A 111115-nucleotide genomic window follows, 5' to 3' on the forward strand; every position below is an offset into this window, starting at 1 on the left:
CTGAACCCCGTGGCACTGGCCAGGGCTTCGGTCGTCAACATCAAGCACCGCGGGGCGGCTGCGCGAAGCGCGCACCTGTCACACACGCGGTCATGACCGGCTTCCCTCCCACTCTCCGGTACTGAGCCCGGCCGAGGGGTTCCGTGAAACAGAACAGCCGATGGGCCCCCCACGACGCCGGGCCCATCGGCCTCACCTCTACAGCCAGTCCCGCTTCTTGAAGATGACGTACAGGCTGACGCAGACCACCGCCATCAGCAGGATCCCGAAGGGACAGCCGGCCGCCCACTTGAGCTCCGGCACGTGCTCGAGGTTCATGCCGTGGACCGTGCCGACGAGCGTGGGGACGAAGAGGATGGCTGCCAAGGAGGAGATCTTCTTGAAGTCGTCGCCCTCGCGGCGCTGACCTGCGGAAATCGACTGCATAGGCGGTCCGACCTGCGACGATCCGTCTTTCCGACTCTTTCACCATGCTGCCCGTTTGTACGGTCGATCCTCCCCAGCCGCTCCCCAACGTTCGCTGGGTTCGCTCCACCTCTGTAGCCTGCTCACCGGCCCGCCTTCCGTGCGCAGCACAGGACGCCCCCCGCAGTGGTCTCGATGCCGCCGCCGGTGGGCCTGAGTCATGCTGGCCGGCCGATCCAGGTCCGGCTCAGTGGTCTCGGACGTGGGTGACGACGGCGTCGAGAACGTGCGAGCGCAGCCCTGCCGACGGCGACGGCTATGCAGGGGTGAATCCACGTTGGCGGGTTCCGGTAGGCGCGAGTGCGAGGTCGGACGGGCTCGCGCGATAGTCCAGGCCCGCGCCACTCCCTGACGTGCAGACCGCCGCTGGCCGCGCCCGAGAGACGTTGTCTCGGCGGGGGCCGCACACACAGCCCCGTCCTTTCTGCACGGCGACGAACCTGGCGACACCCCCGGCCGACACTCCAGCGCACGGTCGGATCCGCGCCCACCCGCCGGCAGCAGAGGCCCCTTGCTGGTCAGGCGTAGTGTCGCGACCGGCTACCACAACACTCAGATGCTTGATCGGATTGCTGGTACTTACACGTGGCGCCGGTCCGCACGTCGTACGCTCACCGCTTTCCACACCTACCGAGAGGACCCGATGAACGAGATCGATTGCGCTCGTCCGTACGACCGTCGGCGAAGTACTGGGCGTTTATCACCTGAGCAGTAAGTGCGGCCAGGTATCTGGCGCCGGACGCTATCCGTGGACCTTCACCCGCATGTTCCAGAGTGAGGCCAAGGCCATGCTCCTACGAGTGTGCTCCCGCCGTGAGTACCGCCGCACTGCGACCGAACTGCAACGCGCGAGCCAGGAAGCGGACCACACGACCTGACTCTTGCGGACTTGCCCAGCACCACCAGCATGCAGCAGCGCGGCCCCTGCCGAGAGGTTTCCTCAGCGCAGGGCCGCGCCGCATGCCCCTGCGCCGGTCAGGCCGTCGCGGAGACAATCACCTGTTAGGACCGCTGCTCATCGACAGACGAGAATGCCGCCAAGGCAGGTGACGCGGAATACACCGTCCGCGCGGATGGTCTTTTCTACTCGTTCCTGGGCGCGCTCGATCGTCTCCTTGAAGGGGACGCCCATCTGGTCGGCCCATGCCTCGTATGAGGCCAGATGGGCGATCACAGGCCCGGGGTCGGTCACTTCGATAACTCCCGGGAGGGGGATCGTCCGTACGTCCTCGAAGACGGCGCCGAGGACTGCGGGGGCGTCCTCCAGGGTGAAGCAGGCAGAGAGCTGGACGCGTGCCGGACCCTCTGGGATGCCGAGGACGTCGCCGGCGGCTCGTCGCCAGAGGTCTTCCAGTTCGCGCTTGTCGGTGTGGCTGTTGGTGGACGCGATGGCGATGCCGCCCTTGGTCAGTACTCGGCCCAGCTCTCGGACGGCGCGTGCCTGGTCCTCCACGTGGTACAGCATGTGCATGGCCAGGATGGCCCCCAGGGCCCCGTCTGCGATGGGGAGATGTTGGACGTCCGCAGCCGCGGCGCCGGCGATGCCCGCCAGGATGCCGGGGGAGACGTCCATGGGGAGGACGGTTAGGTCCGGCCGTTGGGTGCGTATCCGCTGCACGAACTTGCCATTTCCGCAGCCCACGTCAGCCACCGCGCCGCGTACGCCCGCCAGTTCCTCCACGACGAGGCCGGGCAAGTCGTGCCGCGGGGTCTGCCACTGGTAGAGGGACTGGCGGGCTGCCAGGTGTCGGCCGGTGCCGTACGCCTGGGTGGAGAGCAGGTGCCGGTCGGTGACCGAGGGCTCGTTCGTGGGCTGGGTGCTCATCGCGGCTCCCTGGGTGTGCTGGTGATCGCGGGCCGGGAGGTGACCTCGTGGATGTGTTCACGTAGATCGACTACCGGCCGCGAGTTACGGTACGGCCCGCTGGCGATAAGCGTGTCCAGTTTGCGGAGCCTGATGGTAATGCTCGCCGTGTACTGCTCCGCCACGAGGACCGTGTCGAGTTCCGCACCGGCCACGTCCACCTGGCCGTTCGCGAGGTAGGCGGTGGCCAGGTCCAGGTGCGCGGCGTGCAGGTCGCCAGGGGAGCGGTCGTCTTCCGGCCCTGTCTGGTAGAGCTCCACCGCGCGGGTGGAGGCCATGATCGCCCGCTGGACCTGTTCGTCACCGCCAACGGCCAGCAGTGTGGTGCCGGTATAGGCCCATTGCTTGGCCTCGGGGAAGGCGAACACCCCCGGTAGCTCATCCAGGTCGGCGATGGCACGGGCCTCATGGGCAAGGGCGAGGGAGCGCAGCGCGCTGCGCCCGTCTCCGCCGGCCGCGAGGGCCCGGGCTTCCAGACTCAGCAGTCGTGCCGTGATCGTCCCGGAGCCCGGGCCCCGGCCATCCTCGTATCCGGCCCTCGCAAGGTCTGCGGCCCGCCGGTAGTCGCCTGTCCAGTACGAGGCCAGCGACTGGAAGGAGCGGGCCCAGGCTCGCAGCCTCGCGTGTTCCGCGATCTCGGCGCACTGCACCACGGTCCGGGCATGGGTGGCGGCCGACGACTCGTGGCCGAGGTCTAGGGAGACGTGCGCCGCGAGGCCGGAAAGCCATCCGGCGACGACGTACAGATGCCGGGTCTGGTGTGGGTGCTGACGGCCTTCGACCAAGCGGAACACCTCGGTGCGCAGGGTGCGGATCTCAGGGATCAGCAGGGTCAGCGGCCGGCTGACGAAGTCCCTTGCGAGGCGCTCTAAGTCGGCGTCGAGCTGCTCCAAGACCAGGGCGTTGACGTTGGTGGCGGCAGCGTGTCGAGCGAGCCGGGCTGATAGCTCCGCGTCCGCGATGATGCTGCCCGCATCGTCTGCGGGCGCTGCGGAAGTGCCGAGTGTGTGGGGTGTTCCTGAGTACGGGGTCGCCCCCTTCGGGTGCAAACCCAGCACTGCTTCGTGGTCGACTTGGAACACCGCGCACAGAGCTGCCCGGTAGTCGCCGGAGGGCCAGGTGATCGCTCCGCGCTCCAGCCGGGAGATCCAGTTCGCATCGAGCTCGGGGTCGCGGCCGGTGGCTGCTCGGACCTGGGCGCAGATCCGCTCCGCCGCCTGTGCCTGAGTCCACCGGCGCTCGTTTCTGAACCTGCGCAGGGCCTCGTTCGCCATCATCCCGCCGTCCGCTGGTCGAGTCGAAGCGCCCGGAATCCTAGCGGAATTCTTCCTAGTTCGTGCCTACAACGTGCCTACAGGAATGCCCTGTTCGGGGCCCTGGCGGCGGAGTTGACTGAACTCCTGCCCCCGCTCAGACAGCCCCGGGAGAGCCCCGTGATCACCCACGCAACTCCGGTCCGGCGCGACATCATGTACCACCACGACGACGACCAGGCCACCCTGCCGATCGAGCTGTATTGCTCTGACGGCACCACCGAAACCACGACCCTGATCCTCGACCCGCCCAGCTGGAGGTTCTGTACGCACAGCTGGACAGGGCGATCGGGATGCGCGAGGCGGCTGGGGGCACTCGGGATGACGACCACCCCCGCCCCGCAGGCCCACGTGCAGACGGACATCATTCGTGCCCTGTGTGCCTGTGTCCTCACGCCCGACACGTATCGGATACCTGGTGGCGAGGTGCGGGCGGCCACGACCCTGCTGTCGGACCACGTTCGACTGCTGCTCACCGAGTCGGGTGGAGGTACTCAAGCCTGTACAGATGCCGAGCGGCTGCTGGCGCGGGAGCCGGGTGAGGGGCGGCTCGGCGCCTGGATCCACATGCGGGCCCTTGCCCGTGTCTGCCGCGTACTCCTGATCGAGCACCAGGTGCACCGGAAGCGCGGCGTTGCCGCCTCCGGCCGGGTGCCGCAGGACGTGAACCTGGTGGCGAGGCAGTGAGACAGAGGGTTGCCGTGATCGTCTACGTGATCCTCTGCGGCGCCATCGTCAGCTGTCTCCTGTCCGCCACCGAACACTGACCACCCGCCGCTTGCGGCGGCGGGGAACGGCGGCTGCGTCCGCACCGCCGAGAAACCGAAGTGATGGAGGCACGTCATGAACCGACCCAAGCCCCAGGCGAAGCCGAGCGCGGCCGTTACTGCGGAGGCGGTCCGCCGACTGCAGCAGCGAGTGACGGCGTTCGCCGCCACGGGCACCACCAACAACTCCCCGACCACCTACCACCGGTAAATCCTGCCGGTCCGCGAATCGGCACGGAGGGGGACGTCAGATGTCCCCCTCCGCGTCACCCCCGCAACCCTTCCCGACCGTGCAAAGGAGCTCCCCATGGCAGCCGCCCCCGTCGGCCTGGAACTGACCTTCCTTGGCCACCAGACCTGGCACATCACCGACGGCCTCTCCTCCGTCCTCCTCGACCCGATCCTCGCGCCGGCCTTCGGGGCGGGGAGCCTGGAGTTCGCGATCTGGCCGCCCCGCATCGTGGACATCCAGGGCATGCCCGCCCCGAACGCCGTGATCCTCAGCCACGAGCACCTGGACCACTTCCACCTGCCCTCCCTCGACCTCCTCGCCCGCACCGTGCCGATCTGCACTGGCACCAGCACCCCGGCCGCCGTCACCGAGGCCATCGAGGCCCTGGGCTTCACCGTTCACCGCCTGGACCACACCCAGCCGCTGAACGTCGGCGACATCGAGATCACCCTCTACCCCGCCGGCGCCCGCACCCTCTTCTGGGAGAAGCGGGTCACCCAACCCCTGGTCCGCCTGTCCGGCACCACCGAGAACGACGTTTTCATCGGCGTCGACGCGGACGTCTCCGACCTGTACATCGAGCAGCTGACCCAGGGCGTACTCGCGCCGCCCCGGCTCGCGGTCGTGTCGAACAATGCTCAGACCGTCCCGTACGGTGCGCTCGGCGCCGACAACAATCTGCTGCCCGGGATGGACGGCCCCCGCAACCGCACCACCGGCGTCCAGATCCTCAACGGCCTGCTCATCGACTACCTCAAGCCCCTGGACGGTGTTCGCGACGTCGCGCTGTGCGGCAACGGCTTCACCGCGCCCCGCAGCCCGCATGGCCCGTTCCTCTACGCCGATCACAAGGCTCTTGCCGCCACCGCAAACGAGCTCCAGCACCTCTTCCGCGTACACGGTCCCCGTCCCGGCGACCGCCTGACCGTCCCGGCCGGCGGCGGCCCGCTCGCCACCTCCCGCGTCCCCTGGGTCACCCCCGACCCGGTGGCGGAGAAGACCGCACTCGCCTCGCTCGCTTCCTTCCTCGACTCGCCGCAGCGCATCGAGCCGACCCCGGTCACCTCGCCCCTGGACAAGGAGGATTGGGAGAGCGCCGAGACCCTGGTGGCCGAGGAGCTGCCCCGCCTGGCCCGCGAGCTCATCGCCACCCGCACCGGTGCCCTCGCTACCAGCATCCACGACTACCTTCACGGCTCCCTTGGCCCCCACCGCGCCGTACTCCGCCTCCTCGACCCGCCCGGCCGGCCCGGCGACATCGACACCTACGCGTGGAACATCACCGGACCCACTTGGGACAAGGTGGAGACGGCCAGTCGCGAGGAAGCCATGGCCGCCTACCCCTTTGGCATCGAGCTCTACTTCCAGGACTTGGCCGCCGTCTTCCTCGGCCGCGCCCAGATCTGGGACGTCGTCGGCGGCTCGTACCAGGGCTGGCACATCGGCGAGACCCTCGACTCCCCGGTCTACGCCCTCTTCGCGATCTACGGCGAGCACCAGCGGCCCGACCTCGCCGCCCGCTGCTACGCCCACAGCCTCGCCGCGCTCGGAGTCCAACAGGAAACCTCGGCATGACCACCGCCCCCGTCGGGCCGCTGGATGGCGCCGCCCGCACACGACCCGACGGGTGGCTGGCCACCCCTCTCACCACCGACCGGGCCGCTGCCGAGCGCGAGGCCAACGTCATCCTCGACCGGCACCACGCAGGCGAGCCGGGCCCGGTGTACTGCCTCACCGCCCGCTACCGCACCGCAGTCTTCGCCCTCGGGACACCACCCCGCCGGATCCTCAAGCGGCACGCGGACGAAGGCGCCTACCAAGGCGAAGTCCTCGCGTATGAGCTGCTGGCCGGCGAGCGTGTCCTGCCAGACCTGCACCGCGTCTGCGACACCTCGCGCACCTTGCTCGTCGACTACGTCGGCCAGGCCGTCACCCTCACCAGTACCGACGCGTTCGACGAGCTGATTCGGGCGGTCGCCACGATCCACACGGCCTCCGCCCGCTGGCATCCGGTGGTCGGCGAGGCCATGGCAAGGTGGCGAACTGGCGCCGCCGTCAGCGCACCAGCGCCGCAATGGATCAGCCATGCCGACGACTGGCGCCGACTCCTCCAGCTCGTCAGCGATGCCCATGGCTCCGACCACGTGCCCCTCGGACACCTCGACCTCAAACCGGAACACGTCCGCCGCCGCGACGACGGGTGCCTGGCCCTCATCGACGCCGAAACCCTCCGCCCCGACGTTACGGGGCTGGCCGACCTCATCACGCTTGCCTTCATCGCAGGAGATGAGCCCAAGCTGGGGCCCCGCTGGGTGCGCCACGCCTACCTGCACCACGTCAACGAACTCGGCACGCAGTGGAACGATCACAGCCTCGTACGCGCCCTCACGGCGTTCGCCTCCGCCACCAGCCTGCGTTCCCTGCACGGCGCCCACGAGTGACCGACGCAGCGGTACCGTGCCAATTTCCCGACGAATAGGAGAACCCCAAGTGCTGCGCGGTATCCGCACCGTCATGGTCTTCGTCGACGACCCCGAAGCCGCCGCCCGTTGGTGGGGCGACATCTTCGGATCCGAGGTCAAGCTCGACATCAACGGCACCGCCGTCTACGCCTGGCTGGACCTCGACGGACTCGAGTTCGGTTTCCACCAGGCGTCCCCCAAGGCCAACCCCCACGGTGGAAGCACCGTCCCGTACTGGCCCGTCGAAGACCTCGATACCGAACGCAAGCGCCTCCTGGACGCCGGCTGCATCCACCACCGAGGTCCCCTCGACGTGGAACCCGGCCGACGCATCTGCCAGCTCGTCGATCCGTTCGGCACGATCTTCGGACTCGACGGGCCCTGACACCGGAGCCTGCCCAATGCGCCACTGGCCCATCACCGAACTGGAACTCTCCACCCCCGACCTCGTTCTACGTCTTCCCTCGGACGCGGAGCTCGACGAGCTCGCCCAGGTCGCCGCGGAAGGCGTCGTGCCCGACGGCGCCGTGTTCTTCCCGCAGCCCTGGGCCTCCGCCCCACCGGCTGAGCGCGCCAGGAACGTCGTACAGAACCATTGGTGGGCGCGAGGCGACTGGAGCCGCGACGACTGGCGCCTTCTCCTGGCCGTCTTCCACGACGGCCAGGTCATCGGCCAGCAGAACCTCTCCGCCCGCGACTTCGCCACGACAGACGAGGCCCGCACGGGCTTCTGGCTCGGCCTTCGCTTCCAGGAGCAGGGCTACGGCACCCAGATGCGTGCCGCCGCCCTGGCCCTCGCATTCGACGGCCTCGACGCAGCCCGGGTCACCTCCACTGCATTCGCGGACAATGCTTCCTCCCGAGGCGTCTCGCGGAAGTTCGGCTATCAGCCCAATGGAGTGCACCGCATTGCCGTGGAAGGCCGGCCTTTCGATGCGCATGAGGAAGTCATCGCGTCAGCCGACTGGCAGGCGCATGACCATCTCGTTCCGGTCGCGGTGACTGGTCTGTCCAGTGCCATCGAGTACTTCCGATGACCGACTCTCTGCCCAGTCCGGAGCCTGTGCGAACTCGACTGCCCATGTCGAGCCTGAAGAGTCGATCATTGCGTCGAGAACGCAGCATCGCCGAGCTCCAGCCAGGAGACCGCCCGTTTGCCGCTGCCGTCGTTGTGCGCGAAGGCCGGGTGCTGTTGGTGCGTCGGCGAATCGCGGAGGGGCACCTGTCGTGGCAGTTTCCGGCCGGCAAGGTCGAGCCGGGGGAGTCGCGCGAGGACGCCGTAGTCCGGGAGACGAAGGAGGAGGCGGGCCTGGTGGTGGTCTCGCGCGGACTGCTCGGTGACCGAGTCCACCCTGCCACCGGTCGCATGATGTCGTACACGGCCTGCGACGTGGTCAGCGGCAACGCACATGTCGCTGCTGCACGGGAAGTCGCGGAGGTCGCTTGGGTCACCCGCGCTCAGATTCCGGAGTATGTGCCACAAGGGCTCTTCGAAACGGTGCAGCAGTATCTGGACGTCGCACTCGGCTGAGCCGTCCGCTGCCCGATACGAGCACAGACGGGTCTGGCATCCGCGACCTGGTCCCCGACATGGCAGCCCGGGACCGTCGGCGTACGCTGCCGAGCTCCACCACTTCAGCCGCCGACTGGGAGTACCCGCGTGACCGAGCCGCAGCGCAAGCCCTTCCTGTACGTCGTCGTGTGCGCGGCCGGGGTCGCCGACGATATCGGCAGACTGATCACCGCTGCACAGGAGCGGGGCTGGGATGTGGGAGTGGTGGCCACCCCCCAGGGGCTCGGCTTCCTGGACGTCGCGGCTGTCGAGGACCAGACCGGGTACCCGATCCGCTCGGCGTGGCGCTCACCCGGCGAGGCCCGGCCGTTCCCGCCGGCCGACGCCATCGCCGTCGCACCGGCCACCTTCGACACGGTCAACAAGTGGGCGGCCGGTTTCGCGGACAACCTCGCCCTCGGGATCCTGTGCGAGGCCACCGGCATGGGAGTCCCGACCGTGGTCCTTCCGTACGTGAACAGCGCCCTCGCTGCCCAGGGCGTACCAGAGAAGCCTGGCCGAGCTCCGCGAGATGGGCGTCCTGGTCAGCAGCTACCAGCCTCAACCTCCCAAGTCCGGCGGAGGTGTCGACCGCTTCCCCTGGCCGGAGGCGGTCGAACTCCTGGCCCCAGCAATCCGCACCGAGGCCGAACGTCCTTGAGATGCCTCGCGGTCGGCGTGGACCGTGTTGGTGCTCGGAGGCTTCGGCGCTACTGGACGAGGCGGAGCACGGGCCTTTGCTCCTGGACACCGAGTAGATCTCGAACTCGCCTGTTGGTCCACGCCAGTTCATGTGCCAGCTCGGACACCGAGAGATTCGTTTCCTTGGCCGCCAGGTCGAAGGCCTGACCGAGCAGCGAGGGCTGCTCACCGACCGAGCAGCGAGGGCTGCTCACCGACCGAGCAGCGAGGGCTGCTCACCGGAGAAGTTCGAGACCGATTCCGGCGTGAAGCCGGGCTGGCCATCGAGCGCGCGCAGGCGCTGGTACGTCCTGCTGGCGGTGGCGTCGGAAATCAGTCCCAGCTCACGGCATCGGTAGACGAGCCGACTGGAGGGAGACCCCCCAGACTCCCCTCAGCTCCGCCAGTCGAGCGACTCACGGCCATATCTGAGATCCACAGTCAACCGCCCGGTGCGACTGGCCGGACCTGGGGTTCGGGCACCTCCTCCAGCCTGCTGCCGACCGGGCTGGGCCAGGGCTTCCAGCTCCCGGTGCTGCTGCGAATCGTGTGCTCCGGCGGTCGGCGGCAGCGGGGTGATGGTGACCGCGCAGCAGTCCTCGTCGGCCGTGGGGGTGGCGACGCTCGGCACGCTTTTCCTGGCGGTGTCGCCGGGGCTGGGTACGGGGACGCGCTGGTGGTGACGCTGCTGGTGCAGCTCGAGGTGGTGGCGGTGACGGGGCTGCTGAATCTGCAACTGCCCCGGGTGGTCGGCTGAGACGCGGGTGGTCTGCCGAGAGCTGAGCGGGACCAGCTGCGCCCGGTACGGCAGCAGGGCCCGGACCGCGCGTCGCGGTCCGGGCCCTGCCCCGTGCGGTGCCGCCCTGCGGCGGCGGTGCGTCAGCTCTCTGCGGTGTCGTCGCTCGCCTGCCCGGCGCCCTCAGCTGCGGCTGCCTTCTCGCGCATCTTGCGCACCAGCTCCGCCTTCTGGTCGGCGGCACCCTGGCGGTCGAGGTTGCGGTGCGGACCGTTGTTCTGCCGTTCGGCGCGGGACAGCTTCTTGCGCTGGCCGCCGCCCTGGCCCACGGGGTTGTTGATGTTCTTGCTGTCGGTCACGGGTTCTCCCGGTGATGATGTGAAGTGATCTACGGATTCATCGGTGGGGGACGGGCGCGGCGACGTCGAAGGACGTCAGTAGGGGCCCGTCACGCTCTCACTCGTAAATCGGCGTCTGGAAGAACATGAACGTTACTCGGTTCCGGCGGGTCCGCACGCCAAGCCTTTCGCCGCCCCGGCGTCGGCCGGGCCTCCGGCGAGCGCCCGGGGTCAGCTCTTCTTAAGGTTAGCAAACGCTAAGTTGATCAAGAGCGCCGAGGTGCGTTCTACAGCCAGTCGCGCTTCTTGAAGATGACGTACAGGCTCACGCAGACCACTGCCATCAGCAGGATTGCGAAGGGGTAGCCGGCTGCCCACTTCAGTTCGGGCATGTCCTCGAAGTTCATGCCGTAGATGGTTCCCACGAGTGTGGGTGCAAACAAGATTGCGGCCCAGGAGGAGATCTTCTTGATCTCCTCGTTCTGTTCGAAGCCCGCCTCCGCCAGCGCCCGCATCTCCGCGTTCTGCTGCTGGGTCACCAGGGTCGCGTTCACGGTGAGGATGTCGGTGAGGGCCTGGCGGAAGCCGTCCACGCGCTCGCTGGTGTGGGTGACGTGGTCGGCCACGTCCCGGAGGTAGCGCTGGAGTTCCTCGTCCGTGCCGTACTTGGCGAAGCCGGCCATCAGGCCGTGCAGCATGCCGACCAGCGGCCGGGTCGCGCGCTGGAACTCCACCATTTCCCGGGAGAGTTCGTAGATGCGGCGGGACACGGCCGGGTCGCCGCTGAAGACCTCTGTCTCGATCTCGTCGATGTCGTTCTGCACGCCGGCCACCACGGGCGCGTAACCGTCGACGACCGCGTCGAGGATGGCGTAGAGCACCGCCTCAGGGCCGAGGGCGAGAAGTTCCGGGGTTTCCTCCATGCGGCGGCGTACGGCGGAGAGGTCCGGGGCCGCGCCGTGGCGGACCGTGATCAGGAAGTCCTTGCCCACGAAGACGTGCAGTTCGCCGAAGTCGACCTCCTCCTGCACATCCAGATAGCGGGCGGCCCGCAGGACCACGAAGAGGGTGTCGCCGTAGCGCTCCAGCTTGGGGCGCTGGTGAGCCTCCAAGGCGTCCTCGACCGCGAGCTCATGGAGGTCGAACTCGGCCGCGAGGGAGTGCAGTTCGGACTCCGACGGGCGGTGCAGCCCGATCCAGGCCATGCCGGCGGACTGCTCGCGCAGCTGGCGGAAGGTCTCGGCCAGCGAGTCGGGCGAGGAGACCCGGTGGCCGTCGCGGTAGAGCGACGCCTGAACGACGCTGCCCTGGTCGCGGTCGCCGGAGGCTGTGGTGCCGCCGGCAGGGGCGGGGGCGGCCGGTGGCGCGGGCGGCTGGCGACGCCAGGAGTGCTTCCTCGGCGGCACGGCCGGGCGGGGACGGCGCTCCGACATCGTGGGCTCACACCTCCCGCGTGATCCGTGCGTCTCGTCGGTCCGGGGTCGTGGGTCTTGGTGCAGGATATACGGGCCAAATCGCACCGGCACGGCAGAGGTCGGCCTCCGCGGGCTGCCACCCGTCGAATTGCGGACCGGAACTGTCCGCAAGCCCGAGTAGCGTGCCGCTCATGGCCTCGAAGACGACGAACCCGGTGCTCTCCACCCGCGCTCTCAACCGCGCCACCCTCGCGCGTCAGCTCCTGCTCACCCGTACCGCGATGTCCGCGAAGGACGCCGTCGAGCACCTCGTCGGCCTCCAGGCGCAGAACACCAAGCCGCCGTACTACGCCCTCGCCGCCCGGCTCGAGGGCTTTCGGCCCGAGGAGCTGTCCGGGCTCATGGAGTCCCGCGCGGTGGCCCGGATCGTCACCATGCGCTCCACCATCCACACCCACACCGCGGACGACATCCTCACCCTGCGCCCGCTGGTCCAGGCCGCCCGCGACCGTGAGCTGAGGAACTTCCGCGAGGGGCTCGCGGGCGTGGACCTGGCCCGGCTCACCGCACTCAGCCGCGAGCTGGTCGAGGAGCGGCCCCGGCCGCCCAAGGAGATCCGCGACGTACTGCTCAAGGAGTGGCCGGACGCCGACCCGCTCGCCCTGACCGTCGCGGCGCGCTGTCTGCTGCCGCTGGTGCAGGTGACCCCCCGCGGCATGTGGGGCCGCAGCGGGCAGGTCTCGCTCACCACCGCCGAACGCTGGCTGGGCCGCCCGGCCGCCGACCCCGCTCCGGCGCCCGACGCGACCGTACGGCGATTCCTCGCCGCCTTCGGCCCCGCCTCCGTCAAGGACATGCAGACCTGGGCCGGGCTCACCCGGCTCCGGGAGGCCTTCGAGCGGCTGCGGCCCGGACTCCTCACCTTCCAGGACGAGAACGGCGTCGAACTCTTCGACCTCCCCGACGCTCCCCGCCCCGACGAGGACACCCCCGCCCCGGCCCGCTTCCTGCCCGAGTTCGACAACCTGCTGCTCTCGCACGCCGACCGCTCCCGGGTCGTGCCGAACGAGTACAAACACCGGACCTGGAAGGGCAATCAGGCCTACCGCACCTTCCTCCTGGACGGGTTCCTCGCCGGGATCTGGCGGCTGGAGGAGACCAGGGAGGAGGTGACGATGACCGTCGAGCCCTTCGGCGCGCCCACCCGGGCGCAGCGGGACGAGCTCGTGGCGGAGGGGGAGCGCACGCTTGCGCTGCTGACCTCGGCGGCGGTGCGTTCCGTGCGGTTCGGCGCGGTACGGGACCAGCCGGGCGGCGCCGCGTGACCCACGCGGCGCACCCCTGAAGCCCGCCCCCGACACCCGCCGCCGGGGCCGCGCACGAGAGCCCGCAGGGGAGCCCGCGCCGGCCCGAGCCGGGACCGAACCCCGCCCCCGCGCCCCCTACGGAAGCAGCCCCGACCGGCGTGCCGCCACCACCGCCTCCAGGCGCGTGTGCGCGCCCAGTTTGCGCATCGCGGACCGCAGGTATCCCTTCACCGTCTCGGGCCGCAGCCCCAGCCGCTCTGCGGCCGTCGCGTTCGTCGCCCCCGACGCCACCGCCGCCAGGACGTCCAGCTCCCTCGGGGCGAGCGCCGGGCCCGCCGGCCGCGCGGGGGCCTCGGACGCCGCGGCGAGGCGCCCGCAGACCTCGAGGAGGCGCCGGCGCAGCTCGGGGTCGCTGATCCGCGGAGCCAGCTCCCGCAGGTCACCGTGAGCCTGCCGGACCTCCTCCCAGGCGGGTGCGGCAGCTTCCGGCGCGCCCGACGCCGGTTCGGGTGCGGCCGCGAGGAGGCGCTGCGCCTCGTCCCGTACCACCAGGGCCTGTTCCACGTCGCGGGCGGCGGCGACCGCCGCGTCGAAGACGCGCTCGCCGATCGGCGCCGGCTCGCGCAGCGCGCCGTACAGCACCCCGCGCACCTGGCGGCGTACGACGACGGGTACCGCGAGGACCGACCGCAGACCCTCCATGGCCACCGGCCCGTCGTACTCGTGCGTGATGTGACGTGCCACGTGGTAATCCGTCACCGCACACGGCCGGGACAGCGCGATCGCCCTGCCTCCCAGGCCGTTCCCGGTGGAGATCGCCAGACCGCGCAGCGCCTCCGACAGGTGGCCGTTCAGTTCGGCGATCCGCATCCGGTGGGGCTCTCGCAGCAGACCGCCGAAGACGACCTGCAGACCGGTGGCGCGGCGCATGCGCAGCAGCGCCGACCGCATCTCCACCGCTTCGACCGCTTCGACCACGCGCATTTTCCTTCTCGTCCGACGCCGCGGTCACCCCCGTACGGGGGTAGTGAGACCTGGGTCACCGATTACACGATGTCCCTGACCGGTCCCGCAATGAGGAGGACACATGTCGGAACGCGGCGCGACGGAGAAGTTCCGGGCAGCCCGGGACTTCCTGCTGGAGCACCGGGAGGACTACGAGGCGGCGTACGAAGGCTTCGCGTGGCCCCGGCCGGAACGCTTCAACTGGGCGCTGGAGTGGTTCGACGTCATCGCGTCCGGCAACGACGGGACCGCGCTGCACATCGTCGAGGAGGACGGCACCGAGACCCGGCGGACGTTCGCCGAGATGTCCGCCCGCTCGAACCAGGCCGCGAACTGGCTGCGCGTTCGGGGTGTGCGCGCCGGCGACCGGATCATCGTCATGCTCGGCAACCAGGCCGAACTGTGGGAGACCGCGCTCGCGGCGATGAAGTTGCGGGCCGTCGTCATCCCCGCCACCCCGCTGCTCGGCCCCGCCGATCTGCGCGACCGGGTGGAGCGCGGCCGGGCGCGCCATGTGATCGTGCGCGCCGAGGACACTTCCAAGTTCGACGACGTCCCCGGCGACTACACCCGTATCTCGGTCGGCGACGACCGCGTCGGCTGGCTCGGATACGAGGAGGCCTACAGCGAGTCGGAGAGCTTCCGTCCGGACGGCGTCACCCTCGCCGAGGACCCGCTGATGCTGTACTTCACCTCCGGCACCACCGCCCGCCCCAAGCTGGTCGAACACACCCATGTGTCGTACCCCGTCGGCCACTTGGCGACCATGTACTGGATCGGGCTGAAGCCCGGCGACGTCCATCTGAACATCTCGTCGCCCGGCTGGGCCAAGCACGCCTGGTCGAACCTCTTCGCCCCGTGGAACGCGGAGGCCACCGTCTTCATCCACAACTACACCCGCTTCAACCCGGTCCGGCTGATGGCCGAGATGGACCGGGCCGGCGTGACCAGCTTCTGCGCCCCGCCGACGGTGTGGCGGATGCTGATCCAGTCCGACCTCGGCCGGCTGCGGACCCCGCCCAGGGAAGTCGTCGCGGCCGGTGAGCCGCTCAACCCGGAGGTCATCGAGTCCGTACGCCGCGCCTGGGGCGTGACGATCCGCGACGGCTTCGGGCAGACCGAGACGGCCGTGCAGGTCTCCAACAGCCCCGGCCAGCGCCTCAAGGCGGGGTCGATGGGCCGGCCGAGCCCCGGGTTCGCGGTGGAGCTGCTCGACCCGGCCACGGGGCGGCCCGGCGCCGACGAGGGCGAGATCGCCCTCGACCTGTCGGCCCGTCCGGTCGGCCTGATGACCGGGTACCACGGCGACCCGGAGCGTACGGCCGAGGCGATGGCGGGCGGTTACTACCGCACCGGGGACATCGGTGCCCGTGACGCCGACGGCTACATCACCTACATCGGGCGGGCCGACGACGTCTTCAAGGCGTCGGACTACAAGATCTCGCCGTTCGAGCTGGAGAGCGCGCTGCTCGAGCACGAGGCGGTGGCGGAGGCGGCGGTGGTCCCGGCGCCGGACCCGCTGCGGCTCGCCGTGCCGAAGGCCTATGTCGTCCTCGCGGAGGGCTGGGAGCCGGGCCCGGACACGGCGAAGGTGCTGTTCGCGCACTCACGGGCGGTGCTCGCTCCGTACAAGCGGATCCGCCGGATCGAGTTCGCCGAGCTGCCCAAGACCGTCTCGGGCAAGATCCGCCGGATCGAGCTGCGCGAGCGTACGGCGGCCGGGTCGGGCGCGGAGTACGACGAGGGGGATCTGCGATGAACCCGTCCTACACGCACGGCACGGGGACGGCCCCGCTGCTCGGCGACACGATCGGCCGCAACCTCGACCGGGCGATCGCCGCCCACCCCGACCGGGAGGCGCTGGTCGACCTGGGGTCGGGCGGCCGCTGGACGTACGCGGAATTCGGGCTGGCCGTCGACCAGTTGGCGTGCGGGCTGCTCGGCTCCGGGGTCGAGAAGGGGGACCGTGTCGGCATCTGGGCGGTGAACTGCTCGGAGTGGGTGCTCGTCCAGTACGCGACCGCCCGGATCGGCGCCGTCATGGTGAACATCAACCCGGCGTACCGGGCCCACGAGCTGGAGTACGTCCTCAACCAGGCCGGAGTCTCGGTCCTCGTCGCCTCGCAGTTCCACAAGACGAGCGACTACCGCGCCCTGGTCGACCAGGTGCGCCCGAACTGCCCCGCGCTGAGGGCCGTCCACTACATCGAGGACGGCTCCTGGGACCTGCTCCTGAACGCCGCCCAGCGCGTCACTCCCGCTCAACTCGCGGCGCGACAGGACGAGTTGTCCTGCGACGACCCGATCAACATCCAGTACACCTCGGGAACGACCGGCTTCCCGAAGGGCGCCACCCTCTCCCACCACAACATCCTCAACAACGGATACTTCGTGGGCGAGATGATCGGCTACAGCGAGCAGGACAGGATCTGTCTTCCCGTTCCCTTCTACCACTGCTTCGGCATGGTCATGGGGAATCTCGCCGCCACCTCGCACGGCGCGTGCATCGTCATTCCGGCGCCGTCCTTCGATCCGGCGGCGACCCTGCGCGCGGTCGCCGAGGAGCGGTGCACGTCGCTCTACGGCGTCCCCACCATGTTCATCGCCGAGCTGAACCTCCCGGACTTCGCCTCGTACGACCTCTCCTCGCTGCGCACCGGGATCATGGCGGGCTCCCCGTGTCCGGTGGAGGTGATGAAGCGGGTCGTCGCCGAGATGAACATGGCGGAGGTGTCGATCTGCTACGGCATGACGGAGACCTCCCCGGTGTCCACCCAGACCCGGCGTGAGGACGACCTGGAGCGGCGCACGGGCACGGTCGGGCGGGCGCTGCCGCACGTGGAGGTCAAGGTCGTCGACCCGGTCACCGGGGTGACCGTGCCGCGCGGCGAGGCGGGGGAGCTGTGCACGCGCGGCTACAGCGTGATGCTCGGCTACTGGGGCCAGCCGGAGAAGACCGCCGAGGTGATCGACGCGGGCCGCTGGATGCACACCGGCGACCTGGCCGTGATCCGCGAGGACGGCTACGTCCAGATCGTCGGCCGCATCAAGGACATGATCATCAGGGGTGGTGAGAACGTCTATCCCCGGGAGATCGAGGAGTTCCTCCACGGCCACCCGAAGATCGCCGACGTCCAGGTGGTCGGCGTCCCCGACGAGCGCTACGGCGAGGAGATCCTGGCCTGTGTGATCCCCCGCGATCCGGGTGATGTGCCGACCCTGGACGAGATCACCGCGTACTGCCGCGAGCAGCTCGCGCACTACAAGATCCCGCGCAGGCTGGAGATCATGGACGGCTTCCCGATGACGGTGAGCGGCAAGGTCAGGAAGGTGGAGCTGAGGCAGCGGTACGGGGAGGGGTGACGGCCCGCCGGGGGCCCTGCGGACGTGGTTCATGTCGGCAGGGCCCCCGGCGTCGCGTGCGGTGGGTGCCGGCGGGCACGCGCATCTGCGGTACGTGCGGCGGGGCGGCGGACAGTGCGCCGGAACGGCCGAAAACCGCTCTCCTCGTGGCGAGTTGGAGCCACCCGCGACGGCCTCGGCGCGTCCGGGGAAGATTCCCCGGGCATCACGCCCCGCGCGCGACGAGATCGTCGGCGGGGCCGTTGACCGGCTGGGGCGTGCCCGTGAGGTCCAGGGTGAACAGCGGGATGCCGAGGTCGTCGGCGCGGCCGCGGGCATCGGGGGCGTACCCGGCGAGTGAGAAGAAGACGCTGGCCGAGGAGGCGCTGAGGCCGTTGAGCCACAGGCACTCGACGGCGCGCAGCGAGGTGGGGCGGGTGGTGGGGTCCACCTGGGCGACCAGCCCGGGACCGCGCAGATCTATCCCGGAGACGGACCGCTCCTCCGGTTGTACGACGTCACGGAAGCCGAGCCAGCGCAGATACAGGGCGGCCGCGGTGACCGCGTCGCGCCCGGTCCTGATGGTCACCGGGTGGAAGGTGGGCCGGGCGGGCGCCGTGGTCGGCGGCAGAGGGATGTGCGCGGGCGGGCGGAGTGCGGCGGAGGGGCGCCTGCGCCGGGCGGACGTGTGCGGGGGCGCCTGAGGGCCCGTCGAGGGCTGGGCGTGCGAGGGCTCCTGCGAAGGCTGCGCCGTCTGCGAAGACTGGGGCGACTGGGGCGACTGGGCGCGGCGGGGGTTCTCCCCGGGGTGCGGCGCACCTCCGTCCCGCGCGGGGGAGGACGGCGCCGGGGGTGACGGCTGGGGCGCGCGCGGCGCCGGCAGGGTGGACACGGGCCGTACCGCGATCCGCAGCACCGTCCCGCACACACAGCCGAGCTCCGGCTGGGGCCACTGATCCTGCCGCCCGCACTCCTCGCAGCGGACCGTTACCCACTCGTCCGTCCAATTACGGTGCGTGATCGGCTCCGCGGGTGCGCCCCGCAGCACCGGCGGAACGATCGGTGCCCCGCACGCGCACGGAAAGACGGGTGGCGCGTACGCATGCGTCCGTCGGCACTCCGGGCAGCGCACCGGCACGTTCTCTCCCACAACGGTCCCCCTTTGTCCCGCCCCATCGTCCACCAAGCGGGCGGCGCGGGCGAGGGAGTTCGGCCATCCCCTTTTCGGCCCTCCCTTGACGACCGCGCCGGCGCCCACCTACATTGCTTCCGTATAGCAGAACAATACTTCCGCATTACGGAATCAAGTCGCAGGTCGCCCTCGACGGGCGCACAGAGCTTGACTCCGCTGGCCGAGCAGGAGCACTCCATGCCTCGTATGACCGCCGCCGCAGCGGCCGTTGAGATCCTCAAGCGCGAAGGCGTCACCAACGCGTTCGGTGTGCCCGGCGCGGCGATCAACCCCTTCTACCGAGAGCTCAAGAACGTCGGCGGCATCGCCCACACGCTGGCCCGCCACGTCGAGGGCGCCTCCCACATGGCCGAGGGCTACACGCGCGCCAAGGCCGGCAACATCGGTGTCTGCATCGGTACCTCCGGCCCCGCCGGCACGGACATGATCACCGGCCTGTACTCCGCGATCGCGGACTCGATCCCGATCCTGTGCATCACCGGCCAGGCCCCGGTCTCGAAGCTCCACAAGGAGGACTTCCAGGCCGTCGACATCGCCTCGATCGCCAAGCCCGTCACCAAGAAGGCCACCACCGTTCTGGAGGCCGCCCAGGTCCCGGGCGTCTTCCAGGAGGCCTTCCACCTGATGCGCTCCGGCCGTCCCGGCCCGGTCCTCATCGACCTGCCGATCGACGTCCAGCTGACCGAGATCGAGTTCGACCCGGAGACCTACGAGCCGCTGCCGGTCTACAAGCCGCGGGCCACCCGCGCCCAGGCCGAGAAGGCGCTGCGGTTCCTGCTGGAGTCCGAGCGCCCGCTGATCGTCTCCGGTGGCGGCATCATCAACGCCGACGCCTCCGACCTGCTGGTCGAGTTCGCCGAGCTGACCGGCGTCCCGGTCATCTCCACGCTGATGGGCTGGGGCACCATCCCCGACGACCACGAGCTGAGCGCCGGCATGGTCGGTGTGCAGACCTCGCACCGCTACGGCAACGCGACCTTCCTGGAGTCGGACTTCGTCCTCGGCATCGGCAACCGCTGGGCCAACCGCCACACCGGTTACAACCTGGACGCCTACACCAAGGGCCGCAAGTTCGTCCACGTCGACATCGAGCCCACCCAGATCGGGAAGATCTTCGCCCCGGACTACGGCTTCGCCTCCGACGCCAAGGCCGCGCTCGAGCTCTTCATCGAGATCGCCAAGGAGCTCAAGGCCGAGGGCAAGCTCCCGGACTTCAGCGCCTGGGCCGCCTCCGCGCAGGAGCGCAAGGCCACCCTGCAGCGCCGCACGCACTTCGAGAACATCCCGATGAAGCCGCAGCGCGTGTACGAGGAGATGAACAAGGCCTTCGGCCCGGAGACGCGCTACGTCACCACCATCGGCCTCTCCCAGATCGCCGGCGCGCAGATGCTGCACGTCTACAAGCCGCGCAACTGGATCAACTGCGGCCAGGCCGGCCCGCTCGGCTGGACCATCCCGGCCGCGATCGGTGCCGCCACCGCCGAGCCGGAGACCCCGATCGTCGCCCTCTCCGGCGACTACGACTTCCAGTTCATGATCGAGGAGCTGGCGGTCGCCGCCCAGCACAAGGTCCCCTACGTCCACGTCCTGGTGAACAACGCCTACCTGGGCCTGATCCGTCAGGCGCAGGGCGGCCTGGGCATCAACTTCGAGGTCAACCTCGAGTTCGAGAACATCAACACCCCGGAGATCGGCGCCTACGGCGTCGATCACGTCAAGGTCGCCGAGGGGCTGGGCGTCAAGGCCATCCGCGTCACCGACCCGGAGAAGCTGGGCGAGGCCTTCGAGCAGGCCAAGAAGCTGGCCGTCGAGCACCAGGTCCCGGTCGTCGTCGAGGCCATCCTGGAGCGGATCACCAACATCGCGATGAGCAAGACGGTCGACATGAGCGACGTCACCGAGTTCGAGGAGCTCGCGACGGAGCCCGGCCACGCGCCGACGGCGATCAAGGCGCTGAAGGTCTGACCCGTCAGACCCGTTCGAGTCACCACCACGCACAGCGGGCGGGGCGGTCCATTCCTGAGGGGAGGGCCGCCCCGCCCGGCGTTGTCACGCCCCTCTGCGGCCCGCCTCCCGGCACATCGGGCACCGGTCCCTGCCGTCCCACCGGTCCCAGCCGAACGCCGCCGGAGAGAGTGACTGCCCCTCCAACTCCTCGCGCACCGCGACCTGGTAGGCCCAGACCGTGGCGATGTAGGGGTGGTAGGCGTCATGGAAGGCCGGCCCGGACGGCTCCGCCCCCGCGGCGACGGCCCGTTGCAGTGCGCGCAGCCCCTCGAACATCGCCTGGCCGGCGCCGGCGACGGGCTTGCTGGCGTCGATGAACAGCCGCTCCCGCGCCTCGTAGATCCCGCCCTCGCTCAGCGCCGCACGCGTCGCCCCGCCCAGGTCGACTTCGGCGCGGGGCGCCTGCGCGATCTGGCGCAGCCGGGCGTGGCACGCCTCGGCGGCGGAGATGAACTCGATGTAGACCGCCCGCCGCTGTTCCCCGAGCCCGCGGTCCTTCTCATGGCGACGGCGCAGATGATCGGCGAGCACCGTCCCGGAAATGGCGATGGACGCCCCACTGACCGTCGCGACGAGCGTGCCCCAGTCCACACCTTCCCCCAGTGACGATCACGACGTCGTAGCCCGGAATCCACGCGGGGCGCCTCCCGGAGATCAAGACTGCCCGCACGGCCGTCCACCGGGCCTGGGGCCCGACCCGGCCGGCCCCCGCCGGGCTCCGTTTCTCGGCTGCGGAGAGGGCAGACGGCCGTCTATCGTTGGTCACATGCATCGTTCGTCGTGTCTGAGCTGGTGGCGCTCCCCTTAGGAGCGGCCACCTCTCACGCACGACCGGGCCGTTCGGATGGACGGCCCGGTCGCGCGTTCCCCGGACCGGGGTGCGGCTGCCGTCCCGACGGCGGCAGTCACCCACCCAGGAGAACCCGTGAACCTCATGCCGTCCGCCCCCGAAAGCACTGTCCGCGCGACGGACGCGGCCCGGGCCGACGCCCTCGGGCTGTCCCCCGCGCGGGCCCGCAGCGCCGTGCTGGAGAAGCTGGTCCACGAGGACCCCGGACGGTTCCGCGTGCTGACCGGGGACCGTCCGACCGGACGGCTGCACCTCGGTCACTACTTCGGCACGCTCCACAACCGCGTCCGTCTGCAGGATCTCGGCGTCGAGATGTTCGTGCTCATCGCGGACTACCAGGTCCTGACGGACCGGGATGTGGCCGACGACCTGACCGGTTACGTCGAGGAGCTCGTACTGGACTACCTCGCCGTCGGGATCGACCCGGCCCGGGCCACGGTCTTCACGCACAGCGCGGTTCCCGCGCTGAACCAGCTGCTGCTGCCGTTCCTCAGCCTGGTCTCGGTCGCCGAGCTGAACCGCAACCCCACGGTCAAGGACGAGATCGCCCACTCGCGGCAGGCGTCCGTCAGCGGGCTGATGTTCACCTACCCCGTCCACCAGGCGGCCGACATCCTGTTCTGCAGAGCCAATCTCGTCCCGGTCGGCCAGGACCAGCTTCCCCACCTGGAGGTCACCCGGACGATCGCCCGTCGCTTCAACGAGCGCTACGGCCGGGGAACCCCGGTGTTTCCCGAGCCGGAGGCCCTGCTGTCGAGCGCGCCGCTTCTCCTCGGCACCGAGGGGACCAAGATGAGCAAGAGCCGGGGCAACGCCGTCGCGCTGGCCGTCACCCCCGACGAGACCGCGCGCCTGATCCGGGGTGCGAAGACCGACGCGGAGCGACACATCACCTACGACCCGGACACCCGCCCGGAGGTGTCCTCCCTCGTCCTGCTGGCCGCACTCTGCCAGGGCCGGCCACCGGAGCAGGTCGCCGACGAGATCGGCCCCGCGGGGGCCGGCGCGCTCAAGGCGTACGTCACCGAGGCGGTGAACGAACACCTCGCGCCGATCCGCGCGCGACGTGACCAGTACGCCCGGGACCGTGGGTATCTGCGCCAGGTCCTGCGTGAGGGCAACGAGCGGGCGAACGCGGTCGCCGAGGCCACGCTCAAGGACGTGCGGGAGGCCATGAACAGCCGCTACTGAGAGGTCCCCCGGGCAGAAGTGATCACATGTGATCCGATAGGCCCATGGATTCTCGGACCCTGTACCTGTTCTGCTCCGCCGCCCCGCCCGTCTTCGACGTCGCGCGCGTCATCGAGGGTGCGCAGGCCGACGGCTGGGACGTCTGTCTCGGGCTCACCCCGACCGCCGCGCGATGGCTCGCCGAGTCCCTGGACGGCCTCGCGGCGCTCACCGGTCACCCTGTGCGGTGGGAGTACGAGCTCCCGGGGCAGCCGGACGTGTGGCCGCGGCCGGACGCGATCCTCGTCGCGCCGGCCACGTTCGGCACGGTGAACGCGTGGGCGCTCGGGCTGACGGACCGGTTCGTGGTCGGTGTGGTGGCGGAGGGGATGGGCAAGGGCGTTCCGATCGCGGTGATGCCGTGCGTGAACGCGGCGTACGCGCGGCATCCGCAGTTCGACAGGTCGGTGGAGACGCTGAGGGGCGCGGGCGTGACGGTGCTCTACGGCGAGGGCGGGTTCGTCCCGCACTCCCCGGGCGAGGGCGACCCGGCGGCGTACCCGTGGTGGATCGCGCTCGACGGGGCCCGCCGGCTCCTCGAGCCCAGGAGTACGTGACCCGCGCCCAGGGGAACGTGACGCGGCGGCGCGGGGCCACAAAGTAGAGCGCAGAGTCGGGACCGTAAACCGACTCTGCGCTCTGGCTTGTGAAGTTGTTGCCGCCCGACGGTGCGAGGCTGGCGCGACAGGACGTTCGCGCCGCCGGGCGGGGCTCAAGTGGCCCCCGTGGGGGCCGCGCTGGGACCGCGGCAGCGGCGACGGGGTTCCGGAGGTCCCTTCCTTCAGGTCAAGAAGGGGGCCGGGTGCCCTTACCACCGCACTGGCTCGCACGCCGCCGCGGTCCTCACGCTGTCCGTACCGCCGACCACCCCTCATCCGGGCCGCCGGTCCGGACTGCGTACGGGGCATGACCTCCCGTCATGTCCCGTACGCCGTCTCGGTGTTCTAGTCCTCGCGCAGGGCGCGGACCGCTTCCTCGACGCGCTTGCCGTACTCCGGGTCCGCGGCGTGGAAGTGTGCGAGGTTCTTCTCGATCACGTCCTCGCGGCTGACCTGGGAGAGGCCACCGGCGATGTTGGCGACCAGACGGCCCTTCTCGTCCTCCGACATCAGGCGGTACAGCTCGCCCGCCTGGAAGAAGTCGTCGTCCTTGACGTGGGCCGGGGCCTCGTGGGTGCCCGTGTAGCCGTGGATCGCCAGCGGGGCGGACAGCGGGGCGTCCGTCTGGGCCGGGCCCGCGTAGGAGTTGGGCTCGTAGTTCTTGTCGTGGCGCGAGCCGTAACGGGTCGCGTGCAGACCGTCGCGGCCGTAGTTCTCCGCGACCGTCGCCTTGGGCGCGTTCACCGGCAGCTGGGTGTGGTTCACACCGAGGCGGTAGCGGTGGGCGTCCGCGTAGGCGAACAGACGGCCCTGGAGCATCTTGTCCGGCGAGGGACCGATGCCGGGCACGAAGTTGTTCGGGGAGAACGCGGCCTGCTCGACCTCGGCGAAGACGTTGTCCGGGTTGCGGTCGAGGACCAGACGGCCCACGCGCTGCAGCGGGTAGTCCGCGTGCGGCCACACCTTGGTGAGGTCGAACGGGTTGAAGCGGTAGTTCGCGGCCTCGGCGGCCGGCATGACCTGGACGTACAGGGTCCACGAGGGGTTCACACCGCGCTCGATGGCCTGCAGCAGGTCCGTCTGGTGGGAGTTGGCGTCCTTGCCGACGAGCTCGGCGGCCTGCTCCGACGACAGGGAGCGCACACCCTGGTTCGTCTTGAAGTGGTACTTGACGAAGAAGGCCTCGCCCGCCTCGTTGGTCCACTGGTAGGTGTGCGAACCGTAGCCGTTCATGTGACGGTACGACGCGGGGATGCCGCGGTCACCCATCAGCCAGGTGATCTGGTGCGTCGCCTCGGGGGCGTGCGCCCAGAAGTCCCAGACGTTGTCCGGCTCCTGCTTGCCCGTGAAGGGGTCGCGCTTCTGCGAGTGGATGAAGTCGGGGAACTTGATCGGGTCCTTGATGAAGAACACCGGGGTGTTGTTGCCGACGAGGTCGTAGTTGCCCTCTTCGGTGTAGAACTTCAGGGCGAAACCGCGCGGGTCACGCACCGCGTCCGCGCCACCGAGCGAGTCGGCGACCGTCGAGAAACGGATGAACGTCTCGGTCCGCTTGCCGACCTCGGAGAGGAAGGCGGCCTTCGTGAAGCCGGTGACGTCGTCGGTCACCTCGAAGTGGCCGTACGCGCCGGAGCCGCGGGCGTGCACCACACGCTCCGGGATGCGCTCACGGTTGAAGCGCGCCAGCTTCTCGAGCAGGTGCTGGTCCTGCAGGAGGATGGGGCCACCGACGCCGGCGGTGGCGGAGTTCTGGTTGTCGGCGACGGGTGCGCCGGACTCGGTCGTAAGCACGCGCTTCGACATCGTGACCTTCCGTACTGGAGCTGCACTGGGGACGGACCTGGAGCGTAAATTCGCCCGGAACGGAACGTCAACAGTTTGTTGAAAATGAAGTTTGAGGTTCCGGGTGGCGGCGGCGCCTGGGCGCGACAGGACAGGTGTCAGCGCCACCGCCACCCGGAATTCCGGGGGGACCGCTCAGTCGAGGAGCGGCCCTGGTACTCAGACCTGCTGGCCGGAGAGGCGCTCGACGGCGCGCAGCAGGGCGGAGTGGTCCAGGCCGCCGTCACCCTGCGCACGCAGGGAGGCGACGAGTTGGGCGACGACGGCGCCGACCGGAAGCGCGGCACCGACATTGCGGGCGGCGTCGGTGACGATGCCCATGTCCTTGTGGTGCAGGTCGATCCGGAAGCCCGGCGCGAAGTCGCGGTTGAGGAAGTTGTCCTTCTTGCGGGTCAGCACGGTCGAGCCGGCCAGACCGCCGTTGAGGACGTCCAGGGCCGCCTTGAGGTCCACACCGGACTTCTCGAGGAAGACCACGGCCTCGGCGCACGCCTGGATGTTGACCGCGACGATCAGCTGATTGGCGGCCTTGACCGTCTGGCCGGAGCCGTGCGGGCCACAGAGGACGATGGTCTTGCCCAGCGCCTCGAGGATCGGCTTGGCGGTGTCGAAGTCCGCCTGCTCGCCACCGACCATGATCGACAGTACGGCCTCGATGGCACCGGCCTCGCCACCGGAGACGGGGCAGTCCAGGACGCGGATGCCCTTCTCGGCAGCGGCCTTGGCCAGGTCGACCGAGGTCTGCGGGGTGATCGACGACATGTCGATCAGCAGCGCACCCTGCTTGGCGTTCTCGAGGATGCCGTCGGGGCCGTAGGCGATGGCCTCGACCTGCGGGGAGGCGGGCACCATCGTGATCACGACGTCGGCGTCCTTGACGGCCTCCGCGATCGACGCCGCGGCCGTGCCGCCGGCCTTGGCCAGACGGTCCAGCTTGTCCTGCTCCAGCGTGAAGCCGGTGACCTGGTAACCGGCCTTCAGCAGGTTCTCGGACATGGGCGAACCCATGATGCCGAGACCGATCCATGCGACCTTCGGGAGGTTGGTGCTCATGAGGGTACCTCTCTCAAAACGTGGTGCGTAAAGTCGGTTCGCGCGTCAGTTGGCCGCGCGCAGCGGCTCCGGGAGCCACTCGAAGGAGTCCGCGCTCGGGCGGTCGCCGGCCTTGTACTCCAGGCCGATCCAGCCGTCGTAACCGGCCTTCTTCAGGCGGTCGAGCAGGTCGGCGAGGTCGAGGTCGCCGGTGCCCGGCGCGCCGCGGCCCGGGTTGTCCGCGATCTGGACGTGACCGGTCTTGTCGGTGTACTTCGTGATGACCTCGACGAGGTCCTCACCGTTCATCGACAGGTGGTACAGGTCCATCAGGAACTTGGCGTTGCCGAGGCCGGTGGCCGCGTTCACCTTGTCCACGATCTCGATCGCGGAGGGGGCGCTCACCAGCGGGTAGAGCGGCGACTCCGGCTTGTTGAGGGCCTCGATCAGGAGGATGGCCCCGACCCGGTCGGCCGCACGGGCCGCCAGGACCAGGTTCTCCAGGGCGAGTGCGTCCTGGACCTCCGGGTCGACTCCCTCGACGCGGTTGCCGTACAGCGCGTTGAGCGCCTTGCAGCCCACCGAGGCGGCGAAGTCGGCGACGAGGTCGATGTTGGCGCGGAAGCGGTCCGACGCCTCACCGGGTACGGAGAGGGCCCCGCGGTCCGGACCGGGCAGCTGCCCGGCGTAGAAGTTCAGGCCCACCAGCTGGGTGCCGGCGTCGTCGAGCGCCTTCTTGAGGGCGTCGAGCTCGCTCTGGGCGGGCGTGGCGGTGTCGATCCAGGGCCACCACAGCTCGACCGCGGTGAAGCCCGCGGCGGCGGCGGCCGCAGGGCGCTCCAGAAGCGGGAGTTCCGTGAAGAGGATCGACAGGTTCACATCGAAGCGCTGGTCCGTGTATCCCATGAGGGGCGGCGCTCCTTCCGTATTGCGGAAGTCAGTTTCTGTCTGTCGGAATATTGCATGGTCGCGTCGAGGCGTGTCAAGGGGGTGCCCACGCGGCCCGTGCTCGACGCGCGCAGGTCGGGGGCCGGGCGGAGCCTCCGGTGCGGGTTCTCCCGGCGGGGTGCGGGGGCGGTGCGGGGGGCCGGTGGCGGGCTGAGGCGTGCGGTGGTCGGGCCCGGGTGCGGGGCGGTCGCGCCGACCGGCCCGCGGGGCGGGTCTCTTTCGCAATGGCTGATAAATGACAAAGCCTCACAGGGAACACACAGTTCAATATTTCAGCCCCATGGTGTGACCGGCGCATATGCATTTTCGGGCGCCCGTCGGCCGGGAGCCCGGCGATTGTGCGGAATGACTGATTCGCCGTGCGGCGCGTGATCATGAAAGCGTCATGAGAATTGACACGGTTATGTCACGCTGGCAAGAATCACGGCGTTCGCTCGACGAGTGGGCATTGGTACAAACCAAACGCCTGAATTGGGGGAGAGATGAACATTCGAAAGAGCATGGGTCTCGTCGGAGCCGGCGCCCTGCTGATGCTCGGCTCGGGGGTGGCGCTCGCGCCGGCCGCGACCGCGGCGTCGGCGGGCACGGGCCAGGCGGTCTCCAGCTCGCAGTCGGCCCAGGGTCAGGTCAAGACCGGCGTGGCCTCGAAGTCGCAGGACAAGTCGCTCGGCAGCAAGGCCGCGGCCAAGGGCGAGATCAGCGCCATGGCGAACTGCTGGAACGGCTGGACCTCCGGGCGGAACTTCTACATGACGTGTTCCGGCAACGGCTACCGCGTCTACGTGGACTGCTCCAACGGCTACCGCTACACGTTCGGCACGTACTACTACGGCACCTGGAACCACACGCTGACCTGCCCCTCCGGCACGTACGCCATCTGGGGCGGCTCGATCGGCGGCTGATCCGGGCCCGCTCGTCCCCGCCGACCGGCCCGGCCGGGTCAGGCCGACCGATCACGGCGGAACGTCACTGCTGAAGACCGAATCCGCGGACTGTCCGGACAGTCCGCGGATTCGGTCTGTCCGCCATCCCGGACGGAATGATCTGCTCCCGTTCTTCTCAGCTGAATTTCATGAACCTCTCATCGGTCTCTCGGTGCGCTGCCGGAATCATGATTGACGCACCCACGGTGCGGGAAATTCCAGAGATTCGATGAGGAGCTCGCGTTGAAACTGCAGCCGTTAAGCCGAATTGCGATGACGTCCGTCGCCGTGTTGCTTCCGGCCCTCGCGCTCACAGGATGCGGGTCCGGCGAGAAGAGCGACGTCCCTTCCGCCGGCGGCACGAAGTCCTCCAGCCCCTCGACGCAGAAGCCGGGCGGCGGCGACCCGGACGCCTCGGTGCTGAAGTTCGTACGGTGTCTGCGCGACAACGGCCTCAAGGTCGACGACCCCGAGACGAACGGCAATGTCTCCATCCAGGTCACCGACACCCAGGACCAGGCGAAAATCGACAAGGCGCAGAAGGCCTGCGAGCAGTTCATGGACCAGGGCGGCAGCAGTGGCGGCGGCGCGGCCCCGGGGGGCAAGGAGACCGAGGAGCACAAGGTCTGGCGCCTCAAGGTCGAGAAGTGCCTGCGGGCCAAGGGCTTCGAGATGGGCGACATCAAGGAGGGCCAGCAGGCGGCGCACGAGAAGGCGTCGAAGGACTGCTACAAGGAGGCCGGCCCGGTTCCGGGTGAGGGGCAGTGAAGCACGCCACCGGTGAGCACCCCACCGCCGGCGATCCCGCCACCAGCGGTCCAGCGAGCATGCCCGTGACCGACCCGGTGGCCCGCCCCGTCGTCGGCCCGCCGCACGGTGGCGACCACGACACCGCGACCCGGCCCACGGACCACGCCCCCCGTCCCCGCGCCCGTCGCACCCGCGCCCTGCTGGTGTCCATCGCCGTCGTGCTCGCCGCCGGAACCGTCGTCGCCGTCGTCCTCCGTGACCGACCGGGCGGCAACCCCCCCGCCCCGCTCGCGGAGACGGCGGCGACGACACCCGTCACCCGCGGCGACCTCGCCGCGACGGACAAGCTCGACGGCACCCTGGAGTACACCGACGAGGTGTACCTGCCCAACCGCCTCGCCGGGACGGTGACCTGGGTGGCCGGGTCCGGGGACACCGTCTCCAGAGGCGGTGTCCTCTACCGCCTCGACGAGAAACCGGTGGTGCTTCTGTACGGGAGCATCCCCGCCTACCGCGCCTTCGGGCCGGACATGTCCGACGGAGGCGACGTACGCCAGCTCGAGAGCAACCTCGCCGCCCTCGGCTACACCGGCTTCACCGTCGACGAGGAGTTCACCGAGAACACCGCCCGCGCGGTCAAACGCTGGCAGCGCGACCTCGGGCTGCCGAAGACCGGGCAGCTGGAACTCGGCCGGGTGCTGTTCGCACCGCAGTCGGTGCGGGCCGGCGCCGCCGACCGCAAACCGGGTGACCAGGCAGAGAGCGGCAGCCCCGTCCTCGCCACCACCAGGGCGGAGCGCTCGGTGACGGTCAAGGCCACGATGTCCCAGCAGCAGCTCCTGCCCGTCGGCAAGCAGGTACTGGTCACCGTGCCAGGCCACGACAAGCCGGTTCCCGGCAAGGTCACCTCGGTCGGCACGGTGGTCGGCGGCGGAGGGGGCGGCGACAAGGGCGGCGACGACGACAAGGACGGCGGGAAGAACCCCCAGGGCGGCGACCGGACCGTGGTCGTACGGATCGCCCTGCTCGACCAGAAGGCGGCGGGCACCCTCACGTACGCCCCGGTCCGCGTCGCCGTCGAGAGCGAGCGCCGCAGAAACGTCCTGTCCGTGCCGGTCGCCGCGCTCCTCGCCCTGCGCGAGGGCGGCTACGGCCTCCAGGTCGTCGACGGTGACAGGACGCGGATCATCCCGGTCACGACCGGCCTGTTCAGCGGCGGCAGGGTCGAGGTGTCGGGCACTGGCGTCACCGAGGGACTCAAGGTCGGGACCCCCGCCCTGTGAACGCCATCAGCGAGGTGACCGACGCACCGGTCAGCGTGACGGCTCCGCCCGACGGCCCCGTCATCGAGCTCACCGGAGTCACCCGCAGCTACCCCGGCAGCCCGCCCGTCCACGCCGTGCGCGACCTGTCCCTGCGGGTCATGCCCGGCGAACTGCTCGCCGTGGTCGGCCCCTCGGGGTCCGGGAAATCGACCCTGCTCAACCTGATGGGCACGCTGGACCGGCCGACCTCCGGCCGGGTCGCCATCGCGGGATACGCCGTGGAACGGCTCTCCGACCGCGAGCTCTCGGCGCTGCGGGCCGAGCACATCGGCTTCGTCTTCCAGCAGTTCTTCCTCACCTCCGGGGTGAGCGCCGTCGACAACGTGGCCGAAGGGCTGCTCTACGCGGGGCTCTCCCGGCGGGAGAGGAACGCGGCGGCCGTCGACAGCCTGCGCCGGGTCGGCCTCGGACACCGGCTGCACCACCGTCCGCACGAGCTGTCCGGCGGTGAACGGCAGCGGGTCGCCCTGGCCCGCGCGGTGGCGGGTCGGCCCTCCGTGCTGCTCGCGGACGAACCCACCGGGTCGCTCGACACGGCGTCCGGCGCGAGCGTCGTCGCACTGCTCCGGGAACTCAACGCCGACGGCACGACCATCGTGGTCATCACCCACGACACGGAACTGGCCGCCCAACTGCCGCGCCGGGTCTCCATGCGCGACGGCCGGATGGCCGAGGACGCCGGCCCGCCCCGCAGCTCGCCGGACACCGGCCCCAACGGCGGGGAGGCAGCTCGATGACCCCCACGCGCACTCCGAACCCCACCCATGCGTCCCAGTCCCGGAGCTCCCGCCCCGCCCTGCGCCCGGCTCGCCTAGGCCCGCTCGACGTCCTGCGCCTGAGCCTGTCCGGGCTCCGGGCGAAACCCCTGCGGGCCGTGCTGTCGGCCGCCGGAATCTCCATCGGCATCGCGGCGATGGTGGCGGTGATGGGCATCTCCACCTCCAGCCGCGCGGAGCTCCAGGCCACGCTCGACACCCTCGGCACCAACCTGCTGCACGTGGAGGCGGGGGAGTCCCTGACCGGCGGCGAGGCGAAGCTGCCCACCGGCGTGACCGGCATGGTGCGCCGGGTCCCCCCGGTCACCGACGCCAGCGCCGTCGGCGCGGTCGACGCCAAGGTCTACCGCTCCGACCTGATCCCCAAGGAGGAGACCAACGCCCTGGAGGTCCTCGCGAGCCAGCCCGACCTGCTGACCACCCTGGGCGTACGCACCTCCCACGGCGTCTGGCTCAACGGGGCGACCGGGAGGTACCCGGCGGTCGTGCTCGGGTCCGCCGCCGCTCGCAGACTCGGTGTCGTCCGGGCCGACCCGGACGTCCAGGTCCTGATCGGAGACCGTCCGTTCACCGTGATCGGCATCCTGGAACCGGTGGTGCTCGCCCCCGAGCTGAACAGCTCCGCGCTGATCGGCTTCGAGGCCGCCCGGCGGACCCTGGACTTCGACGGCCATCCGACGGCCGTGTACGTCCGGGCCGAGGAGCACGCGGTGAGCGACGTCCGCGCGGTGCTCGCCCGTACGGTCAATCCGGAACAGCCCGACGCGGTGCGCGTGGGCCGCCCCTCGGACGCGCTGGCCGCGAAACTCGCCGCCGACGAGGCGTTCACCGGGCTGCTACTCGGCATCGGAGCGGTCGCCCTGCTGGTCGGTGGCATCGGTGTCGCCAACACGATGGTCATCGCCGTACTCGAACGGCGCGGTGAGATCGGACTGCGCAGGGCACTGGGTGCCACCCGAGGCCAGGTGCGCAACCAGTTCTTCACCGAGTCCCTGGTGCTCTCCGGGCTCGGCGGCTGCGGTGGCGCCGTCCTCGGTCTGCTGATCACGACGTTGTACGCCCAGCACCGGGGCTGGCCGGTCGCCCTACCCGCGGTGGCCGTGGTGGCCGCGGCGGCGGGCACGCTGGTCATCGGGGCGGTGGCCGGGCTCTATCCGGCGATGCGCGCGGCCCGGGTCTCCCCGACGGTGGCGCTGGCGGCCGGCTGACGCCGTACCGCCCCGGGGGAGCCGGGCCTGCCGGAGCCCGGTCCCCTGCCAGTAGCGTGGGGGCATGGTGCGATTGAGAGTGGAGTTCACGACCGAGCCCTTCGACCTCGACGAGGCGCCCGCCCACGCGGTGGTCGCGCGCGAGGTCATCCAGGCGGCCCAGCTGGACGCGGTCGACGTCGGTCCCTTCGGCAACACGGCGGAGGGCCGCGCCGACGCCGTCCTGGACGCGGTCGACGCGCTGCTGCGCCAGGCCCTGGGCGCGGGCGCCACTCGCGTCTCCCTCCAGGTCAACGTGATCGGGGAGGGCGAGAAGTGAGCGAGCCCAGAGACCACCACCCGCTGGTCACCGCCGTGAAGCCGCTCGTCGACGCCATGGGGGCGGAGATACTCGTCCCCGAGCTGGCCCAGCCCGACGACGTCGTCCTCGCCTGGGAGGGCGAGGACGTCCTCGCCGTACGCCTGCCGCAGCTGTCGGACTCCCTCGACCACATCCTCGCCGCCATGGAACGGCGGCACGGAATGCCACTGGCCGAGCTGGACCGCCGGGTGAAGCAGGAGATCGTGCGGACCCTGGAGGCCAGGGGCGCGTTCTCCGTACGGCACGGCGTGGAGACCGTGGCGGGGGCCCTCGGGGTCAGCCGCTTCACCGTCTACAACTACTTGAACAGGGAGAATCCCGCCAAGGGCGGCTAGTCGATCATGTTGGCCAGGAGCCGTCGTCCAGATGTCGGGACGGCGGCTTTTGCGTAGCCCGATTTTTCAACAAAGTGTTGACGTGGTGTTGCGGGAGGGCGTTAGCTATCCGCAGCCCGTCCGACGCACAGCGAAAAACAGCCACGGAGGCTTCCCGTGACTTCAGGCACGACACCGGGCCTCACCCGGTTCAACACCTCGGCGGACAGCGACGCTGTCGCCGCGCTTCACGAGGTGTGTTCCAGCTCGGCGTGGGGGAGCAGGATTCTCGCCCAGCGCCCGTACGCCACCGCGGAGGCTCTCTTCCTCGCCAGCGACGCCGCCATGGCCGAGCTGACCGCCGAGGATCTGGCCGACGCGATGGCGGGCCACCCGCCGATCGGTCGCCCGAAGGCCGGGGACCCGACCTCCTCCCGCGAGCAGAGCGGGATGGCCGGAGCCTCCGAGGAGCTCAAGGCAGAAATGCTCGAACTGAACCTGGCCTACCAGGACAAGTTCGGCCATGTCTTCCTCATCTGCGCCACCGGCAAGACCGGCGAGCAGATGCGTGACGCGGTCCGTGAGCGGATCGAGCACACGCCCGAGCAGGAGCGGGAGATCGTCCGCACCGAGCTGGGCAAGATCAACCGCATCCGGCTGACCCGTCTCGTAGAGGAAGAGAGCGCATGAGCACGGAAACGACCGCCTCGGTGTCCACTCACATCCTGGACACCAGCATCGGACGCCCCGCCGAAGGCGTGGCCATCTCGCTCGCGGCCCGCAGTGGCTTCGACGCCGAGTGGGTCGCCCTCGGTGGCTCGGCCACCGACGCGGACGGGCGTTGCAAAGACCTGCCGGCGCTGCCGGAGGACACCACCCATGTACGTCTCGACTTCGAGACCGAGGCGTACTTCTCCAAGAAGCAAGCCGAGGCGCAGCAGGACGCCCCCCGCGTAAGGGACAGCGGTGCGTTCTTCCCGGAGGTGGCGATCACGTTCGCCGTCAAGCCGGGCGAGCACTACCACGTACCGCTGCTGCTCAACCCGTTCGGCTACTCCGTTTACCGAGGGAGCTAGCAGACATGCCCACGATTCTCGGCCAGAACCAGTACGGCAAAGCAGAGAACCGCGTCGTCAAGATCACGCGGGACGGCGACACCCACCACATCAAGGACCTGAACGTCTCCGTCGCCCTTTCCGGCGACATGGAGGACGTGCACCTCTCGGGCTCCAACGCCAACTGCCTTCCGACCGACACCACCAAGAACACGGTGTACGCGTTCGCCAAGGAGTACGGCATCGAGTCCGCCGAGCAGTTCGGCATCCACCTCGCCCGCCACTTCGTGACGAGCCAGCAGCCGATCCACCGGGCGCGCATCCGTATCGAGGAGTACGCCTGGGAGCGCATCGAGACCTCCGAGGCCAACTCCAAGTTCATCGGCTCCGACGAGGTCAAGCACTCCTTCGTCCGCAAGGGCCAGGAGACGCGCGTCTCGCAGATCACCTACGACGGTGAGAAGTGGGAGGTCATCTCCGGCCTCAAGGACCTCATCGTCATGAACTCCACCAACTCGGAGTTCTGGGGCTACGTCAAGGACAAGTACACCACCCTGCAGGAGGCGTACGACCGCATCCTGGCGACCCAGGTGTCCAGCCGCTGGCGGTTCAACTGGACCGACGACGAGCAGCGGATGCCCAACTGGGAGAAGTCCTACGCGCAGGTGCGCAGGCACATGCTCGAGGCCTTCGCCGAGACGTACTCCCTCTCGCTGCAGCAGACCCTGTACCAGATGGGCTCGCGCATCATCAACCACCGTTCGGAGATCGACGAGGTCCGCTTCTCGCTCCCGAACAAGCACCACTTCCTGGTGGACCTCGAGCCGTTCGGTCTCAAGAACGACAACGAGGTCTACTTCGCGGCGGACCGTCCCTACGGTCTGATCGAGGCCACCATCCTTCGGGACGGCGTCGAGCCGCAGATCCCGGTCGACATGACCAACCTCTGACGCGGGACTGAGTACGTCCCAGCCCGCAGTCGGGCGGGGACGTACCAGACCGGAGGGAACTCCCATGGCATCGCCTGCATCGGGGCCGGCAGCAGAAGGCCCGTGTTCCTCCCCACCGGCGCATCCGGTGGCCCCCTCCGTCCACCCGGTGGACGAGAAGCTTCCCGGCTCGCGGCTCGTGCCCGCCGCGCTCCAGCACATCGCCGCCATGTACGCGGGCGTGGTCACCCCTCCGCTCATCATCGGCCAGGCCGTCGGCCTGGACGCGGCCGGGATGACCCGGCTGATCGCCGCGAGCCTGCTCATCGCGGGACTCGCGACCCTGCTGCAGACCCTCGGTGTCGGGGGCTTCGCCGGAAACCGGCTGCCGTTCGTCAACGCGGCCTCCTCCGCCGGCATCGCCCCGATGCTCGCCATCGCCGAGACCAGTGCGCCGGGCCACCAACTGCCCGCCATCTACGGTGCGGTGATGGTCGCCGGAGTCTTCTGCCTCGCCGTCGGCCCGTTCTTCGGCCGGCTCCTGCGCTTCTTCCCGCCGCTCGTCACCGGCGTCGTCATCACCCTCATCGGGGTCACCCTGATGCCCGTGCCGGTGAGCTGGGCCCAGGGCGGCGCCAAGGAAGCCGCCGACTTCGGCGCCATGAAGTACCTGGCGCTGGCCGGCTTCACCCTGGTCGTGATCCTGCTCTTCCAGCGCTTCGCCAAGGGCTTCCTCAAGCAGATCGCCCTGCTGCTCGGCCTGTTCATCGGCACGCTCGCGGCGGTCCCCTTCGGCATGGCCGACTTCTCGGCCCTGCGCGAGGCGCCCGTCGCCGCGCTGCCGACGCCCTTCGCCTTCGGCGCCCCGGAGTTCCAGCCCGCGGCGATCCTCTCCCTCTGCATCGTCATGCTGGTCCTGATGACCGAGTCCAGCGCCGGGATGCTCGCCCTCGGCGAGATCTGCGAGCGCAGGACCGACGGCGGGACCATCACCAGGGGACTGCGCACCGACGGCATCGCCACGCTCCTCGGACCGGTCTTCGGCGGCTTTCCCACCAGCGCCTTCGCCCAGAACGTCGGTGTCGTCACACTGACCCGCGTACGCAGCCGCTACGTCGTCGCCGTCGCCGGCGGCGCCCTCCTGGTCCTCGGAGCCTTCCCGATGCTCGGCGCGGTCGTCTCGCTGGTGCCGATGCCCGTCCTGGGCGGCGCCGGAATCGTCCTCTTCGGTTCCATCGCCGTCAGTGGCATCCGTACACTCTCGGAAGCCGGGCTCGACGACAGCTCCAACATCATCCTGGTGGCCGTCGCCCTCGGAGCGGGCATCATCCCGCTCGCCGCGCCCACCTTCTACACGGACTTCCCGGCCTGGGCACAGACCGTGCTCGGCTCCGGCATCAGCGCCGGAGCGCTCGTCGCGGTCACGCTCAACCTCTTCTTCCACCATCTCGGCACCCGGGCCCGTCACACGGTCCCGGCACTCAAATCCCCCTAGGGTCCTGCCGTGCCCCGCCCCCGAGGACTTCGCCCGGTCGTCCGGGGGTTCCCCCAGCCACAGACAGACAAGGAAGCACCATGGCAGCATCGGCAGCCCAGCGCATCGTCATCGAGAACTGTGCGATCGCGACCGTAGACGCCAACGACACCGAGTACGCCTCCGGCCACATCGTCGTCGCCGACAACAAGATCGAGTCCATCGGGGCCGGCAAGGCGCCCGAGGGCCTGGAGAACGTCGTACGCCGCATCGACGGCACCGGCCACCTGGTCACGCCCGGCCTGATCAACACCCATCACCACTTCTACCAGTGGATCACCCGGGGTCTGGCCACCGACCACAACCTCTTCAACTGGCTGGTCGCGCTCTACCCGACGTGGGCGCGCATCGACGAGCAGATGGCCCGCGCCGCCGCGCAGGGCTCGCTCGCCATGATGGCCCGCGGCGGTGTCACCACCGCGATGGACCACCACTACGTCTACCCGCAGGGCTCCGGCGACCTGTCCGGCGCCATCATCGGTGCCGCCTCGGAGATGGGTGTCCGCTTCACCCTGGCCCGTGGCTCCATGGACCGCAGTGCGAAGGACGGCGGCCTGCCGCCGGACTTCGCCGTCGAGACCCTCGAGGGCGCGCTCGCCGCGACCGAGGAGACCGTCAAGAAGCACCACGACGCCTCCTTCGACGCGATGACCCAGGTCGCCGTCGCGCCGTGCTCCCCGTTCTCCGTCTCCACCGAGCTGCTCAAGCAGGGTGCGGAGCTCGCCCGCCGCCTCGGTGTGCGCCTGCACACCCACGGCTCGGAGACCGTCGAGGAGGAGCAGTTCTGCAAGGAGCTGTTCGGCATGGGCCCGACCGACTACTTCGAGTCGACCGGCTGGCTCGGCGATGACGTGTGGATGGCCCACTGCGTCCACATGAACGACTCGGACATCGCCGCCTTCGCCCGTACGAAGACCGGTGTCGCCCACTGCCCGTCCTCCAACGCCCGTCTGGCCGCCGGCATCGCCCGCGTCCCGGACATGCTGAAGGCCGGCGTCCCGGTCGGCCTCGGCGTCGACGGCACCGCCTCCAACGAGTCCGGTGAGCTCCACACCGAGCTGCGCAACGCCCTGCTGATCAACCGTCTCGGCGCCCACCGCGAGGCCGCGCTGAACGCGCGTCAGGCCCTGCGCCTCGGTACGTACGGCGGCGCCCAGGTCCTCGGCCGCGCCGACCAGATCGGCTCGCTGGAGGCCGGCAAGCTCGCCGACCTCGTGCTCTGGAAGATCGACGGTCTCGGCCACTCCTCCATCGCCGACCCGGTCACCGCCATCGTCTTCGGCGCGGCGGCCCCGGTCACCGCGTCGTTCGTCAACGGCAAGCAGATCGTCGAGAACAACCGTCTGCTGACCGTCGACGAGGACGCCATCGCCCGCTCCGCGCGGGACGAGGCGCAGCGCCTGGCGCGGATCACCGCGCAGGCCTGAACCCCTGATAGTCCGGCTGGGGGGGACGGCCCCCGGCCGGCGGCCATGGACCCGAGCGGGGTCCGTGGCAGCCGTGACGGAGGGCGACCGTACGAAAAGAGGTACGGCGCCCTCCGCACGGTGACTCGTGTCCGTTACCCGGACGCACTGGGCAGCTTCACCGAGCACGACCGCGCTTCCCCCACGGCGCGCAGCAGTACTGCACCACCTGCACCACGCACCACTTCGCACCACCTCCCTGATATCCGCGTCGCCGCCGACGTGTAACCGACCGGAGGAACCGCCGTGGCCGCCAAGCCCAGGTTTCGCAATGATGCAGACGCCGCAGCGCCCGCCGACCGGAAGCACCCGGTCGACGAGACGCTCCCACCCCTGAAGATGTTCACCAGCGGCCTCCAACACGTGGCCGCGATGTACGCGGGCGTGGTGGCCCCGCCCATGATCGTGGGGCCCGCCGTGGGCCTCGACGCCAAGGACACCGCGTTCCTGATGGGCGCGAGCCTGTTCACCGCGGGCATAGCCACCCTTCTCCAGACCCTGGGGTTCTGGCGGGTCGGAGCCCGCCTGCCCTTCGTGAACGGAGTCTCCTTCGCCGGTGTGACTCCCATGATCGCCATCGGCAAGGACCGGGGATACGACGGCGTCGCCGTCATCTTCGGCGCGATCATCGTCGCCAGCGTGCTGGGATTCGTCCTCACGCCGTACTTCTCCAAGCTGGTCCGCTTCTTCCCACCCGTCGTCACCGGCACGGTGATCACCCTGATCGGGGTCTCCCTGCTCCCGGTGGCCTTCCGCTGGTCCCAGGGCGGCAATGCGACGGCCCCCGACTACGGCTCGATGAAAAACATCGGCGTCGCCGCACTGACCTTCGTCATCGTGCTCGCGCTGCGGAAACTGCTGCGGGGCTTCCTCCAGCAGATCGCCATCCTGCTCGGACTCGTCGCCGGCACGCTCATCGCGATCCCGCTGGGCATGACCCACTTCGACGCCATCAAGAACGCGGACGTCGTCGGTTTCCCGACGCCGTTCCACTTCGGCGCCCCGCAGTTCGAGATCGCCGCGATCATCTCCATGTGCATCGTGATGCTCGTCTGCATGACCGAGTCCACCGCCGACATGCTCGCCCTCGGCAAGATCGTGGACCGGCCGGCCGACGAGCGGACCATCGAGGGCGGTCTGCGCGCCGACACCCTCGGCAGCGCCCTCAGCCCGCTCTTCAACGGCTTCATGTGCAGCGCCTTCGCCCAGAACATCGGACTGGTCGCCATGACCAAGGTGCGCAGCCGCTTCGTCGTCGCCGCCGGCGGCGGAATCCTGATCCTGCTCGGTCTCTGCCCGATCGCGGCCTCCGTGATCGCCCTGGTGCCGCTGCCGGTCCTCGGCGGCGCGGGCATCGTCCTGTTCGGCTCGGTCGCCGCCAGCGGCATCCAGACCCTGGCCACCGCCGCGCTGGAGAAGGGCGAGAACGCGCTGATCGTGGCCGCCGCCGTCGGCATCGGCCTGATCCCGATCGCGGCGCCGGAGTTCTACCACGCCTTCCCGAAGGACCTGCTGGTCGTCCTCGACTCGGGCATCAGCACCGGCTGCGTGGTCGCCATCGTCCTGAACCTGGTCTTCAACCACCTGGGCAGGCGGAGCGACGAGGCCGGGTCCCCGGAATCCGTCCCGGCCACCGATTCGCCGGCGGCGGTGGCTGTCCACTGAGTACGGTGCGTCTCCCGACGGCCGGTCCCCGCCCGCGAGGCGGGGACCGGCCCGTCGTGGTCCTCATCAACCCCAACACCTCACGGGACACCACGGAGATGATGACGGCGATCGCCCGCCGGACCCTGGGCGACCGGTTCGCCGTCCGCGGCGTGACGGTGGCGGACGGTCCCCGGATGATCGTCACGGAGAGCGCGCTGCGGGCAGCCGCGCCGCGGGTGCTCGCGGCAGGACGTGAGGCGTGCGCCGATGGCGACTGCGCCGCGATCCTGGTCGGCGCCTTCGGCGACCCGGGCGTGGAGGAACTCCGGGCGCTCACCGATGTGCCGGTGGTCGGACTCGCCGAGGCCGCGCTCGGGGAGGCGGCGGCCGGGGGAGTCCGGTTCGGCGTCGCGACGACGACACCCGAGCTGGCCGGGCCCATCGCGTCCCGCGTGGCCGGGCTCGGGTTCGCCGCCCAGTACACGGGGGTGCGGCTGTCGGGCGGTGATCCCCAACGCCTCGCCGGGGATCCGGAGTTGCTCCGGGAGCGACTGGCGGGCGCGGTGGCCGCGTGCATCGAGCGGGACGGCGCGCAGACCGTCGTCATCGGCGGCGGGCCGCTGGGCGAGGCGGCCGAGGCGCTGCGTGAGCGGTTCGACGTGCCGGTGGTCGGGCCGGTCCCGGCCGCGTGCCGGCGGATCGCACGGGCGCTGGTGAACGGCTGAGCGGAACAACTGCCGGTACGGCGCCCTGGAGCGCCGTACCGGCGGCCGCTCAGCCTATGTGGTAGCTGTCGCCGTAGACCTTCCAGTCCAGCGGGGTGTGCAGGTCCAGGTTGCCCTTCCGCAGGAAGACGCGCTGGGCGGTGTCCACCCTGCTGGTGTCCTCGTGCGCCTCCTCCTGCTTCATGGCCCAGACGCGCGCGTCGAGGAAGGCGTTGAGGTAGGCGACCTCGTCGCCGCCCTGGGCCGGCGGCTTCGCCTTCGCCAGCGCCTTGCGGCGGATGCTGCTGAAGCTGGTGCTGTCGCCTCCGTCTCCGTGCATGACGATCGCGTCGTAGTACATGAACTGTCCGAGGACGCCGATCCCGTCGCTCTTGCCGCGCTTGACCGCCGGGTTGAAGTACACCCGGTCGCGCTCGTCGTTCTGCGCCTTACGGAAGTCGGCGTCCTCGGCGGCCCGCTTCCAGTCCCGGGTGAAGTTCGGGTCGAGCCCCTCGTGGGAGTCGCTTCCGTCCACCTCGCGCAGGGCGGGCAGGTACTTGGCGAGGACGTTGCCCGGCTTGCGGGCGGTGTAGAGCTCGACCAGATCCAGCATGTCGCCGGTGCCGGAACAGAAGCCGATGATGCCGGCCGTGTAGCCGCGGCCGTCGTCGATGTCCTCGATGTACGGGTACTGCGCCTTCCAGTTGAGCGAGGAGTTCTCGGCGCTGGACACGAGCTTCATGGCGATCTCCTTCTTCGCCGGGTCGTCGAGTCCGACGGCGCGCGGCGCCGGAGCGGCGGCGTGCGCGGAGTCGGGGGCGGGAGCGGGGTTCGCCACGGCGGCGGTCGCCGGGAGGGCGACGAGGGCGAGACCGAGCAGGACGCGGGGAACGATGCGGGGGGTGGGCACCTGACCTCCAAGGGAAGTGCGTCACAACGGTGTTCTGTTAGGAAGCTTTCCTATCAGAGTCACCGCCGTGCCGTACACCCGTCGGGGGCAAGCGAGTTGAACGACCGCGCCCCCGGCTACGGGTGCGGCGACCACCAGGGACTGCGTCCGCTGAGGCCGATGACCCGGTCGAGCAGGGGTGCGTCGTCCGGCACCGGGACGATCGGGCCGAACAGCCCGCCCTCGCCGGAGCCTTCCTCCGGCGGCAGGAGCAGGGCGTACGAGGACTCCAGCGCGACCTCGTCCGCCACCTCGTACCGCTGCCCGGTGGCGCGGGCCAGGTCCCAGCCGTGGATCAGCAGTTCATTGAGCGCGATCCGTCCCGCGACCGGCGCGGGAAGCGCGAGCCCGCCGGCCTGGGTGTCGCCCTCCCAGGCGGCCGAATCCCGCCAGGCGGCGGCCAGCTCGTCCAGCCGCCGGGGGAGAGCGGCCCGCCAGTCGTCGGGAAGGACCGGCTTGACCGAGCCCGGTGGAGTGCTGGTGGTCGGACCGAGGTCCTTGCGCGCCGCGTCGCGGAAGGAGACGCTCAGCCCGAGGACGTGCGCCAGCAGCTCTCGTACCGCGTACTCCGGACACGGAGTCGGGTCCCCGAGCCGCTCGTCGTCGATGGCGGCGGTCACCCGGGCGACCAGGCCGGCGAGAGGAGCGAGGTCCAGGGTCCCGTTCCGGTCCTGCTGACCCGCCTGCGAGCTCCGCGGGCTCTGCGTGCTCTGAAGGTTCTGCGGATTCTGCGGATTCTGCGGATTCTCCATACGGGGCAGACTGGCGCAAGGCCCGAAAGTCATCGGTCATGACGCGCCCCCGTTGCCCGCCCTCCTGTGGCACTCCTCCTCCAGCGCCGGATAGGCCCGGGCGATGGCCTCGCACAGCCTTCTTCTCAGCAGTCGCTCGGCCTCGGCCCGCCCGGTGGACCCGAAGAGCCCGTCCAGCAAGGCGTCGTACCGGGACATGGCGTACAGCAGATAGCCGACCTGCCAGCGCACGAGCGCCTCCGCCGTGACCGGCGCCCGCGCGTCCCCCAGAACCCTTCTGTGCAGCACGGCCCGCCGCTCCAGCTCCGCTCTCGGCAGCCGGGGTACCCGGATCGGCTCGGCCCGGATCGCCGCCAGCACCGCGAGCCGCCGCCGCTCGGCCGCGACCCGCCCGGAGCCGCCGTACCCCTGACGGAATTCCGGTGTCCGCTCGACCGCTTCGACCCGGGCGACCTGATACAGCCGCACCGGCGCGATCGAACGGCGCCGGGGATCGCGCCCCTGCACATCCGGCTCCCCGAGCAGATCGCGCACCATGGCGTCGGTCCAGCCGCGCTTCCGCAGCCCGGTGAGCGTCATATAGGTCGTACGTTCCGTCATGATTCCCCCTGGTGTCATCTACGGAGAGTGACGAAATCAAGTGAAGCGCACGGCACTGACAACGGCCTCCGAGCCCCCTTCCGTGACCGGGCTCTTGATGTCCGGCCGCACCTGTGCCATATAGGTCTGGACCATTCCGTCGGACGGAGGCATTCCTGTGCAACGCCCGCCCGTGTACGCCGCGTTGGCCTGCGCCGCCGCGCTCCTGCTGGCCGGCTGCGGCGGGGAGGACCAGGACACCCGGAGCCCCTCGGCCCCCACCGGCGTGACCGCGCGGTCCGGAAGCGCCACGACCGTCCATGTCATGTGGAGCGCGTCGACCGACGACCGCCGGGTCGCGGGTTACGAGGTCTACGCGAAGGGCCGGAAGGTCAAGGACGTCCCCGCGACCACCTTGATGGCCGACGTCGTCGGGCTGAACCCGGCGTCGGCGTACGCCTTCACGGTCCGGGCCCGGGACGCCGCCGGCAACCGCTCACCGCACAGCGCGTCCGTCCCCGCCACCACCCTCGCCGCGACCACCGACGACCGCACGCCCCCCTCCCGCCCCACGGCCCTCAAGGGCAGCGCGGATCCCACGCGCCCCGCCGTCACGCTCACGTGGCGCCCCTCCACGGACAACCGGGCCGTCACCGCGTACGACATCTATCAGGAGGACTCCCGGATCCACACCGTCCCCGGCACGGCGACGAGCGCCCATGTCACGGGTCTGCGCCCCGGCACCGTCTACTCGTTCACCGTGCGCGCCCGCGACGCCGCCGAGAACTCCTCCCCGGACAGCAACCCGGCCGACCTGCCCACCACCGCGTCCCCCGGCAGCGCGCCCAGCACCGCCCCGACGGAGCTCAGAGCCGCGGCCCGCGCCGGTGCGATCGCCCTCACGTGGACCCCACCGAAGACGGGAGCCCCGGTCAAGGAACACCAGCTCTACCTCAACGGCACGTTCGCGACGACGATCGTCTGGGGCGCGCAGCCCCCGCCGGGCCGGGCGGCCTACACCTTCACGGTGTCCGACCCACCGGGCACCCGCTACAGCGTCAAGGTCCGCGCCAAGCTCCCGGACGGGACGTGGGGGGACTTCTCGGCCCAGCGGACCGTGGTGGTCCGCTGAGCCGGGAGACGGCCGGGAAGGACCGCCTGGCGAGGGGTCAGGACAGCGCGGTCAGATACATCCCCGACGCGCCCGTTCCCGGGGTGTTGCGGCAGGTGTGGTTGCCGCCGGCCGTCGCACCGATCAGGCCGAGACAGCGGCCCAGGGCGAGCTGACCGTAGTAGTTGGGGTGCATGGATTCCTGGACGGGCCCCTGGGTCTCGTTGCTGTCGATCCAGCGCACCCACTCGCTCGCCGCGGCCGACGGGGGCTGACCGGCGCTCACCAGCCGGCTCGCGCTCGCGCACACCTCGCGTCCCTGGAGGGCGTCACGGAGGTCCAGGAACTGCGTGCCCTTGGTCGCCGCGACGCTCTTGATGCGTCCGGCGAGTTGCGGGACGAGGGAGGTACGCGCCCAGTCCGAGTCGCGGTTCCAGAAGGGGCAGCCGCCGGTGTCGACGCGGGACCAGCCGCTCTCCGAGTAGCGGTTCTCGGAGCCGCGCGGGATCGGAGACGGGTAGGACTGGAGCACGACGCGGTAGGAGGACGGGGCCTGCCCCGCGGCGGTCATGACCGCGCGGATCTCGTCGACGGCCTTGGCGACGCCGCTCATCGCCCCGTCGATCCTGGAGTCGACCACGGCCTGCTGGTCGTCGTAGCAGTACGAGTACCAGACGATGTAGTCCGTGGCGCACTTGGTGATGATCTCGCTGAAGCCGAGGTCGTTGCCGCCGATCGACAGGGCGATCAGCTTGATGTCGTGCGTCGCGGCGAGGACGGCGAGCCGGTCGGCCTGCGGGGCCTCCCCGCGGTACGCCACGCCGCCCTGCGAGGCGCGGAAGACGTTCTCCGTGCGTGCGCCCGAACAGGCCAGGTTGACCAGGACGTCGGCGGTCCCCGTGAGCCCGGTGAGCGGCGCGGAGTCGGAGCGGTGGCAGCCGTTGGCGACGGTCGCGCCGTATACACGGCTCGGGTCGTACCCGCTGCCGGTCCAGGCGCGGTCCGTGCCGTCACGGCTTCCGGTGTTGGTGAGGCTGTTGCCCTGCCAGCGGCCGGCCTCGCCGGAGATGAAGCTGTCGCCCATGGTGACCACGGCGGTGGGGCGGGCGACGGTCGCGGCGTGGGCGGGGGCGGGAAGGGTGAACGCGAGGGGCAGGGCGAGAGCGGCGGTGAGCCACCGGGACATGCGTCTGAAGCGGAATCCGGGCACGGCGGTACTCCTGCGGAAGGGCATGCGGGGAAACATGCGCGTGGGGGAGACGGGCCGCCGGCCGGTGGCATGCGGAATCTCGCACCCGCGGCCTTGTTACCGCTAGGTAGCTGCATATTTCTTTTTCATCACGCGGCCCGGGCGTGCCACCCGCGCCGCCCCGCCCGGCGTTCGCCGGACACGGCTCCGCCCCCTGGCGCTGTGCGCGCGCCAGGGGGCGGAGCCGTCAACGAGCCTCTGCTCGGCTGCTGTGCGTTCAGCCGACCAGCTGCTCGTACGCGGGGAGGGTGAGGAAGTCCGCGTAGTCCTCGTCGAGCGAGACCTTCAGGAGCAGGTCGTGGGCCTGCTGCCAGTTGCCCGACTCGAAGGCCTCGTCGCCGATCTCGGCGCGGATCGCGGCCAGCTCCTCCGCCGCGACCTTGCGGGCCAGCTCGGGGGTGGCCTTCTGGCCGTTCTCGAAGACCACACCCGCGTTGATCCACTGCCAGATCTGCGAGCGGGAGATCTCGGCCGTGGCCGCGTCCTCCATCAGGTTGAAGATCGCGACGGCGCCGAGGCCCCGCAGCCACGCCTCGATGTAACGGGTGCCGACCTGGACCGCGTTGCGCAGGCCGTCGTAGGTGGGCCTCGCGTCGAGGGAGTCGATGGCGATCAGGTCGCCCGGCGCCACGGAGACGTCCTCGCGCAGGCGGTCCTTCTGGTTCGGCTTGTCGCCGAGGACCGCGTCGAACGACGCCATCGCGATCGGGACGAGGTCCGGGTGCGCCACCCACGAGCCGTCGAAGCCGTCGCCCGCCTCGCGGTCCTTGTCCGCCTTGACCTTCTCGAAGGCGACCTTGTTCACCTCGGCGTCCTTGCGGGACGGGATGAACGCGGCCATGCCGCCGATGGCGTGCGCGCCGCGCTTGTGGCACGTACGGACCAGGAGTTCGGTGTAGGCGCGCATGAACGGGGCCGTCATCGTCACCGCGTTGCGGTCCGGGAGGACGAACTTGGCGCCGCCGTCACGGAAGTTCTTGACGATGGAGAAGAGGTAGTCCCAGCGGCCGGCGTTCAGGCCCGCGGCGTGGTCCCGGAGCTCGTAGAGGATCTCCTCCATCTCGTACGCGGCCGTGATCGTCTCGATCAGGACGGTCGCGCGGACGGTGCCCTGCGGGATGCCGACGTAATCCTGGGCGAAGACGAAGATGTCGTTCCAGAGGCGGGCCTCCAGGTGCGACTCCGTCTTGGGGAGGTAGAAGTACGGTCCCTTGCCCAGGTCGATCAGGCGCTTGGCGTTGTGGAAGAAGTACAGACCGAAGTCCACCAGCGCGCCGGGGACCGGCCGGCCGTCGAAGCGCAGGTGGCGCTCCTCGAGGTGCCAGCCGCGGGGGCGCATGACGACCGTCGCGAGCTGCTCGGCCGGCTTGAGGGCGTACGACTTGCCGGTGCGGGCGTCCGTGAAGTCGATCCTGCGCTCATAGGCGTCGATCAGGTTGAGCTGACCGAGGACCACGTTCTCCCAGGTGGGTGCCGAGGCGTCCTCGAAGTCGGCGAGCCAGACCTTCGCGCCCGAGTTCAGCGCGTTGATGGTCATCTTGCGGTCCGTCGGGCCGGTGATCTCGACGCGGCGGTCGTTCAGGGCCGCCGGGGCCGGGGCGACCTTCCAGCTGTCGTCCTCACGGAGCTGTGCGGTCTCCGGGAGGAAGTCGAGCGTGGACGTGCGGGCGATCTCGGCGCGGCGCTCCGCCCGGCGGGCGAGGAGCTCGTCCCGGCGAGGGGTGAACCGCCGGTGCAGCTCGGCCACGAAGGCCAGGGCCGCGTCGGTGAGCACTTCCTCCTGGCGGGGCAGGGGCTCGGCTTCAACGACGGCCAACGGGGACGGCGCTGGTGCGGACATGGACTGTCACTTCCTTCAGCGGACTTCACGGGCGGTGCTGAGCGGCCGCCGGGCGTCTTCAGGCGGCACGCAGTGCCGCAGGCGCCGAGATACGGCCGCGGGCGCCGTCAGGACTCTCAGGCGCTTCTGAACAGTGGATACTAGTTTCCTCATAGTGGAAGTTCAATGGTTTGTTGACATCGAGATTCTCCGGATCGACAGAACCTGGCGCTGAGTGCCACCTCGTTCACTCAAGGTGCTCCAGATCCTCCGGCGTGTCGATGTCATAGGGCTCGGCCACATCCGAACAGTCCACCAGGGTGATCGCATCCCGGTGCTCGGCCAGATAGTCCCGTGCGCCCCGGTCCCCGACCGCCCCCGCGACGATCCCCTCCCAGCGATCCGCGCCGAAGAGCGCCGGATGCCCGCGTTTCCCGTCGTACGAGGCGGCCACCAGCGCGTCCCGCGAGCGGTACGCCGCCATGACCCTGGCCACCGCCTCGGCCCCGATCCCCGGCTGGTCCACCAGGCTGACGAGCGCCGCGCCGGCGTCCGTCCCCGCCAGCGAGGCGAGCCCCGCCCGCAGCGACGAACCCATGCCCTCCTCCCACCGTGGGTTGTCGACCAGAACGCAGCCCGGCAGCGCGGCCCGCTCCCGGACGAGCTCCGCCGAGGCGCCGAGGACCACATGGATCACCTCGCAGCCGCCCTCGCGCAGCACACGCACCGCGTGCTCCACCAGTGGGCGGCCGCGGTGTTCCAGGAGAGCCTTCGGGCGGCCCCCGAGCCGCCGGCCGCCGCCGGCCGCGAGCAGGAGACCGGCCACGGGAGGTGTCGAAGAAGTCATGAGCACTGCTTACCTCATCACGGGCCCCTGACCAGCCCCTGCTTTTCGGCCGCCTGCCGGTCCCCACCCCTCCGCCGAGTGGCGCCCACGCGGCGCGATGGCGTAACTTGCCCGCGGCCCCCGGCGACTGACCACCGCTCCAGGGGCCGGTTCGGAACGCCAGAACGTGTGGGGGAGACAACTGTGTTGCGGAGCATGGGGCAGAGGCGTGTGACGGGCAGCGGCGAGGACCCGAGGGTGACGGAGCTGAGTGCTGCCGTCTCCCGGCTGCGCCGCGAACTCGCCGGTCACCGCGCCGAGTTCGCCGATCGCGGCATCGCCGAGGACGAGCTTGCCTCGCTCGCCGCGATGACGGTCAGCGGGGTTCCGGAGGTACGGCGGCTGCGCCGCTCGCTGCTGCTCGTCGCCGGGTCGATCGGCTCGGTGAGCGCCCTGGGAGCGGCGCTCACGGAGGTGCGCAACGCCGTGGAACTCTTCGGCGAGCCGCCCTACCCGCAGGACTGACCGCGCGGGCCCCCGGCCCCCGTGTCCCGCAGGCCTGACCCGAAGGGCCGGGCCCAGGTCGTGTCCGCAGAGTCTCGCCTGGCCCGCGACGCCCCGCACGCACTCCCCCGTAGCCCTTCGGGCACGGGAGGTGCCCCCACGCTGCGTTGCCGACATGCCCAAGTAGCTCCGCTACGAGGGCATCCCGGCGCCTTGCGATCGCACGCACCGGACGCCGCGGGCCCCGCCCTCCGGGCGGACGGCGACACCTTGCGGACACTAGCGCCGGATCAGCCGCCGGGCCGTCGCCGTCGCCACCGCCGCCGTGCGCGAGTCGACGCCCAACTTGGCGAAAACATGCACCAGATGCGACTTCACGGTCGCCTGGCTGAGAAACAGCCGCTTGCTGATCTGCTGGTTGGACAGCCCCTCGCCGACCAGCTGGAGCACCTCGAGCTCCCGCTTCGTCAGCGCCTCCGCGGGCGTCCGCATCCGGTCCATCAGCCGGTGCGCCACCGCCGGGGCCAGCGCCGACTGGCCCGCCGCCGCCGTGCGCACCGCCGCCGCGAGCTCCTCCGGCGGGGCGTCCTTGAGCAGATAGCCGCTCGCGCCGGCCTCGACCGCCGCCAGGATGTCGGCATCCGTGTCGTACGTGGTGAGGACCAGCACCCGGGGCCCGCCCGGCAGCGCGGTGATCGCGGCCGTCGCCTCCGAGCCGTGCATTCCGGCGCCGAACTGGAGGTCCATCAGCACGACGTCGAGGCCCCCGACGGTGGCCCGTTCGACCGCGCGCTCGGCCGTGGCCGCCTCCGCGACCACCTCGAAGTCCGCCTCGGTGTCCAGGACCGCGCGCAGCCCCGCCCGTACGACGGGATGGTCGTCGGCAAGGAGGAGTCGGACGGTCATACGGCGCCTCCGGCGGCTGTCGCGGGCAGGGGAAGGGTGACGGCCACGGCGGTGCCCTGGCCCGGCGCGGACTCGACGGCGAACGTGCCGCCCAGCGACTCGGCGCGCGAGCGCATCGCCGGCAGCCCGAACCCGCCGTCCGACGAGGGCCGGGCGCCCGCCGGATCGAACCCCTTGCCGTCGTCGACGACATCGAGGGCCACCGAGGTGTCCATGAAGGTCAGGGTGATCTCGACGCGCTCGGCGCCCGCGTGCCGGACCGTGTTGGCCAGCGCCGACTGGGCGGTCCTGAGCAGTGCCACCTCGTACGGTGTCGGCAGCTCGGCCGGCGTCCCGCTCACCGAGAACCTCACCCGCGGCCCCGGATCAGGCCCCCCGCCCGGCTCGCACAGCCGCTCCAGCGCGGCTGCGAGCGACGCGTGCTCCAGGTCGGGCGGACTCAGCGCCCGGACGAAACGCCGGGCCTCCGCGAGATTGTCCTGCGCCGCCCGTCGGGCCCGGTCGATATGGTCGGCCGCCGGGGAGCCGTCCGGCAGCACGCGCTCGGCCGCCCGCAGCAGCAGCTGGATCGAGGACAGTCCCTGGGCCAGCGTGTCGTGGATCTCGCGGGCCAGACGCTCACGCTCGGCGAGCGTGCCCGCGTGGCGCTCGGCGGCCGCCAGTTCGGCCCGCGTCGCGATCAGCTCCTCGATCAGCCGGCGCCGCCGCTCGCTCTCCCGGTACATCGCCTGGTAGCCGAGCACGGTCGCCACCGCCACGGCCGCGCCGAGTAGCGGACCGATGAAGACGCCCGGATTGAGCGGCTGGCCATGGCGTACGTACGAGAGGATCGCCGCGCACGCGGTCAGCGCCACGGCCGGCAGGGACCAGCGGGCGGGCAGCAGATGCAGCTGGAGGAAGTAGAGCGGGAACGCCACCCACAGCGCGTCCTGGGTGAGCCAGAGCAGCACCAGCCAGGCGGCGCACAGCACGCCCAGCCACAGTCCGGCGGCCCGCTGGGACCCCCGTACGGAGGGGAGGAAGGAGCCCGCGGCGTACGCCGCGCCCATCAGCGCGGCGGCCACGACGACCGCCGTGGCCCGGGGGGAGGCGTCGGCCACCGCCCGCACCACCGCCAGCGCCAGCAGGCCCGCCATCAGCAGATGCAGACACAGGCGCAGCGCGCGCAGGACAGGGGTGAGCGAACGGGGATCCATGGTCCGACCAGCGTAGGCGGGACGGGACGGCGCGCACTCAACCGAAAGTTTGATTGCGGAGCCATCCGTGGCGCGATGCCCGGGCCCGCCCGTGCGCAGCACTCTGGTGACCATGTTCGTGGCATGGAGAGATCTGAGATTCGCCAAGGGGCGGTTCACGCTGATGGGCACGGTGATCGTGCTGATCACACTGCTCGTGGGGCTGCTGTCCGGGCTGACGGCGGGACTGGCGCGGGAGAACATCTCGGCGATCACCGGGCTGCCCGCCGACCACCTGGCCTTCGCCGCCCCGCCCTCGGGGCAGGGGGTCTCCTTCACCAGTTCCGTGGTGACGGAGGACGCCTGGCGGGCGTGGGAGGGGCGGCCCGGGGTGCGGAGCGCCGCGCCGATCGGCATCCGTACGACCAACGCGACCGCGGGTGACCGTACGGCGGCGGTGTCGGCCTTCGGCACCGAGCCGGACGCGGGGATCGCGCCCGCCGGCCCGAAGCCGGGCCCCGGCCGTGTCGTCCTCGCCGAGTCGGCCGCCGCAGAGCTGGGTGTCGCGGTGGGCGACACCGTACGGCTCGGGCCCCTGGAGGCGCGGGTCGTGGCGGTCTCGGGCGACGCCTCCTACAGTCACACCCCGGTCGTCTGGACCTCGCTCGACGACTGGCAGAAGCTCGGCCGCAGCGGCCCGGCGGCCGGGGAACAGGCCACGGTCGTCGCCCTCACCACGTCCGACGGCGCCGATCTCGCGGCGGGCGACAGAGCCGCCGGGACGCGGACGAAGACCATCGACGGTGCTCTCACGGCCATAGGGTCCTACCAGGCCGAGAACGGCTCGCTCCAGCTGATGCGGGGCTTCCTCTTCGTCATCTCCGCTCTGGTCATAGGGGCGTTCTTCACTGTCTGGACGATCCAGCGCAGCGGCGACGTGGCCGTGCTGAAGGCGCTCGGCGCCTCGACTCCGTATCTGCTGAAGGACGCGCTGGGGCAGGCGGTCCTGATGCTCGGCGCGGGCACGCTGCTCGGGACCGCGCTCGCGGTCGGCATCGGCGCGCTGGTGAGCGGCGGGGACGTGCCCTTCGTCCTCGAACCGCTCACCGTGCTGGGCCCGGCCGCCGTGATGATCGGTCTCGGGATGCTCGGCGCGGCCCTCTCCATCCGGCGGATCACCGCCGTCGACCCTCTGACCGCGCTGGGGAGTGCACGATGACCTTGCACCTCGATGAAGTGACGCTCACCTACCCGGACGGCGACGGGCGCCTGACCGCCCTGGACTCCGTCTCCCTGGAGGTCCCGGCCGGGACGCTCACCGCGGTCGTCGGCCCCTCCGGCTCCGGCAAGTCGAGTCTGCTCGCGGTCGCGGCCACGCTGGTGACCCCGGACCGGGGCCGGGTGGTGGTCGACGGGACGGACACCGCCGGACTCGACCCGGCCGGCAAGGCGGCGCTGCGGCGCGAGCGCGTCGGCATCGTCTTCCAGCAGCCCAATCTGCTGCCCTCCCTGACCGCCGCCGAACAGCTCCAGGTGATGGCCCACCTGGCGGGTTACGAGGGCGGCGGGCGCGGCGGGGCGCGCGAGCGGGCCCTGGGCCTGCTGGACGCGGTGGGCCTCGGCGGGCAGGCGGGCCGCCGTCCGCACCAGCTCTCCGGCGGTCAGCGCCAGCGCGTCAACATCGCGCGGGCGCTGATGAACGAACCGGCCGTCCTGCTGGTCGACGAGCCGACCAGCGCACTCGACCACGAGCGGGGAGCGGCGGTACTGGACCTGCTGGTCGCCCTCACCCGGGAGCGGGGGACCGCCACGGTCCTGGTGACACACGACCGTGCGCACCTGGAACGCATGGACCGCACGGTGACCGTGCAGGACGGCCGCCTGTCCGAGCCGGCGAGCCGGTAGCGCCGGACACGAAGAAGGTCCCCGCCCCGGCAGCACCGGGCGGGGACCTTCTTCATGTCGATCCGTTACGGGTCAGGCCTGGCCGTTCGCCGTGTTGGCCAGCGCCGTCGACAGCTCCTCCGCCACTTCCTGGAGGATCGGGACGATCTTCTCCGTCGCCGCCTCCGTCACCCGGCCCGCCGGACCCGAGATCGAAATGGCCGCCGCGGTGGGGGAATTGGGCACCGGCACCGCGAGGCAGCGGACCCCTATCTCCTGCTCGTTGTCGTCGACCGCGTAGCCCGTGTTCCGCACCAGTTCCAGAGCGGCGAGGAAGCCGTCCGGCGTAGTGATCGTCTTCTCGGTCGCGGCGGGCATGCCCGTACGGGCGAGCAGGGCGCGCACCTCCTCGGCCGGGGCGTGCGCGAGCAGCGCCTTGCCCACGCCCGTGGAGTGCGGCAGCACGCGCCGGCCGACCTCGGTGAACATGCGCATCGAGTGCTTGGACGGCACCTGCGCCACGTACACGATCTCGTCGCCGTCCAGCAGGGCCATGTTGGCGGTCTCGCCGGTCTCCTCGACCAGCCGCGCCAGATAGGGGCGGGCCCAGGTGCCGAGCAGCCGGGCGGCGGACTCGCCGAGGCGGATCAGGCGCGGGCCCAGGGCGTAGCGGCGGTTGGGCTGCTGGCGGACGTAACCGCAGGCGACCAGGGTCCGCATGAGCCGGTGGATGGTGGGCAGCGGCAGGCCGCTGCTGGCGGAGAGCTCGCTGAGCCCGACCTCGCCCCCGGCGTCGGCCATCCGTTCCAGGAGGTCGAAGGCACGCTCAAGGGACTGGACGCCACCGCTGGAGCTGGCTGCGGTTTTGGCGTCGGTGGTGCTGGCGCTGGACGTCGGCACGGCAACGGTCCTTTCGAGGCAGGCGGGCAAGCCAGCAGCCTACCGGGCCGTCCGCCGGGGCACACGGGCCCTTCCCCGGCGTCCGGGCCGGTCAGGACCGGTCGGGAGCGGTCGGTGGGACTGTTTGTCCGGTGTCTGCGGTCGCGGGTGGTGAGGTCGGAGCTCCCCCGCATGTGCGGAGATACGTTCTGCTGTGTGAAATTTCCATTCCACTTCATGGAAACATCCAAGTGAGGTGAGCGCCACATTCCGAGGCGCAGGATCCTGGAATCGCCTCCTTGACGGAGGGCGGTCCGGAGTGAAGACTCCTTCAACAGTTCGTTGAATTCCGCTGGGTGGAATCGGTGGGATCTAAGAGAGAGGGGTACGGGTGTCCGACCTGGACGTGAACCTGGTACTGCGTTCGACGCGCGTCGTCACCCCCGAGGGGACGCGCGCCGCCTCGGTCGCCGTCGCCGACGGGAGGATCGCGGCCGTGCTGGCGTACGACGCCGAGGTGCCGGCCGGCGCCCGGCTGGAGGACTTCGGTGACGACGTCGTGCTCCCCGGCCTCGTCGACACGCATGTCCATGTGAACGACCCGGGCCGCACCGAGTGGGAGGGCTTCTGGACCGCCACCCGCGCGGCCGCCGCCGGTGGCATCACCACGCTCCTGGACATGCCCCTCAACTCCCTGCCGCCCACAACGACGGTCGACAACCTGCGCGTCAAGCAGGACGTGGCCCGCGCCAAGGCGCACATCGACGTCGGCTTCTGGGGCGGCGCCCTGCCCGACAACGTCAAGGACCTGGCGCCGCTGCACGACGCCGGTGTGTTCGGCTTCAAGTGCTTCCTCTCGCCCTCGGGCGTGGAGGAGTTCCCCGAGCTCGACCAGGAGCAGCTCGCCCAGGCGCTGGCGGAGATCGCCGGCTTCGGCGGGCTGATGATCGTCCACGCCGAGGACCCGCACCACCTCGCGGCGGCTCCGCAGAAGAGCAGCGAGAAGTACGCCGACTTCCTCGCCTCCCGGCCGCGCGACGCCGAGAACACCGCGATCGAGAACCTGATCGCCCAGGCCCGCCGGCTCGGCGCCCGCGTGCACGTCCTGCACCTGTCCTCCAGCGACGCGCTGCCACTGATCGCCGCCGCCAAGCGCGAGGGCGTCCAGATCACCGTCGAGAGCTGCCCCCACTTCCTCACCCTCACGGCCGAGGAGGTCCCGGACGGCGCCACCGAGTTCAAGTGCTGCCCGCCGATCCGCGAGGCCTCGAACCAGGACGCGCTGTGGGAGGGCCTGGCCGACGGCACCATCGACTGCATCGTCTCGGACCACTCGCCGTCCACCGCCGACCTCAAGACCCCCGACTTCGCCTCCGCGTGGGGCGGTATCTCCTCCCTGCAGCTCGGCCTGCCCGCGATCTGGACCGAGGCCCGGCGCCGCGGCCGCACGCTGGAGGACGTGGTGCGCTGGATGTCGTCGGCCCCGGCGCGCCTCGCGGGCCTCACCCGGAAGGGCGCGATCGAGGCCGGGCGCGACGCCGACTTCGCCGTCCTCGCGCCCGACGAGACGTTCACCGTCGACCCGGCCGAGCTCCAGCACCGCAACCGGATCACCGCGTACGCCGGCAAGACCCTGTACGGAGTCGTCAAGTCCACTTGGCTGCGCGGTGAGCGCATCGCCGACAACGGCGCCCTCGCCGAGCCCTCCGGCCGCCTTCTCGAAAGGAACAACTGACCGTGGCGAACCCCAACGGGATACCCAGCTTCACCGGTGACGCGAGCCCGTACGGCGGAGGCGACCCGTACGCCGACTACCGCACGGCCGACTTCTCCTTCACGCAGTACGCGGACCTCGCCGACCGGCGGCTCGGCGCGGGCGTCATCGCCGCCAACGACGAGTTCTTCGCCGAGCGCGAGAACATGCTGAAGCCGGAGGCTGCGGAGTTCGACCCCGAGCACTTCGGCCACAAGGGCAAGATCATGGACGGCTGGGAGACCCGCCGCCGCCGTGGCGTCTCCGCCGAGCAGCCGCACCCCACGGACGAGGACCACGACTGGGCGCTCGTACGCCTCGGCGCGCCCGGCGTCGTGCGCGGCATCGTCGTCGACACCGCCCACTTCCGCGGCAACTACCCGCAGGCCGTCTCGGTCCAGGCCACCTCGGTCACCGGCTCGCCGTCCCCCGAGGACCTCCTCGCCGACGACGTCAAGTGGGTGACGCTGGTGCCCCGTACGGCCATCGGCGGCCACGCGGCCAACGGCTTCGCCGTCGACGTCGAGCAGCGCTTCACGCACCTGCGCGTCAACCAGCACCCGGACGGCGGCATCGCACGCCTGCGCGTCTACGGCGAGGTGGCGCCCGACCCGGCGTGGCTGGGTGTGCTCGGCACCTTCGACCTCGTCGCGCTGGAGAACGGCGGCCAGGTCGAGGACGCGTCCGACCGCTTCTACTCCCCGGCCACCAACACCATCCAGCCGGGCCGCTCGCGGAAGATGGACGACGGCTGGGAGACCCGCCGCCGCCGCGACAAGGGCAACGACTGGATCCGCTACCAGCTGGTGGAGCAGTCCGAGATCCGCGCGATCGAGATCGACACGGCGTACCTGAAGGGCAACAGCGCCGGCTGGGCCTCCCTGTCGGTGTCCGACGGCGGCGAGGACTGGACCGAGGTCCTGCCCCGGACGCGCCTGCAGCCCGACACCAACCACCGCTTCGTTCTGGCGGAGCCGGCCGTGGGCCGCCGCGTCCGCATCGACATCTACCCGGACGGCGGCATCTCCCGTCTGCGTCTCTTCGGCTCCCTGACGGAGGCGGGCGCGGCGCGCCTGTCGGCCCGCCACCAGGAGCTGGGCGGCTGACGACCGCCTGAGGACCCGGGCGGCAACGACACCCGCCCGGATGCGCGAAGACGCACCGGCCCGACAGCACCGGTGCGTCTTCGCGCGCGCTTTTTCGCCGCGCGGGGAAACAGCTCGCCGGCGGGACGGAGTTCTTACGCCGCGTGCCCCCCGTCCACCGAGAACTCCGCGCCCGTCACGAACCGCGCGCCCGGTCCCGCCAGGAACGACACCATCGACGCGACCTCGTCCGGGTCGCCGAAGCGGCCGAGGGCCGTCATCGTGCTCTGCCCGGCGGCGTACGGTCCGTCCGACGGGTTCATGTCGGTGTCGATCGGGCCGGGGTGGACGATGTTCGCCGTGATGCCCCGCTCGCCCAGCTCACGGGCGAGGGCCTTGGTCAGGCCGATCAGGGCCGACTTGCTCATCGCGTACAGCGTCCCGCCCGGCCCCGGGACGCGCTGCGTCATGCAGGTGCCGATGGTGATGATCCGCGCGCCGCGCTCCATCCGGGCCGCGGCCGCCCGGGACGCCAGGAAGACACCGCGCACATTGACCGCCAGGGTCCGGTCGACGTCATCGGCGGAGAGGCTCTCCAGCGGGCCGAGCACGCCGACACCGGCGTTGTTGACCAGGACGTCGAGCCGGCCGAACTCCGCGGCGGCCCGCTCGACGGCCCCGGCCGCGTCCGCCGGGTCCCCGGCGTCGGCGCGAATCGCGAGCGCGCGCCGCCCGACGGCCTCGATCCTGCGGACGACCTCTTTGGCCGCCGCCTCGTCCCGCGCATAGGTGAAGGCCACCTGCGCGCCGTCCCGCGCGAGCCGCAGCGCGGTCGCCGCTCCGATGCCGCGGCTGCCGCCGGTGACCAGGGCCGATGTGGTCGTCGTAGACATCTCGAAACCTTCCTGTGGTGCTCAGTAGTGGTTGCGAGTTCAAGAAAACCGTCGAGGCTGCCCCCACGCTGGCGGGAATCGGACAGCGACGCGGGCCCGCGCCCCCCCCGCGATGAGTAAGGTCTACCGGTCCACCGGCCCCGCGCAGTTCGGCGAATTCTCCCTCGACCAGTGCGCGGCCCGCGGGTACGGTGATCGTCCCGCGTGCGAGCCGCCGACGTCTCCACACTCGTCACCGCGACACCCTTCACCGAGTGGGAGCAACGGCCCTCCATGTCGTCGATCGCCGCATCCGCCTCCGCGCCCGCCCTCGCCCCCCGCCGGGCCTGGCTCACCGATCTGCCCGTCCTGGCCGTCGCGGTCGTGTGGGGCGCCAGCTATCTGGCCGCCAAGGGCATCACGACCACGCATACCGTCGTCGCCGTACTGGTGTTGCGCTTCGCCGTCGTCCTGCCCGTCCTCGCCGTCGCCGGACGGCGCCGGCTGCGGGCGCTGACCACGGAGCAGTGGCGTGGAGCGGGCCTGCTCGGGCTCGTCCTCAGCGGGATCTTCCTGCTGGAGACCTACGGAGTCGTCCACACCTCGGCCACCAACGCCGGGCTCATCATCAGCCTCACCATGATCTTCACCCCGCTGGCGGAGGCGGCGGTGACCAGGACCCGTCCGCCCAGGGCGTTCCTGGCCGCGGCCGGCCTCTCGGTCGCCGGTGTCGTCCTGCTGACGCAGGGGGGCGGATTCACCACCCCCTCCACCGGCGACCTCCTGATGCTGCTCGCGGCCGTCGCCCGGACGGTTCACGTCCTGGCGATGTCCCGGATCAAGGCCGTGCGGAGCGCCGACTCGCTCTCCCTCACCACCGTCCAGCTGGGCAGCGCGGTCGCCGTCTTCGCCGTGCTCGCCGCCGCCCCCGGCACCGGCTCCTCCCCCTGGGCGGTGGCCGTCTCCTTCGGCCCGCGCGAGTGGGCGGGGCTGCTCTTCCTCTCCGTCTTCTGCACGCTCTTCGCCTTCTTCGTGCAGATGTGGGCCGTGCGCCGGACCTCCCCGTCGAGGGTGAGCCTGCTGCTCGGTACGGAACCGCTGTGGGCCGCGGCCGCCGGTATCGCGATCGGGAACGAACACCTGGGCGTCCTGGGGCTGGTGGGCGCGCTGCTGGTTCTCGCCGGTACGAGCTGGGGCCGGAGCGCAGCCGAGAGCCGGCCCCAGTAGTGCTTCGTTACGTCGGCGCGTATCACCCGCCCGTCGCCGGCGGGGTGCCCTACAGGGCCAGGGTTGTTGTTCCCGCGTCCCGGCCGGCCGGTCCAAGCACAGCAGCCCGGAGGTGACGGGGGTCAGGCGACGGCGGCGACCCCTATGCCGATGGCGATGAACAGCCAGCCGGTGGCCAGCTCCCAGCGGTGGCGGACCTTCGGCCGGGCGAGCAGGGCCCGCAGCCGCGCGGCGACGAGGACGAGGGCGAACCAGTAGATGACGCCGATGAGGACGTCCAGGATGCCGAGGAAGACGATGTCGCGGGTGAGCGAACCGCTGCCGTCGACGAACTGCGGCAGGATGCTGAGGAAGAACAGCGCCGCCTTGGGGTTGAGCACATTGGTGAGGAAACCCTGGCTGAAGCCGGACCGCCAACGACCCCGGGCGGACCCGCCCTCCGCCACCCCGGCCGGGGAATGGGCGCCGTCTTCGGGTCCACCAGCCGCCTCCCCGACCGCGCGCCGCCGATCCTGGGCGGCCCGCCGGGCGGCGAGCACCGCCCGCACCCCCAGACAGACCAGGTAGGCCGCCCCCAACAGCCTGATCGCGTCGTACACCAGGGGAGAGCGAGCGGCGACCACCGAGAGCCCGACGGCGGCGGCGAGCATGTGCACGCACAGCCCGGCCTGCGCACCCAACGCCGCGGCTCGCCCCTTCGACGGATGCTCGGCCGCCGATCTCACGACCACGAGGAGGTCCGGGCCGGGGACCACGTACGCCACCAGCACGACGCCGAGGAAACCGACGAGGTCGACCGGCATGCGCTCTCCGTTCGTCCGTCCGAAGACCCGGGCGCGGGCGTGGGCGTGGGCGTCACGGGCCCGGCTACCCCGTCACGACACCCCCACGCCGATCGCTCAGTAGGCCTCGTTGGGCCCGGGGGCACGATCAGGCCTTCGCCCGCCGGTCAGCGATCATCAGCACGGCGAGACCAAGCACCGCGATCACGATGTTCACGAGGAGCTCCCGGCCCTGCAGAAGCGCGACATGGTCGGTCAGGAGGCGAGTGAAGCCGAGGAGACGGAACCAGCCGTCCGTCAGTTCGCGTATCACTCCACAGCCGCCGCCGAACAGCAGCACCGTACCCACGATCTCCAGAAACCTCTTCATGTGCCGATGGTGATCCGGTCCGCCGGGCGGCCGCGTGGTCCGAAAGTCTTCAACCGCGCGACTTTGGTATCCACCGGGCCGGAACGGCCGGCCGCCCGCCCCTCGCCTGCGTAACTTGGGCCGTATGACCCGCACGGACCACCCCTGGCTGCTGCCCTCGGCCTTGGCGGACCCGCTCGACCCCGACCTCCCGGGCGACCGGGCCGGAAGCGACGGCGGACCACGAGGCGCAGCCCGGCCGCGCCGGACCGTACGCGACTGGGTCGTCGACACCTGCGGCTTCGTCCTCGCCGCGTTCATCGGGCTCCTCGCCGCCGAGGCGAGCGATCGGTACAACACCTCGGACGCCGTCGTCTTCGCCGACCAGCTGGCCGGCGCCGCCGCGTGCTGTGCGCTCTGGCTGCGCCGCCGGTGGCCCGCCGGTCTCGCGGTCGTCCTCTCGGTGGTCAGTGCGGTGGCTCCGGCCACCTCGGGGGCCCTCCTGGTCAGCCTGTTCGGGGCCGCGGTGCACCGGCCGTTCAGACAGGTCGCCGCGATCACCTCGGTGGCGGTCGCCGCCGGAGTCGTCCAGGTCTTCGTACGGCCCGATCCGAGCATCCACACCGGCCTCGCGATCGCCATCGCCGTCATGATGTTCCTGCTGATCACCGGCTGGGGCATGCTCGTACGCGCCCGCCGCCAGCTCGTCGCGGCGCTGCGGGAACGCGCCCGGCGGGCCGAGGCCGAGGCCGAGCTCCGCGCGCGGCAGGCGCAGCGGGCCGCCCGCGAGGCGATCGCGCGGGAGATGCACGATGTGCTCGCCCACCGGCTGACCCTGCTCAGCGTCCACGCCGGGGCTCTCGAATTCCGGCCCGACGCGCCCCCGGCGCAGGTCGCCAGGGCCGCCGGAGTGATCCGGGACAGCGCCCACGAGGCCCTTCAGGACCTTCGCGAGATCATCGGGGTCCTGCGCGCCCCGGGCGAGGACGGCGACGAGAGCGACCGGCCGCAGCCGACCCTGGCCACGCTCGGCGCCCTGATCACCGAGTCCCGGCAGGCCGGTATGAGGGTCACCCTCGACGACGCGATCGACGATCAAGCCGGCGTCCCCGCCGCCACCGGCCGCACGGTCTACCGCATCGCACAGGAGGGTCTCACCAACGCCCGCAAGCACGCCCCCGGCACCGAGGTGACCCTCACCGTGCGCGGCCGCCCGGGGGAGGGGCTCACCCTGGACGTCCACAACCCCGCGCCCATCGGCCCCGTCCCGCACGTTCCCGGATCGGGCCAGGGACTCATCGGACTGACCGAACGCGCCACCCTCGCCGGTGGACGGCTGACCCACGGAACGGCTCCCGACGGCGGGTTCGCCCTGCGCGCCTGGCTACCGTGGCCCTCATGACCATCCGCCTGCTCATCATCGACGACGACCCGCTCGTGCGCGCGGGACTCACCTTCATGCTCGGCGGAGCCGACGACATCGAGATCGTCGGAGAGGGCGCCGACGGGTCCGAAGTACCCGCGCTCGTCGGTGAGTTGAGCCCCGACGTCGTCCTGATGGACATCCGGATGCCGCGCATCGACGGTCTGACCGCCACCGAACGGCTCCGCTCCCGCCCCGACGCCCCCGAGGTCGTCGTCCTCACCACCTTCCACGCCGACGAGCAGGTCCTGCGCGCACTGCGCGCCGGGGCCGCCGGCTTCGTACTCAAGGACACCCCACCCGCCGAGATCGTCGCCTCGGTACGCCGGGTCGCGGCCGGTGACCCCGTCCTCTCGCCCGCTGTCACCCGGCAGTTGATGACCCATGTCGCAGACTCCCCCGAGCAGCCGCGGCGCGTCACGGCGGCGGGCCGACTCGCCGAACTCGCCCAACGGGAGAGGGAGGTCGCCGTCGCCGTGGGGCAGGGACGCTCCAACGCCGAGATCGCGGCCGCCCTTTACATGAGCCTGCCCACCGTCAAGACCCATGTCTCGCGGATTCTCGCCAAACTCGGCCTCAACAACCGTGTCCAGATCGCACTGCTGGTTCATGACGCGGGGCTGCTCGACACGCAGGGCCGTGCGTAGGCTGGCGCGATGTCCGTCATCGATCTGGGGGAGTACGGCTCCGAGTTCACCGCGAACCCGTACCCGTACTACGCGAAACTCCGTGCCGCCGGCCCCGTCCACGAGGTGCGCAGCCGGGAGGGTGACCGTTTCTGGCTGATCGTCGGCCACGAGGAGGCGCGCGCCGCGCTGGCCGACCCACGGCTGTCCAAGTCCGCCTCCACCGTGGGCTACGCACTGCTCGACGAGGAGATCGTCGGGCCGAATCTGCTCGCCGTCGATCCGCCCGACCACACCCGGCTGCGCAAGCTGGTCGCCCGCGAGTTCACCGGCCGCCGCGTGGAGAGCCTGCGGCCGCGCATCCAGCGGATCACCGACGAGCTCGTCGACGCGATGGCGGCGGCGGGCTCACCGTCCGCCGGCCCCCAGGCGGGGCAGGCCGGGCAGCCGGCCGGGCGCGCCGATCTGGTGGACGCGCTCGCCTTTCCGCTGCCCATCACCGTCATCTGCGAACTGCTCGGCGTGCCCGCGGCCGACCGGGACACCTTCCGCGCCTGGTCGGGCGAGATCGTCGCTCCCACGGGAGCGGCCCCCGAACGTGACGCCGTGGAAGGGTTCGCCGCGTACCTCGACGAACTCATCGAGGACAAGCGCTGCTCACCGCCCGCCGACGACCTGCTGTCCGCGCTGCTGGCCGCGCGCGCCGAGGACGGTGACCGGCTGTCCGCCGCCGAACTGCGCGCCATGGCCTATCTGTTGCTCATCGCCGGCCATGAGACCACGGTCAACCTGATCTCCGGCGGTATCCGCGCCCTGCTCTCCCACCCGGACCAACTCGCCGCTCTGCAATCCGACTTCGGGCTGCTCGACGGGGCGATCGAGGAGATGCTGCGCTGGGACGGGCCGGTGGAGACCGGTACGGCTCGCTTCACCCGTGAACCGGTCCGCATCGGGGACGCCCTCATCCCCGCCCGCGAGCCGGTCCTGGTCGGCATCGCGGCGGGGGACCGGGACCCGGCGCGCTTCCCGGAGCCGGACCGCTTCGACATCCGCCGGGACACGCAGGGGCATCTGGCGTTCGGGCACGGCATCCACTACTGCCTGGGCGCCCCGCTCGCCCGGCTGGAGGGCCGGATCGCCGTCCGTACCCTGCTGGAGCGCTTCCCCCGTCTGGCGCTCGACACGTCCGCCGGGCCGCCGGAGTGGCTGCCCGGGCTCCTGATGCGCGGCGTCCGCCACGTGCCCATCACCTGGTGACCTGGTGAAGCGGTGACCCGGCGCCGCGGTGAGGTCGAGAGGGCGTGACGCGGTGAGGCCGTGAGGTCCGCGTGCCGGCGGGTGGGCGGCGCCGCCGTCAGACCTCCGCGTCCACCTCGTCCAGCACCACCGGACGGCGCTCCCGCCGGGAGAGCTCGCAGGCCTCGGCGACCCGTAGGGCGTTCAGTGCCTCGCGCCCGTCGCAGGGGTTGGGCACCTCGGCGCGCACGAGCCGTACGAAGGTGTCCAGCTCCGCCTCGTACGCGGGGGCGAACCGCTCCAGGAAGCCGGGCCACGCCTTGTCCGGCGGGGGCGGGCCCTGCGGCTCCACCGAGGTGAGCGGGGTCCTGTCATCCAGGCCCACGGCGATCTGGTCGCGCTCACCGGCCAGCTCCATGCGGACGTCGTAACCGGCGCCGTTGCAGCGGGTGGCGGTCGCCGTCGCGAGCGTCCCGTCGTCCAGGGTGAGCAGCACGGCCGCCGTGTCGACGTCCCCCGCCTCGCGGAACATGGACGGACCCGCGTCCGAGCCGGTGGCGTACACCTCGGTGATCTCCCGCCCGGTGACCCAGCGCAGGATGTCGAAGTCATGGACCAGGCAGTCCCGGTAGAGGCCCCCGGAGAGGGGCAGATAGGCGGCGGGCGGCGGCGCGGGGTCGGCGGTCGTGGCGCGGACGGTGTGCAGCCGCCCGAGCCGGCCCGACCGCACGGCCTCACGGGCCGCGCCGTATCCGGCGTCGAACCGGCGCATGAAGCCGAGTTGGAGTTCCGTGCCGGCCGACTCGACGGCGCGCAGCGCGTCGATGGTCCCGGGCAGGTCCAGGGCGATGGGTTTCTCGCAGAAGGCGGGCAGCCCGGCGCGGGCGGCGCGGGCGATCAGCTCGGCGTGGGATGCGGTGGCCGAGCTGATGACCACGGCGTCCGGGCCCCGGTCGAAGAGCGCGTCGACGCTCGGCGCGGCCGTCGCCCCGATCGCCTCCGCGACCTGCTCCGCCCGGGCCGGATCCGCGTCCGCCAGCACCAGGGAGTCGACCGCGGGGTGGCGGCTGAGGGCACCTGCGTGGAAGGCCCCGATACGTCCCGTTCCGATCAGTCCGATGCGCATGGCCCCAAGGTGGCGGCGGCCCGTCATCATGTCAAGCGTTTGTCCTGACAACCGGACTTCACGACTTCCCGTCATCATTTCCCGGTACTAGGCTCGGGCCGTGTCCCAGCAGCCGAGAGAGCCGAGACGGCCGAGAGCGCCGCGAGCCGAGGCCGGTCCCGCCGTGTCGCTCCCCCTCGGAGTGGACCGCACCAGCCCGGTCCCGCTCTACTTCCAGCTCGCCCAGCAGCTCGAGGCCGCCATCGAGAACGGCGCGCTGACCCCCGGCAGCCTCCTCGGCAACGAGATCGACCTCGCGAACCGGCTCGGTCTCTCCCGGCCGACCGTCCGCCAGGCCATCCAGTCCCTCGTCGACAAGGGCCTGCTGGTGCGCCGCCGCGGCGTCGGCACCCAGGTCGTCCACAGCCAGGTCAAGCGCCCTCTGGAGCTCAGCAGCCTCTACGACGACCTGGAGGCGGCCGGCCAGCGCCCCGCCACCATCGTGCTGACCAACCGGGTCGAGCCCGCGACCGCGCAGGTCGCCGCCGCGCTCGGCATCCCCGAGGGCGGCGACGTCCGGTACATCGAGCGGCTCCGCTGCACCCACAGCGAGCCCATGGCGCGCCTGCGCAACCATCTGCCCGTCGGGCTGCTGGAGCCGGCGACCGAGGTGCTCGAAGCCACCGGCCTGTACCGGATGATGCGCGGCGCCGGCATCACCCTGCACAGCGCCCGCCAGACGGTCGGTGCCCGCGCGGCCACCCCGGCCGAGGCCGAGCTCCTCACCGAGCGGGAGGGCGCCCCGCTGCTCACGATGGAGCGGACCACCTTCGACGACACCGGGCGGGCGGTCGAGTTCGGCTCCCACATCTACCGCGCCTCGCGGTACGCCTTCGAGTTCCAGCTTCTCGTCCGGCCGTAGGCGCCCCACACTTCGGCCACGTCTGTAAGAATGTTCGGACAAAGTCTTGACGGGGTCGCGTCACCGCCGTAGAAACGCACCCAGCCGCAACGGGGCGGCCGGGGAGACAAGGCGGACCCAGGATGCGTACCACCCGTACGACCACCGCGGCGCTGCTCACCGCGGTCGCGCTCACCGCCGCCGGCTGCAGCGGCTCCGGCGGCAAGGAGGCCGGCGGCCCCGACGGCAAGGCCGCCACCACTCCGCGGATGAAGATCGCGATGGTCACCCACTCCGGGGCCGGAGACACCTTCTGGGACATCGTCCAGAGCGGCGCCAAGGCGGCCGCTGCCAAGGACAACGTCGAGTTCCTCTACTCCGCCGCACCAGAGGGCAAGGAACAGGCCCAGCTCATCGAGACCGCCGTCGCCAAGAAGGTCGACGGCATCATCGTCACCCTCGCCAAACCCGATGCCGTGAAAGCCGCGATCGCCAAGGCCGTCGCCGCCGGGATACCCGTCGTCACCATCAACTCCGGTGCGCAGCACTCCCTCCCCTTCGGCGCACTCGGCCATATCGGCCAGGACGAGACAGTGGCGGGAGAGGCCGTCGGCGAAGAACTCGTTCGAAGAGGTAAGAAAAAGGCCCTCTGCGTCATCCACGAACAGGGCAATGTCTCCCTCGAAGAGCGCTGTGCCGGAGTGAAGAAGACCTTCAAGGGCACGGTGGAGAACCTCAATGTCGAGGGCACCAATATGCCGGCCTCTACTTCCTCCATCGAAGCGAAGCTCCAGAGCGCCAAGGACATCGACGCCGTCGTCACCCTCGGCGCGCCCTTCGCCGCGGCGAGCGTTCAGGCCAGGAAGGGCGCGCAGAGCAAGGCCGAGATCGACACCTTCGACCTCAACGCGGCGGTCGTGAAGCAGCTCAAGGCCGAGGAGATCGGCTTCGCCGTCGACCAGCAGCCCTATCTCCAGGGCTATCTGGGCGTCGATGAACTCTGGCTCCACAGGACCAACGGAAACGTCGTCGGAGGCGGAAAGCCGGTCCTCACCGGGCCCGCCCTCGTCACCGGTAAGGACGTACCGAAGCTCGAGGAATTCACCGCGCGTGGAACACGGTGACGGATCGGATGCCACACCCGCACACGCACCCGATGACCGTCCGGCGAATCCCCATGACCGATACTTGGGCGGTCGGGACCAGGCTCAATGTGCCCCGGCCGCACCGGGAAGAACAGCGAGAAGGGCACGGCTTCGTGGCAAAGGTTCGGACAGGGGTACGCGCGATCGGCGCCGTACTGGCGGCGGTCCTCGGAGTCTCCCTCGTGGGATGCAGCAGCACCGGGGGCAAGCGGGCCGAGGACGCCCGCAAGGCGGCCGCGGCCCAGGGCCGCTCGGCGGTGAACACCCCCCGCTGGACCTTCGCGATGGTCACCCACTCGGGCGACGGCGACACCTTCTGGGACATCGTCCAGAACGGCGCCAAGCAGGCCGCCGTCAAGGACAACATCAACTTCCTTTACTCGCACAGCGACGAGGCACAGCAGCAGGCGCAGCTCGTCGACGCGGCCATCGACAAGAAGGTCGACGGACTGATCGTCACCCTCGCCAAGCCCGACGCGATGAAGGCCGCCGTCGCCAAGGCCGTCAAGGCCGGCATCCCGGTGATCACCGTCAACTCGGGATCGGAGCAGTCCAAGGCGTACGGCGCGCTCACCCACATCGGCCAGGACGAGACCATCGCCGGTGAGGCCGTCGGCGACGAGCTCGACAAGCGCGGCCGGAAGAAGGCGCTGTGCATCCTGCACGAGCAGGGCAACGTCGGCCACGAACAGCGCTGCGCCGGGGCCAAGAAGACCTTCGGCGGCGCGCTGCAGAACCTCTACGTCGACGGCACCAACATGCCCGACGTGCAGGCCTCCATCGAGGCGAAGCTCCAGTCCGACCCGTCGATCGACGCGGTGGTCACCCTGGGCGCGCCGTTCGCGGACGCCGCCGTCCAGGCCAGGAAGACCGCCCAGAGCAAGGCCGAGATCGACACCTTCGACCTCAACGCCAAGGTCGCCACCGCCCTGACCGCCGGCACCCTCGGCTTCGCCGTCGACCAGCAGCCCTACCTCCAGGGATACGAGGCCGTGGACCTGCTCTGGCTCCACCGGTACAACGCGGACGTGCTCGGGGGCGGGCGGCCCGTCCTGACGGGACCGCAGATCATCACCGACAAGGACGCGGCCGCACTCCAGGACTTCACGGAGCGGGGGACCCGATGAGCACGACCGCACCACCCGCCCCCCGGGTGCCGGCCGACGAGCGGCTGCTGCGCACCTCGCCGCTGCGCCGCCTCCTCGGCCGTCCCGAGCTCGGCTCGGTCGTCGGCGCCGCCGCCGTCTTCGTCTTCTTCTCGATCGTCGCGGACAGCTTTCTGCGGGCGTCCAGCTTCGGCACCGTCCTCTACGCCGCGTCGACCATCGGGATCATGGCGGTGCCGGTCGCGCTGCTGATGATCGGTGGCGAGTTCGACCTGTCCGCGGGCGTCATGGTCACGACCTCCGCCCTGGTCTCGTCGATGTTCAGCTACCAGATGACCGCGAACGTCTGGGTCGGCGTCGGGGTCTCCCTGCTCGTCACCCTGGCGCTCGGGTTCTTCAACGGCTTCATGCTGACCCGCACCAAACTGCCGAGCTTCATCATCACGCTCGGCACGTTCCTGATGCTGACCGGGCTGAACCTCGGCTTCACCAAGCTCATCAGCGGCACGGTCTCCACCAAGTCCATCGCGGACATGGAGGGCTTCGCCTCCGCCAAGTCCCTCTTCGCCTCGCAGCTCACCCTCGGCAGTGTCGATCTGAAGGTGACCATCCTGTGGTGGTTCGCCCTGGTCGCCGTCGCCACCTGGATCCTGCTGCGCACCCGCTTCGGCAACTGGATCTTCGCCGTGGGAGGCGGCTCGGACGCGGCCCGCGCGGTCGGCGTCCCGGTCTTCAGGACCAAGATCGGCCTCTATATGGGGGTGGCCTTCTGCGCCTGGATCTCCGGCCAGCATCTGCTGTTCTCGTTCGACGTCGTGCAGTCGGGCGAGGGTGTGGGCAATGAGCTGATCTACATCATCGCCGCGGTGATCGGCGGATGCCTGATCACCGGCGGCTACGGCTCCGCGATCGGCTCGGCCGTCGGTGCCTTCATCTTCGGCATGACCAGCAAGGGCATCGTGTACGCGGAGTGGAACCCCGACTGGTTCAAGTTCTTCCTCGGGGCGATGCTCCTTCTCGCGACCCTGCTGAACGCATGGGTCCGCAAGCGCGCGGAGGCCACGCGATGACATCGGACACCCCGTCGACCGCTCTCGTCGAGCTCGACGACGTCAGTAAGTACTACGGCAACATCCGGGCTCTCGAAGGCGTCTCCCTGGAGGTCCACGCGGGCGAGATCTCCTGCGTCCTGGGCGACAACGGCGCCGGCAAGTCCACCCTCATCAAGATCATCGCCGGGTTGCACCGGCACGACGCGGGCGCGCTGCGGATCGAGGGCGAGGAGACCGCCCTCGCGTCCCCGCGCGAGGCGCTGGACCGGGGCATCGCCACCGTCTACCAGGACCTCGCCGTCGTCCCGCTGATGCCGGTCTGGCGGAACTTCTTCCTCGGGTCCGAGCCGACCAGGGGCGCCGGCCCGTTCAAGCGCCTCGACGTCGACCTGATGCGCCGCACCACCCACGCGGAGCTGCTCCGCATGGGCATCGACCTGCGCGATGTCGACCAGCCGATCGGCACCCTCTCGGGCGGCGAGCGCCAGTGCGTGGCGATCGCCCGGGCGGTCCACTTCGGCGCCAAGGTGCTGGTCCTGGACGAGCCGACCGCGGCCCTCGGCGTGAAGCAGTCCGGTGTGGTCCTGAAGTACGTGGCGGCGGCCCGCGACGCGGGCCTCGGAGTCGTACTGATCACACACAATCCGCACCACGCCTACCTCGTTGGTGATCGTTTCGTGCTGCTGAAGCGCGGTGTCATGTCCGGCAGCCACACCCGGGACTCGATCACCCTGGACGAACTGACCCGCCAGATGGCGGGCGGCAGCGAGCTCGAGGATCTGCGTCACGAGCTGGAGCGGCCCGCGTCCTCGTAACCCCGTCCAGCGGCACCTGGCAGAATCGAACCGATGAGTACGTACCGCGATCTCACCTTCCCCCGGGCTCTTCGAGCAGGGGGCAGCCCCGGTGCCTCCGCGCGGGCCACCGCCCTGCGGACCGTCGGCACACGGGAGCGGCGCTCGCACCTCACCGCCCCGCGCGTGCCCACGGTCGGCATCGACATCGGCGGTACGAAGGTGATGGCCGGTGTCGTCGACGCGGACGGCGTCATCCTGGAGAAGATCAAGACCGAGACGCCGGACAAGTCCAAGAGCGCCAAGGTCGTCGAGGACACCATCGCCGAGCTGGTCCTCGACCTCTCCGACCGGCACGACGTGCACGCCGTCGGCATCGGCGCCGCCGGCTGGGTCGACGCCGACCGGGCGACGGTTCTCTTCGCCCCCCATCTGGCCTGGCGCAACGAGCCTCTGCGCGACGCCCTCCAGTCCCGCCTCGCGGTGCCCGTCATGGTCGACAACGACGCCAACACCGCCGCGTGGGCCGAGTGGCGCTTCGGCGCGGGGCGTGGTGAGGACCACCTCGTCATGATCACCCTCGGTACCGGTATCGGCGGTGCGATCCTGGAGGACGGCCGGGTCAAGCGCGGCAAGTTCGGGGTCGCGGGTGAGTTCGGTCATATGCAGGTGGTGCCCGGCGGGCACCGCTGCCCCTGCGGCAACCGCGGCTGCTGGGAGCAGTACAGCTCCGGCAACGCGCTGGTCCGCGAGGCACGGGAGCTGGCGGCCGCCGACTCCCCGGTCGCGTACAACATCATCGACCGGGTCAACGGCAACATCCAGGAGATCACCGGACCCCTGATCACCGAACTCGCCCGCGAGGGCGACGCCATGTGCGTCGAGCTGTTCCAGGACATCGGGCAGTGGCTCGGGGTCGGCATCGCCAATCTCGCGGCCGCCCTCGACCCCTCCTGCTTCGTCATCGGCGGAGGCGTCAGCGCCGCCGACGACCTGCTGATCGGCCCGGCCCGGGAGGCCTTCCGCCGCCACCTCACCGGCCGCGGCTACCGCCCCGAGGCACGGATCGCCAAGGCCCAGCTCGGCCCGGAGGCGGGTATGGTCGGTGCGGCCGACCTCGCCCGGCTCGTCGCGCGCCGGTTCCGCCGCGCGAACCGCCGCCGCCTGGAGCGCTACGAGCGGTACGAGCGCTACGCCCAGGCCATCCGCAACGGCGGCGCCGGCTTCGGTACACGTACCGAGAGCGCCACGGGCAGCGGACCCACCGACGGTCCGGCCGGCACCGACAGCACCACCCGCACCGACAGCACCCCCCAGGACCCCACACCATGACCGTGCCCCACCAGTCCACGTCCCCCGGCGACAGCGCCAAGCTGCCGGAGGACCGACGCCACAGGACACGGCGGCGCTGGTTCACCGCGATCGTGATCGTGCTGCTCATCGGCGTCCCGGCCGGCTATCTGCTGGTCTCCGCCGAGCAGAGCCGCGACAGCGGCCGCGACAAGGAGGCCGAGTCGTCGGCCACGGGGCTCCGGGCCAGCTGGCCCTCCCTGATGAAGCGCCGCGTCTTCGAGATCCCGATCCCCGACGGGTCGGCCCGGGTCGCCTACTTCGAGACCAGCAACTGGAAGTCCAGCCGGCTCTACGTGCAGTTCACCACCAACGCGAGCGGCCTCGACGACTTCCTGATGAACGTCGGCTCCAGCCGCTCCCAGCTGCGCCAGGGCGAGGTCACCATCACCAGCCACGAGGCCGAGGTCGTCGGCTGGCACTTCCCGCCGGAGCAGGTCTGGTCGGGCACCTCCCTGAGCCGCCCCGATCCGCGGCCGCGCCTCGACGTCACGGTCGACCTCACCGACCCGGCCACGCCCAGGGTGTACGTCGTCTCGACCACGACCCCATGACCGGAAGCGGGTAGTCCGCTCACTACCCTGGCGCGAGTGAGTGAGACGCAGACGCCCCCGGCCCCGATGACGCAGCCCCAGGCACCCCTGTCCCAGGACCCCCCGCAGGCGTCCAGACCCCTGCAGTACCACAGTGACGGGCCCGACGACGCGCCCGTGCTGGTCCTCGGTCCCTCGCTCGGCACCACCCTGCACATGTGGGACCGGCAGATACCCGAGCTGGCACGCCAGTGGCGGGTCATCCGCTTCGACCTGCCGGGCCACGGCGGCGCCCCCGCCCACCCGGCCGCCTCGGTCACCGACCTCGCCGACCGTCTGCTGGCCACTCTCGACGACCTCGGCGTCCAGCGCTTCGGCTTCGCGGGCTGTTCCATCGGCGGCGCCATCGGCACCGATCTGGCCCTGCGGGCGCCCCACCGGGTCGCCTCGCTCGCGCTGATCGCCGCCTCGCCCCGGTTCGGCACCGCCGACGAGTTCCGCCATCGCGGTGTGGTCGTCCGCACCAACGGCCTGGACCCGATGGCCCGCAGCGCCCCCGAGCAGTGGTTCACGCCCGGATTCGCCGCGGCCCAGCCCGCCATCGTCGAGTGGGCCGTGCAGATGGTCCGTACGACCGACCCCGGCTGCTACATCGCCGCCTGCGAGGCGCTGGCCACCTTCGACGTCCGCTCCGAGCTGGGCCGCATCGGCATCCCGGCGCTCGTCCTCGTCGGCTCCGACGACCAGGTGACCGGCCCGGCGGAGGCCCGAACCCTCGTCGCCGGCATCCCCGACTCGCGCCTCGCCGTCGTCCCCGGTGCCTCCCACCTGGCGCCCGTCGAGCAGCCCGCCGCCGTCACCGACCTGCTCGTCCGCCACTTCTCCACGGCCTGGCAGACCGGCTCCGACACGGCGACGGGCCTGACGGCGATCGCGCCGGCGCCACAGATGCCCGCCCTCTCCTCCCCGGTCGCCCCCGTCGCCGAGATCGGCCCCGCGCCGCAGAGCGCGCCCCAGGCCGCGGCGGGCGGCCGCCCCGACCCGTTCGAGGCGGGGATCAAGGTCCGTCGCGAGGTGCTCGGGGACGCACACGTCGACCACGCGCTCGGCGACGGTACCGGCTTCGCCGCCGACTTCCAGCAGCTGATCACCCGCTACGCCTGGGGCGAGGTGTGGACCCGCGACGGCCTCGACCGCCGCAGCCGCAGCTGTGTGACCCTGACCGCGCTGATCGCCGGCGGTCATCTGCAGGAGCTGGCCTTCCACACCCGGGCCGCCCTGCGCAACGGCCTGACCCCGGACGAGATCAAGGAAGTACTGATCCAGACCGCGGTGTACTGCGGCGTACCGGCGGCCAACAGCGCCTTCCGCGTGGTGCAGCGGGTGATCAAGGAAGAGACCACCCCGCAGGAGTAGGGTGACGGGCGGTACCGGCGTCGTGAGGTGGGGTCGAGTGAAGCTGACGAAGAAGTCGCACGCGTGCATCCGGCTGGAGAAGGACGGGCGGACGCTCGTCATCGACCCGGGCACCTTCAGCGAGGAGGACGCGGCCGTCGGCGCCGACGTCATCCTGGTCACGCACGAGCACATCGACCACTTCAACGAGGACCGGCTGCGTGCCGGGCTCGAGTCCAGCCCGGGCGCCGAGATCTGGACGCTGAGGAGCGTGGCGGAGAAGCTCTCCGCCGCCTTCCCCGGCCGGGTCCACACCGTCGGCCACGGCGACACCTTCAGCGCCGCCGGATTCGACGTCCAGGTGCACGGCGAGCTGCACGCGGTGATCCACCCGGACATCCCGCGGATCACCAATGTCGGCTTCCTGGTGGACGGTTCGGTGTTCCACCCGGGCGACGCGCTCACCGTCCCCGAGCACCCCGTCGATACGCTGATGCTGCCCGTGATGGCCCCCTGGAACAAGATCTCCGAGGTCATCGACTACGTCCGCGAGGTCAAGCCGCGGCGGGCCATCGACATCCACGACGCGCTCCTCACCGACCTCGCGCGGCCCATCTACGACAACCAGATCGGCGCGCTCGGCGGCACGGACCACGGGCGGCTCGTCCCCGGGGACTCCACCGACCTGTGAAGCGATCTGTGACCGCCCCGGCCGACCGCACCCGGCCGGCTGTCACACCCCGCCGTTAGGCTTCCGGGTATGCGCATCGCCACCTGGAACGTCAATTCGATCACCGCCCGACTGCCCCGGCTGCTGGCCTGGCTGGAGAGCACCGGCACGGACGTGCTGTGTGTCCAGGAGACCAAGTGCACCGCGGAGCAGTTCCCCACCGACCAGCTGCGCGAGCTGGGGTACGAGTCGTCGGTGCACGCCACCGGGCGGTGGAACGGCGTGGCCCTGATCTCCCGCGTCGGACTGGAGGACGTCGTCCACGGCCTGCCCGGCGCCCCGGAGTACGAGAGCGTCCAGGAGCCCCGGGCGATCTCGGCGACGTGCGGCCCGGCCCGGGTCTGGTCGGTGTACGTGCCGAACGGCCGGGAGGTCGCCCACGACCACTACGCCTACAAGCTGCGGTGGCTGGAGGCGCTCCAGGGCGCGGTCGCCGAGGACGCGGCGGCCGAGCGCCCCTTCGCCGTGCTCGGCGACTTCAACATCGCGCCGACCGACGACGACGTCTGGGACGTCTCGCTCTTCGAGGGGGCCACGCACGTCACCGCGCCCGAGCGGGCCGCCCTCGCGGGTCTGCGCGAGCTCGGGCTCGCCGACGTGGTGCCGCGCCCGCTGAAGTACGACCACCCCTTCACCTACTGGGACTACCGCCAGCTCTGCTTCCCCAAGAACAAGGGCATGCGCATCGACCTGGTCTACGGCAACAAGCCCTTCGCCGACGCCGTCAAGGACAGCTATGTCGACCGCGAGGAGCGCAAGGGCAAGGGCGCGTCGGACCACGCGCCGGTCGTCGTCGACCTGGACCTCTGAGGGGGCCGCCGCCCCGGCCCGCCAGGGGATCCGCGCGCCCTATGGTGCGCCGGGCCCCCGCAGTGCGAGGCTGGACTGATGAACATCCCATTCTTGGACGCCTGGCGTAAGTGGCACGGTACCGAGGAGGCCCCGGCGCTGATCTCGGCCTTCGACCGCGACCCCGAGGGCGTGGCGCAGCTGCTCGCCGAGTGCGAGCTGCTGCGGGCCAGGGTCCAGGACTCGGGGGTCGAACTGGACGACACACCCGCCTCGTTGGAGGCGATCGACCAGCTCCCGCCGCGCTGGCGCGACGACGCCGAGGAGCTGCCCTGGTTCGGCAACGACGCGGGCCTGTATCTCGGCACGGTCATCGTGCGCACGGTCCCGGGCGCTTCATGGCACGTCAGGCCCGACGGCCAGCCCGTCGTCCGGCTCGTCTCGGGCCGCCAGATCAATGTGGTGGCGGCGGGGCTCGACTGGGCGGTGAGCGGGGCACCCGAGCTGTCGCAGGTCTATGCCGAGGCGGCCGAGAGCTGACCCGCGGGAGGCTGAACGGCACACCCTTTTGCAGTAAATACGGCTTATGCCGCCTTTATGCGTGTCTCCTCTGAAGTCCCCTTTCGTGGTGGATAGTTTGCGCTGACCGCGACTCCGCTGAGATGGGGCAGGGCAGCGCATGGCCGTCGATCCATTGATCGAACTACGCGACGTCAACAAGTACTACGGCTCCCTGCACGTTCTCCAGGACATCAGTCTCGGCGTCGGCCGCGGCGAGGTGGTGGTCGTCATCGGGCCCTCGGGATCCGGCAAGTCGACGCTCTGCCGCACCATGAACAGGCTCGAGACCATCGCGTCCGGCCACATCGCCATCGACGGCCGGCCGCTGCGGCGGAGGGCGAGGGGCTCGCGGCGCTGCGGGCCGACGTCGGCATGGTCTTCCCGTCCTTCAACCTCTTCGCCCACAAGACCGTCCTGCAGAACGTCTCCCTCGCCCCCGTCAAGGTCCGCCGCCTCAAGAAGGACCGGGCGGACCGGCGCTCCCGCGAACTCCTGGACCGCGTCGGACTCGCCTCGCAGGCCGACAAGTACCCGGCGCAGCTCTCTGGCGGGCAGCGCGTCGCCATCGCCCGTGCGCTGGCGATGGATCCGAAGGTGAGGCTCTTCGACGAGCCCACGTCGGCGCTCGACCCGGAGATGATCAACGAGGCCGTACATGGGCGAGAAGGACCCCTGCTGCTCTCCCGGTTCGCCACCTGGGTGGCCAGCCAGGAGCGGCGCAGTCCCAAGACGGAGGCCGTGGGTGTCGTCCCGGCCGATCCAGGAACGCTGCTGCCGGGGGGTCCCCCCGCGCCCCCAAGGGCATAGGGCAGTAGCTCGCAGGGCCAAGCCCGCCCGGCAGCAGCCGGTGATCACTTCTCGCGCAGTGGGACCGACACGTAGGACGGGTCGGACGGCGGCGAGGAGAAGGTCAGCTGCGCGCCGGTCGGGTTGTGCTCGATGTACAGCGGGTCGACGGTGTCGACGACCAGGGCCAGCCGGTGTCCTGCCGGGACGTCGTAGGCGGTGGAGAAGAGATCAAGGTCGACGGCGAACGGCGTCCCCGGCGCCTTGTCGTGGAAGGTGTACGGCGCGTTGCTGACCAGCTTGCCGAGGCCGAGCGGGCCCACGTCGTAGAGGTAGGCGACGAGGGTGCCGCTCTCCTTGGTCGGGGTCACGGTGGTGTGCACCCGGGTGGTGCCGCGCACCCGCTGGACGGTGTCGTAGCGCTCGGACTGCCACACGGCGGCGAAGGAGCGCGGCAGCAGCGGGATCGACGCGACCGGAGGAGTTCTCAGGAACTGGTCGAGGATGCTGGAGAGGAAGATGACTCCGCCGTCGGCCCCCGAGTCGATGTTCGCGTAGATCTTCTGGGACCCGCCGAGGGCGATCTTCCGCTCGTTGGCGCCGACCGACTTCCAGTCCGGGTAGCCCTCGTACCCGTCGGTGGAACGGGACTTGAGCTGCACGGGCTGCTCGCGGTCGACGCCGTTGTCGGCGCCCTTGAGATAGTGGTCGAACCACCGGTGGGCATTGGTCCAGGTGTCGTTGGGGAGCCCCAGCAGACCCGTGGCCTCGGCGGTGGCGTGGTCGCCGGGCCGGAACTCCAGCCGCTTGGGGCCGGTGAGCTTCTCGTAGAACGAGGCGTACTGGTTGGGCGGGAAGATCGTGTCGCCCCAGGCGTTGCCGAGCATGATCGCGGCGCCGTTGGCGTTGATCCGGTCCAGCTGGAAGGCGGGGGAGCGCTTCTTGCCCCACGCGATCATCTCCCCCTCCTTGTCGAGGTTCGAGGAGAGGAAGTTGCCCAGGATCTGCTGGAGTTCGGCGCTCGGTCGGCCGGTGAGGTAGCCGGCGCCGCCGAGCATCGCGGTCGCCTGGAGGTGCTGGGTGCGGCCGCTGTAGATCGAGTCGACGAGATCGGCCCAGCCGCTCATCGCCACCACGGCTTTGATCCGCTTGTCGTACGCGGAGGCGAGCAGGCTGATGCCGGCGCCGTAGGAGACGCCCGCCATGCCGACCTTCGAGGGGTCCGCCGGGGTGTTGGCGAGGGCCCAGTCGATGACCTTGGAGACGTCCGCGATGTCCGGCGGTCCGGCGACCTCGATCTCCCCACCGGACTGCCAGAAGCCGCGCGAGTTGTAACTCACCACGACATAGCCGGAGTCGGCGAGTCTTCTCGCCTGGGCGAGGTACTCGATCTGGGGCATCGCCCAACTGGTCGGCAGCACGATGACCGGATACGTACGGCTGCCGTCGGCGCCGGCCGGAGTGACCACGTTGACCTTCAGTACGGTCCCGCCGTCACCGGTGATGTCGACGAACCGTACGCCCGGGGCGGCCGCCGAGTCGGCCGCCTGGGCGCCCGGGGCGAGGCCGAGGGCCGTGCCGGCCACCAGGGCGGCCGAGACGGTGCCGATCGATGCCGTACGCAGGGCCTTGCGCGGGTGTCCCACGGGTCACTCCTCACTCGTGTCACTGCAAAGTGACCCGACGGTAACCTCATGGGCTTACTGAAGGTAACTCCCCAGTAAGTTACGCCCAGGTAACGATTATTGGACGGCGTGTCAGTGGCTTGATCCCTTCAGTGCGCTCTTCGTCTGCCACTCGGCCCAGGGCAGGTTCCACTCGCCGTATCCGTTGTTGAGCGCCTGCGTGCCCTTGGTCTCCTCGCCGGTGATCTCGAACGGATCGCCCGGCTGCACCTGGTCGTAGATCCACTTCGCGTTCGCATCGCTCATGCCGACGCAGCCGGAGCTCTTGTTGGCGCTGCCGAAGTAGGCGGAGTTCCAGGGCGCCGCGTGGGCGTACATCCCGGACCAGGTCAGCCGCATCGAGTAGTCGACCATCTTGTCGTAGGCGTCGCCCAGGCCCACCGTCTCGGAGCGCATGTTGATCGTGCCCTCCTTCGACATGAGAACGGTCCTTCCGCGCCAGGACGCCTTGTCGCCGCCGGGCGTGCCGCCCGACACCGGTACGTGCCTGATCTCCTCGCCGTCCCGCAGCAGCGTCAGCCGGTGGCTGTCCAGATCGACCTTGACGACCTGGTTCTTCCCGATGGTGAAGCCTGTCGTGTAGTCACGGACGAACCAGCCGCCGCCCGAGTCGACGCCGTTCAGCTCGGCCCTCAGCGTGACCTTCGTGCCGGACTTCCAGTACTCCTTGGGCCGCCAGTCCACGCGGTCCTTGCCCGACCAGTCCCGCATCCAGCCCCAGGAGCCGACCGTGTGGTCGGAGGTGGTGACCTTCAGCTGCTTCTCCACGTCGGCCCTGTTCCTCACCGGGTGGTCGAAGACGATCGACAGCGGCTGGGCGATCCCGACCGTGGTGTTCTTGCCCGGGGCGAGCGTCAGCTTGTTCACCTTGTCGGGTGCGGCCGTCGCGAAGTCCGCCGTGGCCGTGCCGCCCTTGTCGTCCCTGGCCTCGACCGTGTAACCGGTACCGGGCGCCGCCCTGCGCAGCGAGGTCCAGGTCCTGCCGTCGGCCGAGACCTTCCCGTCCAGCCTTCCGCCCTGCGAGTCCACCACCGTCACCTGCTGGAGCCGGCCCTCGGCCAGCGTCACCGTCACCGGCTCGCCCGCCCTGGCGCCCTTGCCCGAGAGGTTCACCGAGATCCTCGTCTCCGGCTTCGCGTCCGGGACTGCGCCGCCGGAACCGGCCCCGCCACCACCGCAAGCGGTCAGGGCCGCGGCGAGGAGCGCGGTAAGGGCCGTCGCGGCGGTACGCGGAGAGGTGCGCGGGCGTGTACGGCTCAAGGGGAACAACCTCCGAATCGTTCTCTGTCGCACAAGGAGAGGCCGAACGGGTGAGGAAGGTTGCGGGAAGCCGAGGGATTTTCGACCGCTTCTCCGTGACAAGTCCGACAGTGGCGCGCGCGGGCCCCACTCCCTAGCCTCGGGGCGTGGACAACTCGACCGGTACGTCCAAGGAATCGGTACGGCTGACCCTGCGGCTGCGCCGCGGTGTGGAACTAGTGCCCGTGGCGGCGGTCGTCGTCACGGTCGCCTGGGCCATCGCCGTCGCGGCGGCCTCGACCGGGCCCAACGGCACCCTGGCCGCCCTGGTGGTGGCCGCCGTCGGCGTCGTGATCGCCGGCATCGCCTGCACCTACGCCGGGTATGTGGTGCGCCCCCTGCGGCTCGACATCGGCCCCGACGGGCTGACGGTCCACCTGCCCACCTGGCCGGCGCGGACCGTGCCGTGGACGGCCGTCACCGGCGCCGCGGCGGTCGCGATGAGGACCGGCGGCAAGGTCCGGCAGTTCGTCGTCGTCGACCTGCGCCCCTCCGAGGGGCGGCTGCCCCGCGCCGCCCGCCCGGTGTCCATGTACCGCGAGGTCGCTCCCGTTCTCGGCCGGCCCGGCCGGCGGGGCCTGTGCTTCGAGGGCCAGATCTTCGACATCGACCCGGACGAGTGCCTGGCGGCGCTGCGCGCGCACGCCCCCGACGGCGTGCCGGTCGAGGACCGGACCGGGCATCCCGTGCCGAGCCCCGGGCAGTACTGACATGGCGGACCTGTCCGGCGCGGACGTGCCCGATGTCTTCGATCCCCGGATCTATGCGGCCGGGCTGCCGCACCCCGCCTTCCGTGAGCTGCGCGACCGGCACCCCGTGGCCTGGCAGGAGGAGTACGAAGTCCTGGGCTGGCCCGCGGGGCCGGGCTTCTGGGCCGTCACCCGCCATGCCGACGTCGTACGCGTCCTCAAGGACTCCGCGACCTACTCGTCACACCTCGGCGCCACCCAGATCCGGGACCCCGACCCGGCCGATCTGCCGTTCATCCGGCGGATGATGCTCAACCAGGACCCTCCCGGTCACGGCCGGCTGCGCCGCCTGGTCAGCCGCGCCTTCACACCGGGCCGCATCGAACGCTTCGCCGCCACCGCCCGGGTCCGCGCCCGCGAGCTGCTCACCGCGCTCCATGAGCGGGGGCCCGAGGTGGACCTGGTCACCGCCGTCACCGACGACTACGCCCTGCTCAATCTGACCGACCTGCTCGGCATCCCGGCGAGCGACCGGGGACTGCTCCTCGCGTGGACCGAGCGGGTCATCGCCTACCAGGACCCGGACGAGCCGGCCGTCCTCGGCGACGACGGCCGGCCGGTCAACCCCCGCTCACCGGCGATGCTGGCCGAGATGTTCGCGTACGCCCAGGAACTGGCCGCCCACAAACGGACCCGTCCCGGCGACGACATCATGACCGCGCTGGCCGGCTCCGAACTGCTCGACGCCGAACTGGAGATGTTCTTCTTCCTGCTCACCGTCGCGGGAAACGACACCGTACGCAGCGCCGCTCCCGGAGGGCTGCTCGCCCTGGCCGAACACCCCGGCCAGCGGCGCAGGCTCTGGGAGCGCGAGGTGGCCGTCGACACCGCCGTCGAGGAACTGCTGCGCTGGCACCCGCCCGTCCTCTCCTTCCGCCGCACCGCCACCCGCGCCACCGAACTCGCCGGCCGGCGCATCGCCGCGGGCGACAAGGTCGTCGTCTTCCATGCCTCCGCCAACTACGACGAGCGCGCCTTCACCGACCCGTACACGCTGGACCTCGGCCGTACCCCCAACCCGCACGTCTCCTTCGGCGACGGCCCGCACGTCTGCCTCGGCGCGCACTTCGCCCGGCTTCAGCTACGGGTGCTGTACGAGGAGGTCCGGGACGCCCTGCCGGGTCTGACGCTCGCCGGGCCGCCCCGCCGGCTCGTCTCCAACTTCATCCACGGCGTCAAGTCCCTGCCGGTGCTGCCGCGGGAGTCCGGGCCGCCGTGGTGACATCCGCGACCAGTTCCACCACATCCGGGCCGTACGCCTGCGAATTGACGACCTTCAGCAGCAGTACGAAGGAACCGTTGCCGTACTTCCGGGCCAGCTTCTCGTGGTGGCGGGCCAGATACCGGCTCGCCGCCTGATTGGTGATCGCGCGCTGCCCGCAGAAGAGGAAGACGGGACGGCCGCCCTCGCCGCCGGTCAGCCGCGCCAGGATCACATGCTCCGCCACTCCCCGGTCCATCCGGTAACGCTCGGAGCCGATCAGGAACGAGCCCTGGTCGGGGCCCGGCTCCACCTCCACGTTCACCTCCAGACCGGGGAGGAAGGACGAGAGGTGCGCGGCCATGCGGCGATTGGAGTACGGGCCGCCGACGCAGAACTCCGTACGGTCGCCGAAGCCCTGCTGCGCCAGGTCGTGCTGGACGATCTGGGCGTTCGCCCCGCAGTCCTTGATGAGCGCGGAGAGTTCCAGCAGCGCGAACACGTCGAAGCGGTGCACCAGGCCGTCGCTGCCGGCCTTGCGGTTGACGACGAGCAGACACTCCGAGTTCGGGGGCAGTCCGAAGAAGGCCTGCTTGCGGCGGAGTCTGCGGCGCCAGAGGTAGGTGCGCGTCAGCCAGCCGAGGGAGGCGCTGACGCCGGTGGCCAGCACCCCGAGGACGACATTGCGCAGGTCTTCGTTCATGGGCGCGCATGGTAGCGGGCGAACGGACCGGTGTTCGAGGCGGTCCTGACGAGCGCCCCGGGCTGAAGTTAGGCTGCGCGGACGGTCGTTGACTGGAGGTACGGATGCGTCGTTCCGCTGCTCGGAATGTGTCGGTTCTCGCCGTCGCCGCGACGGTGCTCTCGGTGGGCGCCGCGGCCCCGCCGGCGGCCACGGAACCACCCGTCAAGGAACCGGTGGCGGCCGGCTACGGAGGAGCGGTCGCGAGCGTGGACGCGGACGCGTCGGCCGCCGGTATCGAGGTGCTGCGGCGTGGCGGCAACGCCGTGGACGCGGCGGTCGCCACGGCGGCGGCCCTCGGGGTCACCGAGCCGTACTCGGCGGGCATCGGCGGTGGCGGCTACTTCGTCTACTACGACGCGAGGACGCGCAAGGTCCACACCATCGACGGCCGGGAGACCGCGCCGCGCACGGCGGACGCGACGCTCTTCCAGGAGAACGGCAAGGCGATCCCGTTCGAGGAGGGCCAGACCAGCGGGCTCGGTGTGGGCACCCCCGGCACCCCGGCCACCTGGCAGAGCGCGCTCGACGCCTGGGGCACCCGGCCGCTGCGGCAGCTGCTGAAGCCCGCCGAGCGACTGGCCGAGAACGGCTTCACCGTCGACGCCACCTTCCGTGCGCAGACCCAGGCCAACGAGGCGCGCTTCCGGGACTTCCCCGACACGGCGGAGCTGTTCCTTCCGGGCGGACAACTGCCGGTGGTCGGATCGGTGTTCAAGAACCCCGATCTCGCCCGCACCTACCGCACGCTCGGCACGTCCGGCGCCGGCGCGCTCTACCGGGGCGACCTGGCGCGCGACATCGTCGACACCGTGCGCAGGCCTCCGGTACGGGACGGGGCGACCCGGATCGTACGGGCGGGGGACCTCACGGAGCGGGACCTCGCCGCCTACCGCACCAAGCGACAGGCGCCGACCCGGGTCTCGTACCGGGGTCTGGACGTCTACGGCATGGCCCCCTCGTCGTCCGGCGGCACCAGCGTCGGCGAGGCCCTCAACATCCTGGAGCGCACCCGCCTGTCCAATGCGTCGAACGCCCAGTACCTGCACCGCTACATCGAGGCGAGCCGGATCGCCTTCGCGGACCGCGGGCGCTGGGTCGGCGACCCGGCCTTCGAGGACGTCCCCACGAGGGAACTGCTCTCGCAGCGGTTCGCCGACGCGCGGGAGTGCCTGATCCGTGACGACAAGGCGCTGACCAGCCCGCTGGCCCCGGGCGACCCGCGCCACCCCGACCGGTGCGCGGCCGGCGGCAGGGGCGCCCCGACCACTTACGAGGGCGAGAACACCACACATCTGACGGCCGCCGACCGGTGGGGCAACGTCGTCGCCTACACGCTGACGATCGAGTCGACCGGTGGCAGCGGGATCACCGTCCCGGGCCGGGGCTTCCTGCTCAACAACGAGCTCACCGACTTCTCCTTCGCCCCCGCCGACCCGGCGGTCCACGACCCGAACCTGCCGGGCCCGGGCAAGCGCCCGCGCTCCTCGATGTCCCCGACCATCGTCCTCGACGCGCACGCGAAGCCGGTCCTGGCGCTCGGCTCCCCGGGCGGCTCGACCATCATCACCACCGTGCTCCAGACCCTGACGGGCCACCTGGACCGGGGACTGCCCCTGGTCGAGGCGATCGCCGCGCCCCGCGCCAGCCAGCGCAACCAGACCACCACGGAGCTCGAACCGGGCCTCTGGAACAGTCCGTTGAAGCAGGAGCTGGAGTCCTTGGGTCACGCCTTCAGGCAGAACCCGGAGATCGGCGCGGCGACAGGCGTCCAGCGCCTGCCCGACGGTCGCTGGCTCGCGGCGGCGGAGAAGGTGCGCAGGGGCGGCGGCTCGGCGATGGTGGTGCACCCGGCGGGCCGGCCGTAGCGGAGGCCGTTACGGGGCGGTGAGGATGCGGGGGCCGTCGTGGGTGATCGCCACCGTGTGCTCGGTGTGGGCCGCGCGACTGCCGTCGAGCGTACGGACCGTCCAGCCGTCGCGGGCCGTGTAGTGGTCGTCGCCGCCGCCCGCGATCAGCATCGGCTCGATGGCCAGCACCATGCCGTGGCGCAGCGGCATCCCGCGGCCCGGGCGGCCCTCGTTGGGCACGCCCGGGTCCTCGTGCATCGTGCGGCCCACGCCGTGACCGCCGTAGCCGTCGGGGATGCCGTACCCGGCGGTGCGGCAGACCCGCCCGACGGCGTGGGCGATGTCGCCGATCCGGTTGCCGACGACGGCTGCGGCGATGCCCGCCTCCAGGGCGGCGCGGGCGGTGTCGATCAGCCGGGTGTCCTCGGGGCGGGCGCGGCCCACCGTGAAACTGATGGCCGCGTCGCCGACCCAGCCGTCGAGGACGGCGCCGCAGTCGACGCTGACCAGGTCGCCGTCGCCGAGCCGGAGGTCGTCCGGGATGCCGTGCACGATCGCGTCGTTGACGGAGACGCAGACGACCGCGGGGAACGGGACCGGGGCCCACTCCGGGTGGTAGTCGAGGAAGGGCGAGCCCGCGCCCGCCTCACGCAGGACGCCACGGGCCGCCTCGTCGAGGGCGCGCAGAGGAACACCGGGAGCCGCCGCGTCACGGGCGGCGGCGAGGGCATGGGCGACGATCCGTCCGGAGGCCCGCATGGCGTCCAGGGCGGCGTCGGTCTTGATTTCCACCATGCCAATTACTATACCGGTCCAGGAAGGGGTGAGCGGTATTAGAATGACGGCATGGTTCGTACGCCCCTGACCCCCGAAGAGCGCGAACGCGGCGAGCGGCTCGGCCGGTTGCTGCGCGAGGCGCGCGGTAGGCGGAGCATGGTGGAGGTCGCCGCGGCCGCCGGGCTCTCCGCCGAGACCCTCCGCAAGATCGAGACCGGCCGCGCCCCGACCCCCGCCTTCTTCACCGTCGCGGCGGTGGCGGGGGTACTGGGGCTGTCCCTGGACGAACTCCTCGTACGGGCTGCCCTCCAGCCCGTCTAGACCCGGGACGGCCGAACCCGGACCGATGTTCTAGACCGAGACGGCCAACTGGACGCGGCTGTGGCGCGGTGTCTCGATCTCGTCCAGCAGAGCCACGGCGAGGTCCGCGTGCCCGATCCGGCCCTGGCCGTCCAGGACCGTCCCGATCGCCGTCCGGTAGGCGCCGGTGGGCTCGGCCTCCGCGTTGAGGTCCAGCGGCGGCACGACCATCAGCCAGTCGAGCTCCGGCCCCGCCGTGCCCAGCAGCTCGAACTCCGCGACATGGCCCTGGGCGAACGACCGCCACGCCTCGGGGAAGTCCGGCGCGTCCATGATCCGCACGCCCGGCGCCGTCTCCAGCGTCGTCGCGATGCCCAGCGTCAGCAGCCGCCGGACGCCCGCCTGCGCCAGCCCCTCCATCAGGGCCTTGGCCGCCGCCGTGAAGTACTCCTCCGACGGGATGTCGAGCCGCGCCGACGCGTTCAGCGCCGCGCCGTGGCCCGCTGCCAGTGCCGCCACCGACGCCGGATCGGTCACGTCCCCCCGTAGGACCCTGACGCGGTCGCCGCCCAGATCCTGGTGCTTGGCGGAGTCGCGGACCACCGCCGTCACCCGGTGGCCACGGGCCACCGCCTCCGCCACGGCCGCCCGGCCGACCCGTCCACCCGCTCCGAAAATGATGATGTCGTTGCTCATGGAGGGAAGTTAGAACGGGGGTGCCTGGTTACTTCAACGGTACTGGGCTAGCGTCGGACGGATGAGCGAGTTCTTGGACGAGGGAATGTTCGACGACCCCGACTGCGCGGACCGGGCACAGCCGTTCCGGGTCGGCGACAAGTGGACCGGGATGGTGCTGCGCGTCCTGGAGGGCGGCCCCCGCCGGTTCTCCGAGCTGCGCGTCCCGCTGCACTGGATCACCCCCAAGGTCCTCACCGAGACGCTCCGCTCGATGGAGCGCAACGGGTTCCTCACCCGGACCGTCCACGACGAGAACCCGCCACGGGTCGAGTACGCGCTCACCGAACTCGGCCGCTCCCTGCTCGGTCCGCTGGACACCGCCTGCGACTGGGCCCGCGCCCACGTCTCGCAGATCGTCGAGGCCAGGGCGGTGTACGAGGCGTGATTCCCGAGGAGCTGCGGCGCGGCCGCTATGTCAGTCTCACGACCTTCCGCAAGAACGGGACGCCGGTCGCCACGCCCGTGTGGTTCGCGGTGGAGGGCGACGGCGGTGAGGCCGACCGTCTGATCGTGTGGACCCGGTCCGACTCCTGGAAGGTCAAGCGGCTGCGCAACGACCCGCGCGTCGTCGTCACCCCCTGCGACGTGCGCGGCCGCACAGCGGAGGGCGCGCCGAGCGCCGAGGGCACCGCGCGGCTGATGGAGGGCTCAGAGATGAGGGCCGTGCGGCGGCTGCTGGCCCGCAAGTACACCTGGCAGTTCTGGCTCGTCGACGTGCCGGCGGCGATCGCACGGCGCGGGGCCCGGCCGCACACCGGGATCGCCGTGAAGTTCTGAGACGAAAACTCCCTGTAGCCGTGGCGTAACACGCCTGGGGTCGAATGCCTGCGGACCGGAAGACTCCAGTCGAGCGGGGCAGGGGCAGGGATGGCGGAGCATCAACTCCCGTCGGAGATGGACGCGTTCGCGCGCTGTCTGCGAGAACTGGCGAGCCTGCTGGACCCGGGAGGCGGCTGGTACGGAGTCTTCGCGGCCCGTGATCCGCACGGGCTGCGGGCCTGCTTCGAGGGGGCCGAGATCCTTCCGTGGGACGTCGTCGAGGCGCTGCTGCAGGACCTCGCGGAAAGACGGGGCACGCCGGCCGCGGAGGCCTGGGCGGCCCGGGCCCGTACCCTCCACACGGCGGCGGCCGCGGCCCACGACCGTCGCCCGGGTGGTCGCGAGGCGCTGCGTGAACGGCTGGATCTGATGGAACGGGAGCGGGCGCGCGCGGCGTCCCGGGCCGAGGAGCTGACCGCCCTGCTGGCGGTGGCGCCGGCCGGCGCCGGGGCCACGCGGCTGACCCATGACCTGGCCTGGGCCCACGACGACGGGGCCCGCGCGAGCGCCCGCGTCGAGGAGCTGCGGGAGCGCTTGACGGCGCTGCCGGGGGAGGGCTCTGTGGCCGACGGCGGGTGGCCCCGGCCGGCGGAGCATTGCGGCGAGGGGGTGGAGGCTCCCGGGCGGGCCGCGTCCGGCGCGGTGCCCGAGGACGGGTACGCCCCGCCGGGGCGGTCGGCGCCCGGTCGGCCCGAGCGCACCCCGCCCGCGGACCGGTTCCGTCCGGACGGCTCGGGGAGCGGCGGCTTCGCGCGGGCGACGCCCGCCTCCGGTGACGAGCCCGCCCCCGGCAGCCCGAGTGAGCGCGGACCCCGTCGCCGCGTCAGCGCCAAGCGGCGGCCCCGGGGGGCTCGGTACGCATGGCTCGAGGAAGGGGACGACCAGGGGGCCGTACCCGTGCCCCAGGGGGCGCCCGGGACGGCGGTGGCAGGGGTGGCACCGAAGGGGGCGCGGTTCGGAGGCGGCGCGCAGGTGGCGCCGCAGGCCCCCGCTCCCGCCCCCGACCCGGCCGCCGCCCGTCGCGCCGCGGCGACGATCGTCGGCACGCTCGTACAGCTGCGGGCCGAGGGGCGCGGCGGGGAGGCGCACGCGGTGCTCTGCGAGGCCGCCGCCGGGGACCCCCTGTCCCTTCCGGCGCTCGCCCACGAGCTGCACCGCGCCGGGCTCGGCGCGGACTGGGGCACCCTGCTGTGGGAGGCGGCCTCGCTGCCGCCCGAGCGGCTCGCCGCCGTCGCCGGGGCGCTCGCCGACGCGGGACGGGCCGACGACGCCGGGCAGTTGCTGCGCCAGGGCATCGCCCGGACCGCCGAGGAGATCGCCGAAGCCGTCCTGGCCCTGGCCGCGGGGGGCCGGGAGCGTGAGGCCCGCGGTCTGCTTTCGGCCTTCGTGCGGACGCGTACGCCCGAGGACAGCGCCCGGCTCGCCGCCGCCGACCCCCACCGTCTCGTCCCGCAACTGCTCGACGCCGCCCGTGAGGTGTCCCCGCCGCGCGAGCGGGACCTCGTTCACGCACTGCGCGTCGCGGGACTTCTCTCCGCCTGAGGGTTACGCAGGGCCTCACGGAGGCTACTGAGGGTTGCCTTATGTGTCCGATGTGGACCACTCGGGTATGAAACATGATCGACTCCGCTGGTTCACGGCGGCGGTCTTGCTCCGCGTTGTGACGGGGCTTACGTTCTCCTCCTACGCACCGCGTCTACGTGCGTAGAGGCTCTCTGACGCCGTGCCGAAGGAGCAGCTCATGGCCACTGTCGTACGCGCCGCCCTCGTCCAGGCGACCTGGACCGGCGACACCGAATCCATGATCGCCAAGCATGAGGAGCACGCCCGCGAGGCGGCCCGCCAGGGCGCCAAGGTCATCGGTTTCCAAGAGGTGTTCAACGCGCCGTACTTCTGCCAGGTGCAGGAGCCGGAGCACTACCGCTGGGCCGAGCCCGTTCCCGACGGCCCGACCGTCAGCCGCATGAGGGAGCTCGCCCGCGAGACCGGCATGGTGATCGTCGTCCCCGTCTTCGAGGTCGAGGACGCGGGCTTCTACTACAACACCGCGGCCGTGATCGACGCCGACGGCACCTACCTCGGCAAGTACCGCAAGCACCACATCCCCCAGGTGAGGGGCTTCTGGGAGAAGTACTACTTCAGGCCGGGCAACGCGGGCTGGCCCGTCTTCGACACCGCCGTCGGCAAGGTGGGCGTCTACATCTGCTACGACCGCCACTTCCCGGAGGGCTGGCGCCAACTGGGCCTCAACGGGGCGCAGTTGGTCTACAACCCCTCCGCGACCTCCCGTGGACTCTCCGGCCACCTCTGGCAGCTGGAGCAGCCGGCCGCCGCCGTCGCCAACGAGTACTTCGTCGCCGCGATCAACCGCGTCGGCCAGGAGGAGTACGGCGACAACGACTTCTACGGCACGAGCTACTTCGTCGACCCGCGCGGCCAGTTCGTCGGCGACGTGGCCTCCGACAAGGCGGAGGAACTCCTCGTCCGCGACCTCGACTTCGACCTCATCGAGGACGTGCGCCGGCAGTGGGCCTTCTACCGGGACCGCCGCCCCGACGCCTACGACGGGCTGGTGCAGCCGTGACACCTCTGCCCCCGCCCGACACAGGCGCCGCCCTCTACGACCGCCACCGCGCCGTCCTCCCCGACTGGGTCGCCCTCTACTACAAGCAGCCCATCGAGATCACCCACGGCGAGGGCCGCCACGTCTGGGACGCCGACGGCAACAAGTACCTCGACTTCTTCGGCGGCATCCTCACCACGATGACCGCCCACGCCCTGCCCGAGGTCACCAAGGCGGTGAGCGACCAGGCCGGGCGGATCATCCACTCCTCCACGCTCTACCTCAACCGCCCGATGGTCGAACTCGCCGAGCGCGTCGCGACCCTCTCCCGCATCCCGGACGCCCGCGTCTTCTTCACCACCTCGGGCACCGAGGCCAACGACACGGCGCTCCTCCTCGCGACCGCGTACCGCCGCTCCAACCAGATCCTGGCGATGCGCAACAGCTACCACGGCCGTTCCTTCAGCGCGGTCGGCATCACCGGCAACCGCGCCTGGTCCCCGACGAGCCTTTCCCCGCTCCAGACGCTGTACGTCCACGGCGGTGTCCGCACCCGGGGCCCGTACGCGCACCTCTCGGACGCCCGGTTCATCGAGGCGTGCGTCGCGGACCTGGAGGACCTGCTCGGCCACACCCGTGACATCGCCGCGCTGATCGCCGAGCCCATCCAGGGCGTCGGCGGTTTCACCTCCCCGCCGGACGGTCTCTACGCGGCCTTCCGCGAGGTCCTCCAGCGCCACGGCATCCTGTGGATCGCCGACGAGGTGCAGACGGGCTGGGGCCGCACCGGCGACCACTTCTGGGGCTGGCAGGCGCACGCCGCGAGCGGCCCGCCCGACATCCTCACCTTCGCCAAGGGCATCGGCAACGGCATGTCCATCGGCGGGGTCGTCGCCCGCGCCGAACTCATGAACTGTCTCGACGCCAACTCCATCTCCACGTTCGGCGGCTCCCCGGTCACCATGGCCGCCGGTCTCGCCAACCTCTCGTACCTCCTCGAGCACGACCTCCAGGGCAACGCCCGCCGCGTCGGGGGTCTGCTCATCGAGCGGCTGCGTGCCATCGGCGCCGGGGTCGAATGCGTACGGGAAGTGCGCGGCCGTGGACTGATGATCGGCATGGAGCTGGTGAAGCCCGGCACCGACGAGCCCCATCCCGAGGCCGCCGCCGCGGTCCTGGAGGCGGCCCGCGAAGGCGGCCTGCTCATCGGCAAGGGAGGCGGCCACAGCACCACCGCCCTGCGGATCGCCCCGCCCCTCTCGCTCACCGTCGCCGAGGCCGAAGAGGGCGCCGCGATCCTCGAACGAGCCCTGTGGACCGTCTAGTTCGCCTCAATCCAGGGGGAGACCCGTGAGCACCCGCACCCTGATCCGCGGCGGTCTCGTCATCACCGCCGCGGACGAACTCCACGCCGACGTCCTCATCGAGGAAGGCCGGATCGCCGCCCTCGCCGCGCACGGCTCCGACGCCGCCGCCTCCTGGACCGCGGACCGGACCATCGACGCCACCGACAAGTACGTCATCCCGGGCGGCGTCGACGCCCACACCCATATGGAGCTGCCCTTCGGCGGCACCGCCGCGTCCGACACGTTCGAGACCGGGACCCGCGCCGCCGCCTGGGGCGGCACCACCACCATCGTCGACTTCGCCGTGCAGAGCGTCGGCCACTCCGTGCGCGAAGGGCTCGACGCCTGGTACGCCAAGGCCGACGGCAACTGCGCCATCGACTACGGCTTCCACATGATCCTCTCCGACGTGAACGAGTCCTCGCTCAAGGAGATGGACCTGCTGGTCCAGGAGGGCATCACCTCCTTCAAGCTCTTCATGGCCTACCCCGGCGTCTTCTACAGCGACGACGGCCGGATCCTGCGCGCCATGCAGCGGTCCGCGTCCAACGGCGGGCTCATCATGATGCACGCCGAGAACGGCATCGCCATCGACGTCCTCGTCGAACAGGCCCTGGCTCGCGGCGAGACCGACCCCCGCTTCCACGGCGAGGTGCGCAAGGTCCTCCTGGAGGCCGAGGCCACCCACCGAGCCATCCAGCTCGCCCGGGTCGCCGGGGCGCCCCTCTACGTCGTGCACGTGTCGGCGGAGGAGGCCGTCGCCGAACTCGCCGCGGCCCGCGACAAGGGCCTTCCCGTCTTCGGCGAGACCTGCCCCCAGTACCTCTTCCTCTCCACCGACAACCTCGCGGAGCCCGACTTCGAAGGCGCCAAGTACGTCTGCTCGACACCCCTGCGGCCGAGGGAGCACCAGGCGGCGCTCTGGCGCGGCCTGCGCACCAACGACCTCCAGGTCGTCTCCACCGACCACTGCCCCTTCTGCTTCACGGGCCAGAAGGAGCTCGGCCGCGGCGACTTCTCGAAGATCCCCAACGGTCTGCCGGGCGTCGAGAACCGGATGGACCTGCTCCACCAGGCCGTCGTCGACGGCCACATCGGCCGCCGCCGCTGGATCGAGATCGCCTGCGCCACCCCGGCCCGGATGTTCGGCCTCTACCCGAAGAAGGGCACGATCGCGCCCGGCGCCGACGCCGACGTCGTCATCTACGACCCTCATGTCCAGCAGACCCTCTCGGCCACCACCCACCACATGAACGTCGACTACTCGGCGTACGAGGGCAAGACCGTCACCGGCCAGGTGGAGACGGTCCTCTCGCGCGGCGAAACCGTCATCGACCGGCGGCAGTTCACCGGACGCGCCGGCCATGGCTGCTTCACCCCCCGTGCCACCTGCCAGTATCTGAACTAGGAGGTCCCCGACGTGGACTTCGGACTCGTCCTGCAGACCGACCCGCCGGCCTCGGCGGTCGTCGGTCTGATGCGGCGCGCGGAACGCAACGGCTTCCGCTACGGCTGGACCTTCGACTCGGCCGTGCTCTGGCAGGAACCCTTCGTCATCTACAGCCGGATCCTGGAACACACCACGAAGATGACCATCGGCCCGATGGTCACCAACCCGGGCACCAGGACCTGGGAGGTCACCGCCTCCACCTTCGCCACCCTCAACGACATGTACGGCAACCGGACGGTGTGCGGGATCGGCCGGGGCGACTCCGCGATGCGCGTCGCCGGCCGCAAGCCCAACACCCTGGCCCGGCTCGGCGAGGCGATCGGCGTCATCCGCGACCTCGCCGAGGGCCGCGAGGCCGTCGTCGACGGGCAGCCCCTGCGGCTGCCCTGGGTGAGGGACGGAAAGCTGCCGGTGTGGATGGCGGCCTACGGGCCCAAGGCACTGGCGCTGGCCGGGCAGAAGGCCGACGGGTTCATCCTCCAGCTCGCCGACCCCTTCCTGACGGAGTGGATGGTCAAGGCCGTACGGTCCGCGGCGGCCGACGCCGGGCGGGACCCCGACTCGATCACCATCTGCGTCGCCGCGCCCGCGTACGTCGGCGACGACCTCGCGCACGCCCGCGAACAGTGCCGGTGGTTCGGCGGAATGGTCGGCAACCACGTCGCGGACCTCGTCTCCCGGTACGGCGAGCACTCCGGGCTGGTGCCCGAGGCCCTCACCGCGTACATCAAGGCCCGCGAGGGGTACGACTACAGCCACCACGGCCGCGCCGACAACCCGTCCACGAGCTTCGTGCCCGACGAGATCGTCGACCGCTTCTGCCTGCTGGGGCCGCCCGCCGCGCACATCGAGCGGCTGAAGGCGCTGCGGGAGATGGGCGTCGACCAGTTCGCGGTGTACGCCATGCACGACGCACGGGAGGCCGTGATCGACGCGTACGGCGAAGAGATCATCCCTGCGCTCAACCGCTGAACCCCCGGGGCCAGGGCCCCGGCCCGGCAAATCCGCTGCTCTCCCACCCCAGCAGCTCCGGTCCCACCAGCAACGCCCCCCCCACGCCGGACCTGCCACGCCCAACCCCCCACGCCGAACCCCCTGCCCGCACGGCCTCGTTCCGTCCCCGAACGAAGGGTTCCGCCGTCATGAACACCACCGTCCCACCGGGCCCCTCCCAGGTGTCCGACCCGCAGGGCCGCGTCGAGCTCGTCCCCGGCGCGGCGCCGGCCGACAGCCGCTTCGTGAACGACGACCTGCTGCCCGTGCCGGTGGCCCGCCGCCGCTGGACCACGTACAACTTCGCCGCGCTCTGGGTCGGCATGGCCCACAACATCCCGTCCTGGCTGCTCGCCTCGGGGCTCGTCGCCCTGGGCATGGACTGGAAACAGGCGGTGTTCACCATCGGCCTGGCCAATGTCGTCGTCCTGGTGCCGATGCTGCTCACCGGCCACGCGGGCCCCAAGTACGGCATTCCGTTCCCCGTCCTGGCCCGGGCGTCGTTCGGGCTGCGCGGCGCCAATCTGCCGGCGCTGATCCGGGCCGGTGTGGCCTGCGCGTGGTTCGGCATCCAGACCTGGATCGGCGGGCAGGGCATCTTCGTGCTGCTGGGCAAGATCTTCGGCGGCTGGGCGGAGGTCTCGCGGATCGGCGGTCAGCCGTGGACCCTGTGGCTGTGCTTCCTGATCTTCTGGGTGCTCGAACTGGCCATCATCTACCGGGGGATGGAGGCGCTGCGGCGCTTCGAGAACTGGGCCGCGCCCTTCGTCATCGTCGGCGCGCTGGCCCTGCTGGTGTGGATCGCGGTCAAGGCGGGCGGTCTCGGGCCGCTGCTCGACCAGCCGTCGAAGCTGGGCTGGGGCGCCGACTTCTGGCCGGTCTTCTTCCCCTCGCTGATGGGAATGATCGCCTTCTGGTCGACGCTCTCGCTCAACATCCCCGACTTCACCCGCTTCGGGGCCGGGCAGCGGGCGCAGATCTGGGGGCAGACCCTCGGGTTGCCCACCACGATGACGCTCTTCGCCCTGCTCTCGGTCTTCGTGACCTCGGGCTCGCAGGCGGTGTACGGGGCGGCGGTCTGGGACCCGGTCCAGCTGGCCGCGAAGACCGACAACGTCTTCGGGCTGCTCTTCGCGCTGGTGACCGTGCTCGTCGCGACGATCTCGGTGAACATCGCGGCGAACGTCGTCTCTCCCGCGTACGACCTCGCCAACCTCGCGCCGAAGATCGTCAACTTCCGCAGGGGCGCGCTCATCACGGGTGTCGTGGGTGTGCTGATAATGCCGTGGAAGCTGACGCAGACACCCGAGCTGTACATCTTCACCTGGCTCGGACTGGTCGGCGGACTGCTCGGCACGGTCGCCGGCATTCTCATCGCCGACTACTGGATCGTCCGCCGGACCGCCCTCGACCTGGGGGACCTCTACCGGGCCGGGGGCCGCTACTGGTACGTGGGCGGCTGGAACCCGCGCGCGGTCGCCGCCTTCGCGGTGGGCGGTGTCCTCGCCATCGGTGGCTCGCACTCGGCACCGGGCAAGGGACCCTTCCCCGCCGAGGGGCTCGTTCCGTTCCTGAAGCCGCTCGCCGACTACGGCTGGGCCGTGGGACTCGCGGCGTCGCTGGTGCTGTACGTGGCGCTGACGGCCGTCGGCCGATCGGCTGGCAGCGAGGTTACGCACGAGTAATGTCCCTGTCGTTCGTGGCGACGACAGGGAAGCGGGGCGGCCGTGGCCGACGACGAGTTCATGGGACTGGCCGAGCAGGCAAGGAGGTTGGCTGACGGAGAGGTCTCGTCCGCCGCCCTCGTCGCCGCGTCGCTCCACCGGATCGAGGCCACCCGGACCACTCTCAACGCCTTCCGGCTCGTACGCGCCGAGGAGGCCACGCGGGAGGCCGAGGAGGCCGACCGGAGGCTGGCGGCGGGGGAGAGGCTGCCGCTGCTCGGCGTGCCCGTCGCCGTCAAGGACGACACCGATGTGGCCGGTCTGCCCACCGCCTTCGGCTGCGCCGGAGACCTTCCACCGGCCGCCGCCGACGGCGAGGTGTTCCGCCGGCTGCGCGCGGCGGGAGCCGTCGTCGTGGGCAGGACCAACTCGTGCGAGCTCGGCCAGTGGCCGTTCACCGAGGGCCCCGCCTTCGGCGCCACCCGCAACCCCTGGTCCGTCGAACACACCCCGGGCGGCTCCTCGGGCGGTTCGGCCGCCGCCGTCGCGGCCGGGCTCGTGCCCGCCGCGCTCGGCTCGGACGGCGCCGGCTCCATCCGCATTCCCGCCGCCTGGACCCATCTCGTCGGCATCAAACCGCATCGGGGCAGGGTCTCCGTCCACCCGTACACCGAGGGCGGGGCGGCGTGGCTGACGACGAGGGGCCAGGTCCGGCATCTGGATCTAGTGTGAAAAGGTGCAGCACGACCTCCGAGGTGTCGCGGCAGCTCTGGCCCTGCCCCTGGCGCTGGTCTCCGCCCTCGCCCGCCCCGCGGCGGCCGAGGCCCGCGCACCCGGTCTCGACGCCCTCGCCGGCGCGGTTCCCGCGGCGAAGCTCGGGTCGTCCTACCGCCCGGGCTGCCCCGTCCCGCCGGGTGATCTCCGACTGATCTCCATGAACCACTGGGGCTTCGACGGCGCCGTCCACCGCGGCGAGCTGATCGTCCACAAGAACGTGGTGACACCCGTCCTCTCCGTCTTCGACAAGGCCTTCGCCGAGCACTTCCCCATCCGCCGGATGAAGGTCGTCGCGGAGTACGGCAGCAGCGACCCCGCCTCGATGGCCGCCGACAACACCTCCGCCTTCAACTGCCGTCAGGTGACCGGCGATCCGCGCCGCATCTCCCAGCACGCGTACGGCGACGCCATCGACATCAACCCGCTGGAGAACCCGTACGTCGATCTGAACGGGAAGGTGCATCCCGCCGCCGGCGAGCGGTATCTGGAACGGGACCAGGACGTCATGGGCATGACCCAGCCCGGGGACGTGATCACCACGGCGTTCGCCGCGATCGACTGGCTGTGGGGCGGCCGCTGGCCCGCGCCCGACTATCAGCACTTCTCCTCCAACGGCCGCTGACCGGAACACCGGGCGACGGGGGAGTTACGGACCGGGGAACCCAACGCACCCCGCGTTGTCAGCGGTCCGTGCTTAGCTGGACGCATGATCGAAGACTTCCTTGCCGGTGATCTGTCCGACGTCGAGGAGGCGGTCCGCAAGGCGGCCGCCGCCGAGATCATGCCGCGATACCGGCAGCTCGCCGCGCACGAGATCGTCGAGAAGAACGGCCCGCACGACCTGGTGACGGTCGCCGACCGCGCTGCCGAGGAGCATCTGACCGCCTCACTCACCGCGCTGCTCCCGGGCTCCGTGGTGGTCGGCGAGGAGGCCGTCCACGCCGACCCGGCGGTCTACGCGGCGCTGGGCGGGGAGGCCCCCGTCTGGATCGTCGACCCGGTCGACGGCACCCGGCAGTTCGTCCACGGCGAGCCGGGCTTCTGCTCGCTCGTGGCGCTCGCGCAGGGCGGCGAGATGCTGGCCTCCTGGACGTACGCGCCCGCGCTGGAGGAGATGGCGATCGCGATACGCGGCGGAGGGGCGCGGCTGAACGGCGAGCCGATACGGGCCGGGGCGCCGGCCCCCGGCGCGGTCCTGGAGGTCGCGATGTCCCATCCCGACTACACCACCCCCGACCAGAAGCGGGCACTGCTGGGGCTGAACGTCGACGGCGTCCGGGCCCGCCCCTGCGGCTCGGCGGGCCTGGAGTACCTGAGCGTGGCCCGGGGCGCGCTGGACGCGGTCGCGTTCTCCTGGGAGTACGCCTGGGACCACGCGGCGGGCCTGCTCCTGGTCGAGGAGGCCGGGGGCGCGCAGAGCACGGTCGCGGGCGTGCCCTTCCGCGTCACGGGCGGCAACACCCTGCCGTTCACGGCGGCGCGCGACGCCTCCACGATGAGGCGCGTCCGCGAACTGCTGACGGGGTGACGGGTACCGCCTCCCCGGCGGAATATCCTGGGAACCCTGGCCGTCGGCTGACGAAGGAGTCCGAAGGTGCCGTCGATGTTCGATGCCGTCGTCGTGGGGGCGGGGCCCAATGGACTCACCGCCGCCGTCGAACTGGCCCGCCGAGGGTTCTCCGTCGCCGTGTTCGAGGCGCGGGACACCGTGGGCGGCGGCGCCAGGACCGAGGAGCTGACGCTGCCCGGCTTCCGCCACGACCCTTGTTCCGCGGTCCATCCCCTCGGTGTCGGCTCGCCCGCGTTCAAGGCGCTGCCGCTCGACCGGTACGGCCTGGAGTGGCTGCACGCGCGACTGCCCATGGCGCACCCCTTCGACGACGGGACCGCCGCCGTGCTCTCGCGCTCCGTCGCCGAGACGGCGGCCTCGTTCGGGCCGCGCGACGCGGGCGCGTACCGGCGCCTCGTGGCCCCGTATCTCGGCAAGTGGGACACCCTCGCCCGGGACTTCATGTCGCTGCCGCTCACCGCGCTGCCCCGTGACCCGGTCACCCTGGCCCGGTTCGGCATCGACGGACTGCCCCCGTACGGCTGGCTGATGCGCCGGTTCCGGGACGAGAGGGCGCGGGCCCTGTTCGCGGGGCTCGTCGCGCATGTCATCGCACCGCTGAACGGTCTCGCCACCGGCGCCGTGGGACTCATGTTCGCGCTGGCGGCCCACGCCGGCGGCTGGCCCATGCCGCGCGGCGGCTCACAGTCCGTCTCCGACGCCCTCGCCGCGTACCTGAAGGACCTCGGCGGCGTCGTCCACACCGACTTCGAGGTGAAGCGCCTCGACGACCTTCCGCCCGCCCGTGCGTACGTTTTCGACACCTCCCCGACCGCTCTCGCGCGGATCGCCGGCTTCGGCGGGGCCTACGACCGGTACCGCTACGGCGCGAGCGTCTTCAAGATCGACTACGCCCTGGACGGCCCGGTGCCGTGGACCGCCGAGGAGCCCCGTCACGCCGGGACCGTGCAGATCGGCCCCACGAGCGCCGAGATCGGCGCCGCCCTGGACCAGGCGTCCAGCGGGACGCCGCCCAGGACGCCCTTCCTGATCGCCGCTCAGCCCAGCCTCGTGGACCCGTCCCGCGCCCCCGAGGGGAAGCACGTGTTCTGGGCGTACGGGCATGTCCCGCACGCCTGGAACGGCGACCTCACCGAGGCCATCGAGCGGCAGATCGAGCGGTTCGCCCCCGGCTTCCGGGACCGCGTGCTGGCCCGCGCCACCGCCGGCCCGCCCGAGCTGGCCGCGCGCAACGCCAACTACGTGGGCGGTGACATCGCCTGCGGCGCGGCGACCGGCCTCCAGCTGATCCTGCGCCCCCGGATCTCGCTCTTCCCGTACAACACCCCGCACCCGGCGGTCTTCCTCTGCTCCTCGGCGACCCCGCCCGGCCCCGGCGTGCACGGCATGTCCGGCCACAACGCGGCGAAGGCGGTGTGGCGCCATCTGCGCGCCACCGACGGAGGCAGGCGATGACCACGCCCACGATCACCCTGGTCCGCGGTGACATCACCGACCAGCGCGTCGACGCCATCGTCAACGCCGCGAACTCCTCGCTGCTCGGTGGCGGCGGCGTCGACGGCGCGATCCACCGCCGAGGGGGCCCCGAGATCCTCGCCGACTGCCGCAGGCTCCGCGCCTCCCACTACGGACGCGGTCTGGCGACCGGCCGGGCCGTCGCCACCACCGCGGGCCGCCTCCACGCCCAGTGGGTGATCCACACCGTCGGTCCGGTCCACAGCACCACCGAGGACCGCTCGGACCTGCTGGCGTCCTGCTACCGCGAATCACTGCGCGTGGCGGGTGAGCTGGGCGCCACGTCCGTCGCCTTCCCGGCGATCTCGACCGGGATCTACGGCTGGCCCATGGACGACGGCGCGCGGATCGCCGTCCGTACGGTCCGTGACGCGGCGCCGCCGTCCGTCACCGATGTGCGGTTCGTGCTCTTCGACGAGAAGGCGTACGAGACGTTCGCGGGCCACCTCGGCTGACCCGTCGGCGCCGCCCGGCGAGGGCCGCTTCCGGATGCCCGGGAGAGTGCCCGGAAGGGTGTCCTGAATCTTCAGGTATCACTCGTGTTGAGACACCATGGGAGTGTCTGCAGCACCCGGACCCTGGAGGCCATGACGATCGGATCGGAAACGCACGAAGCGGGACTCGCTCCCGTCCCAAGAAGGAGATCAGCATGGCTACCGGCACAGTGAAGTGGTTCAACGCGGAGAAGGGCTTCGGCTTCATCGCCCAGGACGGTGGCGGCCCGGACGTGTTCGTCCACTACTCGGCCATCGCCACCACCGGGTACCGCGAACTGAACGAGGGCCAGCAGGTCCAGTTCGATGTCGTTCAGGGCCCGAAGGGGCCGCAGGCGGAGAACGTCACCCCCGCCTGACCGGCTCGCCGCGCCACGCCCCGCGTAGGAGGTCCACGCGGGGCGTTCGCGTCAGCGGCGCGGTGGAACGGGTGGCGCGGGCGGCCGGCTCACACCGGCCACCGCTCTGCGGCTCACACCGTCCACCGCAGTACCGCCCCGAGGCCGCCCGCCGGGCCGTTCATGCCGGCCGGGACCACGAGGACCTCGCTGTCGGCCGCCGCGGCGGCCCGCAGCAGAGCGTCGTCCGCTCGGGCCCGCTCGGGCTTGGCGACACCCATCGCCTGCGCCTCGCCGCGCTGCACCGCCACCTCGTCGACCCCGGGCCCGATCCACACCTCTCGGCCCGCGTCGGACGCGTTCTGGGCGAGCAGCAGCGTCGCGACCTGATGGCTGCGCGCGGCGTCCACGACCGCGGGGACGCCCTCGGCCGCTTGCCCGGGCCCGGTGTCCACCGAGGCCTCGCGGTGTTCGCCGGGCCGGCCACGGCCCATCCGGAACCGCTCGAGGGCGCCCTCGATCCGGTCGTAGGTGACCCGCGCGCAGACCTGCTCGATCTGCCGGTCCAGCGCGCTGTTCGAGGAACCCGGCGACCTGCTGCCGCTCTCCAGCTCCACGGTGGCTGCCTGGACGCGCTCGGGCAGCCGGTTGTAGACGGCCCTGCGCTCGCGGGAGTCGCCGGTCAGGACGAGCAGCTCCGCGCCGCACTCGGGCCACTGCTTGGTGATCTCGTCCGCGATGATCTCGGCGGTCTCGCTCCAGCTGTTCTCGACCTTGTTGCGGTAGTGCCATTCGTACCGGTCGCCGGGAATGCTGCGGTGCCCGCGGCCCCTCCACTCCTTGCCGTCCGCCTTGCCCATGTGCTCGCGGTGGTGCGCGTCGCGCAGCTCCAGATCGGCGCCGGTGCGGTCGATGTAGGCCACCAGGCACGCCGGCCCGTCGTCCTTGAGGTCGGCGAGCGGAGAGACGTGCGGCAGGGTCGACCAGGTCGCCTCGACGGCGGGCGGGCTCACCGCCAGTGGGACGTCGAGCACGACCTCGGCGCCGGAGGCGAACAGCGCGCGGCCGGGGGGCGCCCCGGAGACGGGTTCGTGAGCGAGCCGCTCGACGACCGCCCTGACCGTGTACGCGTCGGCGCCGGCGTCGATGAGCTGGGACGCGACCGAGCGCTCCCGCAACTGCTGCACCTTCACCGCGTCCTCCGTCGCGCGTGAGGTGTCGATATAGACCGACGCCCAGGGACCTGGCCGGGCGAAGAGCGGTTTCAGAAAGCCAAGTTCCATGATGAGACCCCCAGGCTCGTGGCTTGCGGATATATCCAGGTTAGGACTGATTCGGATACGCGGGGCGCCTGCCCGAGGCTGATCCCGTGAAACAACTCCCTGCCCGCGTGGCGGCGGGTGACCGCATGAACGCGCAGCGAGTCCGCTCGTCGGCGGTTCTGCCGACGCCGGCCGGGGAGACCGGCGCGAGGGTTGATGTCGTTTTTTCGCCAGCTCCGCCCCGGGGGCGTCGTCAATGCTTGACCCATGCACACCGACACCCAGCGCTGCGTCAGAGCGGTCCGGTCCAAGGACGCCCGGTTCGACGGCATCTTCTTCACCGCCGTCCTGACCACCCGGATCTACTGCCGCCCCAGCTGCCCGGTCGTGCCGCCCAAGGCCGAGAACATGGTCTTCCACCCGAGCGCCGCCTCCTGCCAGCGTGCCGGGTTCCGCGCCTGCAAGCGGTGCCGCCCCGACACCAGCCCCGGCTCGCCGGAGTGGAACGCCCGCGCCGACGCCGTCGCCCGTGCCGTGCGGCTCATCCAGGACGGCGTTGTCGACCGCGAGGGCGTCCCCGGCCTGGCCGCCCGGCTCGGGTACTCCGCCCGGCAGATCGAGCGACAGCTCTTGGCGGAGCTCGGCGCCGGCCCGCTGGCCCTGGCCCGCGCCCAGCGCGCCCAGACCGCCCGGGTGCTCATCGAGACCACGGGCCTGCCGATGGCGGAGATCGCCTTCGCCGCCGGGTTCTCCTCGATCCGTACGTTCAACGACACCGTCCGCGAGGTCTTCGCACTCGCCCCGGGGGACCTGCGCGCCCGCGCCGCGCGGGGCACCGCGACGGCCGCCCGAACCTCTGGCGTGATCACGCTGCGGCTGCCGTACCGGGCCCCGCTCAACCCCGACAACCTCTTCGGCCACCTCGCCGCGACCGCCGTGCCCGGCGTCGAGGAGTGGCGCGACGGCGCCTACCGCCGCACCCTGAGCCTCCCCTACGGACACGGCATCGTCGCCCTCACCCCACGGCCCGACCACATCGCCTGCCGGCTGTCCCTGACCGACCCGCGCGATCTGACGATCGCCATCAGCCGCTGCCGCCGGCTGCTCGACCTGGACGCGGACCCGGTCGCCGTCGACGACCGGCTGCGGGCGGACCCGCTGCTGGCGCCCCTCGTCGACAAGTCACCGGGCAGACGGGTGCCGCGTACCGTCGACGCCGCCGAGTTCGCCGTACGGGCCGTGCTCGGCCAGCAGGTGTCGACGGCCGCGGCCCGTACCCACGCGGCCCGGCTGGTCATGGCGCACGGCGTTCCCGTCGAGGACCCCGAGGGCGGGCTCACCCATCTCTTCCCGACCCCGCGGGCACTGGCCGCCCTCGACCCCGAGTCGCTGGCCCTGCCGCGCAGCCGCCGCACCACCCTGCTCACCCTCGTCGAGGCGCTGGCCGACGGGTCACTCCGGCTCGGCGTCGACAGCGACTGGGAGGAGGCCCGCGCCCGGCTCGCCGCCCTCCCCGGCTTCGGCCCCTGGACCGTGGAGGTGGTCGCGATGCGGGCGCTCGGCGACCCGGACGCGTTCCTCCCCTCCGACCTCGGCGTCCGCCGCGCGGCCGGCGGCCTCGGCCTGCCGTCCACCCCGGCCGCTCTCACGGGCCGCGCGGCCGCGTGGCGGCCCTGGCGGGCGTACGCCGTCCAGTACCTCTGGGCGACGGACAGCCACCCGATCAATCACCTCCCCGTATAAGGAAGTTCAGAGATGCCCCGCCAGTACACGGTCGTCGGCAGCCCCTACGGCCCCCTGACGCTCGTCGCCACGGACGGAGTCCTCAGCGGCCTCTACATGGTCGCCCAGCGCCACCGCCCCGCCGAGGAGACCTTCGGCGACCCGGACCCCGGCCCCTTCACGGAGGTGATCCGCCAGCTCGACGCCTACTTCGCGGGCGAGCTGCGGGACTTCGACCTGCCGCTCCACCTCCACGGCACCGACTTCCAGCGCCGCGTCTGGGAACAGCTCCGGGCGATCCCGTACGGCGAGACCCGCTCCTACGGTGAACTCGCCGACGCCCTCGGCAGCCCCGGCGCCTCCCGCGCCGTCGGCCTCGCCAACGGCAAGAACCCCATCGGCATCATCGTGCCGTGCCACCGCGTCATCGGCGCGAGCGGCAGCCTCACCGGCTACGGAGGCGGGCTCGACCGCAAGCAGCGCCTGCTCGCCTTCGAGAGCGGGTCGCCGGAGGACGCCCTCTTCTAGCGCCCCGCCCCGAGGGCCCTACCGTCCCGTGTCGCGCAGCCGCTCCAGCAGAGCGGGCAGCGAGGTGCCGATGGGTTCGCGGACGATTTCCGCGGCCCGGTCGTCGTAGGGCGTCGGCTCGGCGTTGACGACGATCAGGCGGGCGCCGTTGTCGGCCGCGATGCCCGCGAGGGAGGCGGCCGGCTGGACCTGGAGGCTCGTGCCGACCGCGAGGAAGACCTCGGCGGCCTTCGCGATCGACAGCGCCTCACCGAGAACCACCGGGTCGAGCCGCTGCCCGAACATCACCGTCGCCGACTTGAGGATCCCCCCGCACGCCAGGCACGCCGGATCCTCCTCGCCCGCCGCGACCCGGGCGAGCGCGTCCGCCATGGGGGAGCGCGCGTGACACCCGGTGCAGACCACCGTGCGCGCCGTGCCGTGGAGCTCGAGGACCTTGCGGTCGGACAGGCCCGCGAGCTGGTGGAGACCGTCGACGTTCTGAGTGATCACGCGCACGGCGACGCCCGGCGCCTTGTCCAGCTCCGCGACGGCCCGATGCGCGGCGTTCGGCTCGGCGCGCAGGGCCTTGCTGTCGCGCCGCATCCGCCAGGCGCGACGCCGGATCTCCGGGTCGGTCATGTAGAAGTCGTACGTGACCAGCTTCTCGGCCTCCGGATCACGCCGCCACAGCCCGTCCGGCCCGCGGTAGTCGGGGATGCCGGAGTCCGTGGAGATGCCGGCGCCGCTGAGGATGGCGACGAGAGTCATGCCGGGAGCGTATGCACCGGGGGCGCGCCACCGCGAGCCGATTACCGGGGGCGGTGCGGCGGGGGCCGTGCGGGAGGGTGGGGCCGGGCGGTGCGGGTGGCCGCCGGGCCCGACGGGGTGTCGGGTGAGCGGCGGAGCCCCGAACGGGCGCCGGGGGCGTGCGCCTGGACCGGCGCCGAAGGGGGCGCCGGCGGCGAGGTTGCGCTCCGCGGCGTCGTCGGCCTTCGGGGCGAAGACGGCCCCGGCGGGTCAGCGCGGCGGGTGGCCGTTCTCCAGCTCGACGGCGCCTGCCCCGGTGTCCAGCGCGGCCAGTGCGGCCAGTACGCGGCGCCCCAGGGCGTCCAGCAGGTAGTCGGTGACCTCCTCGCGGGCCACCAGCTTCCACGACAGCAGCTCGTCCTCCTGCAGCCGGATCGCCGCGAGCTGCTCCTCGTCGAGCACGCCACCGTCGTAGACGTACGCGGCGAGCGGCGGCCGGGACGCTCCCGGAACCCAGTCGACGGCGAGCAGCCGGCCCAGCTCCACGTCCAGGCCGATCTCCTCCGCCGTCTCCCGCCGCGCCGCCTGACGCGGGGTCTCGCCCTGGTCGGACTCGATCGTGCCGCCCGGCAGCGCCCAGCCCTCCCGGTAGTTCGGCTCGACGAGAAGGACGCGACCCTCGGCGTCCCGGAAGAGGGCGGCGGCGCCGGCCAGGACGCGGGGCAGCCCCGCGATGTACGTGGCGTAGTCGGTGGTGGTCACATCCGGCAGCCTAGCCGGGGGCCGCGGCCGAGACGGCCAACCGCAGGGTCCGCGCGGCCAGTTCACTGATCCGTACCCCGTCGAAGCCGAACACCGCACTGCGCACCCGGTCCTCCAGGGGGTCCGTCCACTGGGCGGGGATCGCCGACGCGCCGCACAGCACCCCCGCCACCGAGCCCGCCGTCGCGCCGTTGGAGTCGGTGTCCAGGCCGCCGCGCACGGTCAGCGCGATGGACCGGGTGAAGTCGCCCTCCCCGTACAGCAGCCCGGCGGTGATCACGGCGGCGTTCGGGACGACGTGGATCCAGCCGAGCCGGCCCGTCTCCTCCGCCAGCTCCACGAGGGTGTCGGACCACGGCACCCCCGCGTCGTACAGCGCGACCGTGTGTCGGACCGTCCGGGCGAGGCGGCTGCTCGCCGGGATCCGCTCCAGGGCCGTCTCGATCGCGGCGCGCGGGCCGGGGGCGGTGAAGGCGGCGGCCACCAGGGCGGCGGCCCACATCGCGCCGTAGACGCCGTTGCCGGTGTGGGAGAGCACCGCGTCCCGGCGGGCCAGCGCGGCGGCGCGGCGCGGGTCGCCGGGGGAGGTCCAGCCGAAGACGTCGGCCCGGATGAGCGCGCCGATCCACTCCTGGTGCGGATTGTCGTACGTGGCGGTGAGCGGGGGCCGCAGACCGTTCGCCAGATTGCGGTAGGCAGCGCGCTCGGCGGTGAAGGTCTGCCGGTAGGGCAGGCACAGCAGCCACAACTGCCCCAACTGCTCGGTGGTGAAACCGAAGCCGTGCGTCTCCAGCAGGTGCAGGCCGAGGATCGCGTAGTCGACGTCGTCGTCGCGGGCGCTGCCGTGGATGCGGCCCCGCACGCATTCGGGCCACTCGGGCCGCAGCTCGAAGCCCGTCGCGCCGGGCGGGGGAGGCGGGATGTAGTCGGTCAGGGGGAGCGCGTCGGTGAGGCGCAGATAGCGGTCGATGCGGTCGGGGGTCCAGTAGTCGCCGCGCTCGACGGGTTTGCCGAGCATGTTCCCGGCGATACGGCCGCTCCAGCCGCCGAGGATCCGGTCTGCGAGGGCGATGCCCCGGGGCACACCTTCCTTGGCCGCGCCGGCTTCCGGCGCCCAGTCCTCCGGTACGGCGTCGGGCGCACCGTCCTCGGGCACCCAGTCCTCCGGATCATGGCCGTCCGGCGTCCGCAGGGGCGTCCGTACGGGGTGGTCCGTCCTGTGTGGGCCCATACATCCGGTCTACCGAAAGAACGGCGGTGGCGCGCGGTGGCTTGCTTTGATCGATCAGTCCTGTGCTCATTTCGTCCTCCTTTGGAGAGGAATATCGGCCTATGAGGGGGTGGCACGTGGTCTGACGGTACGGATAGGGTCTGCCTCGGCGCGACTGCCTGTTCGAAAGCAAGGGATGCAAGGTGACGGACGGAGCAGTAACTGAGGTCGCACGCGTGCTCGTCGCGGCCGACAAGTTCAAGGGCTCGCTCACGGCCGTACAGGTCGCGGAGCGGGTCACCGAAGGTCTGCGACGGGTCGTCCCGGAGCTCGAAGTGGAGACACTGCCCGTCGCGGACGGCGGCGACGGCACCGTCGCGGCGGCGGTCGCGGCCGGTTTCGAACGCCGGGAGGTACGGGTCACCGGGCCGCTCGGCGAGCCGGTGACGGCCGCGTACGCCCTGCGGGACGGCACGGCGGTCGTCGAGATGGCGGAGGCGTCGGGCCTCCAGCTGCTGCCCCCCGGGGTCTTCGCGGCGCTGACGTCGACGACGTACGGCTCCGGTGAGCTGCTGCGCGCGGCGCTGGACGCGGGAGCCCGCACGATCGTCTTCGGCGTCGGCGGCAGCGCGACGACGGACGGCGGGGCCGGGATGCTGGCCGCGCTGGGCGCGCGGTTCCTGACGGCGGACGGCGAGCCTGTCGGGCCCGGCGGCGGTGGCCTGCGCGAGCTCGCCACGGCCGACCTCACCGGCCTCGACCCCCGCTTCGCGGAGGTCGACCTGGTTCTGGCCAGCGACGTGGACAACCCGCTGACCGGCCCGAAGGGCGCACCGGCCGTCTACGGCCCGCAGAAGGGCGCCTCGCCCGAGGACGTCGAGACCCTCGACGCGGCGCTCTCGCACTTCGTGACGGTTCTGGAGAAGGCCATCGGGCCCAAGGCGGCGGAGTGCGCGGTGGCGCCGGGCGCGGGTGGCGCGGGCGGCATCGGGTACGGCGCTCTCGTCGGCCTCGGCGCGAGCTTCCGCCCCGGCATCGAGCTGATGCTGGACGTGCTGGGCTTCGCGCCGGCGCTGGAGCGGGCGACGCTCGTCATCACCGGCGAGGGCTCCCTGGACGAGCAGACCCTCCACGGCAAGGCCCCGGCGGGCGTCGCCGCGGCGGCCCGCGCGGCGGGCAAGGAGGTCGTGGCGGTCTGCGGCCGTCTCGCCCTGCCGAAGGAGGCCCTGAGCGAGGCGGGCATCCGCCGCGCCTACCCGCTGACGGACCTGGAACCGGACACGGCGAAGTGCATCGCGAACGCGGGCCCGCTGCTGGAGCAGGTGGCGTCGAACATCGCGGGCGACTTCCTGGCGTAGCCGGAACGGGCGGGGCGGGGCTTTGCCCCACCCCGCCCTTCCCGGAACCCTGCCGGGGGCATCCGGGCCCTCCGCACCGCCGGGCCCGTCGGCCGGGCCCGCCTCCCACCGAACCTCCCAGGCCCCGCGAGGCGACCCGCTTCCCGCGGTCGCCGCGTGGCTGCCCGGGATCGCAGCCTCCGGACCGCCGCGGCGGCCGCAGGCGCCGGACCGACGCCTCCGCGGGACGGAGGGGTGCGGCGTCCACGGGCCTCGTAGGCCCCGGCCGGTCCACCGTCACCGCGCACAGAACCCACAGGCGCTCCATGTGGCGCCCCCCGGCACACCAAAGGGCCCGGGTGCGTTTGTCGCACCCGGGCCCTTTGGTCAGTCGTCCGCCCTTACGGCAGCTGCGCTGCCCTGGCCTCCGCGCGGGCCTCGCGAGTTTCGCGGCGGTTGCCGCGGAAGGTGTTCACCCGGCGGGCCGTCGCGAAGAGCGGGATCACCGCGCCCATGACCACCTGCAGCGCGCAGCCGGTCTGGAGCAGGATCTGTCCGCCCGGAGCGTCGAACGCCCAGGCCGCCAGCATCCCCATCGCCCCGACGATCCAGCCGAGCATCGCCACCGCGAGGACACCCCGCGGCTTGGGGTACTCGACCCGGCTCACCATCAGCCAGGCCACTCCGATGATCGCGAGCAGCGTCGGGATGAACGGCAGCTCGAGGAGCACGATCGAGACGACGGTGAGCGCGCCGAACGGGCTCGGCATGCCCTGGAACATGCCGTCCTTCATCGTCACGCACGAGAATCTGGCCAGTCGCAGCACCACCGCCAGCAGCACCACGATCGCGGCAACCGCCGAGACCTTCTGCTGCGCGTCGTCCGCGACCATCCCGTACACGAGCACGAAGTAGGCCGGGGCCAGACCGAAGCTGATCAGGTCCGACAGGTTGTCCAGCTCCGCGCCCATCGGCGAGCTGCGCAGCTTGCGGGCCACGAGTCCGTCGAAGAGGTCGAAGATCGCCGCGCACAGCATCAGGATCACGGCGGTGGCGGCGCTGTTGCGCGCCATGCCGGACTCGTTGCTGCCCGTGAGGTGCGGGATGAGGATGCCGGTGGTGGTGAAGTACACCGCCATGAATCCGCACGTCGCGTTACCGAGCGTGAGGGTGTCCGCTATCGACAGCCGCAGCGAGAGAGGCATCTCCTCGACGGCGTCCGCCGACTCCGCCTCGGCCTCCGCCACCCAGCCGGCCTGAGTCTCAGGATCAATCACGGTCAATTCGAGTCACCCCCGCGGTCGTGGTCTGACCGACCTCGACAGCGACGTCGACACCTTCCGGAAGGTAGATGTCAACGCGCGATCCGAAACGGATCAGTCCGATGCGCTCGCCCTGCTCGACCTTGGTCCCCTGCGGGATGTACGGCACGATGCGCCGGGCGACGGCGCCCGCGATCTGCACCATCTCGATGTCGCCGAGCTCGGTGTCGAAGTGCCAGACAACGCGCTCGTTGTTCTCGCTCTCCTTGTTGAACGCCGGAACGAAACCGCCGGGCACGTGCTCGACGGACGTCACCGTGCCCGCCAGGGGCGCGCGGTTGACGTGGACGTTCAGCGGGCTCATGAAGATGGCGACCCGGGTGCGTCCGTCCTTCCACGGCATGATGCTCTGCACCACACCGTCGGCGGGCGAGATGACCCGGCCCTGAGCGATCTCGCGCTCGGGGTCGCGGAAGAACCACAGCATGCCCGCCGCCAGAGCGGTGGCAGGCACGGCGATGGCCGCGGCACGCTTGGAACGGCGCGAGCGGGCAAGGCTGAGTGCTGCGGTGGCGACGGTCGGCAGAAGCCACGGCGATGCTCCGCGCGCGAGGCGTACGCCGACACGGCTGTCGCGAGGTGCAGAGGTTTGGCTGTGGGGCATGGAAGACCTTCGTAGCGGATGATGCCGCACTGGCGGGGGACGGCGGCTTTCGGGCGATGCTATCGGTTGCGGGCCGCAACTGGGCAAGCCAGAAGCCGAGTCGACGGCCGGAAGAAGATGACAGGGTGTGATCTTCTTCGCGGCCAAACCGACCCAAATGCGACAATCAACCCTGGAATCGGTACTCCTCGAGCAGCCGACGACCGATGATCATTTTCTGGATCTCGGCGGTACCTTCACCGATGAGCAGCATCGGAGCCTCTCGGTAGAGGCGCTCGATCTCGTACTCCTTCGAGAACCCATATCCGCCATGAATGCGGAACGCGTCCTCCACGACTTCCTTGCAGTATTCGGAGGCGAGGTACTTCGCCATCCCTGCTTCGAGGTCGTTTCGTTCCCCGGAGTCCTTTTTGCGCGCTGCGTTCACCATCATCGCATGAGCGGCCTCGACCTTGGTAGCCATTTCGGCCAACTTGAACTGGATCGCCTGGTGCTGCGCGATCGCCTTGCCGAAAGTGTGACGCTGCTGGGCATAGGAGACACCCAGTTCGAAGGCACGCTGAGCGACGCCACAGCCACGGGCCGCCACATTCACGCGGCCGACCTCGACACCGTCCATCATTTGGTAAAACCCTCGGCCGGTGGTGCCGCCAAGGACACGATTGGCCGGAATGCGCAGTCCGTCCATGATGAGTTCGGTGGTGTCGACCCCCTTGTAACCCATCTTGTCGATCTTCCCGGGGATGGTGAGGCCGGGGCGGACCTCTCCGAAGCCGGGCTCCTTCTCGACGAGGAAGGTCGTCATCGACTTGTGGGGGGCGGTGCCCTCGGGGTGGCCTTCGTCACTTCGGACGAGAACGGCGACGAGCGTTGACGTTCCGCCGTTCGTGAGCCACATCTTCTGGCCGTTCAGGACGTACTCGTCGCCGTCCTTGACCGCCTTGGACGTGATCGCCGACACATCCGAGCCGAGAGCCGGCTCCGACATCGAGAACGCGCCACGCACCTCGCCCGCCGCCATCCGCGGCAGGAAGGTGTCCTTCTGCTCCTGCGTGCCGTGCTGCTTGAGCATGTACGCCACGATGAAGTGCGTGTTGATGATGCCGGAGACCGACATCCAGCCCCGGGCGATCTCCTCCACGCACAGCGCGTAGGTGAGCAGCGACTCACCCAGGCCCCCGTACTCCTCGGGGATCATCAGACCGAAGACACCGAGCTCCTTGAGCCCGTCCACGATGTCCTGGGGGTACTCGTCGCGGTGCTCCAGCTCCGTCGCGACAGGAATGATCTCCTTGTCGACGAACTCCCGGACGGTGGACAGGATCTCCTGCTGCACATCGGTCAGACCGTGGGTCTGGGCGAGTCGCGCCATGACTACTTCTCCTGCGCCTTGAGTTCCGGGCGGCCGGGCTGCTCGCCGCCGCGCTCCTTGATGTACGTCTCGGTGGGGACCATCACCTTGCGGCGGAAGACGCACACCAGCGTGCCGTCCTGCTTGTAGCCCTTGGTCTCGACGTAGACGATGCCGCGGTCGCTCTTCGACCTCGACGGCGTCTTGTCGAGCACGGTCGTCTCGCCGTAGATGGTGTCGCCGTGGAAGGTCGGCGCCACGTGCTTCAGCGACTCGATCTCCAGGTTGGCGATGGCCTTGCCGGAGACGTCCGGCACCGACATGCCGAGGAGCAGCGAGTAGATGTAGTTGCCGACGACGACGTTCTTCCCGAAGTCGGTCGTCTTCTCCGCATAGTTGGTGTCCATGTGGAGCGGGTGGTGGTTCATCGTCAGCAGGCAGAAGAGGTGGTCGTCGTACTCGGTGACCGTCTTTCCGGGCCAGTGCTTGTAGACGGCGCCGACTTCGAACTCTTCGTAGGTGCGGCCGAACTGCATGGTCCTCAGGCCTCCGGGATCTCGAACTTGGTGGTGCGCCGCATACCGGCGGCGCGGCCCTTGCCGGAGATGACCAGGGCCATCTTGCGGCTGGCCTCGTCGATCATCTCGTCGCCGAGCATCGCGGAGCCCTTCTTGCCGCCGGCCTCGGACGTGTAGTAGTCGTACGCGTCCAGGATCAGCTCGGCGTGGTCGAAGTCCTCCTGCGAGGGCGAGAAGATCTCGTTCGCCGCGGCGACCTGGTCCGGGTGCAGCACCCACTTGCCGTCGAACCCGAGGGCGGCGGCGCGCCGCGCGACGGCCTTGTAGCCCTCCTGGTTGCGGATCTGCAGGTAGGGGCCGTCGATCGCCTGGAGGTTGTTGGCGCGGGCCGCCATCAGGATCTTCATCAGGATGTAGTGGTACGCGTCGGCGTCGTAGCCGGGCGGCTGCTCACCGACGACCAGGGACTTCATGTTGATGGAGGCCATGAAGTCGGCCGGGCCGAAGATGATCGTCTCGACGCGCGGGGAGGCCTGCGCGATCGCGTTGACGTTGTTGAGGCCCTGGGCGTTCTCGATCTGCGCCTCGATGCCGATCTTGCCGACCTCGAAGCCCATGGTCTTCTCGATCTGCGTCAGGAGCAGGTCGAGCGCCACGATCTGCTGGGCGTCCTGGACCTTGGGCAGCATGATGCAGTCGAGGTTCTGGCCGGCGCCCTCGACGACGGTGACGACATCGCGGTACGTCCACTCGGTCGTCCAGTCGTTGACCCGTACGACACGCGTCTTGCCGGCCCAGTCGCCCTCGTTGAGGAACTTCACGATCGTGTGCCGCGCCTCGGGCTTGGCGAGCGGCGCGCAGGCGTCCTCCAGGTCCAGGAAGACCTGGTCGGCCGGCAGGCCCTGCGCCTTCTCGAGGAAGCGCGGGTTGGAGCCGGGGACCGCCAGGCAGGAGCGGCGCGGGCGGAGACGGTTGACCGTCATGCGGGGACCTCCAGAGGGTCGAGCTTGTTCGCTGTGCGGATCTCGTCGACGATACGGCCGATGATCTCCGTGATACCGAAGTCCTTCGGGGTGAAGACGGCGGCCACACCCGCGCGCTTCAGATCTGCGGCGTCGGCGTTGGGGATGATCCCGCCGACGATGACCGGAATGTCGGTGGCTCCCGCCTCGCGCAGCCGGCCCAGTACGTCCGGCACCAGCTCGGCGTGCGAGCCGGAGAGGATGGACAGGCCCACGCAGTGCACGTCCTCCGCCAGAGCGGCGTTGACGATCTGCTCCGGGGTCAGCCGGATGCCCTGGTAGACCACCTCGAAGCCGGCGTCCCGGGCACGTACGGCGATCTGCTCGGCCCCGTTGGAGTGCCCGTCCAGACCCGGCTTTCCGACCAGCAGACGCAGCCGGCCGGAGCCGAGCTCCTCGGCGGTGCGCGTCACCTTCTCGCGTACGGCGGCCAGCGGCGTGCCCGCCTCGGCGGTGACGGCGACCGGGGCCGACGACACCCCCGTGGGGGCGCGGAACTCGCCGAACACGTCCCGCAGCGCCCACGACCACTCACCGGTGGTGACGCCCGCCCGGGCGCACTCCACGGTGGCCTCGAAGAGGTTGCCCTCACCGGCTGCCGTCGCCTTCAGCGCGGCCAGCGCCTCCTGCGCACGGGACTCGTCCCGGTTGTCGCGCCACTCGTGGAGCTTGGCGACCACCCGCGCCTCGTTCGCCGGGTCGACCGTCATGATCGCCGTGTCGAGGTCCGCGGTGAGCGGGTTCTCCTCGGTCGTCTCGAAGATGTTGACGCCGACGATCTTCTCGTCACCCGCCTCGATCCGGGCCCGCCGCTCGGCGTGCGAGGAGACCAGCTGCGACTTGAGGTAGCCGGACTCGACGGCGGCCATCGCGCCGCCCATCTCCTGGATCCGGTCGATCTCCGCGAGGCACTCGGTGACCAGGGCGCTCACCTTGGCCTCGATGACGTGCGAACCCTCGAAGATGTCCTCGTACTCCAGCAGGTCCGACTCGTGCGCCAGGACCTGCTGGATGCGCAGCGACCACTGCTGGTCCCAGGGCCGGGGAAGCCCCAGCGCCTCGTTCCACGCGGGAAGCTGCACGGCCCGGGCGCGGGCGTCCTTGGAGAGGGTCACGGCCAGCATCTCGAGGACGATGCGCTGGACGTTGTTCTCCGGCTGCGCCTCGGTCAGGCCGAGCGAGTTGACCTGGACCCCGTAGCGGAAACGGCGCTGCTTCTCGTTCTCGATGCCGTACCGCTCACGCGTGACCTTGTCCCAGATGCGGCCGAAGGCGCGCATCTTGCACATCTCCTCGACGAAGCGGACGCCCGCGTTCACGAAGAAGGAGATCCGGGCGACGACATCGCCGAAGCGGTCCTCCGGGACCTGCCCGGAGGCGCGGACCGCGTCCAGTACGGCGATGGCCGTGGACATCGCGTACGAGATCTCCTGGACCGGAGTGGCCCCCGCCTCCTGCAGGTGGTAGCTGCAGA

Annotated in this window: 108 protein-coding genes and 5 pseudogenes (2 of these 113 cut by a window edge); 73 read left to right on the top strand and 40 right to left on the bottom strand. The window is 71.0% G+C overall.

Annotated features, from left to right (window positions below; genetic code table 11):
* Positions 1-96, top strand: the end of a protein-coding gene (locus ACZ5VC_RS18600) for an NAD(P)/FAD-dependent oxidoreductase (protein ID WP_469121102.1). Its footprint begins 1188 nt before the window's first position; only the last 96 of its 1284 coding nucleotides appear in the window; the start codon falls outside the window, past its left edge; it ends in the stop codon at positions 94-96.
* Positions 97-198: 102 nt separating this feature from the next.
* Here the strand turns inward: ACZ5VC_RS18600 and ACZ5VC_RS18605 are convergent.
* The 3 genes and pseudogenes from ACZ5VC_RS18605 to ACZ5VC_RS18615 all read right to left on the bottom strand — a co-directional run.
* Positions 199-384: pseudogene (locus ACZ5VC_RS18605) on the bottom strand (CorA family divalent cation transporter); the annotation flags it as partial.
* 1096 nt (positions 385-1480) lie between these two features.
* Positions 1481-2290: a class I SAM-dependent methyltransferase gene (locus ACZ5VC_RS18610; protein ID WP_469121103.1), complete on the bottom strand. Its 810-nt coding sequence runs from the start codon at positions 2288-2290 to the stop codon at positions 1481-1483.
* On the bottom strand, positions 2287-3606 hold the full coding sequence (locus tag ACZ5VC_RS18615; RefSeq protein ID WP_469121104.1) for a helix-turn-helix transcriptional regulator: 1320 nt from the start codon (positions 3604-3606) through the stop codon (positions 2287-2289). The genes ACZ5VC_RS18610 and ACZ5VC_RS18615 overlap by 4 nt, the downstream gene beginning before the upstream one ends.
* 156 nt (positions 3607-3762) lie before the next feature.
* On the opposite strand from ACZ5VC_RS18615, the gene ACZ5VC_RS18620 reads away from it, so the two are divergent.
* The 8 genes and pseudogenes from ACZ5VC_RS18620 to ACZ5VC_RS18655 all read left to right on the top strand — a co-directional run bounded on the left by ACZ5VC_RS18620 (position 3763) and on the right by ACZ5VC_RS18655 (position 9316).
* The gene (locus ACZ5VC_RS18620) at positions 3763-4329 is read left to right on the top strand and encodes a DUF6415 family natural product biosynthesis protein (RefSeq protein ID WP_469121105.1); all 567 of its coding nucleotides are present in this window, start codon (positions 3763-3765) and stop codon (positions 4327-4329) included.
* Between the two features lie 156 nt (positions 4330-4485).
* A complete protein-coding gene (locus ACZ5VC_RS18625) occupies positions 4486-4620 on the top strand; it encodes a hypothetical protein (protein ID WP_469121106.1) in 135 nt (44 codons plus the stop codon).
* A gap of 96 nt (positions 4621-4716) precedes the next feature.
* Entirely contained in the window at positions 4717-6216 is a 1500-nt protein-coding gene (locus tag ACZ5VC_RS18630; protein ID WP_469121107.1) for an MBL fold metallo-hydrolase, read from the top strand.
* Positions 6213-7082, top strand: coding sequence for a hypothetical protein (locus ACZ5VC_RS18635; RefSeq protein ID WP_469121108.1), 870 nt, complete (start codon positions 6213-6215; stop codon positions 7080-7082). Before ACZ5VC_RS18630 ends, ACZ5VC_RS18635 begins: the two co-directional genes overlap by 4 nt.
* 49 nt (positions 7083-7131) lie before the next feature.
* Positions 7132-7488, top strand: a complete 357-nt coding sequence (locus ACZ5VC_RS18640) for a VOC family protein (RefSeq protein ID WP_469121109.1) — start codon at positions 7132-7134, stop codon at positions 7486-7488.
* Between the two features lie 16 nt (positions 7489-7504).
* Positions 7505-8140, top strand: a complete 636-nt coding sequence (locus ACZ5VC_RS18645) for a GNAT family N-acetyltransferase (RefSeq protein WP_469121110.1) — start codon at positions 7505-7507, stop codon at positions 8138-8140.
* A gap of 44 nt (positions 8141-8184) precedes the next feature.
* Positions 8185-8634 (top strand): NUDIX hydrolase, encoded by a 450-nt coding sequence (locus tag ACZ5VC_RS18650; protein ID WP_469121111.1) that lies wholly within the window; start codon positions 8185-8187, stop codon positions 8632-8634.
* Between the two features lie 129 nt (positions 8635-8763).
* Positions 8764-9316 (top strand): annotated as a pseudogene (locus tag ACZ5VC_RS18655) (flavoprotein).
* A 49-nt stretch (positions 9317-9365) separates the two neighbouring features.
* On the opposite strand, the gene ACZ5VC_RS18660 reads toward ACZ5VC_RS18655, so the two are convergent.
* Positions 9366-9551, bottom strand: a complete 186-nt coding sequence (locus ACZ5VC_RS18660; RefSeq protein WP_469121112.1) for a hypothetical protein — start codon at positions 9549-9551, stop codon at positions 9366-9368.
* 244 nt (positions 9552-9795) lie between these two features.
* Between ACZ5VC_RS18660 and ACZ5VC_RS18665 the strand changes: the two are divergent.
* Positions 9796-10093: pseudogene (locus tag ACZ5VC_RS18665) on the top strand (MFS transporter); the annotation flags it as partial.
* A gap of 122 nt (positions 10094-10215) precedes the next feature.
* On the opposite strand, the gene ACZ5VC_RS18670 reads toward ACZ5VC_RS18665, so the two are convergent.
* Together ACZ5VC_RS18670 and ACZ5VC_RS18675 are read right to left on the bottom strand one after the other, a co-directional pair.
* The gene (locus tag ACZ5VC_RS18670; RefSeq protein WP_469121113.1) at positions 10216-10431 is read right to left on the bottom strand and encodes a DUF6243 family protein; all 216 of its coding nucleotides are present in this window, start codon (positions 10429-10431) and stop codon (positions 10216-10218) included.
* A gap of 266 nt (positions 10432-10697) precedes the next feature.
* Entirely contained in the window at positions 10698-11843 is a 1146-nt protein-coding gene (locus ACZ5VC_RS18675) for a magnesium and cobalt transport protein CorA (RefSeq protein ID WP_469121114.1), read from the bottom strand.
* Between the two features lie 173 nt (positions 11844-12016).
* On the opposite strand from ACZ5VC_RS18675, the gene ACZ5VC_RS18680 reads away from it, so the two are divergent.
* The gene (locus ACZ5VC_RS18680) at positions 12017-13150 is read left to right on the top strand and encodes a winged helix DNA-binding domain-containing protein (protein ID WP_469121115.1); all 1134 of its coding nucleotides are present in this window, start codon (positions 12017-12019) and stop codon (positions 13148-13150) included.
* A gap of 117 nt (positions 13151-13267) precedes the next feature.
* Here ACZ5VC_RS18680 and ACZ5VC_RS18685 read toward each other — a convergent pair whose 3' ends face one another.
* A complete protein-coding gene (locus ACZ5VC_RS18685; protein WP_469121116.1) occupies positions 13268-14116 on the bottom strand; it encodes a helix-turn-helix transcriptional regulator in 849 nt (282 codons plus the stop codon).
* Positions 14117-14219: 103 nt separating this feature from the next.
* Between ACZ5VC_RS18685 and ACZ5VC_RS18690 the strand changes: the two genes are divergently transcribed.
* Both ACZ5VC_RS18690 and ACZ5VC_RS18695 read left to right on the top strand, forming a co-directional pair.
* Positions 14220-15896, top strand: a complete 1677-nt coding sequence (locus tag ACZ5VC_RS18690; protein WP_469121117.1) for an AMP-binding protein — start codon at positions 14220-14222, stop codon at positions 15894-15896.
* Positions 15893-17500: an AMP-binding protein gene (locus ACZ5VC_RS18695; RefSeq protein ID WP_469121118.1), complete on the top strand. Its 1608-nt coding sequence runs from the start codon at positions 15893-15895 to the stop codon at positions 17498-17500. Before ACZ5VC_RS18690 ends, ACZ5VC_RS18695 begins: the two co-directional genes overlap by 4 nt.
* Positions 17501-17705: 205 nt before the next feature.
* Here the strand turns inward: ACZ5VC_RS18695 and ACZ5VC_RS18700 are convergent, their stop codons facing one another.
* On the bottom strand, positions 17706-18611 hold the full coding sequence (locus tag ACZ5VC_RS18700) for a hypothetical protein (RefSeq protein ID WP_469121323.1): 906 nt from the start codon (positions 18609-18611) through the stop codon (positions 17706-17708).
* Between the two features lie 246 nt (positions 18612-18857).
* Between ACZ5VC_RS18700 and gcl the strand changes: the two genes are divergently transcribed.
* Positions 18858-20636, top strand: a complete 1779-nt coding sequence (gene gcl / locus ACZ5VC_RS18705) for a glyoxylate carboligase (protein WP_468704827.1) — start codon at positions 18858-18860, stop codon at positions 20634-20636.
* An 84-nt stretch (positions 20637-20720) separates the two neighbouring features.
* Here the strand turns inward: gcl and ACZ5VC_RS18710 are convergent, their stop codons facing one another.
* Complete coding sequence (locus ACZ5VC_RS18710) at positions 20721-21269, bottom strand: CchlQ (RefSeq protein WP_469121119.1); 549 nt, start codon at positions 21267-21269, stop codon at positions 20721-20723.
* A 343-nt stretch (positions 21270-21612) separates the two neighbouring features.
* On the opposite strand from ACZ5VC_RS18710, the gene trpS reads away from it, so the two are divergent.
* Positions 21613-22719, top strand: a complete 1107-nt coding sequence (gene trpS / locus ACZ5VC_RS18715; RefSeq protein ID WP_469121324.1) for a tryptophan--tRNA ligase — start codon at positions 21613-21615, stop codon at positions 22717-22719.
* Positions 22720-22763: 44 nt separating this feature from the next.
* Positions 22764-23315, top strand: coding sequence for a flavoprotein (locus ACZ5VC_RS18720; RefSeq protein WP_469121120.1), 552 nt, complete (start codon positions 22764-22766; stop codon positions 23313-23315).
* A 387-nt stretch (positions 23316-23702) separates the two neighbouring features.
* Here ACZ5VC_RS18720 and ACZ5VC_RS18725 read toward each other — a convergent pair whose 3' ends face one another.
* From ACZ5VC_RS18725 to ACZ5VC_RS18735, 3 genes are all read right to left on the bottom strand, one after another.
* On the bottom strand, positions 23703-25160 hold the full coding sequence (locus tag ACZ5VC_RS18725; RefSeq protein ID WP_469121121.1) for a catalase: 1458 nt from the start codon (positions 25158-25160) through the stop codon (positions 23703-23705).
* 198 nt (positions 25161-25358) lie between these two features.
* Entirely contained in the window at positions 25359-26252 is an 894-nt protein-coding gene (locus ACZ5VC_RS18730) for a 2-hydroxy-3-oxopropionate reductase (RefSeq protein ID WP_468703985.1), read from the bottom strand.
* Between the two features lie 45 nt (positions 26253-26297).
* On the bottom strand, positions 26298-27137 hold the full coding sequence (locus ACZ5VC_RS18735) for a TIM barrel protein (RefSeq protein WP_469121122.1): 840 nt from the start codon (positions 27135-27137) through the stop codon (positions 26298-26300).
* A gap of 524 nt (positions 27138-27661) precedes the next feature.
* On the opposite strand from ACZ5VC_RS18735, the gene ACZ5VC_RS18740 reads away from it, so the two are divergent.
* The 14 genes from ACZ5VC_RS18740 to ACZ5VC_RS18805 all read left to right on the top strand — a co-directional run bounded on the left by ACZ5VC_RS18740 (position 27662) and on the right by ACZ5VC_RS18805 (position 40192).
* On the top strand, positions 27662-28081 hold the full coding sequence (locus ACZ5VC_RS18740; RefSeq protein ID WP_469121123.1) for a hypothetical protein: 420 nt from the start codon (positions 27662-27664) through the stop codon (positions 28079-28081).
* Positions 28082-28375: 294 nt separating this feature from the next.
* On the top strand, positions 28376-28870 hold the full coding sequence (locus ACZ5VC_RS18745; protein ID WP_469121124.1) for a hypothetical protein: 495 nt from the start codon (positions 28376-28378) through the stop codon (positions 28868-28870).
* Positions 28867-30135 (top strand): efflux RND transporter periplasmic adaptor subunit, encoded by a 1269-nt coding sequence (locus tag ACZ5VC_RS18750; RefSeq protein ID WP_469121125.1) that lies wholly within the window; start codon positions 28867-28869, stop codon positions 30133-30135. The genes ACZ5VC_RS18745 and ACZ5VC_RS18750 overlap by 4 nt, the downstream gene beginning before the upstream one ends.
* Before the next feature lie 5 nt (positions 30136-30140).
* Complete coding sequence (locus ACZ5VC_RS18755) at positions 30141-30914, top strand: ABC transporter ATP-binding protein (RefSeq protein WP_469121325.1); 774 nt, start codon at positions 30141-30143, stop codon at positions 30912-30914.
* The gene (locus ACZ5VC_RS18760; RefSeq protein WP_469121126.1) at positions 30911-32161 is read left to right on the top strand and encodes an ABC transporter permease; all 1251 of its coding nucleotides are present in this window, start codon (positions 30911-30913) and stop codon (positions 32159-32161) included. The genes ACZ5VC_RS18755 and ACZ5VC_RS18760 overlap by 4 nt, the downstream gene beginning before the upstream one ends.
* Before the next feature lie 67 nt (positions 32162-32228).
* Positions 32229-32480: a thiamine-binding protein gene (locus ACZ5VC_RS18765; protein WP_468704822.1), complete on the top strand. Its 252-nt coding sequence runs from the start codon at positions 32229-32231 to the stop codon at positions 32478-32480.
* Positions 32481-32536: 56 nt separating this feature from the next.
* The gene (locus tag ACZ5VC_RS18770) at positions 32537-32857 is read left to right on the top strand and encodes a helix-turn-helix domain-containing protein (protein WP_468704820.1); all 321 of its coding nucleotides are present in this window, start codon (positions 32537-32539) and stop codon (positions 32855-32857) included.
* Positions 32858-33013: 156 nt separating this feature from the next.
* Entirely contained in the window at positions 33014-33526 is a 513-nt protein-coding gene (uraD, locus tag ACZ5VC_RS18775; RefSeq protein ID WP_468703973.1) for a 2-oxo-4-hydroxy-4-carboxy-5-ureidoimidazoline decarboxylase, read from the top strand.
* Positions 33523-33912: a hydroxyisourate hydrolase gene (gene uraH, locus ACZ5VC_RS18780; protein WP_468703971.1), complete on the top strand. Its 390-nt coding sequence runs from the start codon at positions 33523-33525 to the stop codon at positions 33910-33912. Before uraD ends, uraH begins: the two co-directional genes overlap by 4 nt.
* 5 nt (positions 33913-33917) lie before the next feature.
* Positions 33918-34841, top strand: a complete 924-nt coding sequence (pucL, locus tag ACZ5VC_RS18785) for a factor-independent urate hydroxylase (protein WP_468703969.1) — start codon at positions 33918-33920, stop codon at positions 34839-34841.
* A 64-nt stretch (positions 34842-34905) separates the two neighbouring features.
* Positions 34906-36315, top strand: a complete 1410-nt coding sequence (locus ACZ5VC_RS18790) for a nucleobase:cation symporter-2 family protein (protein ID WP_469121127.1) — start codon at positions 34906-34908, stop codon at positions 36313-36315.
* 80 nt (positions 36316-36395) lie between these two features.
* The gene (locus ACZ5VC_RS18795) at positions 36396-37781 is read left to right on the top strand and encodes an 8-oxoguanine deaminase (RefSeq protein WP_469121128.1); all 1386 of its coding nucleotides are present in this window, start codon (positions 36396-36398) and stop codon (positions 37779-37781) included.
* Between the two features lie 285 nt (positions 37782-38066).
* On the top strand, positions 38067-39485 hold the full coding sequence (locus tag ACZ5VC_RS18800; protein WP_469121129.1) for a nucleobase:cation symporter-2 family protein: 1419 nt from the start codon (positions 38067-38069) through the stop codon (positions 39483-39485).
* A gap of 5 nt (positions 39486-39490) precedes the next feature.
* On the top strand, positions 39491-40192 hold the full coding sequence (locus tag ACZ5VC_RS18805) for an aspartate/glutamate racemase family protein (RefSeq protein WP_469121130.1): 702 nt from the start codon (positions 39491-39493) through the stop codon (positions 40190-40192).
* Positions 40193-40241: 49 nt separating this feature from the next.
* Here ACZ5VC_RS18805 and ACZ5VC_RS18810 read toward each other — a convergent pair whose 3' ends face one another.
* From ACZ5VC_RS18810 to ACZ5VC_RS18820, 3 genes are all read right to left on the bottom strand, one after another.
* On the bottom strand, positions 40242-41009 hold the full coding sequence (locus ACZ5VC_RS18810; RefSeq protein WP_469121326.1) for a chitosanase: 768 nt from the start codon (positions 41007-41009) through the stop codon (positions 40242-40244).
* Between the two features lie 188 nt (positions 41010-41197).
* Positions 41198-41872, bottom strand: coding sequence for a TIGR03086 family metal-binding protein (locus ACZ5VC_RS18815; protein WP_469121131.1), 675 nt, complete (start codon positions 41870-41872; stop codon positions 41198-41200).
* 36 nt (positions 41873-41908) lie between these two features.
* Complete coding sequence (locus ACZ5VC_RS18820; protein WP_469121132.1) at positions 41909-42472, bottom strand: hypothetical protein; 564 nt, start codon at positions 42470-42472, stop codon at positions 41909-41911.
* Positions 42473-42629: 157 nt separating this feature from the next.
* Between ACZ5VC_RS18820 and ACZ5VC_RS18825 the strand changes: the two genes are divergently transcribed.
* Positions 42630-43583, top strand: a complete 954-nt coding sequence (locus ACZ5VC_RS18825; RefSeq protein ID WP_469121133.1) for a fibronectin type III domain-containing protein — start codon at positions 42630-42632, stop codon at positions 43581-43583.
* Between the two features lie 37 nt (positions 43584-43620).
* On the opposite strand, the gene ACZ5VC_RS18830 is transcribed toward ACZ5VC_RS18825, so the two are convergent.
* The 3 genes from ACZ5VC_RS18830 to ACZ5VC_RS18840 form a co-directional block, all read right to left on the bottom strand.
* Complete coding sequence (locus ACZ5VC_RS18830) at positions 43621-44796, bottom strand: GDSL-type esterase/lipase family protein (protein WP_469121134.1); 1176 nt, start codon at positions 44794-44796, stop codon at positions 43621-43623.
* 232 nt (positions 44797-45028) lie between these two features.
* A complete protein-coding gene (gene aceB, locus ACZ5VC_RS18835) occupies positions 45029-46651 on the bottom strand; it encodes a malate synthase A (protein WP_469121135.1) in 1623 nt (540 codons plus the stop codon).
* Positions 46652-46877: 226 nt separating this feature from the next.
* The gene (locus tag ACZ5VC_RS18840; RefSeq protein ID WP_469121136.1) at positions 46878-47477 is read right to left on the bottom strand and encodes a nucleotidyltransferase family protein; all 600 of its coding nucleotides are present in this window, start codon (positions 47475-47477) and stop codon (positions 46878-46880) included.
* A 195-nt stretch (positions 47478-47672) separates the two neighbouring features.
* Between ACZ5VC_RS18840 and ACZ5VC_RS18845 the strand changes: the two genes are divergently transcribed.
* Positions 47673-47981: a DUF5955 family protein gene (locus ACZ5VC_RS18845; RefSeq protein WP_469121137.1), complete on the top strand. Its 309-nt coding sequence runs from the start codon at positions 47673-47675 to the stop codon at positions 47979-47981.
* 258 nt (positions 47982-48239) lie between these two features.
* On the opposite strand, the gene ACZ5VC_RS18850 is transcribed toward ACZ5VC_RS18845, so the two are convergent.
* Complete coding sequence (locus ACZ5VC_RS18850; protein WP_469121138.1) at positions 48240-48866, bottom strand: response regulator; 627 nt, start codon at positions 48864-48866, stop codon at positions 48240-48242.
* Complete coding sequence (locus ACZ5VC_RS18855) at positions 48863-50062, bottom strand: sensor histidine kinase (protein ID WP_469121139.1); 1200 nt, start codon at positions 50060-50062, stop codon at positions 48863-48865. The genes ACZ5VC_RS18850 and ACZ5VC_RS18855 overlap by 4 nt, the downstream gene beginning before the upstream one ends.
* A gap of 112 nt (positions 50063-50174) precedes the next feature.
* Between ACZ5VC_RS18855 and ACZ5VC_RS18860 the strand changes: the two genes are divergently transcribed.
* Entirely contained in the window at positions 50175-51260 is a 1086-nt protein-coding gene (locus tag ACZ5VC_RS18860) for an ABC transporter permease (protein WP_469121140.1), read from the top strand.
* The gene (locus tag ACZ5VC_RS18865; protein ID WP_469121141.1) at positions 51257-51946 is read left to right on the top strand and encodes an ABC transporter ATP-binding protein; all 690 of its coding nucleotides are present in this window, start codon (positions 51257-51259) and stop codon (positions 51944-51946) included. Before ACZ5VC_RS18860 ends, ACZ5VC_RS18865 begins: the two co-directional genes overlap by 4 nt.
* A 72-nt stretch (positions 51947-52018) precedes the next feature.
* Here the strand turns inward: ACZ5VC_RS18865 and ACZ5VC_RS18870 are convergent, their stop codons facing one another.
* The gene (locus tag ACZ5VC_RS18870; protein ID WP_469121142.1) at positions 52019-52825 is read right to left on the bottom strand and encodes an IclR family transcriptional regulator; all 807 of its coding nucleotides are present in this window, start codon (positions 52823-52825) and stop codon (positions 52019-52021) included.
* A 370-nt stretch (positions 52826-53195) separates the two neighbouring features.
* Between ACZ5VC_RS18870 and allB the strand changes: the two genes are divergently transcribed.
* On the top strand, positions 53196-54539 hold the full coding sequence (allB, locus tag ACZ5VC_RS18875) for an allantoinase AllB (RefSeq protein ID WP_469121143.1): 1344 nt from the start codon (positions 53196-53198) through the stop codon (positions 54537-54539).
* A gap of 2 nt (positions 54540-54541) precedes the next feature.
* A complete protein-coding gene (gene alc, locus ACZ5VC_RS18880) occupies positions 54542-55663 on the top strand; it encodes an allantoicase (RefSeq protein ID WP_469121144.1) in 1122 nt (373 codons plus the stop codon).
* Between the two features lie 134 nt (positions 55664-55797).
* On the opposite strand, the gene ACZ5VC_RS18885 is transcribed toward alc, so the two are convergent.
* Positions 55798-56535, bottom strand: a complete 738-nt coding sequence (locus ACZ5VC_RS18885; RefSeq protein WP_469121145.1) for an SDR family oxidoreductase — start codon at positions 56533-56535, stop codon at positions 55798-55800.
* A 273-nt stretch (positions 56536-56808) separates the two neighbouring features.
* On the opposite strand from ACZ5VC_RS18885, the gene ACZ5VC_RS18890 reads away from it, so the two are divergent.
* A complete protein-coding gene (locus ACZ5VC_RS18890) occupies positions 56809-57741 on the top strand; it encodes a DMT family transporter (protein ID WP_469121327.1) in 933 nt (310 codons plus the stop codon).
* 122 nt (positions 57742-57863) lie between these two features.
* Here the strand turns inward: ACZ5VC_RS18890 and ACZ5VC_RS18895 are convergent, their stop codons facing one another.
* On the bottom strand, positions 57864-58544 hold the full coding sequence (locus ACZ5VC_RS18895; protein WP_469121146.1) for a LysE family translocator: 681 nt from the start codon (positions 58542-58544) through the stop codon (positions 57864-57866).
* 127 nt (positions 58545-58671) lie between these two features.
* Complete coding sequence (locus tag ACZ5VC_RS18900) at positions 58672-58893, bottom strand: hypothetical protein (RefSeq protein WP_469121147.1); 222 nt, start codon at positions 58891-58893, stop codon at positions 58672-58674.
* 124 nt (positions 58894-59017) lie between these two features.
* Here ACZ5VC_RS18900 and ACZ5VC_RS18905 point away from each other — a divergent pair, with 124 nt between their 5' ends.
* From ACZ5VC_RS18905 to ACZ5VC_RS18915, 3 genes are read left to right on the top strand one after another with little or no spacing between them, the layout of a single operon-like run.
* Positions 59018-60274, top strand: a complete 1257-nt coding sequence (locus ACZ5VC_RS18905; RefSeq protein WP_469121148.1) for a sensor histidine kinase — start codon at positions 59018-59020, stop codon at positions 60272-60274.
* Positions 60271-60942 (top strand): response regulator, encoded by a 672-nt coding sequence (locus tag ACZ5VC_RS18910; RefSeq protein ID WP_469121149.1) that lies wholly within the window; start codon positions 60271-60273, stop codon positions 60940-60942. Before ACZ5VC_RS18905 ends, ACZ5VC_RS18910 begins: the two co-directional genes overlap by 4 nt.
* 9 nt (positions 60943-60951) lie before the next feature.
* Positions 60952-62178: a cytochrome P450 family protein gene (locus ACZ5VC_RS18915; protein ID WP_469121150.1), complete on the top strand. Its 1227-nt coding sequence runs from the start codon at positions 60952-60954 to the stop codon at positions 62176-62178.
* Positions 62179-62275: 97 nt separating this feature from the next.
* Here ACZ5VC_RS18915 and ACZ5VC_RS18920 read toward each other — a convergent pair whose 3' ends face one another.
* On the bottom strand, positions 62276-63283 hold the full coding sequence (locus tag ACZ5VC_RS18920) for a Gfo/Idh/MocA family protein (protein WP_468703917.1): 1008 nt from the start codon (positions 63281-63283) through the stop codon (positions 62276-62278).
* Positions 63284-63464: 181 nt separating this feature from the next.
* On the opposite strand from ACZ5VC_RS18920, the gene ACZ5VC_RS18925 reads away from it, so the two are divergent.
* The 12 genes and pseudogenes from ACZ5VC_RS18925 to ACZ5VC_RS18980 form a co-directional block, all read left to right on the top strand.
* A complete protein-coding gene (locus tag ACZ5VC_RS18925; protein WP_469121328.1) occupies positions 63465-64184 on the top strand; it encodes a GntR family transcriptional regulator in 720 nt (239 codons plus the stop codon).
* Positions 64185-64306: 122 nt separating this feature from the next.
* The gene (locus tag ACZ5VC_RS18930) at positions 64307-65287 is read left to right on the top strand and encodes a substrate-binding domain-containing protein (RefSeq protein WP_469121151.1); all 981 of its coding nucleotides are present in this window, start codon (positions 64307-64309) and stop codon (positions 65285-65287) included.
* 134 nt (positions 65288-65421) lie between these two features.
* Positions 65422-66435 carry a sugar ABC transporter substrate-binding protein gene (locus tag ACZ5VC_RS18935; RefSeq protein WP_469121152.1) on the top strand — a complete coding sequence of 338 codons (1014 nt, stop codon included), beginning with the start codon at positions 65422-65424 and terminating at the stop codon, positions 66433-66435.
* Positions 66432-67484: an ABC transporter permease gene (locus ACZ5VC_RS18940; RefSeq protein WP_469121153.1), complete on the top strand. Its 1053-nt coding sequence runs from the start codon at positions 66432-66434 to the stop codon at positions 67482-67484. The genes ACZ5VC_RS18935 and ACZ5VC_RS18940 overlap by 4 nt, the downstream gene beginning before the upstream one ends.
* Positions 67451-68281: an ATP-binding cassette domain-containing protein gene (locus ACZ5VC_RS18945; RefSeq protein WP_468703909.1), complete on the top strand. Its 831-nt coding sequence runs from the start codon at positions 67451-67453 to the stop codon at positions 68279-68281. Before ACZ5VC_RS18940 ends, ACZ5VC_RS18945 begins: the two co-directional genes overlap by 34 nt.
* Before the next feature lie 33 nt (positions 68282-68314).
* Positions 68315-69592, top strand: coding sequence for an ROK family glucokinase (locus ACZ5VC_RS18950; protein ID WP_469121154.1), 1278 nt, complete (start codon positions 68315-68317; stop codon positions 69590-69592).
* The gene (locus ACZ5VC_RS18955; protein WP_469121155.1) at positions 69589-70164 is read left to right on the top strand and encodes a hypothetical protein; all 576 of its coding nucleotides are present in this window, start codon (positions 69589-69591) and stop codon (positions 70162-70164) included. Before ACZ5VC_RS18950 ends, ACZ5VC_RS18955 begins: the two co-directional genes overlap by 4 nt.
* Before the next feature lie 66 nt (positions 70165-70230).
* Positions 70231-71559: a bifunctional 3-oxoadipate enol-lactonase/4-carboxymuconolactone decarboxylase PcaDC gene (gene pcaDC / locus ACZ5VC_RS18960; protein WP_469121329.1), complete on the top strand. Its 1329-nt coding sequence runs from the start codon at positions 70231-70233 to the stop codon at positions 71557-71559.
* Between the two features lie 37 nt (positions 71560-71596).
* Positions 71597-72229 carry an MBL fold metallo-hydrolase gene (locus ACZ5VC_RS18965; RefSeq protein ID WP_469121156.1) on the top strand — a complete coding sequence of 211 codons (633 nt, stop codon included), beginning with the start codon at positions 71597-71599 and terminating at the stop codon, positions 72227-72229.
* Positions 72230-72298: 69 nt separating this feature from the next.
* Positions 72299-73078: an exodeoxyribonuclease III gene (locus ACZ5VC_RS18970; RefSeq protein WP_469121157.1), complete on the top strand. Its 780-nt coding sequence runs from the start codon at positions 72299-72301 to the stop codon at positions 73076-73078.
* A 78-nt stretch (positions 73079-73156) separates the two neighbouring features.
* Positions 73157-73597 (top strand): DUF6278 family protein, encoded by a 441-nt coding sequence (locus ACZ5VC_RS18975; protein WP_469121158.1) that lies wholly within the window; start codon positions 73157-73159, stop codon positions 73595-73597.
* A 139-nt stretch (positions 73598-73736) separates the two neighbouring features.
* Positions 73737-74272 (top strand): annotated as a pseudogene (locus tag ACZ5VC_RS18980) (amino acid ABC transporter ATP-binding protein); the annotation flags it as partial.
* Positions 74273-74469: 197 nt separating this feature from the next.
* On the opposite strand, the gene ACZ5VC_RS18985 reads toward ACZ5VC_RS18980, so the two are convergent.
* A complete protein-coding gene (locus ACZ5VC_RS18985) occupies positions 74470-76050 on the bottom strand; it encodes a CocE/NonD family hydrolase (protein WP_469121159.1) in 1581 nt (526 codons plus the stop codon).
* A gap of 111 nt (positions 76051-76161) precedes the next feature.
* Positions 76162-77349 carry a L,D-transpeptidase gene (locus ACZ5VC_RS18990; protein WP_469121160.1) on the bottom strand — a complete coding sequence of 396 codons (1188 nt, stop codon included), beginning with the start codon at positions 77347-77349 and terminating at the stop codon, positions 76162-76164.
* Positions 77350-77495: 146 nt separating this feature from the next.
* Here ACZ5VC_RS18990 and ACZ5VC_RS18995 point away from each other — a divergent pair, with 146 nt between their 5' ends.
* Both ACZ5VC_RS18995 and ACZ5VC_RS19000 read left to right on the top strand, forming a co-directional pair.
* A complete protein-coding gene (locus ACZ5VC_RS18995; RefSeq protein ID WP_469121161.1) occupies positions 77496-78098 on the top strand; it encodes a hypothetical protein in 603 nt (200 codons plus the stop codon).
* Between the two features lies 1 nt (position 78099).
* Positions 78100-79359: a cytochrome P450 gene (locus ACZ5VC_RS19000; RefSeq protein WP_469121162.1), complete on the top strand. Its 1260-nt coding sequence runs from the start codon at positions 78100-78102 to the stop codon at positions 79357-79359.
* Here the strand turns inward: ACZ5VC_RS19000 and ACZ5VC_RS19005 are convergent.
* Positions 79313-80041, bottom strand: a complete 729-nt coding sequence (locus ACZ5VC_RS19005; protein WP_469121163.1) for a hypothetical protein — start codon at positions 80039-80041, stop codon at positions 79313-79315. The two genes, ACZ5VC_RS19000 and ACZ5VC_RS19005, sit on opposite strands and share 47 nt — an antisense overlap.
* 104 nt (positions 80042-80145) lie before the next feature.
* On the opposite strand from ACZ5VC_RS19005, the gene ggt reads away from it, so the two are divergent.
* The gene (gene ggt / locus ACZ5VC_RS19010) at positions 80146-81948 is read left to right on the top strand and encodes a gamma-glutamyltransferase (RefSeq protein ID WP_469121164.1); all 1803 of its coding nucleotides are present in this window, start codon (positions 80146-80148) and stop codon (positions 81946-81948) included.
* Between the two features lie 9 nt (positions 81949-81957).
* On the opposite strand, the gene map is transcribed toward ggt, so the two are convergent.
* Positions 81958-82725 (bottom strand): type I methionyl aminopeptidase, encoded by a 768-nt coding sequence (map, locus tag ACZ5VC_RS19015; protein ID WP_469121165.1) that lies wholly within the window; start codon positions 82723-82725, stop codon positions 81958-81960.
* Positions 82726-82776: 51 nt separating this feature from the next.
* Between map and ACZ5VC_RS19020 the strand changes: the two genes are divergently transcribed.
* Positions 82777-83028, top strand: coding sequence for a helix-turn-helix domain-containing protein (locus ACZ5VC_RS19020; protein WP_469121166.1), 252 nt, complete (start codon positions 82777-82779; stop codon positions 83026-83028).
* A gap of 30 nt (positions 83029-83058) precedes the next feature.
* Here ACZ5VC_RS19020 and ACZ5VC_RS19025 read toward each other — a convergent pair whose 3' ends face one another.
* Positions 83059-83703 carry an NAD(P)-dependent oxidoreductase gene (locus tag ACZ5VC_RS19025; protein WP_469121167.1) on the bottom strand — a complete coding sequence of 215 codons (645 nt, stop codon included), beginning with the start codon at positions 83701-83703 and terminating at the stop codon, positions 83059-83061.
* A gap of 61 nt (positions 83704-83764) precedes the next feature.
* Here ACZ5VC_RS19025 and ACZ5VC_RS19030 point away from each other — a divergent pair, with 61 nt between their 5' ends.
* The 14 genes and pseudogenes from ACZ5VC_RS19030 (at position 83765) to ACZ5VC_RS19095 (ending at position 97295) form a co-directional block, all read left to right on the top strand.
* Positions 83765-84130 (top strand): winged helix-turn-helix transcriptional regulator, encoded by a 366-nt coding sequence (locus tag ACZ5VC_RS19030; RefSeq protein WP_469121168.1) that lies wholly within the window; start codon positions 83765-83767, stop codon positions 84128-84130.
* Positions 84127-84522 (top strand): PPOX class F420-dependent oxidoreductase, encoded by a 396-nt coding sequence (locus tag ACZ5VC_RS19035; protein WP_469121169.1) that lies wholly within the window; start codon positions 84127-84129, stop codon positions 84520-84522. Before ACZ5VC_RS19030 ends, ACZ5VC_RS19035 begins: the two co-directional genes overlap by 4 nt.
* A 90-nt stretch (positions 84523-84612) precedes the next feature.
* Complete coding sequence (locus ACZ5VC_RS19040; RefSeq protein ID WP_469121170.1) at positions 84613-86106, top strand: UL36 very large tegument protein; 1494 nt, start codon at positions 84613-84615, stop codon at positions 86104-86106.
* A 199-nt stretch (positions 86107-86305) separates the two neighbouring features.
* The gene (locus tag ACZ5VC_RS19045; protein ID WP_469121171.1) at positions 86306-87148 is read left to right on the top strand and encodes a nitrilase-related carbon-nitrogen hydrolase; all 843 of its coding nucleotides are present in this window, start codon (positions 86306-86308) and stop codon (positions 87146-87148) included.
* Positions 87145-88452 (top strand): aspartate aminotransferase family protein, encoded by a 1308-nt coding sequence (locus ACZ5VC_RS19050; RefSeq protein WP_469121172.1) that lies wholly within the window; start codon positions 87145-87147, stop codon positions 88450-88452. The genes ACZ5VC_RS19045 and ACZ5VC_RS19050 overlap by 4 nt, the downstream gene beginning before the upstream one ends.
* A gap of 25 nt (positions 88453-88477) precedes the next feature.
* The gene (hydA, locus tag ACZ5VC_RS19055; RefSeq protein WP_469121173.1) at positions 88478-89881 is read left to right on the top strand and encodes a dihydropyrimidinase; all 1404 of its coding nucleotides are present in this window, start codon (positions 88478-88480) and stop codon (positions 89879-89881) included.
* Positions 89882-89893: 12 nt separating this feature from the next.
* Entirely contained in the window at positions 89894-90895 is a 1002-nt protein-coding gene (locus tag ACZ5VC_RS19060; RefSeq protein ID WP_469121174.1) for a TIGR03842 family LLM class F420-dependent oxidoreductase, read from the top strand.
* A gap of 170 nt (positions 90896-91065) precedes the next feature.
* Positions 91066-92601 (top strand): NCS1 family nucleobase:cation symporter-1, encoded by a 1536-nt coding sequence (locus tag ACZ5VC_RS19065; RefSeq protein ID WP_469121175.1) that lies wholly within the window; start codon positions 91066-91068, stop codon positions 92599-92601.
* 60 nt (positions 92602-92661) lie between these two features.
* A pseudogene (locus ACZ5VC_RS19070) lies at positions 92662-93255 on the top strand (amidase family protein); the annotation flags it as partial.
* Between the two features lie 61 nt (positions 93256-93316).
* Positions 93317-93979, top strand: coding sequence for a M15 family metallopeptidase (locus ACZ5VC_RS19075; RefSeq protein WP_469121176.1), 663 nt, complete (start codon positions 93317-93319; stop codon positions 93977-93979).
* 84 nt (positions 93980-94063) lie between these two features.
* Entirely contained in the window at positions 94064-94885 is an 822-nt protein-coding gene (locus tag ACZ5VC_RS19080; protein WP_469121177.1) for an inositol monophosphatase family protein, read from the top strand.
* Between the two features lie 66 nt (positions 94886-94951).
* The gene (locus ACZ5VC_RS19085) at positions 94952-96382 is read left to right on the top strand and encodes a phytoene desaturase family protein (protein ID WP_469121178.1); all 1431 of its coding nucleotides are present in this window, start codon (positions 94952-94954) and stop codon (positions 96380-96382) included.
* The gene (locus ACZ5VC_RS19090; RefSeq protein ID WP_469121179.1) at positions 96379-96897 is read left to right on the top strand and encodes an O-acetyl-ADP-ribose deacetylase; all 519 of its coding nucleotides are present in this window, start codon (positions 96379-96381) and stop codon (positions 96895-96897) included. Before ACZ5VC_RS19085 ends, ACZ5VC_RS19090 begins: the two co-directional genes overlap by 4 nt.
* Positions 96898-97091: 194 nt before the next feature.
* Complete coding sequence (locus tag ACZ5VC_RS19095) at positions 97092-97295, top strand: cold-shock protein (protein ID WP_468703848.1); 204 nt, start codon at positions 97092-97094, stop codon at positions 97293-97295.
* 113 nt (positions 97296-97408) lie between these two features.
* Here the strand turns inward: ACZ5VC_RS19095 and ACZ5VC_RS19100 are convergent, their stop codons facing one another.
* The gene (locus ACZ5VC_RS19100; RefSeq protein ID WP_469121180.1) at positions 97409-98557 is read right to left on the bottom strand and encodes a baeRF2 domain-containing protein; all 1149 of its coding nucleotides are present in this window, start codon (positions 98555-98557) and stop codon (positions 97409-97411) included.
* 246 nt (positions 98558-98803) lie between these two features.
* On the opposite strand from ACZ5VC_RS19100, the gene ACZ5VC_RS19105 reads away from it, so the two are divergent.
* Both ACZ5VC_RS19105 and ACZ5VC_RS19110 read left to right on the top strand, forming a co-directional pair.
* The gene (locus tag ACZ5VC_RS19105; RefSeq protein WP_469121181.1) at positions 98804-100279 is read left to right on the top strand and encodes an AlkA N-terminal domain-containing protein; all 1476 of its coding nucleotides are present in this window, start codon (positions 98804-98806) and stop codon (positions 100277-100279) included.
* Between the two features lie 12 nt (positions 100280-100291).
* Positions 100292-100786 carry a methylated-DNA--[protein]-cysteine S-methyltransferase gene (locus tag ACZ5VC_RS19110; protein WP_469121182.1) on the top strand — a complete coding sequence of 165 codons (495 nt, stop codon included), beginning with the start codon at positions 100292-100294 and terminating at the stop codon, positions 100784-100786.
* Positions 100787-100804: 18 nt separating this feature from the next.
* Here ACZ5VC_RS19110 and ACZ5VC_RS19115 read toward each other — a convergent pair whose 3' ends face one another.
* From ACZ5VC_RS19115 to ACZ5VC_RS19125, 3 genes are all read right to left on the bottom strand, one after another.
* Positions 100805-101536: an SIR2 family NAD-dependent protein deacylase gene (locus tag ACZ5VC_RS19115; RefSeq protein ID WP_469121183.1), complete on the bottom strand. Its 732-nt coding sequence runs from the start codon at positions 101534-101536 to the stop codon at positions 100805-100807.
* 249 nt (positions 101537-101785) lie between these two features.
* On the bottom strand, positions 101786-102277 hold the full coding sequence (locus ACZ5VC_RS19120) for an NUDIX domain-containing protein (RefSeq protein ID WP_469121184.1): 492 nt from the start codon (positions 102275-102277) through the stop codon (positions 101786-101788).
* 10 nt (positions 102278-102287) lie between these two features.
* Positions 102288-103508 carry an ADP-ribosylglycohydrolase family protein gene (locus ACZ5VC_RS19125; RefSeq protein WP_469121185.1) on the bottom strand — a complete coding sequence of 407 codons (1221 nt, stop codon included), beginning with the start codon at positions 103506-103508 and terminating at the stop codon, positions 102288-102290.
* A 182-nt stretch (positions 103509-103690) separates the two neighbouring features.
* Here ACZ5VC_RS19125 and ACZ5VC_RS19130 point away from each other — a divergent pair, with 182 nt between their 5' ends.
* Entirely contained in the window at positions 103691-104845 is a 1155-nt protein-coding gene (locus ACZ5VC_RS19130) for a glycerate kinase (protein ID WP_469121186.1), read from the top strand.
* Between the two features lie 380 nt (positions 104846-105225).
* On the opposite strand, the gene pssA is transcribed toward ACZ5VC_RS19130, so the two are convergent.
* The 6 genes from pssA to ACZ5VC_RS19160 all read right to left on the bottom strand — a co-directional run.
* A complete protein-coding gene (gene pssA / locus ACZ5VC_RS19135) occupies positions 105226-106101 on the bottom strand; it encodes a CDP-diacylglycerol--serine O-phosphatidyltransferase (protein WP_468704812.1) in 876 nt (291 codons plus the stop codon).
* Positions 106094-106750, bottom strand: coding sequence for a phosphatidylserine decarboxylase (locus ACZ5VC_RS19140; protein ID WP_469121187.1), 657 nt, complete (start codon positions 106748-106750; stop codon positions 106094-106096). Before ACZ5VC_RS19140 ends, pssA begins: the two co-directional genes overlap by 8 nt.
* A gap of 166 nt (positions 106751-106916) precedes the next feature.
* Positions 106917-108122, bottom strand: coding sequence for an acyl-CoA dehydrogenase family protein (locus ACZ5VC_RS19145; RefSeq protein WP_468703827.1), 1206 nt, complete (start codon positions 108120-108122; stop codon positions 106917-106919).
* A 2-nt stretch (positions 108123-108124) separates the two neighbouring features.
* Positions 108125-108637, bottom strand: coding sequence for a MaoC family dehydratase (locus tag ACZ5VC_RS19150; RefSeq protein ID WP_324974567.1), 513 nt, complete (start codon positions 108635-108637; stop codon positions 108125-108127).
* 5 nt (positions 108638-108642) lie between these two features.
* Positions 108643-109602 carry an HpcH/HpaI aldolase/citrate lyase family protein gene (locus ACZ5VC_RS19155; RefSeq protein WP_469121188.1) on the bottom strand — a complete coding sequence of 320 codons (960 nt, stop codon included), beginning with the start codon at positions 109600-109602 and terminating at the stop codon, positions 108643-108645.
* Positions 109599-111115 carry the 3' portion of a protein meaA gene (locus tag ACZ5VC_RS19160; RefSeq protein WP_469121189.1) on the bottom strand. 496 nt of this gene lie beyond the right edge of the window, so only the last 1517 of its 2013 coding nucleotides appear in the window; its start codon lies beyond the right edge, outside the window; it ends in the stop codon at positions 109599-109601. The genes ACZ5VC_RS19155 and ACZ5VC_RS19160 overlap by 4 nt, the downstream gene beginning before the upstream one ends.

The organism is Streptomyces sp. NPDC033174, from assembly GCF_055577795.1.

What these genes read in the sequence shown, in the direction of transcription:
- ACZ5VC_RS18610 (WP_469121103.1), bottom strand. Translation starts at nt 2,290, where the DNA reads ATGAGCACCCAGCCCACGAACGAGCCCTCGGTCACCGACCGGCACCTG.
- ACZ5VC_RS18615 (WP_469121104.1), bottom strand. Translation starts at nt 3,606, where the DNA reads ATGATGGCGAACGAGGCCCTGCGCAGGTTCAGAAACGAGCGCCGGTGG.
- ACZ5VC_RS18625 (WP_469121106.1), top strand. Translation starts at nt 4,486, where the DNA reads ATGAACCGACCCAAGCCCCAGGCGAAGCCGAGCGCGGCCGTTACTGCG.
- ACZ5VC_RS18630 (WP_469121107.1), top strand. Translation starts at nt 4,717, where the DNA reads ATGGCAGCCGCCCCCGTCGGCCTGGAACTGACCTTCCTTGGCCACCAG.
- ACZ5VC_RS18635 (WP_469121108.1), top strand. Translation starts at nt 6,213, where the DNA reads ATGACCACCGCCCCCGTCGGGCCGCTGGATGGCGCCGCCCGCACACGA.
- ACZ5VC_RS18645 (WP_469121110.1), top strand. Translation starts at nt 7,505, where the DNA reads ATGCGCCACTGGCCCATCACCGAACTGGAACTCTCCACCCCCGACCTC.
- ACZ5VC_RS18650 (WP_469121111.1), top strand. Translation starts at nt 8,185, where the DNA reads ATGTCGAGCCTGAAGAGTCGATCATTGCGTCGAGAACGCAGCATCGCC.
- ACZ5VC_RS18675 (WP_469121114.1), bottom strand. Translation starts at nt 11,843, where the DNA reads ATGTCGGAGCGCCGTCCCCGCCCGGCCGTGCCGCCGAGGAAGCACTCC.
- ACZ5VC_RS18680 (WP_469121115.1), top strand. Translation starts at nt 12,017, where the DNA reads ATGGCCTCGAAGACGACGAACCCGGTGCTCTCCACCCGCGCTCTCAAC.
- ACZ5VC_RS18685 (WP_469121116.1), bottom strand. Translation starts at nt 14,116, where the DNA reads ATGCGCGTGGTCGAAGCGGTCGAAGCGGTGGAGATGCGGTCGGCGCTG.
- ACZ5VC_RS18690 (WP_469121117.1), top strand. Translation starts at nt 14,220, where the DNA reads ATGTCGGAACGCGGCGCGACGGAGAAGTTCCGGGCAGCCCGGGACTTC.
- ACZ5VC_RS18695 (WP_469121118.1), top strand. Translation starts at nt 15,893, where the DNA reads ATGAACCCGTCCTACACGCACGGCACGGGGACGGCCCCGCTGCTCGGC.
- gcl (WP_468704827.1), top strand. Translation starts at nt 18,858, where the DNA reads ATGACCGCCGCCGCAGCGGCCGTTGAGATCCTCAAGCGCGAAGGCGTC.
- trpS (WP_469121324.1), top strand. Translation starts at nt 21,613, where the DNA reads ATGCCGTCCGCCCCCGAAAGCACTGTCCGCGCGACGGACGCGGCCCGG.
- ACZ5VC_RS18720 (WP_469121120.1), top strand. Translation starts at nt 22,764, where the DNA reads ATGGATTCTCGGACCCTGTACCTGTTCTGCTCCGCCGCCCCGCCCGTC.
- ACZ5VC_RS18725 (WP_469121121.1), bottom strand. Translation starts at nt 25,160, where the DNA reads ATGTCGAAGCGCGTGCTTACGACCGAGTCCGGCGCACCCGTCGCCGAC.
- ACZ5VC_RS18730 (WP_468703985.1), bottom strand. Translation starts at nt 26,252, where the DNA reads ATGAGCACCAACCTCCCGAAGGTCGCATGGATCGGTCTCGGCATCATG.
- ACZ5VC_RS18735 (WP_469121122.1), bottom strand. Translation starts at nt 27,137, where the DNA reads ATGGGATACACGGACCAGCGCTTCGATGTGAACCTGTCGATCCTCTTC.
- ACZ5VC_RS18740 (WP_469121123.1), top strand. Translation starts at nt 27,662, where the DNA reads ATGAACATTCGAAAGAGCATGGGTCTCGTCGGAGCCGGCGCCCTGCTG.
- ACZ5VC_RS18745 (WP_469121124.1), top strand. Translation starts at nt 28,376, where the DNA reads ATGACGTCCGTCGCCGTGTTGCTTCCGGCCCTCGCGCTCACAGGATGC.
- ACZ5VC_RS18760 (WP_469121126.1), top strand. Translation starts at nt 30,911, where the DNA reads ATGACCCCCACGCGCACTCCGAACCCCACCCATGCGTCCCAGTCCCGG.
- ACZ5VC_RS18770 (WP_468704820.1), top strand. Translation starts at nt 32,537, where the DNA reads ATGGGGGCGGAGATACTCGTCCCCGAGCTGGCCCAGCCCGACGACGTC.
- uraH (WP_468703971.1), top strand. Translation starts at nt 33,523, where the DNA reads ATGAGCACGGAAACGACCGCCTCGGTGTCCACTCACATCCTGGACACC.
- pucL (WP_468703969.1), top strand. Translation starts at nt 33,918, where the DNA reads ATGCCCACGATTCTCGGCCAGAACCAGTACGGCAAAGCAGAGAACCGC.
- ACZ5VC_RS18790 (WP_469121127.1), top strand. Translation starts at nt 34,906, where the DNA reads ATGGCATCGCCTGCATCGGGGCCGGCAGCAGAAGGCCCGTGTTCCTCC.
- ACZ5VC_RS18795 (WP_469121128.1), top strand. Translation starts at nt 36,396, where the DNA reads ATGGCAGCATCGGCAGCCCAGCGCATCGTCATCGAGAACTGTGCGATC.
- ACZ5VC_RS18815 (WP_469121131.1), bottom strand. Translation starts at nt 41,872, where the DNA reads ATGGAGAATCCGCAGAATCCGCAGAATCCGCAGAACCTTCAGAGCACG.
- ACZ5VC_RS18820 (WP_469121132.1), bottom strand. Translation starts at nt 42,472, where the DNA reads ATGACGGAACGTACGACCTATATGACGCTCACCGGGCTGCGGAAGCGC.
- ACZ5VC_RS18830 (WP_469121134.1), bottom strand. Translation starts at nt 44,796, where the DNA reads ATGCCCTTCCGCAGGAGTACCGCCGTGCCCGGATTCCGCTTCAGACGC.
- aceB (WP_469121135.1), bottom strand. Translation starts at nt 46,651, where the DNA reads ATGTCCGCACCAGCGCCGTCCCCGTTGGCCGTCGTTGAAGCCGAGCCC.
- ACZ5VC_RS18840 (WP_469121136.1), bottom strand. Translation starts at nt 47,477, where the DNA reads ATGACTTCTTCGACACCTCCCGTGGCCGGTCTCCTGCTCGCGGCCGGC.
- ACZ5VC_RS18845 (WP_469121137.1), top strand. Translation starts at nt 47,673, where the DNA reads ATGGGGCAGAGGCGTGTGACGGGCAGCGGCGAGGACCCGAGGGTGACG.
- ACZ5VC_RS18850 (WP_469121138.1), bottom strand. Translation starts at nt 48,866, where the DNA reads ATGACCGTCCGACTCCTCCTTGCCGACGACCATCCCGTCGTACGGGCG.
- ACZ5VC_RS18855 (WP_469121139.1), bottom strand. Translation starts at nt 50,062, where the DNA reads ATGGATCCCCGTTCGCTCACCCCTGTCCTGCGCGCGCTGCGCCTGTGT.
- ACZ5VC_RS18860 (WP_469121140.1), top strand. Translation starts at nt 50,175, where the DNA reads ATGTTCGTGGCATGGAGAGATCTGAGATTCGCCAAGGGGCGGTTCACG.
- ACZ5VC_RS18865 (WP_469121141.1), top strand. Translation starts at nt 51,257, where the DNA reads ATGACCTTGCACCTCGATGAAGTGACGCTCACCTACCCGGACGGCGAC.
- ACZ5VC_RS18885 (WP_469121145.1), bottom strand. Translation starts at nt 56,535, where the DNA reads ATGTCTACGACGACCACATCGGCCCTGGTCACCGGCGGCAGCCGCGGC.
- ACZ5VC_RS18890 (WP_469121327.1), top strand. Translation starts at nt 56,809, where the DNA reads ATGTCGTCGATCGCCGCATCCGCCTCCGCGCCCGCCCTCGCCCCCCGC.
- ACZ5VC_RS18895 (WP_469121146.1), bottom strand. Translation starts at nt 58,544, where the DNA reads ATGCCGGTCGACCTCGTCGGTTTCCTCGGCGTCGTGCTGGTGGCGTAC.
- ACZ5VC_RS18900 (WP_469121147.1), bottom strand. Translation starts at nt 58,893, where the DNA reads ATGAAGAGGTTTCTGGAGATCGTGGGTACGGTGCTGCTGTTCGGCGGC.
- ACZ5VC_RS18905 (WP_469121148.1), top strand. Translation starts at nt 59,018, where the DNA reads ATGACCCGCACGGACCACCCCTGGCTGCTGCCCTCGGCCTTGGCGGAC.
- ACZ5VC_RS18910 (WP_469121149.1), top strand. Translation starts at nt 60,271, where the DNA reads ATGACCATCCGCCTGCTCATCATCGACGACGACCCGCTCGTGCGCGCG.
- ACZ5VC_RS18915 (WP_469121150.1), top strand. Translation starts at nt 60,952, where the DNA reads ATGTCCGTCATCGATCTGGGGGAGTACGGCTCCGAGTTCACCGCGAAC.
- ACZ5VC_RS18920 (WP_468703917.1), bottom strand. Translation starts at nt 63,283, where the DNA reads ATGCGCATCGGACTGATCGGAACGGGACGTATCGGGGCCTTCCACGCA.
- ACZ5VC_RS18930 (WP_469121151.1), top strand. Translation starts at nt 64,307, where the DNA reads ATGCGTACCACCCGTACGACCACCGCGGCGCTGCTCACCGCGGTCGCG.
- ACZ5VC_RS18940 (WP_469121153.1), top strand. Translation starts at nt 66,432, where the DNA reads ATGAGCACGACCGCACCACCCGCCCCCCGGGTGCCGGCCGACGAGCGG.
- ACZ5VC_RS18945 (WP_468703909.1), top strand. Translation starts at nt 67,451, where the DNA reads ATGGGTCCGCAAGCGCGCGGAGGCCACGCGATGACATCGGACACCCCG.
- ACZ5VC_RS18950 (WP_469121154.1), top strand. Translation starts at nt 68,315, where the DNA reads ATGAGTACGTACCGCGATCTCACCTTCCCCCGGGCTCTTCGAGCAGGG.
- ACZ5VC_RS18955 (WP_469121155.1), top strand. Translation starts at nt 69,589, where the DNA reads ATGACCGTGCCCCACCAGTCCACGTCCCCCGGCGACAGCGCCAAGCTG.
- pcaDC (WP_469121329.1), top strand. Translation starts at nt 70,231, where the DNA reads ATGACGCAGCCCCAGGCACCCCTGTCCCAGGACCCCCCGCAGGCGTCC.
- ACZ5VC_RS18970 (WP_469121157.1), top strand. Translation starts at nt 72,299, where the DNA reads ATGCGCATCGCCACCTGGAACGTCAATTCGATCACCGCCCGACTGCCC.
- ACZ5VC_RS18975 (WP_469121158.1), top strand. Translation starts at nt 73,157, where the DNA reads ATGAACATCCCATTCTTGGACGCCTGGCGTAAGTGGCACGGTACCGAG.
- ACZ5VC_RS19000 (WP_469121162.1), top strand. Translation starts at nt 78,100, where the DNA reads ATGGCGGACCTGTCCGGCGCGGACGTGCCCGATGTCTTCGATCCCCGG.
- ACZ5VC_RS19005 (WP_469121163.1), bottom strand. Translation starts at nt 80,041, where the DNA reads ATGAACGAAGACCTGCGCAATGTCGTCCTCGGGGTGCTGGCCACCGGC.
- ggt (WP_469121164.1), top strand. Translation starts at nt 80,146, where the DNA reads ATGCGTCGTTCCGCTGCTCGGAATGTGTCGGTTCTCGCCGTCGCCGCG.
- map (WP_469121165.1), bottom strand. Translation starts at nt 82,725, where the DNA reads ATGGTGGAAATCAAGACCGACGCCGCCCTGGACGCCATGCGGGCCTCC.
- ACZ5VC_RS19020 (WP_469121166.1), top strand. Translation starts at nt 82,777, where the DNA reads ATGGTTCGTACGCCCCTGACCCCCGAAGAGCGCGAACGCGGCGAGCGG.
- ACZ5VC_RS19025 (WP_469121167.1), bottom strand. Translation starts at nt 83,703, where the DNA reads ATGAGCAACGACATCATCATTTTCGGAGCGGGTGGACGGGTCGGCCGG.
- ACZ5VC_RS19030 (WP_469121168.1), top strand. Translation starts at nt 83,765, where the DNA reads ATGAGCGAGTTCTTGGACGAGGGAATGTTCGACGACCCCGACTGCGCG.
- ACZ5VC_RS19040 (WP_469121170.1), top strand. Translation starts at nt 84,613, where the DNA reads ATGGCGGAGCATCAACTCCCGTCGGAGATGGACGCGTTCGCGCGCTGT.
- ACZ5VC_RS19045 (WP_469121171.1), top strand. Translation starts at nt 86,306, where the DNA reads ATGGCCACTGTCGTACGCGCCGCCCTCGTCCAGGCGACCTGGACCGGC.
- ACZ5VC_RS19065 (WP_469121175.1), top strand. Translation starts at nt 91,066, where the DNA reads ATGAACACCACCGTCCCACCGGGCCCCTCCCAGGTGTCCGACCCGCAG.
- ACZ5VC_RS19080 (WP_469121177.1), top strand. Translation starts at nt 94,064, where the DNA reads ATGATCGAAGACTTCCTTGCCGGTGATCTGTCCGACGTCGAGGAGGCG.
- ACZ5VC_RS19090 (WP_469121179.1), top strand. Translation starts at nt 96,379, where the DNA reads ATGACCACGCCCACGATCACCCTGGTCCGCGGTGACATCACCGACCAG.
- ACZ5VC_RS19095 (WP_468703848.1), top strand. Translation starts at nt 97,092, where the DNA reads ATGGCTACCGGCACAGTGAAGTGGTTCAACGCGGAGAAGGGCTTCGGC.
- ACZ5VC_RS19100 (WP_469121180.1), bottom strand. Translation starts at nt 98,557, where the DNA reads ATGGAACTTGGCTTTCTGAAACCGCTCTTCGCCCGGCCAGGTCCCTGG.
- ACZ5VC_RS19105 (WP_469121181.1), top strand. Translation starts at nt 98,804, where the DNA reads ATGCACACCGACACCCAGCGCTGCGTCAGAGCGGTCCGGTCCAAGGAC.
- ACZ5VC_RS19110 (WP_469121182.1), top strand. Translation starts at nt 100,292, where the DNA reads ATGCCCCGCCAGTACACGGTCGTCGGCAGCCCCTACGGCCCCCTGACG.
- ACZ5VC_RS19115 (WP_469121183.1), bottom strand. Translation starts at nt 101,536, where the DNA reads ATGACTCTCGTCGCCATCCTCAGCGGCGCCGGCATCTCCACGGACTCC.
- ACZ5VC_RS19125 (WP_469121185.1), bottom strand. Translation starts at nt 103,508, where the DNA reads ATGGGCCCACACAGGACGGACCACCCCGTACGGACGCCCCTGCGGACG.
- ACZ5VC_RS19140 (WP_469121187.1), bottom strand. Translation starts at nt 106,750, where the DNA reads ATGCCCCACAGCCAAACCTCTGCACCTCGCGACAGCCGTGTCGGCGTA.
- ACZ5VC_RS19145 (WP_468703827.1), bottom strand. Translation starts at nt 108,122, where the DNA reads ATGGCGCGACTCGCCCAGACCCACGGTCTGACCGATGTGCAGCAGGAG.
- ACZ5VC_RS19150 (WP_324974567.1), bottom strand. Translation starts at nt 108,637, where the DNA reads ATGCAGTTCGGCCGCACCTACGAAGAGTTCGAAGTCGGCGCCGTCTAC.
- ACZ5VC_RS19155 (WP_469121188.1), bottom strand. Translation starts at nt 109,602, where the DNA reads ATGACGGTCAACCGTCTCCGCCCGCGCCGCTCCTGCCTGGCGGTCCCC.